112 protein-coding genes and 1 pseudogene (1 of these 113 cut by a window edge) are annotated in these 109,828 nt (G+C 74.2%); 53 read left to right on the top strand and 60 right to left on the bottom strand.

All coding sequences use genetic code 11. The features are described 5' to 3' along the window. Positions 1-862: the end of a putative bifunctional diguanylate cyclase/phosphodiesterase gene (locus ACZ3ZD_RS14005; protein ID WP_467396409.1), read on the top strand. 1,283 nt of this gene lie to the left of the window's left edge; only the last 862 of its 2,145 coding nucleotides appear in the window; the start codon falls outside the window, past its left edge; its stop codon occupies positions 860-862. On the opposite strand, the gene ACZ3ZD_RS14000 is transcribed toward ACZ3ZD_RS14005, so the two are convergent. Continuing rightward, positions 799-1,740: a LysR family transcriptional regulator gene (locus tag ACZ3ZD_RS14000; protein WP_467396407.1), complete on the bottom strand. Its 942-nt coding sequence runs from the start codon at positions 1,738-1,740 to the stop codon at positions 799-801. The two genes, ACZ3ZD_RS14005 and ACZ3ZD_RS14000, sit on opposite strands and share 64 nt — an antisense overlap. 121 nt (positions 1,741-1,861) lie before the next feature. Here ACZ3ZD_RS14000 and ACZ3ZD_RS13995 point away from each other — a divergent pair, with 121 nt between their 5' ends. Beyond that, positions 1,862-2,752: an NAD(P)H-binding protein gene (locus ACZ3ZD_RS13995; RefSeq protein WP_467396405.1), complete on the top strand. Its 891-nt coding sequence runs from the start codon at positions 1,862-1,864 to the stop codon at positions 2,750-2,752. A gap of 16 nt (positions 2,753-2,768) precedes the next feature. Here the strand turns inward: ACZ3ZD_RS13995 and ACZ3ZD_RS13990 are convergent, their stop codons facing one another. After that, the gene (locus ACZ3ZD_RS13990; protein WP_467396403.1) at positions 2,769-3,653 is read right to left on the bottom strand and encodes a LysR family transcriptional regulator; all 885 of its coding nucleotides are present in this window, start codon (positions 3,651-3,653) and stop codon (positions 2,769-2,771) included. Between the two features lie 119 nt (positions 3,654-3,772). Here ACZ3ZD_RS13990 and ACZ3ZD_RS13985 point away from each other — a divergent pair, with 119 nt between their 5' ends. The 7 genes from ACZ3ZD_RS13985 (at position 3,773) to ACZ3ZD_RS13955 (ending at position 10,239) form a co-directional block, all read left to right on the top strand. After that, positions 3,773-4,444, top strand: a complete 672-nt coding sequence (locus tag ACZ3ZD_RS13985) for a succinate dehydrogenase (RefSeq protein WP_467396519.1) — start codon at positions 3,773-3,775, stop codon at positions 4,442-4,444. A 1-nt stretch (position 4,445) separates the two neighbouring features. Next, on the top strand, positions 4,446-6,395 hold the full coding sequence (locus tag ACZ3ZD_RS13980; RefSeq protein WP_467396402.1) for a fumarate reductase/succinate dehydrogenase flavoprotein subunit: 1,950 nt from the start codon (positions 4,446-4,448) through the stop codon (positions 6,393-6,395). Further along, on the top strand, positions 6,392-7,141 hold the full coding sequence (locus tag ACZ3ZD_RS13975) for a succinate dehydrogenase/fumarate reductase iron-sulfur subunit (protein ID WP_467396400.1): 750 nt from the start codon (positions 6,392-6,394) through the stop codon (positions 7,139-7,141). Before ACZ3ZD_RS13980 ends, ACZ3ZD_RS13975 begins: the two co-directional genes overlap by 4 nt. 248 nt (positions 7,142-7,389) lie before the next feature. Further along, positions 7,390-8,160 carry a GNAT family N-acetyltransferase gene (locus ACZ3ZD_RS13970; protein WP_467396398.1) on the top strand — a complete coding sequence of 257 codons (771 nt, stop codon included), beginning with the start codon at positions 7,390-7,392 and terminating at the stop codon, positions 8,158-8,160. Continuing rightward, complete coding sequence (locus ACZ3ZD_RS13965) at positions 8,160-9,017, top strand: lysophospholipid acyltransferase family protein (protein WP_467396397.1); 858 nt, start codon at positions 8,160-8,162, stop codon at positions 9,015-9,017. Before ACZ3ZD_RS13970 ends, ACZ3ZD_RS13965 begins: the two co-directional genes overlap by 1 nt. Before the next feature lie 13 nt (positions 9,018-9,030). After that, on the top strand, positions 9,031-9,591 hold the full coding sequence (locus tag ACZ3ZD_RS13960) for a hypothetical protein (RefSeq protein ID WP_467396395.1): 561 nt from the start codon (positions 9,031-9,033) through the stop codon (positions 9,589-9,591). A 30-nt stretch (positions 9,592-9,621) separates the two neighbouring features. Next, positions 9,622-10,239: a hypothetical protein gene (locus ACZ3ZD_RS13955; protein ID WP_467396393.1), complete on the top strand. Its 618-nt coding sequence runs from the start codon at positions 9,622-9,624 to the stop codon at positions 10,237-10,239. Positions 10,240-10,272: 33 nt separating this feature from the next. Here ACZ3ZD_RS13955 and ACZ3ZD_RS13950 read toward each other — a convergent pair whose 3' ends face one another. From ACZ3ZD_RS13950 to ACZ3ZD_RS13940, 3 genes are all read right to left on the bottom strand, one after another. Further along, complete coding sequence (locus ACZ3ZD_RS13950) at positions 10,273-12,642, bottom strand: ATP-binding cassette domain-containing protein (protein WP_467396391.1); 2,370 nt, start codon at positions 12,640-12,642, stop codon at positions 10,273-10,275. Between the two features lie 28 nt (positions 12,643-12,670). After that, positions 12,671-12,868: an antitoxin gene (locus ACZ3ZD_RS13945; RefSeq protein WP_467396389.1), complete on the bottom strand. Its 198-nt coding sequence runs from the start codon at positions 12,866-12,868 to the stop codon at positions 12,671-12,673. A gap of 83 nt (positions 12,869-12,951) precedes the next feature. After that, complete coding sequence (locus ACZ3ZD_RS13940) at positions 12,952-13,959, bottom strand: LLM class flavin-dependent oxidoreductase (RefSeq protein WP_467396387.1); 1,008 nt, start codon at positions 13,957-13,959, stop codon at positions 12,952-12,954. 246 nt (positions 13,960-14,205) lie between these two features. On the opposite strand from ACZ3ZD_RS13940, the gene ACZ3ZD_RS13935 reads away from it, so the two are divergent. Then, a complete protein-coding gene (locus ACZ3ZD_RS13935) occupies positions 14,206-14,697 on the top strand; it encodes a phosphatase domain-containing protein (RefSeq protein ID WP_467396385.1) in 492 nt (163 codons plus the stop codon). 60 nt (positions 14,698-14,757) lie between these two features. On the opposite strand, the gene ACZ3ZD_RS13930 is transcribed toward ACZ3ZD_RS13935, so the two are convergent. Next, complete coding sequence (locus tag ACZ3ZD_RS13930; RefSeq protein WP_467396383.1) at positions 14,758-14,973, bottom strand: dodecin; 216 nt, start codon at positions 14,971-14,973, stop codon at positions 14,758-14,760. Between the two features lie 225 nt (positions 14,974-15,198). Here ACZ3ZD_RS13930 and ACZ3ZD_RS13925 point away from each other — a divergent pair, with 225 nt between their 5' ends. Then, a complete protein-coding gene (locus ACZ3ZD_RS13925; RefSeq protein ID WP_467396381.1) occupies positions 15,199-16,455 on the top strand; it encodes an extracellular solute-binding protein in 1,257 nt (418 codons plus the stop codon). A 26-nt stretch (positions 16,456-16,481) separates the two neighbouring features. On the opposite strand, the gene egtD is transcribed toward ACZ3ZD_RS13925, so the two are convergent. The 7 genes from egtD to ACZ3ZD_RS13890 all read right to left on the bottom strand — a co-directional run bounded on the left by egtD (position 16,482) and on the right by ACZ3ZD_RS13890 (position 22,686). Further along, a complete protein-coding gene (gene egtD / locus ACZ3ZD_RS13920) occupies positions 16,482-17,441 on the bottom strand; it encodes an L-histidine N(alpha)-methyltransferase (protein ID WP_467396379.1) in 960 nt (319 codons plus the stop codon). Continuing rightward, positions 17,438-18,217, bottom strand: a complete 780-nt coding sequence (egtC, locus tag ACZ3ZD_RS13915; RefSeq protein ID WP_467396377.1) for an ergothioneine biosynthesis protein EgtC — start codon at positions 18,215-18,217, stop codon at positions 17,438-17,440. Before egtC ends, egtD begins: the two co-directional genes overlap by 4 nt. After that, positions 18,217-19,593 carry an ergothioneine biosynthesis protein EgtB gene (gene egtB, locus ACZ3ZD_RS13910; RefSeq protein WP_467396375.1) on the bottom strand — a complete coding sequence of 459 codons (1,377 nt, stop codon included), beginning with the start codon at positions 19,591-19,593 and terminating at the stop codon, positions 18,217-18,219. The genes egtC and egtB overlap by 1 nt, the downstream gene beginning before the upstream one ends. Continuing rightward, positions 19,590-20,933: an ergothioneine biosynthesis glutamate--cysteine ligase EgtA gene (gene egtA, locus ACZ3ZD_RS13905; RefSeq protein WP_467396373.1), complete on the bottom strand. Its 1,344-nt coding sequence runs from the start codon at positions 20,931-20,933 to the stop codon at positions 19,590-19,592. The genes egtB and egtA overlap by 4 nt, the downstream gene beginning before the upstream one ends. Positions 20,934-21,302: 369 nt before the next feature. Further along, positions 21,303-21,749, bottom strand: coding sequence for a type II toxin-antitoxin system PemK/MazF family toxin (locus ACZ3ZD_RS13900; RefSeq protein WP_467396371.1), 447 nt, complete (start codon positions 21,747-21,749; stop codon positions 21,303-21,305). Between the two features lie 16 nt (positions 21,750-21,765). Then, positions 21,766-22,197 (bottom strand): VOC family protein, encoded by a 432-nt coding sequence (locus ACZ3ZD_RS13895; protein WP_467396369.1) that lies wholly within the window; start codon positions 22,195-22,197, stop codon positions 21,766-21,768. A gap of 45 nt (positions 22,198-22,242) precedes the next feature. Further along, a complete protein-coding gene (locus ACZ3ZD_RS13890; RefSeq protein ID WP_467396367.1) occupies positions 22,243-22,686 on the bottom strand; it encodes a cupin domain-containing protein in 444 nt (147 codons plus the stop codon). Positions 22,687-22,856: 170 nt separating this feature from the next. Between ACZ3ZD_RS13890 and ACZ3ZD_RS13885 the strand changes: the two genes are divergently transcribed. Next, complete coding sequence (locus ACZ3ZD_RS13885) at positions 22,857-23,534, top strand: helix-turn-helix transcriptional regulator (protein ID WP_467396365.1); 678 nt, start codon at positions 22,857-22,859, stop codon at positions 23,532-23,534. A 74-nt stretch (positions 23,535-23,608) separates the two neighbouring features. Further along, the gene (locus ACZ3ZD_RS13880; protein WP_467396364.1) at positions 23,609-24,037 is read left to right on the top strand and encodes a hypothetical protein; all 429 of its coding nucleotides are present in this window, start codon (positions 23,609-23,611) and stop codon (positions 24,035-24,037) included. A gap of 134 nt (positions 24,038-24,171) precedes the next feature. Here the strand turns inward: ACZ3ZD_RS13880 and ACZ3ZD_RS13875 are convergent, their stop codons facing one another. From ACZ3ZD_RS13875 to ACZ3ZD_RS13855, 5 genes are all read right to left on the bottom strand, one after another. Next, positions 24,172-25,656 (bottom strand): SPFH domain-containing protein, encoded by a 1,485-nt coding sequence (locus ACZ3ZD_RS13875; RefSeq protein ID WP_467396362.1) that lies wholly within the window; start codon positions 25,654-25,656, stop codon positions 24,172-24,174. Positions 25,657-25,789: 133 nt separating this feature from the next. Beyond that, on the bottom strand, positions 25,790-26,008 hold the full coding sequence (locus tag ACZ3ZD_RS13870; protein ID WP_467396360.1) for a hypothetical protein: 219 nt from the start codon (positions 26,006-26,008) through the stop codon (positions 25,790-25,792). Positions 26,009-26,034: 26 nt separating this feature from the next. Beyond that, complete coding sequence (locus ACZ3ZD_RS13865; protein WP_467396358.1) at positions 26,035-27,459, bottom strand: amidase; 1,425 nt, start codon at positions 27,457-27,459, stop codon at positions 26,035-26,037. Between the two features lie 114 nt (positions 27,460-27,573). Next, positions 27,574-28,542, bottom strand: coding sequence for an alpha/beta hydrolase (locus ACZ3ZD_RS13860; protein WP_467396356.1), 969 nt, complete (start codon positions 28,540-28,542; stop codon positions 27,574-27,576). 245 nt (positions 28,543-28,787) lie between these two features. Beyond that, positions 28,788-29,120, bottom strand: coding sequence for an aldo/keto reductase (locus ACZ3ZD_RS13855; RefSeq protein WP_467396354.1), 333 nt, complete (start codon positions 29,118-29,120; stop codon positions 28,788-28,790). Between ACZ3ZD_RS13855 and ACZ3ZD_RS13850 the strand changes: the two genes are divergently transcribed. Further along, positions 29,107-29,793, top strand: a complete 687-nt coding sequence (locus tag ACZ3ZD_RS13850; protein ID WP_467396352.1) for a helix-turn-helix transcriptional regulator — start codon at positions 29,107-29,109, stop codon at positions 29,791-29,793. The genes ACZ3ZD_RS13855 and ACZ3ZD_RS13850 overlap by 14 nt on opposite strands. 133 nt (positions 29,794-29,926) lie before the next feature. Here the strand turns inward: ACZ3ZD_RS13850 and ACZ3ZD_RS13845 are convergent, their stop codons facing one another. Continuing rightward, complete coding sequence (locus tag ACZ3ZD_RS13845; protein WP_467396350.1) at positions 29,927-30,484, bottom strand: NADPH-dependent FMN reductase; 558 nt, start codon at positions 30,482-30,484, stop codon at positions 29,927-29,929. A gap of 99 nt (positions 30,485-30,583) precedes the next feature. Here ACZ3ZD_RS13845 and ACZ3ZD_RS13840 point away from each other — a divergent pair, with 99 nt between their 5' ends. Continuing rightward, the gene (locus ACZ3ZD_RS13840) at positions 30,584-31,264 is read left to right on the top strand and encodes a TetR/AcrR family transcriptional regulator (protein WP_467396349.1); all 681 of its coding nucleotides are present in this window, start codon (positions 30,584-30,586) and stop codon (positions 31,262-31,264) included. A gap of 180 nt (positions 31,265-31,444) precedes the next feature. Here the strand turns inward: ACZ3ZD_RS13840 and ACZ3ZD_RS13835 are convergent, their stop codons facing one another. After that, positions 31,445-32,593, bottom strand: a complete 1,149-nt coding sequence (locus ACZ3ZD_RS13835) for an FAD-dependent oxidoreductase (protein WP_467396347.1) — start codon at positions 32,591-32,593, stop codon at positions 31,445-31,447. A 213-nt stretch (positions 32,594-32,806) separates the two neighbouring features. Between ACZ3ZD_RS13835 and ACZ3ZD_RS13830 the strand changes: the two genes are divergently transcribed. Then, positions 32,807-33,808, top strand: a complete 1,002-nt coding sequence (locus tag ACZ3ZD_RS13830) for a LacI family DNA-binding transcriptional regulator (RefSeq protein ID WP_467396345.1) — start codon at positions 32,807-32,809, stop codon at positions 33,806-33,808. Between the two features lie 28 nt (positions 33,809-33,836). On the opposite strand, the gene ACZ3ZD_RS13825 is transcribed toward ACZ3ZD_RS13830, so the two are convergent. Further along, positions 33,837-34,214 carry a thioredoxin family protein gene (locus ACZ3ZD_RS13825; RefSeq protein ID WP_467396343.1) on the bottom strand — a complete coding sequence of 126 codons (378 nt, stop codon included), beginning with the start codon at positions 34,212-34,214 and terminating at the stop codon, positions 33,837-33,839. A 142-nt stretch (positions 34,215-34,356) separates the two neighbouring features. Here ACZ3ZD_RS13825 and ACZ3ZD_RS13820 point away from each other — a divergent pair, with 142 nt between their 5' ends. Next, positions 34,357-35,787, top strand: a complete 1,431-nt coding sequence (locus tag ACZ3ZD_RS13820; RefSeq protein WP_467396341.1) for a dihydrolipoyl dehydrogenase family protein — start codon at positions 34,357-34,359, stop codon at positions 35,785-35,787. Positions 35,788-35,796: 9 nt separating this feature from the next. Here the strand turns inward: ACZ3ZD_RS13820 and ACZ3ZD_RS13815 are convergent, their stop codons facing one another. Further along, positions 35,797-36,441: a peptide deformylase gene (locus tag ACZ3ZD_RS13815; RefSeq protein ID WP_467396339.1), complete on the bottom strand. Its 645-nt coding sequence runs from the start codon at positions 36,439-36,441 to the stop codon at positions 35,797-35,799. 133 nt (positions 36,442-36,574) lie between these two features. On the opposite strand from ACZ3ZD_RS13815, the gene ACZ3ZD_RS13810 reads away from it, so the two are divergent. From ACZ3ZD_RS13810 to ACZ3ZD_RS13800, 3 genes are read left to right on the top strand one after another with little or no spacing between them, the layout of a single operon-like run. Then, positions 36,575-37,975 carry a PepSY-associated TM helix domain-containing protein gene (locus tag ACZ3ZD_RS13810; protein WP_467396337.1) on the top strand — a complete coding sequence of 467 codons (1,401 nt, stop codon included), beginning with the start codon at positions 36,575-36,577 and terminating at the stop codon, positions 37,973-37,975. 40 nt (positions 37,976-38,015) lie between these two features. Next, on the top strand, positions 38,016-38,414 hold the full coding sequence (locus ACZ3ZD_RS13805) for a BlaI/MecI/CopY family transcriptional regulator (RefSeq protein ID WP_467396336.1): 399 nt from the start codon (positions 38,016-38,018) through the stop codon (positions 38,412-38,414). Between the two features lie 6 nt (positions 38,415-38,420). Beyond that, entirely contained in the window at positions 38,421-39,350 is a 930-nt protein-coding gene (locus tag ACZ3ZD_RS13800) for a M56 family metallopeptidase (RefSeq protein ID WP_467396334.1), read from the top strand. A gap of 246 nt (positions 39,351-39,596) precedes the next feature. On the opposite strand, the gene ACZ3ZD_RS13795 is transcribed toward ACZ3ZD_RS13800, so the two are convergent. Then, the gene (locus tag ACZ3ZD_RS13795; protein ID WP_467396332.1) at positions 39,597-40,403 is read right to left on the bottom strand and encodes a cytochrome c oxidase assembly protein; all 807 of its coding nucleotides are present in this window, start codon (positions 40,401-40,403) and stop codon (positions 39,597-39,599) included. After that, the gene (locus ACZ3ZD_RS13790; protein WP_467396330.1) at positions 40,403-40,963 is read right to left on the bottom strand and encodes a DUF2243 domain-containing protein; all 561 of its coding nucleotides are present in this window, start codon (positions 40,961-40,963) and stop codon (positions 40,403-40,405) included. The genes ACZ3ZD_RS13795 and ACZ3ZD_RS13790 overlap by 1 nt, the downstream gene beginning before the upstream one ends. 301 nt (positions 40,964-41,264) lie before the next feature. On the opposite strand from ACZ3ZD_RS13790, the gene ACZ3ZD_RS13785 reads away from it, so the two are divergent. After that, positions 41,265-42,035, top strand: a complete 771-nt coding sequence (locus ACZ3ZD_RS13785) for a chaplin (protein ID WP_467396328.1) — start codon at positions 41,265-41,267, stop codon at positions 42,033-42,035. 90 nt (positions 42,036-42,125) lie between these two features. Here ACZ3ZD_RS13785 and ACZ3ZD_RS13780 read toward each other — a convergent pair whose 3' ends face one another. Continuing rightward, positions 42,126-43,481, bottom strand: coding sequence for a hypothetical protein (locus tag ACZ3ZD_RS13780; RefSeq protein WP_467396326.1), 1,356 nt, complete (start codon positions 43,479-43,481; stop codon positions 42,126-42,128). Positions 43,482-43,594: 113 nt separating this feature from the next. Here ACZ3ZD_RS13780 and ACZ3ZD_RS13775 point away from each other — a divergent pair. Then, positions 43,595-44,826 (top strand): annotated as a pseudogene (locus ACZ3ZD_RS13775) (molybdopterin-dependent oxidoreductase). Positions 44,827-45,139: 313 nt separating this feature from the next. Here ACZ3ZD_RS13775 and ACZ3ZD_RS13770 read toward each other — a convergent pair. Genes ACZ3ZD_RS13770 through ACZ3ZD_RS13760 form a run of 3 tightly spaced genes read right to left on the bottom strand, consistent with a single transcriptional unit; the run spans position 45,140 to position 47,302 of the window. Further along, positions 45,140-45,913, bottom strand: coding sequence for a class I SAM-dependent methyltransferase (locus ACZ3ZD_RS13770; RefSeq protein ID WP_467396325.1), 774 nt, complete (start codon positions 45,911-45,913; stop codon positions 45,140-45,142). A gap of 31 nt (positions 45,914-45,944) precedes the next feature. Beyond that, positions 45,945-46,574: a TIGR04282 family arsenosugar biosynthesis glycosyltransferase gene (locus ACZ3ZD_RS13765; RefSeq protein WP_467396323.1), complete on the bottom strand. Its 630-nt coding sequence runs from the start codon at positions 46,572-46,574 to the stop codon at positions 45,945-45,947. Next, entirely contained in the window at positions 46,571-47,302 is a 732-nt protein-coding gene (locus tag ACZ3ZD_RS13760; RefSeq protein ID WP_467396321.1) for a glycosyltransferase family 2 protein, read from the bottom strand. The genes ACZ3ZD_RS13765 and ACZ3ZD_RS13760 overlap by 4 nt, the downstream gene beginning before the upstream one ends. A gap of 115 nt (positions 47,303-47,417) precedes the next feature. Here ACZ3ZD_RS13760 and ACZ3ZD_RS13755 point away from each other — a divergent pair, with 115 nt between their 5' ends. After that, positions 47,418-48,218 carry a response regulator transcription factor gene (locus tag ACZ3ZD_RS13755; protein WP_467396319.1) on the top strand — a complete coding sequence of 267 codons (801 nt, stop codon included), beginning with the start codon at positions 47,418-47,420 and terminating at the stop codon, positions 48,216-48,218. A 1-nt stretch (position 48,219) separates the two neighbouring features. Continuing rightward, positions 48,220-49,329 carry a sensor histidine kinase gene (locus ACZ3ZD_RS13750; protein WP_467396317.1) on the top strand — a complete coding sequence of 370 codons (1,110 nt, stop codon included), beginning with the start codon at positions 48,220-48,222 and terminating at the stop codon, positions 49,327-49,329. A gap of 1 nt (position 49,330) precedes the next feature. Here ACZ3ZD_RS13750 and ACZ3ZD_RS13745 read toward each other — a convergent pair whose 3' ends face one another. From ACZ3ZD_RS13745 to ACZ3ZD_RS13715, 7 genes are all read right to left on the bottom strand, one after another. Next, on the bottom strand, positions 49,331-50,320 hold the full coding sequence (locus ACZ3ZD_RS13745) for an NAD-dependent epimerase/dehydratase family protein (protein ID WP_467396315.1): 990 nt from the start codon (positions 50,318-50,320) through the stop codon (positions 49,331-49,333). Positions 50,321-50,406: 86 nt separating this feature from the next. Continuing rightward, positions 50,407-51,645, bottom strand: a complete 1,239-nt coding sequence (locus tag ACZ3ZD_RS13740) for a cytochrome P450 (RefSeq protein WP_467396313.1) — start codon at positions 51,643-51,645, stop codon at positions 50,407-50,409. Positions 51,646-51,737: 92 nt separating this feature from the next. Next, entirely contained in the window at positions 51,738-52,016 is a 279-nt protein-coding gene (locus tag ACZ3ZD_RS13735) for a DUF5134 domain-containing protein (protein WP_467396311.1), read from the bottom strand. A gap of 112 nt (positions 52,017-52,128) precedes the next feature. Next, positions 52,129-52,557, bottom strand: a complete 429-nt coding sequence (locus ACZ3ZD_RS13730; protein WP_467396309.1) for a helix-turn-helix domain-containing protein — start codon at positions 52,555-52,557, stop codon at positions 52,129-52,131. A gap of 109 nt (positions 52,558-52,666) precedes the next feature. Beyond that, on the bottom strand, positions 52,667-53,008 hold the full coding sequence (locus tag ACZ3ZD_RS13725; protein WP_467396307.1) for a hypothetical protein: 342 nt from the start codon (positions 53,006-53,008) through the stop codon (positions 52,667-52,669). Beyond that, positions 53,005-53,670 carry an RNA polymerase sigma factor gene (locus tag ACZ3ZD_RS13720; protein ID WP_467396305.1) on the bottom strand — a complete coding sequence of 222 codons (666 nt, stop codon included), beginning with the start codon at positions 53,668-53,670 and terminating at the stop codon, positions 53,005-53,007. Before ACZ3ZD_RS13720 ends, ACZ3ZD_RS13725 begins: the two co-directional genes overlap by 4 nt. 63 nt (positions 53,671-53,733) lie before the next feature. Beyond that, complete coding sequence (locus tag ACZ3ZD_RS13715; protein ID WP_467396303.1) at positions 53,734-54,165, bottom strand: hypothetical protein; 432 nt, start codon at positions 54,163-54,165, stop codon at positions 53,734-53,736. A 324-nt stretch (positions 54,166-54,489) separates the two neighbouring features. Here ACZ3ZD_RS13715 and ACZ3ZD_RS13710 point away from each other — a divergent pair, with 324 nt between their 5' ends. Continuing rightward, complete coding sequence (locus ACZ3ZD_RS13710) at positions 54,490-54,846, top strand: cupin domain-containing protein (RefSeq protein ID WP_467396301.1); 357 nt, start codon at positions 54,490-54,492, stop codon at positions 54,844-54,846. 97 nt (positions 54,847-54,943) lie between these two features. On the opposite strand, the gene ACZ3ZD_RS13705 is transcribed toward ACZ3ZD_RS13710, so the two are convergent. After that, complete coding sequence (locus ACZ3ZD_RS13705; RefSeq protein ID WP_467396299.1) at positions 54,944-55,924, bottom strand: D-cysteine desulfhydrase family protein; 981 nt, start codon at positions 55,922-55,924, stop codon at positions 54,944-54,946. Between the two features lie 130 nt (positions 55,925-56,054). Here ACZ3ZD_RS13705 and ACZ3ZD_RS13700 point away from each other — a divergent pair, with 130 nt between their 5' ends. From ACZ3ZD_RS13700 to ACZ3ZD_RS13690, 3 genes are read left to right on the top strand one after another with little or no spacing between them, the layout of a single operon-like run. Beyond that, positions 56,055-56,735 carry an ABC transporter permease gene (locus ACZ3ZD_RS13700; protein WP_467396297.1) on the top strand — a complete coding sequence of 227 codons (681 nt, stop codon included), beginning with the start codon at positions 56,055-56,057 and terminating at the stop codon, positions 56,733-56,735. Beyond that, positions 56,732-57,403: an ABC transporter permease gene (locus ACZ3ZD_RS13695; protein WP_467396295.1), complete on the top strand. Its 672-nt coding sequence runs from the start codon at positions 56,732-56,734 to the stop codon at positions 57,401-57,403. The genes ACZ3ZD_RS13700 and ACZ3ZD_RS13695 overlap by 4 nt, the downstream gene beginning before the upstream one ends. Further along, a complete protein-coding gene (locus tag ACZ3ZD_RS13690; RefSeq protein ID WP_467396294.1) occupies positions 57,400-58,350 on the top strand; it encodes an ABC transporter substrate-binding protein in 951 nt (316 codons plus the stop codon). The genes ACZ3ZD_RS13695 and ACZ3ZD_RS13690 overlap by 4 nt, the downstream gene beginning before the upstream one ends. Positions 58,351-58,384: 34 nt before the next feature. On the opposite strand, the gene ACZ3ZD_RS13685 is transcribed toward ACZ3ZD_RS13690, so the two are convergent. The 7 genes from ACZ3ZD_RS13685 to rhaI form a co-directional block, all read right to left on the bottom strand. Beyond that, the gene (locus ACZ3ZD_RS13685) at positions 58,385-59,539 is read right to left on the bottom strand and encodes an ABC transporter ATP-binding protein (RefSeq protein WP_467396292.1); all 1,155 of its coding nucleotides are present in this window, start codon (positions 59,537-59,539) and stop codon (positions 58,385-58,387) included. A 141-nt stretch (positions 59,540-59,680) separates the two neighbouring features. After that, positions 59,681-60,325, bottom strand: a complete 645-nt coding sequence (locus tag ACZ3ZD_RS13680) for a LutC/YkgG family protein (protein WP_467396290.1) — start codon at positions 60,323-60,325, stop codon at positions 59,681-59,683. Beyond that, positions 60,322-61,800 (bottom strand): LutB/LldF family L-lactate oxidation iron-sulfur protein, encoded by a 1,479-nt coding sequence (locus tag ACZ3ZD_RS13675; protein ID WP_467396288.1) that lies wholly within the window; start codon positions 61,798-61,800, stop codon positions 60,322-60,324. The genes ACZ3ZD_RS13680 and ACZ3ZD_RS13675 overlap by 4 nt, the downstream gene beginning before the upstream one ends. Beyond that, a complete protein-coding gene (locus ACZ3ZD_RS13670) occupies positions 61,797-62,552 on the bottom strand; it encodes a (Fe-S)-binding protein (protein ID WP_467396286.1) in 756 nt (251 codons plus the stop codon). The genes ACZ3ZD_RS13675 and ACZ3ZD_RS13670 overlap by 4 nt, the downstream gene beginning before the upstream one ends. Before the next feature lie 72 nt (positions 62,553-62,624). Beyond that, the gene (locus ACZ3ZD_RS13665) at positions 62,625-64,091 is read right to left on the bottom strand and encodes a rhamnulokinase (protein ID WP_467396284.1); all 1,467 of its coding nucleotides are present in this window, start codon (positions 64,089-64,091) and stop codon (positions 62,625-62,627) included. Continuing rightward, positions 64,088-66,127, bottom strand: coding sequence for a bifunctional aldolase/short-chain dehydrogenase (locus tag ACZ3ZD_RS13660; RefSeq protein ID WP_467396282.1), 2,040 nt, complete (start codon positions 66,125-66,127; stop codon positions 64,088-64,090). The genes ACZ3ZD_RS13665 and ACZ3ZD_RS13660 overlap by 4 nt, the downstream gene beginning before the upstream one ends. Positions 66,128-66,299: 172 nt before the next feature. Further along, positions 66,300-67,460, bottom strand: a complete 1,161-nt coding sequence (gene rhaI, locus ACZ3ZD_RS13655; protein ID WP_467396280.1) for an L-rhamnose isomerase — start codon at positions 67,458-67,460, stop codon at positions 66,300-66,302. Between the two features lie 270 nt (positions 67,461-67,730). On the opposite strand from rhaI, the gene ACZ3ZD_RS13650 reads away from it, so the two are divergent. The 8 genes from ACZ3ZD_RS13650 (at position 67,731) to ACZ3ZD_RS13615 (ending at position 77,419) form a co-directional block, all read left to right on the top strand. Continuing rightward, entirely contained in the window at positions 67,731-69,248 is a 1,518-nt protein-coding gene (locus ACZ3ZD_RS13650) for a sugar ABC transporter ATP-binding protein (RefSeq protein ID WP_467396278.1), read from the top strand. Beyond that, positions 69,245-70,315 (top strand): ABC transporter permease, encoded by a 1,071-nt coding sequence (locus tag ACZ3ZD_RS13645; protein WP_467396276.1) that lies wholly within the window; start codon positions 69,245-69,247, stop codon positions 70,313-70,315. Before ACZ3ZD_RS13650 ends, ACZ3ZD_RS13645 begins: the two co-directional genes overlap by 4 nt. Beyond that, positions 70,308-71,306, top strand: a complete 999-nt coding sequence (locus ACZ3ZD_RS13640) for an ABC transporter permease (protein WP_467396274.1) — start codon at positions 70,308-70,310, stop codon at positions 71,304-71,306. The genes ACZ3ZD_RS13645 and ACZ3ZD_RS13640 overlap by 8 nt, the downstream gene beginning before the upstream one ends. Positions 71,307-71,410: 104 nt before the next feature. After that, positions 71,411-72,490 (top strand): rhamnose ABC transporter substrate-binding protein, encoded by a 1,080-nt coding sequence (rhaS, locus tag ACZ3ZD_RS13635; RefSeq protein ID WP_467396272.1) that lies wholly within the window; start codon positions 71,411-71,413, stop codon positions 72,488-72,490. Positions 72,491-72,573: 83 nt separating this feature from the next. After that, entirely contained in the window at positions 72,574-73,986 is a 1,413-nt protein-coding gene (locus ACZ3ZD_RS13630; protein ID WP_467396270.1) for a BNR repeat-containing protein, read from the top strand. A 54-nt stretch (positions 73,987-74,040) separates the two neighbouring features. After that, entirely contained in the window at positions 74,041-75,072 is a 1,032-nt protein-coding gene (locus ACZ3ZD_RS13625) for a LacI family DNA-binding transcriptional regulator (protein ID WP_467396268.1), read from the top strand. 127 nt (positions 75,073-75,199) lie between these two features. Then, the gene (locus ACZ3ZD_RS13620) at positions 75,200-76,501 is read left to right on the top strand and encodes an alpha/beta fold hydrolase (protein ID WP_467396266.1); all 1,302 of its coding nucleotides are present in this window, start codon (positions 75,200-75,202) and stop codon (positions 76,499-76,501) included. Positions 76,502-76,558: 57 nt separating this feature from the next. Next, on the top strand, positions 76,559-77,419 hold the full coding sequence (locus ACZ3ZD_RS13615; protein WP_467396265.1) for a pentapeptide repeat-containing protein: 861 nt from the start codon (positions 76,559-76,561) through the stop codon (positions 77,417-77,419). Between the two features lie 68 nt (positions 77,420-77,487). On the opposite strand, the gene ACZ3ZD_RS13610 is transcribed toward ACZ3ZD_RS13615, so the two are convergent. After that, positions 77,488-79,047 (bottom strand): cytochrome P450, encoded by a 1,560-nt coding sequence (locus ACZ3ZD_RS13610; protein ID WP_467396263.1) that lies wholly within the window; start codon positions 79,045-79,047, stop codon positions 77,488-77,490. Between the two features lie 121 nt (positions 79,048-79,168). Between ACZ3ZD_RS13610 and ACZ3ZD_RS13605 the strand changes: the two genes are divergently transcribed. Both ACZ3ZD_RS13605 and ACZ3ZD_RS13600 read left to right on the top strand, forming a co-directional pair. Continuing rightward, positions 79,169-79,786: a TetR/AcrR family transcriptional regulator gene (locus ACZ3ZD_RS13605; protein WP_467396261.1), complete on the top strand. Its 618-nt coding sequence runs from the start codon at positions 79,169-79,171 to the stop codon at positions 79,784-79,786. Between the two features lie 83 nt (positions 79,787-79,869). Then, a complete protein-coding gene (locus ACZ3ZD_RS13600; protein ID WP_467396259.1) occupies positions 79,870-80,595 on the top strand; it encodes a DUF2470 domain-containing protein in 726 nt (241 codons plus the stop codon). Here the strand turns inward: ACZ3ZD_RS13600 and ACZ3ZD_RS13595 are convergent. The 4 genes from ACZ3ZD_RS13595 to ACZ3ZD_RS13580 all read right to left on the bottom strand — a co-directional run bounded on the left by ACZ3ZD_RS13595 (position 80,563) and on the right by ACZ3ZD_RS13580 (position 84,555). Then, entirely contained in the window at positions 80,563-81,702 is a 1,140-nt protein-coding gene (locus ACZ3ZD_RS13595; protein WP_467396518.1) for a lactonase family protein, read from the bottom strand. The two genes, ACZ3ZD_RS13600 and ACZ3ZD_RS13595, sit on opposite strands and share 33 nt — an antisense overlap. 247 nt (positions 81,703-81,949) lie before the next feature. Beyond that, a complete protein-coding gene (locus tag ACZ3ZD_RS13590) occupies positions 81,950-83,203 on the bottom strand; it encodes an FUSC family protein (RefSeq protein ID WP_467396257.1) in 1,254 nt (417 codons plus the stop codon). 89 nt (positions 83,204-83,292) lie between these two features. Further along, positions 83,293-83,787 (bottom strand): FBP domain-containing protein, encoded by a 495-nt coding sequence (locus tag ACZ3ZD_RS13585; protein ID WP_467396255.1) that lies wholly within the window; start codon positions 83,785-83,787, stop codon positions 83,293-83,295. 114 nt (positions 83,788-83,901) lie between these two features. After that, the gene (locus ACZ3ZD_RS13580) at positions 83,902-84,555 is read right to left on the bottom strand and encodes a PAS domain S-box protein (protein ID WP_467396253.1); all 654 of its coding nucleotides are present in this window, start codon (positions 84,553-84,555) and stop codon (positions 83,902-83,904) included. A gap of 242 nt (positions 84,556-84,797) precedes the next feature. On the opposite strand from ACZ3ZD_RS13580, the gene ACZ3ZD_RS13575 reads away from it, so the two are divergent. Then, positions 84,798-87,986, top strand: coding sequence for a bifunctional cytochrome P450/NADPH--P450 reductase (locus tag ACZ3ZD_RS13575; RefSeq protein WP_467396251.1), 3,189 nt, complete (start codon positions 84,798-84,800; stop codon positions 87,984-87,986). A 359-nt stretch (positions 87,987-88,345) separates the two neighbouring features. Then, positions 88,346-89,635, top strand: a complete 1,290-nt coding sequence (locus ACZ3ZD_RS13570) for an ROK family protein (protein WP_467396250.1) — start codon at positions 88,346-88,348, stop codon at positions 89,633-89,635. 13 nt (positions 89,636-89,648) lie between these two features. Here ACZ3ZD_RS13570 and ACZ3ZD_RS13565 read toward each other — a convergent pair whose 3' ends face one another. The 4 genes from ACZ3ZD_RS13565 to ACZ3ZD_RS13550 all read right to left on the bottom strand — a co-directional run bounded on the left by ACZ3ZD_RS13565 (position 89,649) and on the right by ACZ3ZD_RS13550 (position 93,178). Then, positions 89,649-89,891 (bottom strand): hypothetical protein, encoded by a 243-nt coding sequence (locus tag ACZ3ZD_RS13565; RefSeq protein ID WP_467396248.1) that lies wholly within the window; start codon positions 89,889-89,891, stop codon positions 89,649-89,651. Positions 89,892-90,020: 129 nt separating this feature from the next. Next, positions 90,021-91,052 (bottom strand): SDR family oxidoreductase, encoded by a 1,032-nt coding sequence (locus ACZ3ZD_RS13560; RefSeq protein WP_467396246.1) that lies wholly within the window; start codon positions 91,050-91,052, stop codon positions 90,021-90,023. A 386-nt stretch (positions 91,053-91,438) separates the two neighbouring features. Then, entirely contained in the window at positions 91,439-92,095 is a 657-nt protein-coding gene (locus ACZ3ZD_RS13555) for an HAD family hydrolase (RefSeq protein WP_467396244.1), read from the bottom strand. A gap of 15 nt (positions 92,096-92,110) precedes the next feature. After that, positions 92,111-93,178 carry a PHP domain-containing protein gene (locus ACZ3ZD_RS13550; protein WP_467396242.1) on the bottom strand — a complete coding sequence of 356 codons (1,068 nt, stop codon included), beginning with the start codon at positions 93,176-93,178 and terminating at the stop codon, positions 92,111-92,113. Positions 93,179-93,440: 262 nt separating this feature from the next. On the opposite strand from ACZ3ZD_RS13550, the gene ACZ3ZD_RS13545 reads away from it, so the two are divergent. Both ACZ3ZD_RS13545 and ACZ3ZD_RS13540 read left to right on the top strand, forming a co-directional pair. After that, positions 93,441-94,244 (top strand): SDR family oxidoreductase, encoded by an 804-nt coding sequence (locus ACZ3ZD_RS13545; RefSeq protein WP_467396240.1) that lies wholly within the window; start codon positions 93,441-93,443, stop codon positions 94,242-94,244. 83 nt (positions 94,245-94,327) lie between these two features. Beyond that, the gene (locus ACZ3ZD_RS13540; RefSeq protein ID WP_467396239.1) at positions 94,328-94,573 is read left to right on the top strand and encodes a hypothetical protein; all 246 of its coding nucleotides are present in this window, start codon (positions 94,328-94,330) and stop codon (positions 94,571-94,573) included. Positions 94,574-94,591: 18 nt separating this feature from the next. On the opposite strand, the gene ACZ3ZD_RS13535 is transcribed toward ACZ3ZD_RS13540, so the two are convergent. Together ACZ3ZD_RS13535 and ACZ3ZD_RS13530 are read right to left on the bottom strand one after the other, a co-directional pair. After that, positions 94,592-95,824: a lectin gene (locus ACZ3ZD_RS13535; protein ID WP_467396237.1), complete on the bottom strand. Its 1,233-nt coding sequence runs from the start codon at positions 95,822-95,824 to the stop codon at positions 94,592-94,594. A 131-nt stretch (positions 95,825-95,955) separates the two neighbouring features. Next, positions 95,956-96,549, bottom strand: a complete 594-nt coding sequence (locus ACZ3ZD_RS13530; protein ID WP_467396235.1) for a VanZ family protein — start codon at positions 96,547-96,549, stop codon at positions 95,956-95,958. 232 nt (positions 96,550-96,781) lie between these two features. Between ACZ3ZD_RS13530 and ACZ3ZD_RS13525 the strand changes: the two genes are divergently transcribed. From ACZ3ZD_RS13525 to ACZ3ZD_RS13500, 6 genes are all read left to right on the top strand, one after another. Next, positions 96,782-96,976: a hypothetical protein gene (locus tag ACZ3ZD_RS13525; RefSeq protein WP_467396233.1), complete on the top strand. Its 195-nt coding sequence runs from the start codon at positions 96,782-96,784 to the stop codon at positions 96,974-96,976. Beyond that, the gene (locus ACZ3ZD_RS13520; RefSeq protein WP_467396231.1) at positions 96,973-97,419 is read left to right on the top strand and encodes an MrpF/PhaF family protein; all 447 of its coding nucleotides are present in this window, start codon (positions 96,973-96,975) and stop codon (positions 97,417-97,419) included. The genes ACZ3ZD_RS13525 and ACZ3ZD_RS13520 overlap by 4 nt, the downstream gene beginning before the upstream one ends. A gap of 102 nt (positions 97,420-97,521) precedes the next feature. Next, the gene (locus tag ACZ3ZD_RS13515; protein ID WP_467396229.1) at positions 97,522-97,782 is read left to right on the top strand and encodes a Na(+)/H(+) antiporter subunit B; all 261 of its coding nucleotides are present in this window, start codon (positions 97,522-97,524) and stop codon (positions 97,780-97,782) included. Further along, entirely contained in the window at positions 97,779-98,528 is a 750-nt protein-coding gene (locus tag ACZ3ZD_RS13510; RefSeq protein WP_467396227.1) for an MnhB domain-containing protein, read from the top strand. The genes ACZ3ZD_RS13515 and ACZ3ZD_RS13510 overlap by 4 nt, the downstream gene beginning before the upstream one ends. A gap of 8 nt (positions 98,529-98,536) precedes the next feature. Beyond that, on the top strand, positions 98,537-98,884 hold the full coding sequence (locus ACZ3ZD_RS13505; RefSeq protein ID WP_467396517.1) for a sodium:proton antiporter: 348 nt from the start codon (positions 98,537-98,539) through the stop codon (positions 98,882-98,884). Then, a complete protein-coding gene (locus tag ACZ3ZD_RS13500; protein ID WP_467396225.1) occupies positions 98,884-100,647 on the top strand; it encodes a complex I subunit 5 family protein in 1,764 nt (587 codons plus the stop codon). The genes ACZ3ZD_RS13505 and ACZ3ZD_RS13500 overlap by 1 nt, the downstream gene beginning before the upstream one ends. Here the strand turns inward: ACZ3ZD_RS13500 and ACZ3ZD_RS13495 are convergent, their stop codons facing one another. From ACZ3ZD_RS13495 to ACZ3ZD_RS13485, 3 genes are all read right to left on the bottom strand, one after another. Further along, on the bottom strand, positions 100,648-101,298 hold the full coding sequence (locus ACZ3ZD_RS13495) for a DUF4230 domain-containing protein (protein WP_467396224.1): 651 nt from the start codon (positions 101,296-101,298) through the stop codon (positions 100,648-100,650). 96 nt (positions 101,299-101,394) lie between these two features. Beyond that, positions 101,395-101,775: an anti-sigma factor antagonist gene (locus ACZ3ZD_RS13490; protein ID WP_467396222.1), complete on the bottom strand. Its 381-nt coding sequence runs from the start codon at positions 101,773-101,775 to the stop codon at positions 101,395-101,397. Between the two features lie 141 nt (positions 101,776-101,916). Beyond that, entirely contained in the window at positions 101,917-102,867 is a 951-nt protein-coding gene (locus tag ACZ3ZD_RS13485; RefSeq protein WP_467396220.1) for an NADP-dependent oxidoreductase, read from the bottom strand. A gap of 70 nt (positions 102,868-102,937) precedes the next feature. Between ACZ3ZD_RS13485 and ACZ3ZD_RS13480 the strand changes: the two genes are divergently transcribed. From ACZ3ZD_RS13480 to ACZ3ZD_RS13470, 3 genes are all read left to right on the top strand, one after another. Continuing rightward, the gene (locus ACZ3ZD_RS13480; protein ID WP_467396218.1) at positions 102,938-103,906 is read left to right on the top strand and encodes a GlxA family transcriptional regulator; all 969 of its coding nucleotides are present in this window, start codon (positions 102,938-102,940) and stop codon (positions 103,904-103,906) included. Positions 103,907-104,051: 145 nt separating this feature from the next. Next, positions 104,052-104,516 (top strand): pyridoxamine 5'-phosphate oxidase family protein, encoded by a 465-nt coding sequence (locus tag ACZ3ZD_RS13475; protein WP_467396216.1) that lies wholly within the window; start codon positions 104,052-104,054, stop codon positions 104,514-104,516. A 53-nt stretch (positions 104,517-104,569) separates the two neighbouring features. Further along, on the top strand, positions 104,570-104,962 hold the full coding sequence (locus ACZ3ZD_RS13470; protein ID WP_467396214.1) for a VOC family protein: 393 nt from the start codon (positions 104,570-104,572) through the stop codon (positions 104,960-104,962). 168 nt (positions 104,963-105,130) lie between these two features. Here ACZ3ZD_RS13470 and ACZ3ZD_RS13465 read toward each other — a convergent pair whose 3' ends face one another. Together ACZ3ZD_RS13465 and ACZ3ZD_RS13460 are read right to left on the bottom strand one after the other, a co-directional pair. Next, positions 105,131-105,433, bottom strand: a complete 303-nt coding sequence (locus tag ACZ3ZD_RS13465; protein ID WP_467396212.1) for a DUF4235 domain-containing protein — start codon at positions 105,431-105,433, stop codon at positions 105,131-105,133. 28 nt (positions 105,434-105,461) lie between these two features. Continuing rightward, a complete protein-coding gene (locus ACZ3ZD_RS13460; RefSeq protein ID WP_467396211.1) occupies positions 105,462-106,478 on the bottom strand; it encodes a glutathione S-transferase family protein in 1,017 nt (338 codons plus the stop codon). A gap of 362 nt (positions 106,479-106,840) precedes the next feature. Between ACZ3ZD_RS13460 and ACZ3ZD_RS13455 the strand changes: the two genes are divergently transcribed. Continuing rightward, positions 106,841-107,767 (top strand): cation diffusion facilitator family transporter, encoded by a 927-nt coding sequence (locus ACZ3ZD_RS13455; RefSeq protein ID WP_467396515.1) that lies wholly within the window; start codon positions 106,841-106,843, stop codon positions 107,765-107,767. A 79-nt stretch (positions 107,768-107,846) separates the two neighbouring features. Here ACZ3ZD_RS13455 and ACZ3ZD_RS13450 read toward each other — a convergent pair whose 3' ends face one another. Then, on the bottom strand, positions 107,847-108,296 hold the full coding sequence (locus ACZ3ZD_RS13450) for a nitroreductase family deazaflavin-dependent oxidoreductase (protein ID WP_467396210.1): 450 nt from the start codon (positions 108,294-108,296) through the stop codon (positions 107,847-107,849). A 291-nt stretch (positions 108,297-108,587) separates the two neighbouring features. Here ACZ3ZD_RS13450 and ACZ3ZD_RS13445 point away from each other — a divergent pair, with 291 nt between their 5' ends. Next, a complete protein-coding gene (locus tag ACZ3ZD_RS13445; protein WP_467396208.1) occupies positions 108,588-109,817 on the top strand; it encodes a cytochrome P450 in 1,230 nt (409 codons plus the stop codon). Positions 109,818-109,828 lie beyond the last annotated feature (11 nt).

Below are 109,828 nucleotides of genomic sequence, written 5' to 3'. Positions count from 1 at the left end.
GAAGTCGGCCGGCGGCAACCGCTCGGAACTCGCCGACCCGGAGGCCGACGCCCGCGCCATCACCCGGCACGGCCTGACCACGGCCCTGCCGACCGCCCTGGAACGCGGCGAGTTCTTCATCGAGTACCAGCCGCTCGTCCACCTCGGCGACGGCAGTGTGCGCGGCGCCGAGGCCCTGGTGCGCTGGCTGCACCCGCAGCACGGGGTCCTCGGCCCCGACCGGTTCATCCCGCTCGCCGAGCACACCGGTCTGATCGTGCCGCTCGGCCGCTGGGTCCTGGAGGAGTCGATCCGCCAGGCCCGCGCCTGGCGTGAACGCTACGGCGAACAGACCTCCGCCGGCCCGCTGCGCATCAACGTCAACCTGTCCCCGTGCCAGCTCAGCCACCCCGGCCTGGTGCAGGACACGGTCGACATCCTCGAACGCTCCGGCGTCACCCCGGACGCCCTCTGCCTGGAGGTCACCGAGTCCGCGCTCATCGGCGCCGACGACGACCTGCTCAAACCCCTGCGCCGGCTGGCCGAGATGGGCGTCGACATCGCGCTGGACGACTTCGGCACCGGCTACTCCAACCTCGCCAACCTGCGTCGGCTCCCGGTGAGCGTCCTCAAGCTCGACCGCTCCTTCACCCAGAGCATGCAGCGGTTCCCGGCCGACCCCGTGGACCTGAAGATCGTGGAGGGCATCGTCTCCCTCGCCCACAGCCTCGACCTGGCGGTCACGGTCGAGGGCGTGGAGACCGGCGCCCAGGCCGAGCAGCTGCGGATACTGGGCTGCGACACGGCCCAGGGCTGGTACTACGCCCGCCCGGGCCCGCCGGAGAGGCTCCAGGACCTGGCCCTGGTCGACGCGACGGGCTGAGCGGCCGGGGCGGCGCCGTCGCCCTCCACGCCCCCTGCCCCTTCCCGTTCCCGGGCGGCCGCGGCCACGGCGGTGGCCGCCCGGACGAGTGCCGCGGTGGCCGTGGAGCGGGACTGCTGCGGCCAGGCGACCGCCAGCAGGGAGGGCGGTGCGTCCGGTACGGCCCGGTAGACGACGCCCGGCCGCGGATAGCGGTCGCCCACGGACGCCGGCAGCACGGTGACCAGCTCGCCCAGGGCGACGCGGGTGAGCAGCTGGGCGAGGTCGCGGCCGCCGTGCCGCATCTCCTCAAGGAACCGGTGCAGGTCCCCGGCGCGCAGCCCGAGGTCGGCGAGCAGGACGTGGTCACGGGCGGCCAGCGGATGGGCCGCGCCGAGCGCCGCGACCCGCGGCTCGGCGAGCAGGGTCTCGCTGTCCAGGCCGGTGCGGTCGAAGGGTTCGTGGACGAGTGCGGCGTCGGCCTCCCCGCGCCGCAGCAGCCCCGGCTGCTCCTGCCAGCCGCACAGCCGGACCGTCACCGGCAGGGCGGCGGGGTCGGCGGCGAAGCGCTCCAGGACCGGCTCCAGCAGTCCCGCGTCGCCGTCGGCCTTGACCGCCAGGACGAGCTGCCGGTCCGGGCCGCCTGCGCGCCGGGCCCGCCGGCCGGCCGCCTCCAGGGCGTCCAGCGCGAACCGGGCCTCGCCGAGGAGCACCTCGCCGGCCCGGGTCAGGGCGACGCTGTGCGTGGTCCGCTCGAAGAGGGTGACCCCGAGGTCCGCCTCCAGCCGGCGGATCGCCCGGGACAGGGGCGGGGCGGAGATGCCCAGCCGTTCGGCCGCGCGGGCGAAGTTGAGTTCCTCGGCGACGGCGACGAAATAGCGCAGCGGGCGGGACTCCATGGGGGTCGCCTCCTTCGGTATTGCCCTGAGGGTAACAACCGGGAGCGAAGCGGTCCTTCAGTTCCCGGCCGCCGGACGGCAGGCTCGATCGCGTCCCACCCCCTCGCTCCGGGAGCCTTCCATGATCCTTGTCACCACCCCGACCGGCCGGATCGGCGGCCGGGTCCTCGACTCGCTCCTCGACGCCGGGGACGCGGCGGGGGACGTCCGCGTGATCGTGCGCGATCCCGCGCGCCTGCCCGCGCGGGTGCGCGACCGGGTCGAGGCCGTCGCCGGCTCGCACGCCGACCCCGAGGTCACCGCCAAGGCGTGCGCGGGCGTCGACCGGGTGTTCTGGCTGGTGCCGCCGACGCCCACCGCCGACAGCGTCGAGGGCCACTTCCGCGCCTTCACGCGGCCGCTGGTCGACGCGATCCGCGCCCAGGGCGTCCAGCGGGTCGTCGCCGTCTCCACGCTGGGCCGCGGTGTCGCCCGTCAGGCCGGGCAGATCTCGGCCTCGCTGGCCATGGACGACGTGGTCCGGGCCACCGGGGTCCACCACCGGGCGCTGTGCCCGCCGTACCTCATGGAGAACCTGCTCCACCAGACCGCGGCGATCAGCGAGGGCGGAGTGCTCGCCATGCCGGCCCCCGGCGACCGGGTTTTGCGCACCTGCGCCACCCGCGACGTCGGGGACACGGCGGCGCGGCTGCTGCTGGACGGCACCTGGACCGGCCAGGAGGACGTCCCGGTGGTCGGCCCCGACGCGCTGACGCCCGAGGACATGGCGCGTGTCGTGGCCGAGGTGCTGGACGTCCCGGTGCGCTTCCAGCGGCTCGGCTTCGCGGACTACACGGCGTCGCTGCTGCGGTACGGGGCGAGCGAGGACTGGGCGCGGGCACTGGGCGACCTCACGACCGCCACCGCCGAACAGGGCTTCTACGGCATCTCGGCGCCCCCCACCCCCGACACGGCGCCCACCTCCTTCCGGCGCTGGTGCGAGGAGGTACTCAAGCCGGCCGCCCTGCGCTGACGGGCACGGCCGCCGGCTACCGCTCCAGCAGCATCCGCTGGAGTTCCCGGGCCGCCCGCGGTGGTGCCACATCGCTGCGGTGGGCGAGGGCGATGGTGCGGTGCAGGCCGGGCCGGGCCAGGGGGGTGACGCGCAGTCCCCGGCCCGCCCGGGCGGCGACCATGCGGGGTACGACGGCCAGGCCGAGCCCGGCCCGGACGAACCCCAGGACCGCGTCCATCTCGCCGCCCTCCACCGCGAAGTCCGGCTCGAACCCGGCGGAGCGGCACGCGGCGACGGTCAGTTCGCGCAGGTCGTACCCGTGCCGGAACATCACCAGCCGCTCGCCCTCCAGGTCGCCGATCTCCACCGCCCGCCCGTCCCGGCCCGGCACCGGCGCCTCCGGCGAGGACACCACCACCAGGTCCTCGCGCAGCAGCTCCACGGTCGTCAGCGCGGGCGCCGGCGTCGGCAGCGGCAGCACGACCAGCGCGAGGTCGAGCGCGCCCCGGGCCAGGCCCCGCACCAGGTCGTGCGAGCCGCCCTCCTCGATCAGCAGCCGGACGCCGGGATACCGGTCGTGGAAGGCGCGCAGCACGTCCGGCAGCAGCCCGGTGCACAGGCTCGGCGTCGCCCCCAGCCTGACCCGTCCCCGCCGCAGCTGCACCAGCTCCTGCACCTCGTGCCGGGCGGTGTCGGCGTCGGCCAGGATGCGCCGGGCGAGCGGCAGCAGCGCCTCGCCCGCGTCGGTCAGGGTGATGTTGCCCCGGGCACGCCGGAACAGATCCGCGCCCAACTCCCGCTCCAGCGCCTTGATCTGCTGGGACAGCGACGGCTGGGCGACATGGACCAGCTCGGCGGCCCGGGTGAAGTGCCGGGTCTCGGCGACGGCCACGAAGTACTGGAGCTGCTGGAACTGCACCCCACCAGCATAGCTTCAGCCTATGGAAACGAGCCGGACCATGTCTTGGACCGATCGGGAGTATCGGCCCTAGCGTGCTGCTCATGGCACTGGCAACGCGGACGGGCCGACGGCCGTCCATGGCGCGCACGATGTGGGACTCCTCCGTCGGCAAGAAGACCGTGATGGCCGTCAGCGGCCTGATCATGCTGCTGTACCTGGTCGCGCACATGATCGGAAACCTGAAGATCTACTTCGGCGCGGGCGAGTTCAACCACTACGCGCACTGGCTGCGCACCGTCGGCGAACCCTTCATGCACTACGAGTGGACGCTCTGGATCATCCGGGTCGTCCTCGTCGCCGCCGTGGTCGCCCACGCCGTCTCCGCCTACCAGCTCAGCCGCCGCGACATCCGGGCGCGGCCCAGCACGTACGTGCACAGGAAGCCGAAGGCCTCCTACGCGACCCGCACCATGCGCTGGGGTGGCGTCATCCTCGGCCTGTTCATCGTCTGGCACATCCTCGACCTGACCACCGGCACCGTGCACCCCGGCGGCTTCCAGGAGGGCCACCCGTACCAGAACGTCGTGGACACCTTCTCCACCTGGTACGGCGACGTCGTCTACATCGTCGCGATGCTGGCGCTCGGCCTGCACATCCGGCACGGCTTCTGGAGCGCCGCCCAGACCCTCGGCGTCGGCAGCCGGAGGCGCGACCGCGCCCTGAAGACCGCTGCCAACGTCCTCGCGCTGCTGCTCACGGCCGGCTTCATCGCCGTACCCGTGGGCGTCATGACCCAAGTGGTGAGCTGACATGACCGACTACGTCAACCATCGGACCGGTGAACCGGTCACCGACACCAAGGCCCCCTCCGGCCCGATCCACGAGCGCTGGGACAGGCGCCGCTTCGAGGCGAAGCTCGTCAACCCCGCCAACCGGCGCCGGCACACGGTCATCGTCGTCGGCACCGGCCTGGCCGGCGGCTCCGCGGGCGCCACGCTCGCCGAACAGGGCTACCACGTCGTCCAGGTCTGCTACCAGGACTCCCCGCGCCGCGCCCACTCCATCGCCGCGCAGGGCGGTATCAACGCGGCGAAGAACTACCGCAACGACGGCGACTCCGTCCACCGCCTGTTCTACGACACCGTCAAGGGCGGCGACTTCCGGGCCCGCGAGTCCAACGTGCACCGGCTCGCGCAGATCTCCGTCGAGATCATCGACCAGTGCGTGGCCCAGGGCGTACCGTTCGCCCGCGAGTACGGCGGCCTGCTCGACACCCGCTCCTTCGGCGGCGTTCAGGTGTCGCGCACCTTCTACGCCCGCGGCCAGACGGGACAGCAACTGCTGCTGGGCGCCTACCAGGCGCTGTCCCGGCAGATCGCCGCGGGGAACGTGGAGATGCACCCACGGACCGAGATGCTCGACCTGATCGTGGTCGACGGACGGGCGCGCGGCATCGTCGCCCGGGACCTGGTCACCGGCAGGATCGGCACCTACTTCGCGGACGCCGTCGTCCTCGCCTCCGGCGGTTACGGCAACGTCTTCTACCTGTCGACCAACGCCATGAACTCCAACGCGACCGCGATCTGGCGGGCGCACCGGCGCGGCGCCTACTTCGCCAATCCCTGCTTCACCCAGATCCATCCGACCTGCATCCCGCGCACCGGCGACCACCAGTCGAAGCTGACGCTGATGAGCGAGTCGCTGCGCAACGACGGCCGGATCTGGGTGCCCAGGGCCCAGGGCGACACCCGCCCGCCGAACGAGATCCCCGAGGACGAGCGCGACTACTACCTGGAGCGCATCTACCCGTCCTTCGGCAACCTCGTGCCCCGGGACATCGCCTCCCGCGCCGCGAAGAACGTCTGCGACGAGGGCAGGGGGGTGGGCCCCGGCGGACAGGGCGTCTACCTGGACTTCGCCGACGCCATCCGGCGCATGGGCCACCCGGCCGTCGAGGAGAAGTACGGCAACCTGTTCGACATGTACCAGCGGATCACCGACGAGGATCCGTACCGGGTGCCGATGCGGATCTATCCGGCCGTGCACTACACCATGGGCGGCCTGTGGGTCGACTACGACCTCCAGACCACCGTGCCCGGCCTGTTCGCGATCGGCGAGGCCAACTTCTCCGACCACGGCGCCAACCGGCTCGGCGCCTCCGCGCTCATGCAGGGCCTCGCCGACGGCTACTTCGTGCTGCCCGCCACCATCAACGACTACCTCGCCCGCAACCCGCACCAGGAACCCGTCACCGACCGCCACCCCGTCGTCCAGGAGGTGCTGGCCGACACCGAGGACCGGATCAACCTGCTGCTGGCCGTGGACGGCGACCGTACCCCGGACTCCTTCCACCGGGAACTGGGCGAGCTGATGTGGGAGTTCTGCGGCATGGCACGCAGCGACGCCGGGCTGCGCAAGGCCCTGGAGCGCATCCCGCAGATCCGCGAGGAGTTCTGGCGGCGGATCAGGGTGCCCGGCACCGGCGAGGAGTTCAACCAGTCGCTGGAGAAGGCCAACCGCATCGTGGACTACCTGGAGCTCGCCGAGCTGATGTGCCTCGACGCGCTGCACCGCACCGAGTCCTGCGGCGGCCACTTCCGCGAGGAGTCCCAGACCCCGGACGGCGAGGCGGCCCGCAAGGACGACGCGTTCTCCTACGCCGCCGCCTGGGAGTTCACCGGCACCGGCGAGGCCCCCGTGCTGCACAGGGAAGACCTGGTCTTCGAGTACGTCCACCCCACCCAGCGGAGCTACGCATGAAGCTCACCCTGCGCGTCTGGCGGCAGAAGAACGCCGACGCCGAAGGAGCCATGTCCACCTACGAGGTGGACGCCATCTCGCCCGACATGTCCTTCCTGGAGATGCTGGACGTCCTCAACGAACGGCTCATCCTCTCCGGTGAGGAGCCGGTCGCCTTCGACCACGACTGCCGCGAGGGCATCTGCGGCGCGTGCAGCCTGGTCATCAACGGCGACGCGCACGGCCCCGAGCGCACCACCACCTGCCAGCTGCACATGCGGTCCTTCCGGGACGGCGACACCATCGACATCGAGCCGTGGCGGGCGTCCGCCTTCCCGGTGATCAAGGACCTGGTGGTGGACCGGTCGGCGTTCGACCGGATCATCCAGGCCGGCGGCTACGTCACCGCGCCCACCGGCTCCGCGCCGGAGGCCCACGCCACGCCGGTGCCCAAGGCCGACGCCGACTTCGCCTTCGAGCACGCCGAGTGCATCGGCTGCGGCGCGTGCGTGGCCGCGTGCCCGAACGGCGCGGCGATGCTGTTCACCTCAGCCAAGGTCAACCATCTCAACGTGCTGCCCCAGGGCGCGCCCGAGCGGGAGACGCGGGTGCTGGACATGGTGGCGCAGATGGACGCGGAGGGCTTCGGCGGCTGCACGCTGGCGGGGGAGTGCGCCACCGCCTGCCCGAAGGGGATCCCGCTCGTCTCCATCACGGGCATGAACCGCGAGTGGCTGCGGGCGGCCCGGAAGGCGGGCAAGCGGTAGCGGGTCACCACGTGAAGACGTTCGCCTGACGGAGGCGGGCGGGCGGGGCCGGGAGTGGTGCTCCCCGGCCCCGTCTGGTGTTCCGGGCCGCCCGCGCGCCGACCAAGGCGTTCACCGCGCCCACATCCGCGCTCCCGGCACCGGTCACGCGGGCGCCAACCGGCGTCGGAAGAACAGGGGCGGCGGGCCGTAGCCACCGGGCCCGCCACCCGCTGCCGCCGACCCCGGCCCGTGCCCAGGAGTAAGCCATGACCGGCGTGACCACCCTCGACCGTCCCCCACAGCCCGCGGCCCCCACCCGCTACACCGTCACCCTCGCCCGTGACGAGGCCGACGTGCGTGCCGCGCAGCGGCTGCGGTACGAGGTCTTCGCCGGGGAGATGGGGGCCCTGCTGGCCACCCCCGAGCCCGGGCACGACATCGACGCCTTCGACGCCTACTGCGACCACCTGCTGGTGCGCGAGGAGGTGACCGGGCAGGTCGTCGGCACCTACCGGCTGCTGCCCCCGGAGCGGGCCGCGGTCGCCGGCCGGCTGTACTCCGAGGGCGAGTTCGACCTCACCGCGCTCGACGCGATCCGGCCCGGCCTGGTCGAGGTCGGCCGCTCCTGCGTACACCCCGCCCACCGCGACGGCGCCGTCATCGGCCTGATCTGGGCCGGCCTGGCCCGCTACATGACCGACCGGGGCCACCAGTGGCTGGCGGGCTGCTGCTCCGTACCGCTCGCCGACGGCGGGGCGCTGGCCACCGGCACCTGGGAGCGGGTCCGGGACAGGAACCTGGCGCCCGCGGAGTTCCGGGTCCGGCCCCTGCTGCCGTGGACCCCGAACGCCCAGGCCCCGGCCGCCCGCACCGAGCTTCCCGCCCTGCTGCGCGGCTACCTCAGGCTCGGCGCCTGGGTGTGCGGGGAGCCCGCGTACGACCCGGACTTCCAGGTCGCCGACCTGTACGTGCTGCTGTCGATGCGCCGGGTCCACCCGCGCTACCTGCGGCACTTCCTCTCCCTCGTGCCGGCCTGATGAACGGCTGGCTGCCCACCGCGCCCTGCACCCCGGACGCCTGCGTGGAGCGGACCCCGGCCCCCGTGCCCGTAGCCCGGGCCGTGCTGCGGCTGGCCGCGGTGGCGGCCCTGGTCCTGGCCGGGATCGCGCTGTCCCCGCTCGGCGGGCGGATTCCCGCCGAGCGGGTCGGGCGCTGGTGCCGGTGGATCGTGCGGGCCGCCGGGGTGCGGGTCTCGATCACCGGCGCCGCCCCGCCGTCCGGCGGCCTGCTGCTGGTCGCCAACCACGTCTCCTGGCTGGACGTCCCGCTGCTCACCGCCGTACGCCCGGCCCGGATGCTCGCCAAGGCCGAGGTCGGGCAGTGGCCGGTGGCGGGCGCGCTCGCCGCGCGCGGCGGGGCCCTGTTCATCGAACGGGACCGGCTGCGCGCGCTGCCCGGCACGGTCGCCCGGATCGCCGGCGCCCTGCGCGCGGGCGCGGCCGTGACCGCCTTCCCCGAGGGCAGCACCTGGTGCGGGCGCGCCCACGGCCGGTTCCGCGGGGCCGTCTTCCAGGCCGCGCTCGACGCGGGCGTGCCCGTCCAGCCGGTCGGCCTGCGCTACCGCCGGCAGGACGGAGGATGCGGCACAGCGGCCGCCTTCGTCGGCGCGGACACCCTCCTGGCCTCGCTGTGGCGGGTGGCCCGGGCCCGCGGCCTGGTCGCCGAGGTGGACGTCCGGCCGGTGATCCCGCCGGGCGCCCACCCCGACCGGCGTTCCCTCGCCCGGGCCGCCCAGACGGTGGCCCCGGAACCGACGACCGCACATGGGGAATGTCTGATATGCGTAAATCCGGTGCGAGAGGGAAGTCGGAGAGTGCACATCACTACTCCCTGAGGAGCGTGTGCCCATGTCTACGGGAACGCTTCTGGCGATCATCATTCCGATCGTGGTGGTGATCGCTCTGGCCGCTGTGGCGGTCTCACTGCTGATGCGACGCCGTCACCTCCGTGAGCGCTTCGGCCCGGAGTACCAACGGACGGTCGAGGGATCCGACAGCCGGCTCGCCGCCGAGCGTGAGCTCAGGGAGCGCGAGAGGCGACACGACTCGCTGGACATCAAGGAGCTGCCCCCCGTCTCACGGGACCGCTACACGCGGGAGTGGACCAGCGTCCAGGAGGAGTTCGTCGACCGGCCGGAGGACGCGGTGCACGACGCCGACCGGCTGGTGACCTCCCTGATGCACGAGCGCGGGTATCCGACCGAGGGGTACGAGCAGCAGATGAAGGACCTCTCGGTGGAACACAGCTCCACGCTGGAGCACTACCGGGCCGCGCACGAGGTGGAGGACCTCTCCACCCGCAAGCAGGCGACGACCGAACAGCTGCGGGGCGCCATGGTGCACTACCGCGCGCTGTTCGACGAGTTGCTCTCCGACGGCGGCGGCCGGGCGCAGCACGCCCGGTCCTGACCGCGACCACCACTCCGTACGGAGGAACGCATGCACAGGAACGAGGACGCGGGCCGCACCGGCGAACTGTCGACCGAGGACCTCGCCCAGCCGACCACCACCGGTGCGGGCGCCGAGCCGGAGGAAGCCTCCTCGGACGCCCCGGTGTACCCCGGTGAGAGCACGGGGACCGCGGGCATGGAATCGCCGGGCGGTGCCGACACGGCCGTCGGAGCCGGAGCCGGAGCCGGAGCCGGAGCCGGAGCCGGAGCCGGAGCCGGAGCCGGAGCCGGGGCCGGAGCCGGAGCCGACACCGACACCGACGCTTCGGGAACTGCCGAGGCGCCGGCCGCCACGGGCGGCGCGGGCGGTGCGAGCGGCGCGGTCACAGAAGACGAGGTTCCGCAGCTGCTGACGGACGACGACGAGCGGTCCTTCCGCGACCGCTGGCAGGCGATCCAGAACCGGTTCGTCGACGATCCCCGCGAGGCCGTACACGACGCCGACGCCCTGGTCGCGGACGTCATGCAGACCCTGGCCTCCACCTTCGCCCAGCACAAGAAGGACCTGGAAAGCCAGTGGGGCGAGGGCGAGCAGGTGGACACGGAGGAACTCCGGGGAGCGCTGCGACGCTACCGTTCCTTCTTCAACCGCCTGCTGAGCACCTGAGCCCCGCCCGCCGCCCACGGCGCCCCGCCCGGCTCAGGGCATGACCCGCAGGAGGTAGGGCGCCGTGGCGCCGCCCTCCGCCCGCGCCACCCGCTGCGGCGGGCCGGCCGCCACGATCCGGCCGCCCCGGTCGCCACCGCCCGGGCCCAGGTCGATCACCCAGTCGGCACCCGCGACCACCGTCATGTCGTGCTCGACCACGACGACCGTGTGCCCGGCGTCGACCAGCCCGTGCAGCCGCTCCGTCAGCACCTCCACATCGGCGGGGTGCAGCCCGGTCGTCGGCTCGTCCAGCAGGTACAGGGTGTGGCCGCGGCGCCCGCGCTGGAGCTCGCTCGCCAGCTTGATCCGCTGCGCCTCCCCGCCGGACAGCTCGGTCGCCGGCTGGCCGAGCCGCAGATAGCCGAGGCCCACGTCGAGCAGGGCGCCCAGGCTGCGGGCGGCCCCCGGGGTGTCCGCGAAGAACTCCGCAGCGGCCTCCACGGTCAGGTCCAGCACGTCGGCGATGCTCCGTCCCCGGTACGTCACCCGGAGCGTCTCGGGGTTGTAGCGGGCGCCGCCGCAGTCCGGGCAGGGCGCGTAGGTGCTCGGCAGGAACAGCAGCTCCACGCTGACGAACCCCTCGCCCTGGCAGGTCTCGCAGCGCCCTCCCGCCACGTTGAACGAGAACCGCCCGACCCCGTACCCGAGCGCCCGCGCCTCCTCGGTGCCGGCGAACACCCTGCGGACGACGTCGAACAGGCCCGTGTAGGTGGCCAGGTTGGACCGCGGGGTGCGCCCGATGGGCCGCTGGTCGACCCGGACCAGCCGCCCGACCCCCGGCACGTCCTGCGTCAACTCGCCGACGAGCGTGGACTTCCCGGAGCCGGAGACACCGGTGACCGCGGTGAACGCGCCGAGCGGGAAGGCGGCCGTCACCTCGCGCAGGTTGTGCCGGGACACCGGGCCCACCGTCAGCCAGCCGCGCGGCTCGCGGATCCGGCGCGCCGGCCCGGGGGACTCGTCGAAGAGGAACGCGGCCGTCGCCGACTCCTCGACCGAGGCCAGTTCGGCCGGCGGACCGCTGTACAGCACCCGGCCGCCGTGCTCGCCCGCGCCGGGGCCCACGTCGACCACCCAGTCCGCGCCGCGCACCACGTCCAGGTGGTGCTCCACCACGAACACCGAGTTCCCGGCCGCCTTCAGCCGCTCCAGCACGGTCAGCAGCGCCTCGGTGTCCGCCGGGTGCAGCCCGGCGGACGGCTCGTCCAGCACGTAGACGACACCGAACAGCCCCGAGCGCAACTGGGTGGCGAGCCGCAGCCGTTGCAGCTCGCCCGCGGACAGGGTCGGGGTGGACCTGTCCAGGCTGAGATAGCCGAGGCCCAGCTCGACCACCGGCGCGATCCGGGACTTCAGGTCGGCCGTGAGCACCCTGGCCGTCTCGTCGCCGCCGTCGAGCAGCCCCGCCAGGTCGGTCAGCGGCAGCGCGGCCAGCTCGGCGATGGTCCGGCCCCCGAACGTCACCGCGAGCGCCTCGGGCCGCAGCCGGCTGCCCCCGCAGGCCGGGCAGGGCGCACTGGTCAGGAACCGTTCCGCCTTCGCCCGCAGGGTCGGCGACCTGGTGTCGGAGAAGGTCTTCAGCACATACCGGCGGGCACTCGTGTAGGTGCCCTGGTACGGCCGTTGGATGCGGTCGGCGTCCCGGACCGGGTGCACGGTGACGACCGGCTGCTCGTCGGTGAACAGGATCCACGCCCGCTGCTCGGCGGGCAGCTCGCGCCAGGGCCGGTCCACGTCGTACCCGAGCGCGTCCAGGATGTCCCGCAGGTTCTTGCCCTGCCAGGCGCCGGGCCAAGCCGCCACGGCCCCCTCGCGGACGGACAGCGAGGGGTCGGGGACCAGCAGGTCCTCGGTGGTCTCGTGCACCCGCCCGAGGCCGTGGCACTCCGGGCAGGCACCCGCCGCCGTGTTCGGTGAGAACGCGTCGGAATCGAGCCGCTCGGCCCCCGGCGGATAGCTGCCGGCCCGCGAGAACAGCATGCGCAGCGAGTTGGACAAGTTGGTGACCGTGCCCACCGAGGAGCGCGAGGTGGGGGCCGCGCGGCGCTGCTGGAGCGAGACCGCGGGCGGCAGCCCGGTGATCTCCCCGACCTTCGGCGCCCCGACCTGGTGGATCAGCCTGCGCGCGTACGGCGCGACCGACTCGAAGTACCGCCGCTGCGCCTCGGCGTAGACCGTGCCGAACGCCAGCGAGGACTTGCCCGAGCCGGAGACGCCCGTGAACACGGCCAGGACGTCCCGGGGGATGTCCACGTCCACGCCCTTGAGGTTGTGCTCACGGGCACCGCGGACGCGGACGTACGGATCACGGGCGTACGGGTCGGGGGCAGACGGGTCGTAGGGATCACGGGGGCTGTGCATCGGGAGATACTCTCACCGCCCCCGTGCGCTACGCCTGCGGAGGGTTGTCCCGGTCCTGCGGGCGGGTGCCGAACTCGTCCCGCAGCTTGTCCTGGCCGGTGTCGACCTGCGACCGGTACTTGTCCCCGGTGCGCTGGTCGAGGTAGTCCCCGCCCTTGTCGATGCCCTTGTCGGCCATGCCCTCATGGCCCTTGAGCATGCCCTTGATCTTGTCCATGAAAGACATGACGGCTCTCCTCGTCGCTTTCGGGTTCGCCCTCCCAGGGTCACCGGCCCGGGCCGGAACCGCATCTCGAACGGCCCTGCGGCTCAGCCGCCCGGCGCGAAGAGCGCGGCGAGCCGCCGGTGGGAGTCCAGCAGGGCCGTACGGTCGTAGGTGCTGGTGGTGACGAGCACCTCCTCGGCGCCGGTCTCCTTCAGCACCCCCTCCAGCTCGTCGGCGACCTGCTCCGCGGTACCGGCGATGTGCCCGGCGAGAGCGGACTCGTAGAACTCCCGCTCCCTCGCGGTCATCGTGCGGGCCTCGACCGACTCGGCGGGGACGAGCGGCGGGAAGGTGCCGTGGGTCCGGGAGTACGCCATCGACCAGGCCTCGGGGACCAGCAGCCGGCGCGCCTCCGCCTCGGTGCCGGCGACCGCGACCGTGCCGGAGACCACCACGTACGGCTCGGACGCCCAGGGGGAGGGGCGGAACAGGGAGCGGTACTCGTCGATGCCGCGCAGCATCCGCTCCCGGCCGCGCAGGTCACCGATGACCATGGGCAGACCCGCGCGGGCCGCGATCCGCGCGCCGTCGCCCATGGCCAGCACGAACGGCGGCACGGTCAGGCCCTCCGCGGGGCGGGCGTGCACCCCGGTCGGCGAGCCGCCCGTGAACCAGCCCAGCAGCTCCCCGAGCTGCGCCGCGAAGTCCCCGGCGTCCTCCTTGTCCCGGCCGAGCGCCTTGCGCACCCCGTCCGTGAAGCCCACGGAGCGGCCGAGCCCCATGTCGATCCGCCCCGGGAACAGCGCCTCCAGCACCCCGAACTGCTCGGCCACCACGAGCGGTCGGTGGTTGGGCAGCATCACACCGCCGGTGCCGACCCGCAGGGTGCGGGTGGCCGCGGCGACCGCCGCCGCGAGCACGGTCGGCGCCGAACCGGCGACCCCGGGCACCCCGTGGTGCTCCGACACCCAGAACCGGTGGTAGCCGAGCGCCTCCACCTCCCGGGCCAGCGCGACGGTGTCCCGCAGCGCCTCGCCGGGCGGGCGGCCCTCGCGGGTGCGGGAGCGGTCGAGGACGGAGAACCGGGTCCGGCTGATCACTGTGCTGCTCACGCAGGGTTCAACGCCCTGCCGGGCACGGGATTCCCGCGGGTACGCGCGGTCAGCGCACGGACACGCGGGGTGCGGCCGTGGTGGGCGTCAGCGGCGTCCGGTGTCAGGCCGCCCCGGCCGTGGCGCGGGACCGGATCGAGGTGGTGCGCACGCGGTCTCCCGGGTGCCGGCAGGCTCGGTCGTCCCCTGGTCGCCGCCGGTGGCGCGGGGGTTGCCGGGGCCCCGGGGCTGGCTAGGGTGGCCGGTGTGACCGACAGCAGCAGGCGCCCGCTCGCCGTGTTCGACCTCGACAACACGCTGGCCGACACCGCTCACCGCCAGCACTTCCTCCAGAGCCGGCCGCGCGACTGGGACGCGTTCTTCACCGCCGCGCCCCAGGATCCGCCGCTCGCGCGGGGCGTGGCGCTGGCCGTCGAGAGCGCCGGCACCTGCGAGGTCGTCTACCTCACCGGTCGCCCCGAGCGGTGCCGCCGGGACACGCTCGACTGGCTCGCGGCCCACGGGCTGCCCGAGGGGCGGGTGTACATGCGGAGCAACGCCGACCGCAGGCCGGCGCGGTTCACCAAGCTGCAGATCCTGCGCGGGCTCGCCCGGGACCGTGAGGTGCGGATGCTGGTGGACGACGACGAACTCGTGTGCGACGACGCCGAGAGCGCCGGGTTCACGGTCGTACGGGCCCGCTGGGCCGCGAAGTCGGCCGCGCTGGAGGAGGCGCAGGAGCGCGAAGGGCGTACCTGAGAAGCCGTACCGGGCGGACCGGTCACCGTTGAACGCCGTTGGTCGGCGTTCAGTCGGCGGTCAGTCGCCGTTCTCGATGCGGAAGCCCACCTTCAGGCCCACCTGGTAGTGCTCGACCCGGCCGTTCTCGATCTGGCCGCGGACCTGGGTCACCTCGAACCAGTCCAGGTTGCGCAGGGTCTGGTCGGCACGGGCGATGCCGTTGCGGATGGCCTGGTCGACGCCCTCGTGCGAGGTGCCGACGATCTCGGTGACCCGGTAGGTGTGGTTCGGCATGCGGGTGCTCCTCTCGTGTCACGCCGTACTCCACTCACGCCGTACTCCACCGTGCCGTATCCGCGCCCCGTCCGCACGGCGTCGCCGGTGAGCCACCGGCAGCCCTTGACCTCCGCATTGGTCCATACCAAAATCCAGCACACCCGTACGAGCCGCGCGCTCGTCCCCCCACGCCGGGCCCCCTTCCCTGTCCCCGCACTCCCGCCAGACAGAACAGGACCCCTCGTGAGACGACGTCTGCTCGCCCTCCTCTGCGCCACCGGCTCCCTCGTCGGCGGCTGCGGACTGCTCCCCGGCGACCACGAGCGCACGACCGTCACCGTGTGGCTGATGAAGGACAGCGCCTCCAAGGACTTCCTGCGGCGGTTCACCGAGGACTTCGAACGCCGCCACACCGGCCTGCGGTTGGACATCCGCATCCAGGAGTGGACCGGCATCGTCGAGAAGGTCCGCACCGCGCTGAAGGCGGACTCCGGCGACGGCCCGGACGTCATCGAGGTCGGCAACACCCAGGTGCCGCTGTACGCCGACGACGGCCGACTAGCCGACCTCACCCTGGAGTCGATGCGGGACTGGGGCAAGGAGAAGTGGCTGCCCGGCCTCGCCCAGCCCGGCAAGGACGGCAACAAGCAGTACGGCATCCCCTGGTACGCGGCCAACCGTGTCGTCATCTACCGCAAGGACCTCTTCGACCGGGCCGGCATCACCCACCCGCCGAGGACCCGCGAGGAGTGGCTCGCCGACACCGAGAAGCTCGACGCCGGTGACACGCAGGGCATCTACCTCGCCGGGCAGGACTGGTACACGCTCTCCGGCTTCGTCTGGGACGAGGGCGGCGACCTCGCCCGGGAACAGGACCACACCTGGCGGGGCACCCTGGACACCCCGGCCGCGCTGCGCGGCATGGACTTCTACCGCCGGCTCCAGGCGCTCGGCAGGGGGCCCGTGGACGCCGACGAGGAACACCCGCCCCAGGCCGGTGTGTTCGCCGGCGGCAGGGTCGCCCAGATCATCGCCGTACCCGGGCTCGCCCGGGCCGTCGTCCGGCAGAACCCGGACCTGGCGGGCAAGCTCGGCTTCTTCCCCGTGCCCGGGAGAACCGCCGGACGGCCCGGGACCGTCTTCACCGGCGGCTCCGACCTGGTCGTCGCGGGCAACACCGACGACCAGTTCGCCGCGACCGCCGTCGTCGGGGCGCTCACCGGCGCCAAGTGGGACACCGAACTCGCCCGCACCATGAACTACGTGCCCAACAAGACCACCCTGGCCGGCGCGGTCGCGGGCGAGGAGGGGGCCGCCGCCATGGCCGCGGGCGCGGCACACGGCCGGGCGACCCCCCACACCCCTCAGTGGGCGGACGTCGAGGCCGACAACCCGATCAAGGAGTACATGACCCGGGTGCTCGGCGGTGCGGACCCGGCGACCGAGGCCCGCCGCGCCTCCCGGAAGATCACCGAGGCGCTCGCCCCCGACCTGGGCTGACCGGCCCCGGACGGCTCACCCCGTCCTCACCGCGCCACGCTCAGCGACAGCGCGAAGCGGCCCTGCGGGTCCGTCCACCAGTGGGTCAACTCCAGACCCGCGGCGGCCAGTTCCGAGGTCACGCCCTCCTTGCGGAACTTGGCCGACACCTCGGTGCGCATCTCCTCGCCCGCCGCGAAGTGAACGGCGAGATCCAGCGCGGGCACCTTCACGGTCTGCGCGGTACGGGAGCGCAGCCGCATCTCGATCCACTCCCGCTCGGCGTCCCACAGGGCCACGTGGTCGAACGCGTCCGGATCGAAGTCGGCGCCCAGCTCACGGTCGACCACGGCCAGCACGTTCTTGTTGAACGCGGCCGTCACCCCGGCCGCGTCGTCGTACGCCCGGACCAGCGTCCGCTCGTCCTTGACCAGGTCCGTGCCGAGCAGCAGCCCGTCGCCCGGGGCGAGCAGCGAGCGCACGGAGGCCAGGAACCGCGCGCGTTCGGCGGGCAGCAGATTGCCGACCGTGCCGCCGAGGAACGCCACCAGCCGCGGACCCGGCGTCCTCGGCAGGGTCAGCGGGGCGGTGAAGTCGGCGATCAGGGCGTGGACGTCGAGGTCCGGGCGCTCCTCGATCAGGGCCTGCCCGGCCTGGGTGAGGGCGCTCTCGCTGACGTCGACCGGGACGTACGCCGACAGCGGGAGCGCGTCGATCAGGAAGCGGGTCTTCTCCGAGGAGCCCGAGCCCAGCTCGACCAGGGTGCGGGCCCCGCTCGCCGCGGCGATCTCACCGGCCCGGGCGGCGAGGATCTCCCGCTCGGCGCGGGTGGGGTAGTACTCGGGCAGTTCGGTGATCTGCTCGAACAGCTCGCTGCCGCGGGCGTCGTAGAACCACTTCGGCGGCAGCCACTTGGGCGTGGCGGTGAGGCCGTGCCGGACGTCGGCGCGCAGCGCGGCGTCCGTCGCGTCCTCGGGAAGCGTGCGGGTGACGTGCAGGGGGCTCAACGGCAGGGCTCCTTCGATGATGCGGGTGCCGGCTCGTCCAGGGGGGCGAGCAGTACTCCGGCGCGGCTCGCGGTGAGCACGGTGCGGTCGGGGACCTCCTGCCAGAGGGGGTCGTCGTCGTACGGCTCGGAGGCGACGACGGTGCTCCGGCCGGGCTCCGTGCGGTACCAGAGCGAGTCGCCCCAGGCGGTGGCGGCGATCACGGCTCCGTCGGTCAGCAGCAGGTTCAGTCGGGAGGCGGGGGCGGCCCGGGCCAGCCGGCGCACCGTGTCCCCCAGGGCCTGGTCCGGTTCGTCGCCGCTGCGCAGCCGGTGCAGGACCAGCGCCCAGACGAACGCCGAGTCGGTGCGGGCCTGGAGCGACAGCAGCTCCACCGGTGGCAGGGCGGACACCAGCGGTGCCGCCGAGTCCGGCCAGCCCGCGATCGCGCCGTTGTGGCTGAACAGCCACCGCCCGGCCGCGAACGGCGCCGCCGCGGCCTCGGCGTCCGCCCCGGCCAGGGTCGCGTCGCGGACGGCCGCGAGCACGGCACCGGAGCGCACCACCCGGCCCAGGTCGGCGAAGGACAGGTCGGCCCAGATCGGCCCGGCCCGCCGGTAGCGCGCCGGGACGGGGTCCTCCGAGGCGTACCAGCCCACCCCGAAACCGTCGGCGTTGACCGTCCCGTGCCGTTGCCGGCGCGGCGCCCACGACTGCCGGAACAGGCTGTGCGGGGGCTCCACGAGGAGCCGGCCGAGCGACTCCTCCGGGCCCAGATAGGCGAGGTGACGGCACATCAGACGGTCTCCGAGCGTGCGGTGCGGAACCCGGAGAAGATCTGCCGGCGGATCGGGTAGTCCCAGTTGCGGAACGTGCCCCGGCAGGCCACCGGGTCCACGGCGAACGAACCGCCGCGCAGCACCTTGTACTCGGGCCCGAAGAACACCTCCGAGTACTCCTTGTACGGGAAGGCCGTGAAGCCCGGGTAGGGCAGGAAGTCGCTCGCCGTCCACTCCCACACGTCACCGATCAACTGCCGGACGCCGAGCGGGGACTCACCGGCCGGATAGCTGCCGGCGGGCGCGGGCCTCAGGTGCCGCTGACCCAGGTTGGCGTGGTCGGGCGCCGGGTCGGCGTCGCCCCACGGGTAGCGCCGGGAGCGGCCGGTGGCCGGGTCGAAGCGGGCCGCCTTCTCCCACTCCGTCTCGGTGGGCAGCCGCCGCCCGGCCCAGCGGGCGTAGGCGTCCGCCTCGTACCAGCACACGTGCAGCACCGGCTCGTCCGGCGGGACCGGCTCGGTGATCCCGAACCGGCGCCGCAGCCACTGGCCGCCGTCCCGCCGCCAGAACTGCGGGGCCGAGATGCCGTGCCGCCGGATGTGCGCCCAGCCCTCGGGCGACCACCAGCGCTCGGTGTCGTACCCGCCGTCCTCGATGAACGCCTGGTACGCCGCGTTCGTCACCGGGGTGGTGTCGATCCAGAACGGCGCCACCTCCCGCGGGTGCGCGGGGCGTTCGTTGTCCAGCGCCCACGGCTCGCTGGAGGTGCCCATCGTGAACGGACCGCCGGGCACGAGGACTTCGGCCGGTCCGGTGAACAGCGGGACCGGCTCCGGGTCCGGTGCGGAAAGCACCTGCGGGCCCGTGCGGAGCTGATGGGTGATCAGCATGGTCTCGTCGTGCTGCTGTTCGTGCTGGGCGATCATGCCGAAGGCGAAGCCGGCCTCGGTCAGCCGGGTGCCGTGGAAGTCGGCCGCCTCCAGCAGGTCCAGCGCCCGGCCGCGCACCTCGGCCGCGTACCGCCGGGCCTCGGCGGGCGGCAGCAGCGGCAGCGAGGGGCGCTCGGAGCGCGGGTGCTCGAAGGCGTCGTACAGGCTGTCTATCTCGGGCCGCATCGCCTCCCGGCCGCCGACGTTCCGGAGCAGCCACAGCTCCTCCTGGTTGCCGATGTGCGCCAGGTCCCACACCAGCGGGGACATCAGCGGGGAGTGCTGCGCGGTGAGGTCCGGTCCGTCGACGCAGCTGGTCAGCAGCGTCGTGCGGTCACGGGCGGTGGTGAGGGAGTCCAGCGCGCGCCGGCGCAGCGCCTCGGGGTCCGTCCGGGCCGCTGCCCGAGTTCCGGTCTCGGTCCCGGGCTCGGTCTGGCTCTTCGTCTCGGTCTCGGGGGCGGTCATGTACGGATGTCCTTCCTCCCGTGGGCGGCACGCGTGCCCCCGGCCGGGCCGGAACGGGGCGGGTCGGTCGCGGTCAGCCGGTCCAGCAGGTCGTCGGCCGGGCAGCGGCCCCGGGCCACATGGCGGTCCCGGAACGCCGCCACGGCGTCGGTGACCCGCGCGGTGGCGCCCAGCCGGGGCAGCGCCTCCAGGGCCGCCGTGAAACAGGTGTCGGCGGCCTCGCGCAGCTCCGGGTCGGCGAGCCCGAGCCGGGCCGCGTCGCCCCACAGCGGGTTGTGCGGGGCGGGCCGGTTCAGGGCCCGTTCGGCCAGCGGCTTCACGGTCCGGTAGGCGCGCTCGGCGGCCTCCGGGTCGTCGAACAGTGCCGCCGTCACCGCGAGCGGCACCAGCCAGCCGTCCTCGCCGGGCTGCGCGTCCATCATCCGCAGCTCCAGGTGGCCGCGTGGCCGGACCGGCGGGAACAGGGTCGTCAGGTGGTAGTCGAGATCCGCGCGGGTGGGCGGCCGGGGCGATCCGGAGCGGGTCCACTCCCGGAAGGTGAGCCCCGCGGGCACCTCCCACGGCCCGCCCTCCCGGCGGACGCACATCACCGGCGAGTCCAGCACGTGCCGGGCCCAGGCGGTGCGCGGCTCGCCGTTCAGCGAGGGGCCGCCGGCCCGGCCGGCGCCGATCTCCATCCACATCAGCTGCCGGGTGGACTGCCACCCCGTGGGCCGCCCGCCCAGCAGCGGCGAGTTGGCGAACGCGGCCACCAGGACCGCGCCCAGCTGGTGCGCCAGCCACCAGCGCCTGGTGTGCCCCAGCGGGCCGGGCTCCTCGTGGCCGGCGTCCACACAGACCTGGACGGAGGCCGAGGCGCACATCATGTGACGGCCGGCCGGACCGTTGCGGTCCAGGCAGGCCTCCATGGCGTCGTAGCGCGGCTCGTGCAGGAACCTGCGGGGCGCGTGCCAGGGGTCGTGGCCGATGCCCGCGAGGCCGAGCCCGTCCCGTGCCAGGACCGCGCGTACGGCGTCCAGATCGGCGGAGACGGTGTCGACGCACTCCATCAGGGAGGCGGCGGGCGGCGAGCTCAGCTCCAGCTGGCCGCCGGGTTCGACGGTGAGCGCCGAGCCCAGGGGTACGGCCCGCAGGGTGGCGTAGGCCGCTTCGAGTCGTTCGGGTGCGACCGGGAGCTGCGGCAGCTCCAGCGAGTGGACGAGCCACTCCAGCTCGACACCGAGGGTGCGGGGCGGGCCGGTCTTGAAGCAGATGCCCCGGACCAGGGCCTCCACCTCGGGCTCGGTGACGGCGGTACGGTGCTCCGTACAGTCACCGCCGTCGCTCTGTGTATCGGACATGTCGGGTCCTCCTGAGGTTCCACCATGCCACCGGCCCGATGGGTGTCCGGGCAGGTGCTCGTCCCACCCAAAACCTTTCCGCGGAATCGCACAAGGGTGCCAACCGGGACGTTCCGGAATCCGTCACCTCCGTTTCCTTGCGCGTTTCCGGGCCGTTCCGGGCCATGCCGGGCCGTTCCGGGGACGGGAAACTCCGTTGCACCGCATCACCAGCATCACCCAGGATGCCTGCGTGAGCACGACGGGGGACCGTGCGGGCAGCGGTCACGGCGCCGACGGGGGTGGCGCCGTGCACGCGCGCCTGCGCGGCGGCCGGCCCCCGGGGGGCGGGGACCGGCCGCATCCGGCCGTAGCGGAGGGCGGGGCCGGTCAGGTCCAGCCGTAGCGCTCGTGGAGGCGTCGGCGGACCAGGTCGAAGCGCATCCGGTCCAGGGCGCACGCCTCGCGGCGCATGCCCTCCTCGTGGAGGCGCAGCACGCGGTCCACGTCCACCCAGGAGTCGCGGCCCGACCGGTCCCAGGGCCCGCTGCCGATCGCCACCCACTCCCGGTCGCCGTCGTGCCGCTTGCTGGACAGCCGGACGGCGAGCAGGGTGCCGCCCGGCTCCCGGGCCACGACCAGCACCGGGCGGTCCTTGCCCCGTCCGTCGTTCTCCTCGTACGGCACCCAGGTCCACACGATCTCCCCGGGGTCCGGGTCGCCGTCGTGGGCGGGGGAGTACTCGGTGCGGACCCGGCCGACCGCGCGCGGATCGGCCTCGGTGGTCGCATGGGGGCCGTGACGACCGGGGGTGTTCTCTTCGGTGGAGGTACTCACGCCCGGCACCCTAACCTCAGTCGACGCAGAACTCGTTGCCCTCGATGTCCTGCATGACGATGCAGGAATCGTCGCCGCCGTCGTATAGCAGCCGCACGCGCACCGCGCCCAGCGCGACCAGCCGTGTGCACTCGGCTTCGAGCGTGGCGAGGCGCTCCTCGCCCACGAGCCCGGTGCCGACCCGCACACACAGGTGCACCCGGTTCTTGACGACCTTGCCTTCCGGTACGCGCTGGAAGAACAGGCGCGGGCCCACCCCGGTCGGATCGCTGCAGGCGAACCACGAGCCCCGGTCCTCGACGGGCCGGGTGCGGTCGAACTCCTCCCAGGTGGCGAACCCCGCCGGGGGCGACGCCGGGACGTATCCCAGGATCTCGCACCAGAAGCGGGCGAGGCGCTCGGGTTCCGCGCAGTCGAAGGTGACCTGGAACTGCCTGATCGTTGACATCAGCGCACCCTAACAGGGGAGTTGGCGGCCCCCGCGGCGGATGTGCTACTCCGTGGCGCCGGGCCGCGTGACTGGTGTGATACCGGGGCGCGGAGCGATCCCCATGCCCGGGCGCCGGCCGTGCACCGTCAGATACGTCAGTCCGGTCCGGCCGGCGGTGATGCTGCGCGGAGCGCCGTGCGGCAGCCAGACCAGGGCGCCCTCGGCGAGCGGCTGCGGCGCCCGCGGAGTGCCGTCGCCGAGCGTGCCGCCCCCGGCGACGACCAGCACCAGCACGTCCAACTGGGCCTCCGTGTGGGCCGTGATCCGTCCGCCCGGTGCCAACCGGACCACGTTCGCGTCGAGTTGGCGCCCGCTCTCCGTCAGCTTCCACAGCACGCCGGCCGGTGCCGGGGGCGCCTCGGCCAGCGCGCGGGTGTCGCACAGGACGCGCGGTACCGGCGCCGGGCCGCCGGCCGGTGCGGTGTCGATCGCGGACGGCGACGTCATGTGGCGTTCTCCTCGGCTTCCGTTTCCCTGCCCGTACTGCCGGGCCACTCTACAATTCCCACATGTAGGATTCGTGAAAATGGACCGCAGCCGGAGAAGCAGGCAGAAGAGCAGGCGGCAAGCAGGCGGGTGAGCAGGGCGGACGGCAGGCGCGAAAGGGGTGCTCGGACGTGACGAGGCGGGAGAGCCCGCGCCGCCGGGAGGTGCTGGAGGTGCTGCGCACCGCTGCCGCGCCGCTCGGGGTCGCGGAGACCGCCGAGCGGATGGGGCTCCATCCCAACACCGTCCGGTTCCACCTGGACACCCTGGTGGCCGACGGCCTGGTGGAGCGCCGGGCCCAGGCGTCCTCCGGACCCGGCCGGCCCCGTACCGTCTACACCCCGCGACCCGGTATGGACCGCGGCGGCCTGCGCGACTACCTGCTGCTGGCCCGCATGCTGCTCAGCCGGTGGAGCGCGGCCGACCCGGCCGCGGCGCGGGCCGAGGCGATGGAGACGGGCCGTGCCTGGGGGCGTTTCCTGGTGAATCCGCTCCCGCCGGACGAGCCGCCGACCCCCGAGCGGTCGGCGGCCGCGCTGCTCGCCCTGCTGGACGGCCTGGGCTTCGCACCCCAGCCGGACGGGGAGGGCGATTCCGGCGGGCCGCCCGAGCGGATCCGGCTGCGGCACTGCCCGTTCCTCGAACTCGCCGAGGAACGTTCCGCCGTGGTGTGCCCGCTCCATCTGGGCCTGATGCAGGGCGCGTTGGCGCGGCTGGACGCCCCGCTGACGGCCACCGCGCTGGAACCCTTCGCCGAACCCGACGCCTGTGTCGCCCATGTGCGCTTGTCCCAGGCGCCGGCCCCCTGAGCCCACCGGACGCGCGCCCGCCCCCGCCCACCCGCTTCCGCGAGCCTCGTCTCGGCGGAGAAAGGCCCCCCCCCATGAACGCCGCCTTTGCCGCCACCGCCGGTGCGGTCAGCTTCGTCTGGCTCGGGATGGTGCTGGCGATCTCCTTCCTGGAGGCCCCGCTGAAGTTCCGCGCCCCGGGGGTGACGATCCCCGTCGGGCTCGGCATCGGCCGGCTGGTGTTCCGCGCGCTGAACGCGGTGGAGGCCGCCCTCGCGGCCGTCGTGGTCGTCGCGGTCGGTGTGGGCGACGCGCCGGCCCGGATCGCCGGGCTGACGGCGGCGCCGGCCGTGCTCCTCGTCACCCAGCTGGCCGTCGTACGACCCCTCCTCAACCGCAGGTCGGACCGGGTCCTGGCGGGAGAGGAACTGCCCCGCTCGCGCAGCCACCTGTGGTACGTGGGCCTGGAGGTCCTCAAGGCCGGCGTCCTGATCGCCCTGGGCGTCGCCCTGCTCACGGCGTGATCCCGTAGGGGCCGGGCGTGATCTCGGAGGGACCGGCGTGATCCCGCAGAGGTCGGCTGACCGGCTCGCCCCGGCGGCGCACGCACGGCCGGGGCCCCTGCTGAGGGACCCCGGCCGCGACGGAGCGCCGGACCTCAGCCCTCCTGCTCCACGGGCACCTTCTGCGACGGAGGCGTCACGACTCCGTTGGGCGAGGGCGAACCGTTCGCCGGCTGCCCGTTGTCGCCCACCGTGGCGAGCAGCTTGCGGGCCAGACCCAGGCCCGTGCCGCCCATGGTGAGCGCCTTCGCGAACAACTCGCCCATGCCGTCGGCGCCGTTGAGCAGCACCATGTTGTCGACGTTGCCGAACGCGGACGCGCCGGCCTGGACGATCTCCGGCCACTTCTCGGCGAGTTGCTGGGCGACGACCGCCTCCTGGTTCTCGGCCAGGGCGGCCGCCCGGGCCTTGATGGCCTCCGCCTCCGCCAGACCCTGGGCCCGGGTCGCCTCGGCCTCCGCGAGGCCCCTCGCCTGCGCGGCGGCCGCCTCGGCCTCACCGGTGGCCCGGGTGGCGGCGGCGCTCGCCGTACCCCGGGTCCTGGTCGCCTCGGCCTCGGCCGCCGCTGCGGCCTTCACCCGGGTCGCCTCGGCCGCCGCGGCCAGCTCCGTCTCCTTCGCCTTGGCCTGGGCCGCCGAGATCCGCGCGTCGCGCTCGGCCTCCGCCAGCGTCCGCTTCTCGTACGCCGTGGCGTCCGCCGGCTTGCGGACGTCCGCCTGGAGCTGCTGCTCACGCCGGTTCGCCTCCAGCTCGGCGACCCGCGTCTCCTGCACGACCACCTCCTGCCGGGCCGCCGCGGCGGCGAGCGGTCCGGCCTGCTGGGCCTTGGCCGCCGCCTTGTCCCGCTCGGCCTGGTAACCGGCCTGGAGGATCTCGCTGTCCCGCGTGGCTTCCGACATCCGGGCCGCCGCCTGCTGCTCGGCCTCCGTCGCCAGCCGGTTCGCCTCCGCCTGCGCGATGCGCGCGTCCCGCTGGACGGCGGCCGCGTGCGGCATCGCCAGGTTCTGGATGTACCCGGTCGGGTCCTCGATCTCGTGGATCTGCAGCGAGTCCACGATCAGACCGAGCTTCTCCATCTCCGTACCGCAGGCCGCCCGGGTCTGCCCGGTCAGCTTCTCCCGGTCGCGGATCATGTCCTCGACCGTCAACCCGCCCACGATGGACCGCAGATGACCGGCGAACACGTTGTGCACCCGTTCCGACATCAGCCGCTGCTGGTCCAGGAACCGGCGGGCCGCGTTCGCGATCGACACGAAGTCGTCGCCCACCTTGAAGATGACCACGCCCCGCACCTTCAGCGGAATGCCTTGGTGCGTCACGCAGTCCACGTGCAGCTCGGTCTCGTTCAGGTCCAGCGAGAGCTTGCGCACCGCCTGCACCCCGGGCAGCACCATCGTGCCCCGCCCGGTGACGATGCGGAAGCCCATGCCCTCCTCGATGCCCTCGGTGCGGTGCTTGGACCCGGAGATGATCAGCGCCTCGTTCGGCTCGGCGACCCGCCACATCATCTTGAACAGACCGATCAGTACGAGGACGGCAACGACGACCGCCCCCGCAACGACGCCGACAACCATCGGCATACGCCCCCTTTGCATGGTGCCCGTTCGGCACCGAACGAAGGGAGTGTGCGCCGGTCGGGGGCCGCCGTGAAGACGCTGGCGAATCCTTGTCGCAATCTTGACGCACCCCGCTCTCACCTGGGGCGACGGGGGCTCAACTGTCGTAGGCGGGGGTGACGTAGACCGTCCTCGGCGGCAGGTGCTCCACCACCATCACCACCGTCCCGGGCGCGATCCGGGTCCTGCCGTCGGCGGGATGGGCGAGGAAGTGTTCCGCGCCGCCGCGCACCCGTACGATCACCTCGCCCACCAGTCCGGGCCCGACCGTCCCGGTCACCCGCCCCATCAGCCCGACCATCGACGCGTCGTCCATGGCCCCAGCGTACGGGCGGATCACCGTCACGCGGCCGGGCTGTCCGCGTCCGCCCGGTGCGGCGGCCACCGCCGGTGCCAGCCCAGCTCCGCCTCCAACTGCGCGGCCAGGGACACCAGGAGCGGCTCGCTGTGGGCCGGCCCGAGCAGCTGCGCGCCCACCGGGAGCCCGGAACGGGTCAGGCCGGCGGGCACGTTCACCCCCGGCCAGCCGAGCACGTTCCACGGCCAGGCGTACGGGCAGGCGCCGATGATCGCCCGGTCGGTGGCCAGGCCGCCGAGCCGGGCGAAGGCGCCGATCTCCGGCGGGGGCAGCGCGGTCGTCGGCGCGAGGACCACGTCGTACGACCCGAAGAACCCGCCGATCCGCCGGTGCAGCACCGCCTCGGCCCGCCGCGCCGCCCGCAGCGGGACCCCGCCCAGCAGCCGGCCGAGCCGGGCCGCACCCCGGGTGCGCGGGTCGAGCAGCGCCGGATCGGGCGCCTCGCGGGCCCACTCGGCGATGCCGGCGGTGGCGCGTGGCACGAAGGTCAGCCCGATCTGCCCGTACGGCGGATCGGCCTCCTCCACGACGTGCCCCAGCCCGGCGAGTTTCTCGGCGAGTTCGACGACCCGGGCGCGGATCTCCGGGTGCAGTTGGGCGGCCACGGCGGTGAACGGCGGCTTCAGGGACAGGGCGACGCGCAGCCGGCCCGGGTCCCGGCCGACCGCGTCCGCCACCACCAGCGCGGGCGGCCGGTGCGTGTCGCGGTCGTGGTTGCCGCTCGCCGCGTCCAGCAGCAGGGCCGCGTCGGCGACCGTACGGGCCAGGGTGCCGTTGACCGTGATGCCGTGGAAGGACTCGGCGCGCGGCCAGGTCGATATGCGGCCGCGCTGCGGCTTGATGCCGATCAGATGGGTCCAGGAGGCGGGGATGCGTATCGAGCCGGCGCCGTCGGAGCCGAGGGCGGCCGGGACGAGTCCGGCGGCCACGGCGGCGGCCGACCCGCCCGAGGAGCCGCCCGGCGTGTGCCCGGGGTGCCACGGATTGCGGGTCTCACCGAACGCCGGGCCCTCGGTGAACGGCCACTGTCCCAGCTCACAGGTGTTGGTCTTGCCCACGATCACCGCACCGGCCGCGCGCAGCCGCCGTACCGCCTCCCCGTCCGCGGCGACCGGCGGGAAGTCGCCCCGGCAGCCGAACGCGGTCGGCTCACCCGCCACGTCCATGTCGTCCTTCACCGCCACCGGCACCCCGAGCAGCGGGCGCCGCCCGCCGGCGGCCAACTCCCGGTCGGCGGCGTCCGCTTCGGCGAGCGCGGCCTCGGCACGGACGATCCGGAAGGCGTTCAGCGTCGGCTGCGTCCCCCCGATCCGCGCCAGCGCCCGCTCCACCAGCGCACGGGAGGTCACCTCCCCGTCGGCGACAGCGCGCGCACTCTCCACGAGACCCATGACACGGGCGGACGACATGGACGAGCACCTCCGGGAGACTCCGGGCACGGTACTACCGCACGGTAACCTCTTGGCGGCGCGCTCGTACGGTTTTCGTACGGCAGATGTGTCGTACGGCATCCGGTGCGGCCGTCACGGCCCCAGCAGCCGGCGCAGCCAGGTGATGCGGGCCGTGCGGGCCGTGCGGGACAGGGTGGCCCCCGGGGCGAGGGAGTCGAAGCCGTGACAGCCGCCCGGCCAGACGTGGAGTTCGGCCACGCCGCCGGCCTGCCAGATGTGGGAGGCGTAGCCGACCACCTCGTCCCGGAAGGTCTCCGCCGAGCCGACGTCCAGGAACGCCGGGGGCAGGCCGGACAGGTCGGTGGCGCGGGCCGGGGCCGCGTACGGGGAGACGTCCGGGCCGCCCCGCCGGTCGCCGAGCAGGGCCGTCCAGGCGGTCTCGTTGGCGGTACGGTCCCACACGCCCCGGCCGGCCATCTGACGGCTGGAGACCGTGTCGTTGCGGTCGTCCAGCATCGGGCTCATCAGCAGCTGGCCGAGCGGGCGCGGGCCCTCGCGGTCCCGGCAGAGCAGGGCGAGCGCCGCGGTCAGCCCGCCGCCGGCGCTGGCGCCCGCGACCACGATCCGGTCCGGGTCGCCGCCGATCTCCCGCGCGTGCCGCGCGGTCCACAGCAGCCCTGCGTACACGTCCTCGACCGGCGCCGGGTGCGGGTGTTCCGGCGGCCGCCGGTACTCCACCGACACCACCACCGCGCCCAGTTCACGCGCCCACGCCAGGGGCTCGCTCACGCCGGCCCGGTTGGTGCCGGCCACCAGGCCGCCGCCGTGCACGTGGTAGACGACCGGCAGCCCCGCCCGGGCGGCGGCGGCCGTGGGCCGGCACACCAGCAGGGACACCTCGGGGGCGCCCTCCGGTCCGGGCACCGTACGGTCCTCCGCCTCGAACGCGCCGTCCAGGGTCACGTCGACCAGCATCCCGACGGCGTCGCCGCGCCGGACGTCCTCGACGTCGTCCGGGCCGAACCCGGGCGCGACGACCTCCCGGCACGACTCCAGCACGGTCGCGAGCTCCGGATCGAACGGCGGCGGGACCAGGGACATCGGGATCCTCCCATGACTCGTACCCGCCGACGGCGTCCGGCGGACCTCCCCCACCGGGTACGCCGTACCCGGTCCCCAGCCGTCTACCCCGTCCCGCCCGTACGACGACCCGCCGACGCCGGTGAGTCGCCGGGGGCCGCTGCTGCCGCCCAGGTGACGGTGGACGGAGCGCGGCTCCGGGCCCCGGCTCCCGCGGCTGACGGCGGGCCGTCAGCGGCGGGTCTCGATCCGCAGGCCGCCCGTGGTCACCCGGCGGATGTGGTCGCTCGCCAGCAGGTCGTGCGGCCGGCCGAGCTCGATCGCGCTCGCCGCGTCCAGGCGAGCCAGCTGGGCGGCCGTGAACTCGACCTCCAGGGCGCCCAGGTTCTCCTCCAGCTGGGCGGGGGTGCGGGCCCGACCAGCGTGGTCGTCACGCCAGGGTTGCGCAGGGTCCAGGCCAGCGCGACCTGGGCCGGGGTGCGGCCCAGCTCGGCGGCGACGTCCCGGGCGACCTGGACCACGGCCAGGTTGCGTTCGGTGAGCGTGCCCAGGGCGAGGTTGAGGCCCCTGCGGGTGCCGTCCCCGGTGCGGGTCAGCACCGACTACGTGGTCCGCCTGGAGCAGGGCCGCGGGCTGCGGCCCTCGGCCGAGGTGCTGGCGGCGGTGGCCCGGGCCCTGTGCCTGGATCCGGGCGAACGCGACTACCTGTTCGACCTGGCCGGACGCCGCCGCCCCGGCACCACCGGCGGGCCGGCCGCCGGTGCGGCGCCGTCGCTGGTCCGCCTGGTCGGTGACCTCTCGCCGCTGCCGGCCATGCTGCTGGACCACCGCTACGACATCCTCACCTGGAACGCCGAAATGGCCCGGCTGCTCCCGGGGTTCGAGGCCGTGCCGCCGTCACGGCGCAACGCGATGTGGCTGTGCCTGCTGCACCCGGCGATGCGCGGCCTCTACGCCGACCGGGAGCAGGTGCTGCGGGACGGGATCGCCCACCTGCGCGCGGCATGGGCCGCGCACCCGGAGGACCGGGAACTGTCCGGCCTCATCGCCGAGTTCGCCGCGCAGGACGAGGACTTCGCCCGCCTGTGGTCGGAGCGGGAGGTCGGTGTCAACGGACGCGGCCGGAAGTCGCTGCGGCATCCGGTCGCCGGTACGATCACCATCGACTTCGACGTCCTGCTGCCGCTCCAGGACCCGGAACTGCGCCTGCTGGTCTACCGCCCCGCGGACGAGGAGAGCCGCGCGTCCCTGGACCGGCTGTGCGCGCGGTGACGGGCCAGGGCTGACAGCCTGCGGTGGCTCGGCGTGCGGCTCGCGGGGGCCGGTGCGGATGAACTCGCGGGGGCCGGCCCGGATGAATAGGCCAGGCGGCCCCGCGACTCCGGCACGGTCCGGCAGAGCGGGTTCAGGCCGCCGCGCCCACGTTGCCGTGCAGGCGGGCCACCACCTCGGTCAGCTGGGCGGCGATCTCGGCGTCGTCGGCCGGGTGGGTCTCGGCGAAGCGGGTCAGGGAGCCGGGGATGGCCAGCTTGATGTCCTCGATCACCTTGCCGCCGGCGATGCCCACGGCCTTGCGGGCCTCGTCCTGCGCCCACACTCCGCCGTACTGGCCGAACGCGGTGCCCACGACGGCGACGGGCTTGCCACCGAAGGCACCGGCGCCGTAGGGGCGGGACAGCCAGTCGATGGCGTTCTTCAGGACGGCCGGGATGGTGCCGTTGTACTCGGGCGAGAAGAGCAGGAAGGCGTCGGCGGCACCGGCGGCCTCGCGCAGCCTGACGGCGGCGGCCGGAACGCTGCCCTCCACGTCGATGTCCTCGTTGTAGAACGGGATGTCGGCCAGGCCCTCGAACAGCTCGACCTCGGCGCCCTCCGGCGCGAGCTTCACGGCCGCCTCGGCGAGCTGGCGGTTGTGCGAACCGGCGCGGAGGCTGCCGACGAGCGCGAGGATGCGGACAGACATGGGAACTCCAGGAGACTGAAACAGCACGGTAACGATCCGGACCAAGGTCCGCTTCGATTTCTACCACCTGAAACGGACCGGGGTCCAGTTTTCTTCCCGATGCTTTACGCTGTCTTCATGTCCCGCGCCGTGCCGCCCTCCCCGAAGCCTCAGGAGCCCCTGGACACACCCCGGTTGCTGGACGTCGGCCCGGCTCCCGACGAGCCGTGCCTGCGCGCCGACGCGGCCCGCAACCGGGCCCGGCTGCTGGAGGCCGCAGCCCGGTTGATCGCCGAGCACGGGGTGGCCGGGGTCACGATGGAGGCGGTGGCGGCCGCGGCCCAGGTGGGCAAGGGAACCGTCTTCCGCCGCTTCGGCGACCGCACGGGGCTGCTGACGGCCCTGCTCGACCACTCGGCCAAGCAGCTCCAGTCCGACTTCCTGAGCGGACCGCCGCCGCTGGGCCCCGGTTCGCCGCCGCTGGAGCGGCTGCGGGCGTTCGGCGTGGCGGTGCTGTACCGCACGGCCGAGCAGCTGGATCTGCAACTCGCCGCCCAGCCGGAGCCGACCCGGCGGTTCACCCACCCCGCGGCCGGCTCGCTGCGCATGCACATCACGGTGCTGCTCCGGCAGATCGTGCCCGGCGCCGACTGCGACCTGCTCGCCCACACCCTGCTGGCCTCGCTGGACCCGGCGCTGATCCACCACCTGACCCGGCAGCGCGGGCTGCCCATGGAACGCCTGGAGGCCGGCTGGCTCGACCTGGTCGCCCGCGTCACCGGCACGGCACCCCCACACTGACCGCGGCGCCCCGCGGGGAACGCCGGCGGCCGGGACCTGGCAGCCGGGAAGGGCGGCCGGCCGGGCGGGTCGGCCGCCCTGCCGGGTCCCGGGGCACTCGCCCTCCCCGCCGCCTCGCTCCGTCACTCACCCTCCCCGCCGCCTCGCTCCGTCACTCACCCTCCCCGCCGCCTCGCTCCGTCACTCACCCTCCCCGCTGAAGAACCGCAGCATCCCCTCCGGGGCGTCCGTGCGGAACAGGAGGTCCTGGTTGCGGGCGGAGTCGCCCGCGGATGCCTCCGCGCGGGGGAACATGCGGGTCTCGTAGGCGGTCAGCGCGGCCTCGGTGTCCCCGGGGCTGGCCGCGAGCGCGAGGCCGAGTTCGGCGCCGTCGGCGAGGGCCAGGTTGGCGCCCTCGCCGGCGAACGGCGACATCAGGTGGGCCGCGTCCCCGAGCAGCGTGACCCCGGGCACCCGGTCCCAGCGGTGGCCGACCGGCAGGGCGTGGATCAGGCGTGGCACCAGCGGCCCGTCCGCGTCCGCGACCAGCGCCCGCAGGCTCTCGTCCCAGCCGTCGAACTCCTTCAGCACGGCCGCCTTGGCCGCCCCGGTGTCGGTGAAGTCGATGCCGTCCAGCCAGTCCTCCGGCGCCGTCACGGCGGCGTACACATGCAGGCTGCCGTCCGTCTCGCGGTGGGCGAGGAAACCGCGGCCGGGGTCGAGCGCGAACAGCATGCCGCCGCCGACCACCTCCGCGCTCGCCGGATGCCGCAGATCCGCCTCCAGCAGGTCCGCCTCCACGAAGGACACACCCGTGTACGCGGGCCGGGCCGCGGAGACCAGCGGGCGCACCCGCGACCACGCGCCGTCCGCGCCGACCAGCACATCGGTGGTGAAGGCGGTGCCGTCCGCGAGCGTCACCCGGTGCCGGCCACCGTCCAGCGGGCGGGCGTCGGTGACCTTGGCGCCCCAGCGGACCGTGCCTTCGGGCAGGGAGCCGAGCAGCAGGGCGCGCAGGTCACCCCGGTCGATCTCGGGGCGTCCGCCGGTGCCGTCGTCGGGCTCCGCCAGGTGGACGGTGCCGTACCGGTCGAGGACCCGGGTGGCCTGGCCGCCGGGGTGGACCCGGGTGAGGAACTCCTCGTACAGCCCGGCGGCCCGCAGCGCCTCCTGGCCGGAGTCCTCGTGGATGTCGAGCATGCCGCCCTGGGTCCGGGCGTCGGCCGACACCTCCAGGTCGAACAGCGCGGCCTCGATGCCGTGCACGTGCAGCACACGGGCGAGCGTGAGCCCGCCGAGACCCGCGCCGACGACGGCGACGGGGTGGTGTGGGAGCGGGGCGGTGGTCATGAGGCCTCCAGGCCGTCGGTCGGTTCGGTGGTGGTCCGTTCGGCCCCGTCGATCAGGGCGTGGCAGGCCCACGGGGCGGGCCCGGCAGCGTAACGAACAGGGTTACGAACAAGGTCGTAACGAACATGTTCACCACGGGGAAGGATGTCGAACGCTGAACCACCTCGCCCCGCCCGCTTCCGCCCCCCACCCCTCTGCCAAGATGCCGCTGTCATGGTGCAGATACCGAACACGCCCACGAGTGCCGACGTGGCCCGCCTGGCCGGCGTCTCGCGCGCGACCGTCTCCTACGTCCTCAACAACACCAGCGCCGTACGGATCAGCGAAGCCACCCGCCGGCGCGTGCACGAGGCCGCCCGGGAGCTGGGGTACGTCCCGCACGCCGCCGCCCGCAGCCTGCGCGCCGGACACAGCCGTATCGTCCTCATGCCCGCGCCGGCCATCCCGGTGGGCCCGCTGTACGGCGCGTTCCTGAACGAACTCCAGTGGGCGCTCGGCCGGCTCGACTACACCGTCGTGCAGTACGGCAGCGTCGGCCTCCAGGGCGACGAAGCCGCCCGCGCCTGGGCCGAGTTGCGGCCGGTCGCCGTCCTGGTGCCCGGCGCCGGCCCCGGCCCCGGGGGCGTGGCCCTGCTCAAGCGCTCCGGCACCCGGGCCGTGGTCACCCTCGGTCCCGGCCGCGTCGACGGGGCGCACGCCCTGCTGATGGACCACACCGCCGTCGGCCTGCGCGCGGGCGCCCACCTGTACGACCGGGGCCGGCACCGGATCGGTGTCGTCCTGCCCGCGGAGCCGGGTCTCGAGGCCTACTCGCGGCCCCGGCTCGCCGGTGTCCGCGAGGCGCTGCGCGGCACCGGCGCCACCGTGACGGAGCTGCCGCTGGCGTACACCGAGGAGGCCGCCGCCGAACTGGCCGCCGGCTGGCGCCGGTCGGGCCTGGACGGGGTGTTCGCGTACAACGACGAGTACGCCATGCTGCTGATGCGCGCCCTGCAGGACGAGGGCCTGCGCATCCCGCAGGACGTCGCCGTGATCGGCGCGGACGACCTGATGCTGGGCCGGCTGCTGCGGCCCCGGCTCAGCACCGTCCACATCGAGCTGCCCTCGGGCCGGGCCCTCGCCGAACTGGTCGACCGCGCGGTGCGCGACCCCGGCGGGAAACCGGAGGTGCACACCGTGCTGGGGGCCTCGGTGGTGCAGCGGGAGTCCAGCTGAACCCTCGGTACCGCCGCCCCCGCACGGGCTACTTCTGCGCCTGGCCCTGCTGGTCGGCGATGCTCTTGCGGACCTCGTCCATGTCGAGGTTGCGGGCCTGGCCGATCAGGTCCTCCAGCACCGGCGCGGGCAGGGCGCCCGGCTGGGCGAAGACCGCGACCTGGTCACGGATGATCATCAGCGTCGGGATCGACTGGATCTCGAAGGCCGCGGCCAGCTCCGGCTGCGCCTCGGTGTCCACCTTGCCGAACACCAGGTCGGGGTTGTCGGCGGCGGCCTTCTCGTAGACGGGCGCGAACTGCCGGCACGGAGGGCACCACTGCGCCCAGAAGTCGATGAGAACGAACTCGTTCTCACTGACCGTCTGGTCGAAGTTCTCCTTGGTCAGCTCCACGGTGCTGGTCATGGCGTGATTCCCACTTCCTGGTGTAGGGGGTGTGCCGACGGCGGAAACACGGTCGCCGGGCCGCCTATTCCACCCGTGCGCGCCGGTGTTACGCGCGCGTACCCGTGTGGCCACGGCGCGCACCACCCACCAGACTGACCCCATGACGGAAACGGAAACCATCGCGTACGACGTCGTGGTGATCGGGGGCGGACCCGTGGGGGAGAACGTCGCCGACCGCACCCGCGCGGCCGGGCTGACCACCGCGCTCGTGGAGAGCGAACTGCTCGGCGGCGAATGCTCGTACTGGGCCTGCATGCCCAGCAAGGCCCTGCTCAGGCCGGTCATCGCGCAGGCTGACGCCCGCCGGCTGCCCGGCCTCGCCCCGGCGGTCCGGGGCCCGCTCGACGTCCCGGCGGTGCTCGCCCGCCGGGACGAGTACACCTCCCACTGGCACGACGACGGCCAGGTCGCCTGGCTGGAGGGCACCGGCACCGACTTCCACCGCGGCCGGGGCCGGCTGGCCGGCCCGCGCACGGTCACCGTCACCGCCCCCGACGGCACGGTCACCACCCTCACCGCCCGGCACGCCGTCGCCGTCTCCACCGGCACCCGCGCCCAGCTGCCCGACCTGCCCGGACTCGCCGACGTGAAGCCCTGGACGAGCCGCGAGGCCACCAGCGCCAAGGCGGCCCCCGGCCGGCTGATCGTGGTGGGCGGCGGTGTCGTCGCCACCGAGATGGCCACCGCCTGGCAGGCCCTCGGCTCCCGGGTCACCCTGCTGGTCCGCGGCAAGGGCCTGCTGAACCGGATGGAGCCGTTCGCCGGGGAACTGGTCGCCGAGGCCCTCACCGAGGCGGGCGTCGACCTGCGCACCGGCACCTCCGTGGAGTCCGTCAGCCGCGAGAACGGCACGGTCGTGGCCGTCACCTCCGCCGGCGACCGGATCGAGGCCGACGAGATCCTCTTCGCCACCGGGCGTGTCCCGGCCACCGACGACCTCGGCCTGGAGAGCGTCGGCCTGGAACCCGGCTCCTGGCTGGACGTGGACGACAGCCTCCGCGTCACCGGCACCGACTGGCTGTACGCGGTCGGCGACGTCAACCACCGCGCCCTCCTCACCCACCAGGGCAAGTACCAGGCCCGCATCGCCGGCGCCGCGATCGCCGCCCGCGCCGGCGGCAGCGCCCTCGCCGAGGAGCCCTGGGGCGCCCACGCGGCCACCGCCGACCACCACGCCGTACCCCAGGTCGTCTTCACCGACCCGGAGGCCGCCGCGGTCGGCCTCTCCCTCGCCGAGGCGGAACAGGCCGGCCACCGCGTCCGCGCCGTCGACGTGGAGTTCTCCTCCGTCGCGGGCGCCGGGCTGTACGGCGACGGCTACAAGGGCCGCGCCCGCATGGTCGTGGACCTGGAGGAGGAGATCCTGCGCGGGGTCACCTTCGTCGGCCCCGGCGTCGGCGAACTCGTCCACTCGGCGACCGTCGCCGTCGCGGGCCGCGTCCCGGTCGACCGGCTCTGGCACGCGGTGCCGTCGTACCCGACATTGAGCGAGGTGTGGCTGCGGCTGCTGGAGGCCTACCGGGACAACTGACCCTCCCCGTCAGGGCAGTTCGAAGCCGAGTGCCTCGGCGGCCGACCGGGGCGTCGGCTCGTTCCACAGCGCGGCGACCGCCTCGTTGGTCGACAGCGAGCGCGGTTCCGCGCGGTCCAGGTACAGCGTGCCGTCCAGGTGGTCCGTCTCGTGCTGCACGATCCGGGCCGGCCAGCCGGTGAACACCTCGTCCAGCGGGCGGCCGTGCTCGTCCTCGGCGCGCAGCCGCACCTCGGCGTGCCGCGCCACCACCGCCTGCCAGCCCGGCACGCTCAGGCAGCCCTCGAAGAACGCGGCGCGGGCGGTGCCCACCGGCTCGTACACCGGGTTGACCAGCACCCGGAACGGCTGCGGGACACGGCCCCGGGCCGCCGCGACCTCCTCCGGCACCGGCGCCGGGTCCTCCAGGACCGCGATCCTGAGCGGCACGCCGACCTGCGGCGCGGCCAGGCCCACGCCGGGGGCCGCGTGCATGGTGGCGCGCAGGGCCGCGACGAACCGTGCCAGCAGCGCGGGCCCGAGCTGACCGTCGTACGGTTCGGTGCCGCGCCGCAGCACCGGCTGCCCGGCCGCGACGATGGGCAAGGGGCCGCCGGCGGCGAGGAGTTCCTCGACCCGCTCGGCGAGCGGTGCGTGATCAGGGGGAGGTGCCATCGCGTCAGGATGCCACGCCCGCCCCCCGGACCCTGTGGCACACGTCACCAACACCCCGGGGAACCCCGCCGCTTCGCGGTCCGACTCCTGGACCGCAACCGCTCCGACACCGAGCCCCCGGAGAGCCCCGCCGATGACCACCGCAACCTCGACCACCCCGGCCGAGGCGTCCCGCCCCGTCACCCGCGGCCGCTGGGCACCCCTGCGCCCGCTCGTGCTCCGCCTGCACTTCTACGCCGGCGTGCTGATCGCGCCCTTCCTGCTGGTCGCCGCCGTCACCGGCCTGCTGTACGCGGGCTCCTTCCAGGCCGAAAGACTCGTCTACGACCACGAGCTGACCGTCCCGGTGGGAGAGCGCGAGCTGCCGGTCTCCGCCCAGGTGGCCGCTGCCCGCGAGGCCCACCCCGAGGGCACCGTCTCCGCCGTACGCCCCTCGCCCGAGGCCGGCGCCACCACCCGGGTGCTGCTCTCGGGCGTCAAGGGCGTCGACCCCGCGCACACCCTCGCCGTGTTCGTGGACCCGTACACCGGGAAGGTGCGCGGGGCCCTGGAACAGTACGGCTCCACCGGCGCGCTGCCCCTGCGCACCTGGATCGACGAACTCCACCGCGACCTGCACCTGGGCGAGACCGGGCGGCTCTACAGCGAACTAGCCGCCAGCTGGCTGTGGGTCATCGCGGGCGGCGGTCTGCTGCTGTGGTTCTCCCGGCGCCGCGCCCTGCGCCGGGTCCGCGGCACCAGCGGCCGGCGCCGCACGCTCGGCCTGCACGGCACGGTCGGCGTCTGGACCGCAGCGGGCTTCCTGTTCCTGTCCGCGACCGGCCTGACCTGGTCGACGTACGCCGGCGCCAACATCGACGAACTGCGCACCTCGCTCGGCCAGGCCACCCCGTCCGTCTCCGCGGCCGTGGCCGGCGGCGAGCACGCGGGCCACGGTGAGGCGGCCGGCCCCGGCGGCACGGCCGCGCACGGTGTCGGCCTGGACACGGTGCTCGCGGCGGCCCGCGCGAAGGGGCTGGACGACCCGGTGGAGATCGTGCCGCCGGCCGACGCGGACAGCGCCTGGGTGGTCCGGCAGGTCCAGCGCAGCTGGCCCACGAAGCAGGACGCCGTCGCCGTCGACCCGGCCACCGGACGGGTCACCGACGAACTGCGGTTCGCCGACTACCCGGTGCTCGCCAAGCTGACCCGCTGGGGCATCGACCTGCACACCGGCGTCCTGTTCGGGCTCGTCAACCAGATCGCGCTCGCGCTGCTCGCGCTCGCCCTGGTCCTGCTGGTCCTGTGGGGCTACCGCATGTGGTGGCAGCGCGGCCGGGGCTCCGCCTTCGGCCGGCCGGTCCCGCGCGGCGCCTGGGCCGAGGTGCCGCCGTACCTGCTCGTCCCGGCGCTCGCGGCCGTCGCCGTGCTCGGCTGGTTCGTGCCGCTGCTCGGCATCCCGCTGGCCGGTTTCCTCGCCCTCGACATCGTCCTCGGCGAGATCGCGTACCGGCGCGGGCGGCGCACCTACGGCAGGGCCGGCGCGGTGAAGTAGCGTGGGGCGACACGCCGACGCCGAGAGGGGGCACGGGACGATGGCGCGGGAAGGCGAGCGGGCCCGGCGGCGCGGCCAGGGCGAGCTGGAGGGCCAGGTCCTCGGCGTGCTGCGCGAGGCGGACGGGCCGGTCACCGCGGCCTGGGTGCAGCAGCGCCTCGGCGGCGACCTCGCCTACACCACCGTCGTCACCATCCTGACCCGGCTGCTCGCCAAGGACGTCGTCGCCCGCGAACGGCACGGCCGGTCCTTCGTGTGGACGCCGACCGCCGACGTGGCCCGGCTGGCCGCCCTGCGCATGCGCCGCCTGCTGGACGGCGAACGGGACCGCGAGGCGGTCCTGGCCAGCTTCGTCACCGCCCTGCCGCCCGGCGACGAGCAGCTGCTGCGAGCCCTGCTCGACACCCCGGACCCGGACGCCGGCGGTACGGAGGACTGACCGCTCATGGGGGTCTTCGTCTTCCTGCCACTGGTGCTGCCGCTGTCCGCCTGGCCGGTCGCCCGGCTCGCCGAGACCCGGCTGCACCCGCGCACCGCCACCCGGCTGCTGACCGCGGTCGCCGTCGTCATGGCCGTGTGCAGCACGCTGTGCCTGGCCCTGCTCATGGTGGTCGGCACCGCCCAACTGCCCGGCAACCCCCTGCCGGACGGCTGGTCCGACCCCGAGGTGCGCGCCGCCGTCCCGCACGACGAGGTGGCCGGCCGGGCCGCCATCCCCGCGCTCGCCGTGGTCACCGCGGCCTGCGCCCGCACCCTGCGGCGGCACCGCCGGGTCACCCGCCGGGCCCGGCGGGCGCTGGCCGGGGTGCCGGGGCCCACGGTGGCGGTCCTGCCGGACAGCACGCCGTACGCGTACGCCCTCCCCAGTGGCCGGGGCCGGATCGTCGTCACCACGGCCCTGCTGGCCGGCCTCGCGCCCGCCGAGCGGCGCGCCCTGTTCGCCCACGAGCGTGCCCACCTGACCGCCCGTCACCACCGGCATCTGCTCGCCGCGCACCTGGCGGCCCGCGCCAACCCGTTCCTGCGTCCGCTGCGCACGGCCGTCGTCTACACGGCCGAGCGGTGGGCGGACGAGGAGGCGGCCCGCGTCGTCGGCGACCGGCGCACGGTGGCCCGCGCCATCGGCAGGGCGGCCCTGCTGTCCCCGGGCACCCCGGTACCGACGCTGGCCACGCTGGCGGCGACCGGTCCCGTGCCGCGCCGGGTGGCCGCGCTGCTGGCCCCGGCGCCCGCGGCCCGTACCTGGCCGTCGGCGTTCACCTCGGTCGGCCTGGCCGCCTGGGGCGCGGCCGCCGGGGCACTGGTGTCCGCGATGTCGTCGGCGAACTCCGCCGTCACCCTGTTCCTGGTCCTGCACGCGGCGACCCCGCTGTGACCGGCGGGCACGGCGGGTTCCCGGCGGCCCGGCCCCGCGGGACGTCACCCGCGAGCGCCGATGCGATGCGCGGCTGCCGCTCCGTCTCCTCGTGCCGGGCCCGCCGTCCGAGCGGGCGGCCCGGCACCAGCCGGGCGAAGTGGTGGCGGCCGCGGTCCGGTCCGCTCCGGCACCTCTGCCACCGCCAGGCCGGCACGCGGGCCGCGCCGGCGTCGTAGGTGATCTCGCCGAACGGGGTCGTCACGGCTACCAGACGAGCCGTGCCGCCGGCTTCCGCAGGGTGGGGCGCTGTGGGCGCCAGGTGGCGACCAGGGCCGCCGCCAGCAGGAGTTCGGCGATGTCGCCGCCGTAGTACATGAGCTCCGCGCCGCCCCGGACCTCGGGGACGGGAGCGTGCACGTGGACCCAGAAGCCGCCGTACATCAGCTGCGCGACGACCGCGTGCACGGCGATCGCGCACCCCAGCACGACCAGCCGGGGGCGCACGCCGGGGCGGGCCGGGGCGGGGTCCGGTCCGGCGACCGCGTGCGCGAACAGGCACCCGGACAGCAGGAAGTGCGCGTGCAGCAGCCAGTGCCCGGCCGGGTGGGCCATGACGGTGTCGTAGAGCGGGGTGAAGTACAGGACCGGGAGGCTGCCCGTGGCCAGCAGCAGGGCCGGGACCGGGTGGGCGAGCACGCGGGCCGGGCCGCTGTGCAGGAGCGCGGTGACCCGGCGGGCGCGGGGTGCGGACAGGGCGCGCAGCAGGAGGGTGACCGGGGCGCCGAGCACCAGGGCGAGCGGCGCGTACATGCCGAGGAGCAGGTGCTGGGCCATGTGCCCGCGGAAGTCCCGGTGCGCGAAGGGCGCGAGCGGCGGCAGCAGCGCCACCGCCAGCAGGACCAGACCCGCGCCGAAGCCGGCGGTGCGCCAGTGGCTCCAGGCCCGGTCGCGGTGGCGCGCCCGGCGCACCAGCAGCAGATAGCCGGCCGCGCACACCAGCAGGGCCAGTGCCGGCAGCAGCACGCCGAGCACACCGTCGCCGGCCTGGCCGGGGGAGTGGTGGTGGCCCATCAGGCGGCGCTCCCCTCGCGTCCGGCACGCGGGGCCGCCGGGTCGAAGGGCCGTGCGCCGCGCCGCAGCAGCCCGCCGCCGGCCAGCAGCAGCGCGCCGAGGGCCAGGAAGGCCATGTCCCACCACACCTGGTACGGCCCCCCGTGCACATGGTGGATGCCCAGGATCTGATGGTCCACCAGGCCCTCGACGAGGTTGAACAGCCCCCAGCCGGCCAGGATCCAGCCCCACAGCACCCGCGAGGCCCACACCTGCCGCCGGCCGGTCGTCACCCGGCCGTACAGCACGGCGAGCCCGCTGAGGACGGCGAGCCAGCACACGGTGTGGAAGATTCCGTCCCACACGGTGTTCATCTCCAGCCCGGAGACGGTGTGGGGGTCGTAGTAGCGGATGCCGATGCGGTCGTGGTTGGTGCTGCTGAGCATGTGGTGCCACTGCAGGAGCTGGTGCAGCAGGATGCCGTCGACGAATCCCCCGAGCCCCACGCCCAGGAGGATCCCGGGCAGGCGCAGACTGGCGGGCGCGGTGTCGGTACGGGGGTCACGCACGGTGGTGGCCATCGCTCCTCGTCTCGGTCGGTTCCTCGGTCGTTCGGTGGGCGGCGGACGCCCTACCGACAGCTACCAGTTCCCCCGGCTTCCGCGCTGCGGCACGCTCGGCCATGTGTGCGAAGCGGGTGGAACGGCCGGAATTTCCCGGCCGGATACGGCCCTGTGGGGGCGTACTTCCCGCTTTGTGCCCGGCGAAAGGCTGATAAGCCATAACTTGTGTGGTTTGGCGAGCGTTTCCCTGGTGCGGGTGACTGCCCGCGACCGTATGGGGAAGGACAGGGAACCGATGAAACGGGTTACCCGAAACAGTGTGATCGCCATCGCCGCCGCTTCCGGTGCGATGGCAGTGGCGGGACCGGTCCACGCCGACGCCGGCGCGAACGGCGCCGCGGTCCGCTCGCCCGGGCTGGTCTCCGGCAACGGCATCCAGCTGCCGGTGCACCTCCCGGTGAACGTGTGCGGGAACACCGTCGACGTCGTCGGGCTGCTCAACCCGGCGATGGGCAACCGCTGCGCCAACGCGAGCGGCCACACCGCCGGGAAGGAGACGGGGAAGGCGACCGGGACGCAGACCGGTACGCAGACGGGGGCGCAGACCGGGACGCAGACGGGGGCGCAGTCCGGGACGCAGACGGGCGCGGCCACGGCGCCCGGCGGGGCCACGGCCAACGGCACCGAACAGGGCTCGCCGGGCGTGATCTCCGGCAACGGCATCCAGCTGCCGGTCGACCTGCCCGTGAACGTCAGCGGCAACTCCGTGAACGTGGTGGGCGTCGGCAACCCCGTCTTCGGCAACACGTCCGTGAACGGCTCGGCCGAGCCGACCACGCCGGCCACCTCGGAGCCGACCACGCCGGCCACCCCGCCGGTGCGCTCCGAGCCCACCCTGCCGTCCCAGACGCCGAAGGCCCACACGCTGCCCAAGCCGGCCCCGGTCGTCGTACGGCAGCCGTCCGGCACCCTCGCGCGCACCGGTTCGGACGGCACCTGGACGGCGGCCGTCGCCGGCCTGGCCTCGCTGCTGGGCGGGTCGGTGCTGTACCTGCGCTTCCGGTCCAGGGGGGCCGGCCGGGAGGCCTGAGCGGCGCCCCGGAGGACCCTGACCCACGCAGCACCGGGCCGGCCGGCCACGCGCCGGCCGGCCCGGGCGCCGTGGCAGCCGCGGGCGGTGTCACCAGCCGGTGAACAGCAGATGGTTCACCAGGAGAGCGAGCACCGCCTGTGCGGCGAGCCAGCCGCGCGGCCGGGGCAGGAACGCGCAGGCCGCGAGCAGCCACATCGCGAACGGCAGCCAGATGCGCTCCGTCTCCGCCTTGCTCATCCCGGACAGGTCCGCGGCCAGCAGGGCCAGCAGGGCCGCCGCCACGACGAGGGCGAGCCGCGTCTCGGCCGGGGGCGCCGTGCGGCGGCGGGCGGCCGGCGCGGCGGCCCGCCGAAGCCCGGCCGCGGTCGCCACGCCGGTGACCAGCACCGTGCAGGCCAGGTTGGCCCACACCCAGTAGCCGTAGGGGCGGGTGCCGCCGACGCCCTGGTAGTAGCGGGTGACCAGCAGCCGGTACCCCTCCCACCAGTCGAACCCGGCCGCCGTGAACACCGCCGGGACGACGGCCGCCCCGGCCAGGAACAGCAGCGGCGGACCCGGTCGCCCGCGGACCCGGTGCCGGCCCGCCACCAGCACCGCCGCGCCGATCAGCGCGAAGAGCGTCAGGCCGTAGGAGAGGTAGCAGGCCAGGCCGAACAGCAGGCCGCCGCCCGCCGCCCAGGCCACGGACCGTCCGGTGGCCGCGAGGGCCGTCAGGGCCATGGACCAGGCGGCGACCGCCGCGAAGTACCCGTCGGCCGAGGCCCCCACCCAGACCGCGGCCGGGGCCAGGACCAGGAACGGCGCCGCCCGCCGGGCCAGCCGCTCGTCGGCCAGCGCCCGCACCGCCACCAGCACCGCCACACCGGCGGACGCGCCGACCGTGACGCACCAGGCGCCGGCCCAGCCGCCACCGCGCAGGGCGGCCCGGTCGAGGAGGACGAAGGTGAGGGTGGCCGCCGGCGGGTGCCCGGCGATGTGGGCGGGCCAGGGGGCGGGGGAGCCGCTGACGATGTGGTGGGTGAAGTCGCGCAGCGCGGCCGGGATGTCGTGGAAGCGGCCGATGACCGTGAGGTACTCGTTGCGGGTCGTGAGCCGTCCGGCCACACCCCGCTGCCAGCCGTCGACCAGCGCCAGCGACCACGTCCAGGCCAGCGCCGTGCCCCAGGCCGTGAGCAGCAGCCCCCGCCACGGCAGCCGGGCGGCCACGGACGGCCCGTGGGCCACCACGGCCACCGCCACCAGGACGGCCGCCGGCGTGCCCGGGCCCAGGTGCGGGTCCCAGTCGGCGAACAGCGGCGGCCAGTGCACGAACAGGGTGCGGCGGGTGCCTTGGATGTGCCGGCCTACGAGCACGGCGACGAGGACGAGCAGGACGGCGGCGGCAGCGGCACCGAGATCGGCGCGCAGGCCGGCGTACCGGTCGCGGAGGGGAGCCTGGGTCACACCGGAACGCTAGGTCGGCGACCGGGCGCGGAGCGGGACCGGCGGCAGGACGTCAGCGTTTCGTCATGGGTGGCGAACCCGTTCCCGGTGCCCTTCCGGCCTACCGTCGGAGCATGCGAGACCACCCTCCGCGGCTTCCCTCCTCGCCCGGTTTCTGGCGCAGCCCGCTGCGCGGCCCCTGGTTCACCTCGGTGCTCGGTCTGGTGCTCCTCGTCGGCATCACCGTGCTGTTCGTGACCGGACTGGTGTCGTACGCGGCCTACAACCCGGGTCTGTCCCGGGTGAACGACCAGACGCCGGACAAGGGGATCCTCGGCTTCTACCTCTTCGCCTGGCCCACCGGCCCGGTCTGGCTCTACCGGTTCACACAGGGCGTCCACGTCACCCTCGGCATCACCCTGATCCCGGTCCTGCTGGCCAAGCTGTGGTCGGTGGTGCCGAGGCTGTTCGCCCTGCCCCCGCCCGCTCGGTCGCGCACGCGCTCGAACGGATCTCCCTGCTGCTGCTCGTCGGCGGGGGCCTGTTCGAGTTCACGACCGGTGTGCTCAACGTCCAGCTGGACTACGTCTTCCCGGGCTCCTTCTACCCGCTGCACTTCTACGGCGCCTGGGTGTTCTTCGCCGCGTTCGCGGCCCACGCCGTGCTGAAGGTGCCGACGGCCCTGCGCGCGCTGCGGCGGCGGCGGGAGGAGGGCGACCTGGTCACCCCGCGCCCCGACGCGCCCACCGTCTCCCGGCGCGGGGCGCTGGCGCTGGTCGGCGGCGGCTCGCTGCTGCTGTTCCTGACCACGGTCGGGCAGAGCCTGGGCGGCCCCTTCCGCCGTACGGCCCTGCTCGCGCCGCACGGCGTGGCGGACCCCGGCGGCGGCCCGAACGGGTTCCAGATCAACAAGACGGCCGCGTACGCCGGGATCACCCCGGCCGACACCCATCGGGACGGGTGGCGGCTCGTCGTCACCGGCCGCACCGGGGCCGTGCGCCTGAGCCGCGCCGAACTGCTCCGGCTGCCCCTGCACAGCGCGTCGCTGCCCATCGCCTGCGTGGAGGGCTGGTCGACCACCGACCAGTGGTGGCGCGGGGTGCGGCTGCGCGACCTCGCGGCGCTCGTCGGCTACGACGGCGACCCGCCGGACGTGTTCGTGGAGTCGCTCCAGCGGCACGGCGCCTTCCGCCGCGCGGCCCTGCGCGCCAACCAGGTCGCCGATCCCCGCTCACTGCTCGCCCTGTACGTCAACGGCGAGGAACTGTCCCCCGACCACGGCTACCCGGCGCGGATCATCGTGCCCGCCGCGCCCGGTGTGCTCAACACCAAGTGGGTGGCCCGGCTGACCTTCGGAGACCTGTGATGCGCCGCCGCCCGCCCCTCGGCAGTCCCTTCCAGATCCTGCTGCTCGCCTGCTCGTTCGCGCTCGCCGGCTATGCCGGGGTGCGGCTGCTCGCGGGTGACTGGCGGGCCGTCGCGCTGTGGCTGGTGGGGGCGGCCCTGCTGCACGACCTCGTGCTGCTGCCGCTGTACGCGCTGGCGGACCGGGCGGTCGTGCGCGGGCTCGGCGCCGTCGGGCGGCGGGAGTACACGCTGTACCTGCGGGTCCCGGCCGCCCTGTCCGGGCTGCTCCTGCTCGTGTGGTTCCCGCTGATCAGCGGGATGGCGGACCGGCGCTACCGGTTGGCCACCGGCCTGTCCCCGGACGGCTTCCTCGCCCGCTGGCTGCTGATCAGCGCCGCGCTGTTCGGCGGCTCCGCGCTGCTGCTGGCGGTGCGGGGCCGGGAGCGGCGCGGGGCGCGCAGGGCGGCGAAGCGGCGTCCGCCCGCCGTCCACTGACCCCCCGTCCGCCAGCCCGCCCGGCCCGCGCACCGCAGCAGGGCCGGGGTGCCGAGCCGGGCCCACGGGAAGGCACCGCCGGCCGCCACCGCCCCGGTGCCGGCGACGACCTGCACTTCGGAGCGTTCGTCGACGTCCGCCGCGGCCGTCTCGGCGATCAGCAGCCCGCCAGGACGCAGCAGCCGGGCCACCCGGTCCAGCAGGGCACGCGGATCGCCGCCGATGCCGATGTTGCCGTCCATGAGCAGCACCGTGCCCCAGCGGCCCTCGCCGGGCAGCGGCTCGAACACCGAGCGCCGCAGGGCCTGGCCGCCGAGCCCGACGGTGCGTTCGACGGCGGCCTCGCTGACATCGATCCCGAGGACGGTACGGCCCCGGGCGGCGAGTTCCGCCACCAGCCGCCCCGGCCCGCAGCCGACGTCGAGCACCGCGCCCTCGCAGCGGTCCAGCACCGCCTGGTCGACCGGGTCCGCCTGCGCGCACCACCGCTCGACCTCCAGCGGCAGCAGCCGGCCGTCGCCGTGGCGCAGGAACAGCGGGCCCCGGCCGGTGCGCAGCGCATCGGCGTAGGGCTCGGCGCCGGCCCAGGCGACGGCCGGCGGGGTGCTCATCGGGCCGTCCCGGCGGCGGTGTGCGCGGGGCTCATCGGGTGGTCCCGGGGCCGGTGGGCGCGGTGCACCGGGCCAGCCGGGCGGCGAACCGGCCGTGCGGGGCGAGCGCGGCGACCGCCGCCGCGTCGGCGGCGGTGTCCACGTCCCGCAGCCGGGGCAGGTCGCGCACCCGCAGCCCGGCGGCCACCAGCCGCCGCCGCTGCACGGCACCCGTCCACCGCGTCGACATGGGCACGCCCCGCAGCAGCCCCGGATCGGGCTCGGCCAGCCCCAGCGCCCAGAACCCGCCGTCCATCGCAGGGCCGAAGCACGCGTCGTACCCGGCGAAGGTCACGGTCAGCAGCTCCGGGGTGACCTGGGGGGTGTCCATGCCGATGAGCAGGGCGGGACCCTCGCACCGGGCGAACGCGTCGGCCAGCCGGGCGTCCAACGGGCCCGCGCACTGCGGTACGACGTCGAAACCGGGCGGCAGCCAGGGGCCGGGAGCCCCGTCCAGCACCAACACGCGCCGGTCGGCCGGGGTGGCCGCCACCGCGTGCAGGGTGTCGGCCAGCGCCGCCTCGGCGAGCGCCGCCGCCTCCGCGGGGCTGAACGGCGGGGTGAGCCGCGTCTTGGCCTTTCCCGGCAGCGGTTCCTTGGCGATGACGAGCAGCGTGGTCACCGTACGGCCCCCCGGTCGGCCGGGGGTTCGGCGAGGACGCGGCTCATGTCCCGCACCGCCTGCCAGGTGCCGCGCCAGGTGCCCGTCACCTTGGAGGAGCCGGCGCGCGGCAGGTACGGCACGTCGTGCTCGGTGATCCGCCAGCCCGCGTCGGCCGCCCGCACCACCATCTGGAGCGGATAGCCGCTGCGCCGGTCGCTCAGACCGAGCGCGAGCAGCGGCTCCCGGCGGGCCGCCCGCAGCGGGCCCACGTCGTGCAGCCGCAGTCCGGTACGGCGGCGCAGCAGCCCCGCGAGCGCGAGGTTGCCGGCCCGGGCGTGCGCGGGCCAGGCGCCCCGGCCCCGCGCCCGCCGCCGGCCGAGGACCAGGTCGGCCCGCCCGTCGAGGACGTCCCGCACGAAGGGCACGAGGAGCCCGGGATCGAGGGAGGCGTCGCAGTCGCAGAAGCAGACGACGTCGGCGGTGGCGGCGGTGAGCCCGGCGTGGCAGGCGGCACCGAAACCGCGCCGCGGCTCGTGGACGACGTGCGCGCCGAGCGCGCGGGCGAGGTCCGCCGAGCCGTCGGTGGAGCCGTTGTCCACGACGAGGGCGCGCCAGCCGGCCGGGATCCGGGCGAGCACCCAGGGCAGGGCCGCGGCCTCGTCCAGGCACGGCAGCACGACGTCCACGCTCGCCGGCGGGGAGGACGAAGAGGGCTGAGGGGGTGATGAGGTGGTCACGCCGTTCACCCTACGAACGGGAAGCGGACATATCGGGCGGGTGCTCCTTACGAAACGCGGACGTCGGGGCCGTCGGCGGGCCGGGGGAGCGACACCCGCGGCGGCCCGGTGCGAGGCTGGGACCATGCAGCAGCCGCACCCGCCCGGCACGGGCACGACCACCGACCGGACCGCCCCGGCCGACCGGCCCCCCGCCGTCGGCTCCGCGACAGACCCGGCGTCCGCCGCCGGTGCCGCGCGGGTCCTGGTCGTCGACGACGACGCCACCGTGGCCGAGGTCGTCGCCGGCTACCTCGGCCGCGCCGGGTACGTCGTGGACCGGGCCGACGACGGCCCCACCGCGCTCGTCCGCGCCGCCGCGCACTGGCCGGACCTGGTGGTCCTCGACCTGATGCTGCCCGGCATGGACGGCCTGGAGGTCTGCCGCAGGCTGCGCGCGCGGGCCGCCGTACCGGTCGTCATGCTCACCGCCCGCGGCGACGAGGACGACCGCATCCTGGGTCTGGAGGTCGGTGCCGACGACTACGTGACCAAGCCGTTCAGCCCCCGCGAACTGGTGCTGCGGGTGCAGTCGGTGCTCCGCCGCGCCCGCCCCGCCGTGACCGCCGGCCCGCTGGCCGCCGCCGGTCTCACCGTCGACCCCGGCGCCCGCCGCGCCACCAAGAACGGCACCGGACTCGCCCTCACTCTGCGGGAGTTCGACCTGCTCGCCTTCTTCCTGCGGCACCCGGGGCGGGCGTACAGCAGGGAGGACCTGATGCGCGAGGTGTGGGGCTGGGACTTCGGCGACCTCTCCACCGTGACGGTCCACATCCGCCGGCTGCGCGGCAAGATCGAGGACGACCCGGCCCGGCCGCGCCTGATCCAGACCGTGTGGGGCGTCGGCTACCGCTTCGACCCGAGCGGCCCGGGCGAGGAGGACTGACATGCGCGCCACCCTGCTCATCGCCCTGTACGCCTTCGCCGGGGCCGCCGTCACGGGCCTCGCGGGAGCCGCCGCGCTCCGGCTGCTGCGGCGCCGCACGCTCACCGCGTCCCTCGCCGTCGTCGCCGCGGTCGGCGTCGGCGGCGTGCTCACCGGCACCCTCGCGGTCGCCTGGGCGATGTTCCTCTCCCCGCACGACCTGACCGTGGTGACGACGGTCGTCGCGATGGCGGCCGTCGTCTCCCTGGCGACCGCCCTGCTGCTGGGCCGCTGGATCGTCGCCCGCAGCCACGAACTCGTCCTGGCGGCGCGCTCGTTCGGCGAAGCCGGCGACTTCGCCGCACCCGCGGCCCCGACCACCGCCGAACTGGCCGAACTCAGCCGCGAGTTGGCGGCCACCAGCGCGCGGCTCGCCGAATCCCGGGAACGGGAACGCCTGCTGGAGACCTCGCGCCGGGAACTGGTCGCGTGGATCTCCCACGACCTGCGCACCCCGCTCGCCGGACTGCGCGCCATGTCGGAGGCGCTGGAGGACGGCGTCGCCGACGACACCGACCGCTACCTGAAACAGATCCGCACCGAGGTCGAACGCCTCAACGACATGGTCGGCGACCTCTTCGAGCTCTCCCGCATCCACGCCGGCACGCTCCCGCTGACCCCGTCCCGCATCTCGCTGTACGACCTCGTCGGCGACGCCCTCGCCGGAGCGGGCCCGCTCGCCCGCGCCCACGGCGTCCGGTTGGTCGGCGACCGGGTCGAGCCGGTACCGGTGGAGGTCGACGCCAAGGAGATGAGCCGCGTCCTGGGCAACCTGCTGGTCAACGCCATCCACCGGACGCCCGCCGACGGCACGGTCGCCGTCGCCGCCGCGCGCTCGTCCGACGGCGTGGTGGTCTCCGTGACGGACGGCTGCGGCGGCATCCCCGAGGAGGACCTGCCCCGCGTCTTCGACACCGGCTGGCGCGGCAGCCACGCCCGCACCCCGCCGGCCGGCGCGGGCCTCGGCCTGGCCATCGTGCGCGGCATCGTCGAGGCCCACCGGGGCCGGACCACCGTGCACAACATCCCCGGCGGCTGCCGCTTCGAGGTCACCCTGCCCGCGGCCCGCTGACTCATCCTGAGACCGCGAACTCCCGCATGCCCTCCGCGAAACCGACCTCCGGCTTCCAGCCCAGGTCGCTGCGCAGCCGGGAGGAGTCGGCCGTGATGTGCCGTACGTCGCCCAGCCGGTACTCCCCGGTGACCACCGGCGCGGGCCCGCCGCAGGCGTCGGCCAGCGCGCGGGCCATCTCCCCGACGGTGTGCGGCTCGCCGCTGCCGGTGTTGTACGCGGTGAGCACACCCGGAGCGCAACGGGCCTCCAGCGCCACGACGTTGGCGGCGGCCACGTCCCGCACGTGCACGAAGTCCCGGCGCTGCCGCCCGTCCTCGAACACGCGGGGCGCCTCACCCCGGGCGAGCGCGGACCGGAAGAAGGAGGCGACACCGGCGTAGGGGGTGTCGCGGGGCATCCGGGGCCCGTACACGTTGTGGTAGCGCAGCGACACCGCGGAGCCGCCCGTCGACCGGGCCCAGGCGGCGGCCAGGTGCTCCTGCGCCAGCTTGGTCGTGGCGTACACGTTGCGCGGATCGGCCGGCGCGTCCTCCCCGACCAGTCCCGGAGCGAGCTGGGCACCGCACACCGGGCACCTCGGCTCGAACCGCCCCGCGTCCAGGTCGGCGACCGTCCGCGGCCCCGGCCGTACCACCCGGTCGCGCGGACACACGTACCGTCCCTCGCCGTACACCACCATCGAACCGGCCAGTACGAGGTGCCGTACCCGCGCCTCGGCCATGGCGGCGAGCACGACGGCGGTGCCCAGGTCGTTGCGGGAGACGTACTCCACCGCGTCCCCGAAACCCGTCCCGAGGCCGACCATCGCGGCCTGGTGGCACACCGCGTCCACGCCGGCCACGGCCCGGGCGACCGCCACCGGATCGCGGACGTCCGCACCCGGATCCGCCCGCACGTCGAAGACGACCGCCTCGTGCCCGCGCGCCGTCAGCGCCTGAACGACATGGGACCCGATGAACCCGGCACCGCCGGTGACCAGTACACGCATACGCCCACGCTAGGGCCGTAAGGGCGTGCCTCCAGGGGGCCGCGCCCGCACGTCACCACTCCGTAAGCCCCGCACGGGCAAGGAGGTCACCAGGTGACCGGCAGGCTCAGCGGGAAGCGGCGGATGGTGCCGGTGTCCCACCGGACGGCGTCGGGGGAGACGTCGAGGCGCAGCCCGGGGAAGCGGGCCAGCAGGCCGCTGACCGCGCTGTCCAGCTCCGCCCGGGCCAGCGGCGCGGCGAGGCAGTGGTGGCCGCCCCAGCCGAACGTCATGTGCGGGTGCACCGGCCGTTCGAGGTCGAGCCGGTGCGGGTCCGGGAAGACGGCGGGGTCGCGGTTGGCCGCCAGGTAGGACACGTGCACGTAGTCACCGGCGCTGATGGCGGTCCCCTCGATCTCCGCGTCCCGCAGCGCGATCCGCGGGATGCCCACGCCCTTGCGGAAGGGGATGAACCGCAGCAGCTCCTCCAGCGCGCCCGGGAACCGCTCGGGCTCGCGCGCCAGCGCGGCCATCTCCTCGGGCCGGGTCAGCAGCAGATAGGCGATGTTGCTGATCTGGCAGGTGGCGGTGTCGTTGCCGCTCAGGATCAGCGTCACGGCCAGCACCGCCAGCTCGTCGTCGCTCAGCGGCTCCTCGCCGTCGGGCACCTCGGCCGTGGCCATCGCGCTCAGCAGGTCCTCACCCGGCGCGCTCCGCCGGGCCGGGATCAGCGCGGCGAAGTACGCGCGCAGGTGGGCCTTGGCGTCGGCCGCGTCCTGCCGGGCGTCCGGGGAGGTGGCCAGCAGCCGCATCGTCCAGTCCCGCAACCGGTCGCGGTCGGCCTCGGGGACGGCGAGCAGCTCGCAGATCGTCAGGTGGGGCAGCGGCACCGACAGGTGCGTCACCAGATCCGCGGGCGGCCCGGCCTCGGCCATCGCCGTGAGCAGCCCGGCCACCACCCTGTCCACGGCCGGCCGCATCGCCGCCACCCGCTCGCGCGTGAACGCCTGGGCGGTCACATGGCGCAACCGGGTGACGTGCGGCGGGTCCGTCACGTTGATCGATTCCGGTGACACGATCGGCTCGGGCGTCATCCGCGGGTAGTCCCGCCCGACGATCGCCGCCCGGCTGAACCGGGGGTCGCACGTCACCTGGCGCACACCGGCGAAGCTGGTCACCAGCCACGCCTCCGCCTCGCCGTAGGGCAACCGGATCCGGCTGACCGGGCCGCCCCGCGCCAGCGCGGCCAGCTCCGGGTCGAAATCCAGCGCGTCGGCGAAGTCGAAGGGGCAACGCGGGACCGACTGGTCCCGCACCTGGTCCTCGAACTGGTCCTGGAACGACATACGGCCTCCCGGACAACGATGTCGGGCGCCCTGGAAGAGGCCACCCCGACCACTATGCGGGAGGCCGGCGGGCCTCGCAGCACGGACGCCCTTCAGCCGGCCGCGAGCATGGTGAGCATCGCCAAGGCCATCGCGGTGCGGCAGGCGCGCGTCACGAAGAGGCCGGGCGGCGCGGGGGAGCCGGCCGGTGGGGGCCCGGCCACGGTGGCCCCGGCGTACAGGACGTAGCCGGCGAAGTAGGCGAGCAGGGCGCCGGTCACGTCCGCCCGACGCCGTGCGCCATGCCCGTGCCGTGCCCCCCGGCGGGCATCGCCAGCGCCATGTGGACCATCGCGAGCGCCCCGACGGCATGGTGCACGCGCTGGTGCCACGCGCTCGCGGCCACCAGCGCGCCCAGGCCCGCCGCGGCGAACGCCGCCCCGAAGCGGCCCCGCGGACCGTCGGTCGGGCCTGCCCGCGCGGCTCCTGCGCGCGGCGCGGAACTCAGTGGGCGTGCCCGCGCAGCTCCTCGGAGTACGCCTTCGCGGCCTGCGGGCCCTCGTTCAGCGACTCCACCAGGCGGCTGAAGCCGGGGCACTCGGTGAAGTCGTGTGCCCGGCAGCTCATCGCGTGCTCGAGCAGGGTGCGGGACGCCTCGATCTCCTGGATGCGCCGCTGCAACTCCTCGTAGTGGGCGCGCAGCAGGGTCTGCCGGGCGTCGGCGTCCCTCGCGTCGAGGACGTCCCGCAGCTGCTCCAGGCTGAAGCCCGCGGCCTTGCCCCGCACGATCATCGCCACGCGGGCGATGTGGCGCTCGGTGTAGCGGCGCCTGCCGTTCACCCGCTCGGCGGGGGACAGCAGCCCGCTGGACTCCCAGTGCCGGAGCACATGGGGGCGCAGGCCGAACCGTTCGGCGAGTTCGCCGATCGTCATCGTCGGTTCCGCGTCGCTTGACTTCATGTTGACGGGCACGGGGTTCCCGACGGTCCCAGCGGCGCCCCCGGCGGGGCTTCGTCCGGGTGTGCGGCCGGCAGGGCCGCGGTCACCGGTGCGGTGTGCTCGGGGAGGGCTCGGGGGTGGACGGGCGGGGCGGGCTCGGGGTCGGGGTCGGGGTCGGGGTGCCGGCCGAGGGGTGGGGGGAGCGGGCCGGTTCGGCCGGGTGGGAGGGGCCGCCGCGTGACGTGAGGAACAGCAGCGCGGCCACGGCGGCCAGGGCCAGCACGCCCGCCGCCGCCCGGCGCACCCATCGGGCCCGCACCGCGACGGCCGGCGGACGCAGGGGCCGTAGGACGGCCGGGCCGATCGCGTTCGCCCGCGCCGCCAGGGCGGCCCGCAGCCGCTCCTCGACCGGCGTCGCCGTGGTCCCCGTACCGGACTCGTTCATCGCAACCCCTCCAGACGCCGGCCCAGGGCGTCGAGCGCCCTGCTGGCCGTGGACTTGACGGCCCCGCGCGACAGACCGAGCGTCGCCGCGATCTCGGCCTCGGTCAGATGCGACCAGTAGCGCAGCACCAGCACCTCACGCTGACGCCGGGTCAGCGTGCGCAGCGCCGCCAGCACCTCCCGGTGGTCCTCGTGCAGCAGTACGTCCTCCTCCGGGGCGGGCGCGTGCCCCTCGGGCTCGGGGGTGTGCGCGCGTACGGTCCGGCGCCGGCGCAGCACCGAACGGGCCGCGTTGACGACACTGGTCCGCAGATACGCCTCGGGATCGTCCAGCGCCGCGAGCCGGTGGCCGTGGCGCCGGAACAGCGCGGTGAACGCGTCCTGTACGACGTCCTCCGCCGTCGGCAGGTCGTCCACGAGCAGCACCGCCAGGCGTACGAGGGACAGCCGGCGGTGGTGGTACAGCTCCTCGATGTCCGGCGGGGGCCCGGCAACGGCGGCGGACCCGGTGCCGGACGCTGCCGTGGGGGCCGTGTCCGTGCGGACCCGGGCGAGGACCCGGGCCGGCAGGGCCCGTGCCAGACGTCGCCAGGGGGCGGGGCGCTTTGGGGGACCGGTCCGCTCCCAGGGCAGGGCCGTCGCCGGTGGTGTCGCTGTCGTCATGACTCTCCCGGGCCGGGTGCGGGGAGCCGCCGCGCGACGGCTCCCCTGACACCCGGCCCTGCCTCAGTGCTGCTGCGGAACCGGCGCCGGCGTGGCGGGACGGTGGGGATGCGGTACGGGCGCCGGGTGCCGGGGTGAGGAGGGGGACGGCACCGGGCGCGGGGTGGCCGGCACGGGGGAGGGGGTGGCGGTGCGGGGTGGGGACGGAACGGGGGAGGGGGTGGCCGCGGTGGGTGCGGGCGCGGGGCTCGTGGGGCGCACGGGCGAGGGCACCGGGGACGGAGTGGAGGTGCGGGGTGGGGACGGTACCGGGGAGGGTGACGCGTGGGCGTGCGCCGGTGCGGGGGCGGGCCGCTCCGCCGGGTGGCTGTCGCCCTGGGCCGCCTGGGCGGTCAGCGTGCCGGCGACGGCCAGGGCCGCGCCCACGGCGGAGACCCCCAGGGCGGCACGCAGTCGACGGACGCGGTACGGACGCGGGGTTCGGTGTGCGGACATGGGTTCCTTCGGTGGTTCGGATCGGACATCTGGACGAAGTGGAGGCCTCCACCCCGACAGACGCCCGACCCCGGGCGAGGTTGCAGGCGACGACGAACGAATTTCCCGCGTCCCGCGTCCCCGCGGTTCGGTCATCGGGCCGGGGCGGAGGCGGCTCGACGCGACATCGTTGTCCCGCGTGCGCGGGATGGCGGAGCCGGGTCGCCAGGCTGACGATGGTCGTGTGGGATACGGCCGCCGCCGCAGCGCCGGTGCCGTCCGAGGCCGCCGGGGGACGGAGGCCGGCCCCGGCCGCGGTCAGCGGCCGGAAGGGAGGAAACCGTCATGCTGGAAGTGAAGACGGTCGAGAAGCCGGACGAACGGCGCGACTTCCCCCGCGGCCACCTCGAAGCCCTCCACCTGACCGGGCTCGACTTCGCGGTGGGCACGTTCGAACCGGGGTGGCGCTGGTCGGAGTCCGTGGCGCCGATCGCGGGCACCGAGAGCTGCATGGTCCACCACAACGGATACGTGGTGCAGGGGCGGCTGCATCTCCGCATGGACGACGGCGGCGAGGGCGAGGTCGGCCCGGGCGACGTCTTCGTCTGCCCGCCCGGCCACGACGCCTGGGTGGTCGGTGACGAGCAGGTCGTCGTCCTGGACTTCGCCGGGACGATGGCGAACGAGTACGCGAAGGGCTAGCCGCACATCGACCGCGGTATCCGTCCGCGGGTGGTGAGTCACCGGGCCGTACCGGACCGCGTCCGGTACGGCCCGGCGGCCTGTCCCAGGGCCCCCGTCAGCCTGGCGCGTCGAACGCCCCCGCCCCTTCCTCCGCGAAGCCGACGGCGTCCGGGTGGCCGAACAGGCCCGGGAGGCCGCCGGTGTGCAGGAGGACCGTCCTCTCGCCGGGGCGGACGGTGCCGTCGGCGATCGCGGCACGCAGGCCGGCCAGGGCCCGGCCGGTGTAGACGGGGTCCAGGACCAGGCCCTCGGTGCGGGCGGCCAGCCGGAGCGCCTCGCGTACCGGGCCGGTCAGGGTCGCATACCCGGCGCCCACCTGGTCCCGGCGGATCCGCAGCCCCCGCGGTGCGACCTCCTCCGTCGTGAGCGGCGCGGCGAACTCGGCCACCGCCGCGGCCGGGTCGGCCAGCGCGCCCACGTCGACGCCCAGCACCGCCCCGCAGCCCAGGGCCGCGACCAGGCCGGCCATCGTGCCGCCCGAGCCGAGCGCCACCACCGCCGTACGCAGGTCCGGCAGTTGCTCGCGCAGTTCCGCCCCGCAGCGCAGATAGCCGCGGGCGCCCAGGACGCCGGAACCGCCGAACGGGATCAGCGCCGGACGGGCACCGCCCGCCCGCAGCCGCGCGCAGACCTCGGCCGCCGCCGCGTCCAGCCCGGCCCGGTCCACCTGGCCGGCCCAGGCGAGCCGGGCCCCGAAGAGACCGTCGAGAGCCAGGTTCCCGGAACGGGAGACGCCCGGGGAGCCGCGCAGCACGAGGACGACCGACAGACCGAGCCGGGCGCCCGCGGCGGCGGTCAGCCGGGCGTGGTTGCTCTGCGGGGCACCGGTGGTCACCAGCGTGTCCGCGCCCTCCGCGAGGGCCGCGCCCAGGGTCCACTCCAGCTTGCGGATCTTGTTCCCGCCGCCGCCGAGACCGGTCAGGTCGTCCCGTTTCACCCACAGGTCGTCCGGCCCGAGCCCCAGCGCCGCGGCCAGCCGGGGCGCCGCTTCCAGCGGGGTGGGGTAGGTGCCCAGCGGTACGGGCGGGTGAGTCATGGCGACGCGTCCTCGGGTCGTATCCGGCGATGACCCCAGTGGATCACGGCCCCCGCCGGCCGGGAGGCCCACCCCCCGGACGGTGCAGTCCAACGCGCCGACGCGCCGCGCCGCCCCGTCCAATGGAGCCGTGACCGCGCCCCCGGACGACTGCCTCGCCCGTAACGAGTGGATCTGTGGCGCCTATCTGAGCAGCCGCCGGCAGATCCTCCTCGACGCGGTCGTCCAGCACCTCCAGCTGACGTTCCTGTCGGTCCTGATCGGCCTGGTCGTCGCTCTGCCGCTCGCGGTGCTGGCCCGCCGCTGGGGCTGGGCGGCCGGTCCGGTCCTCGCGGTCACGACGATCCTCTACACCATCCCGTCGCTGGCCATGTTCTCCCTGCTGCTGCCCCTCTACGGCCTCTCGGCCACCCTGGTCGTCGCCGGGCTGGTGCTGTACTCGCTCACCCTGCTCGTCCGGAACATCCTCGCCGGGCTGCGCGCGGTCCCGGAGGAGACCCGGCAGGCCGCGCTCGGCCTCGGCTACGGCCCCGTACGCCTGCTCCTCACCGTAGAGCTGCCCCTCGCCGTGCCCGCCGCGATGGCCGGCCTGCGCATCGCCACCGTCTCGGCGGTCTCCCTGGTCACCGTCGGCGCGATCGTCGGCTTCGGCGGCCTCGGCAACCTCATCTACGCGGGCATGAACACCTACTTCAAGGCCCAGGTGCTCACCGCGTCCGTGCTGTGCGTGGTCATCGCCGTCGCCGCCGACCTGCTCCTGCTGGCCGTGCAGCGGCTGATCACCCCCTGGACGCGGGCGGCCCGCGGATGAACGCCCTCGCCGCCGCCTGGGACTGGCTCACCGACCCCGCGCACTGGCCGGGCGACGACGGCATCCGGCACCGGCTGCTCCAGCACCTCCTGCTCACCGTCGTCTGCCTGCTGCTCAGCTGTCTGATCGCGCTGCCCGTCGCCCTCGTCCTCGGCCACCTCGGCAAGGGCGGCGCGCTCGCCGTGAACATCTCCAACGTCGGCCGGGCCGTGCCCACCTTCGCCGTCCTGGTGCTGCTGCTCCTCACCCCCGTCGGCAGGTGGGGCGAGGGCCCGACGGTGGTCGCGCTGGTGCTGTTCGCCGTACCGCCGCTGCTCACCAACGCCTACGTCGGCATGCGCGAGGTCGACCGGAGCGTGGTGCAGGCCGCCCGGGGCATGGGGATGACCGGGCGGCAGGTACTGTTTCACGTGGAACTGCCCCTTTCGCTCCCCCTGGTGCTGAACGGGGTACGGATCGCCGCCGTCCAGCTCGTCGCCACCGCCACCATCGCCGCGCTCGCGGGCGGCGGCGGCCTCGGCCGGATCATCACCGCGGGGTTCAACCTCGCCAGCACCCCGCAGGTGGTCGCGGGCGCGCTGCTCGTCGCCGTGTTCGCCCTCCTGGTCGAGGGGGTCTTCGAGGCCGTCGAGCGGCTGGCACCGTTCTGGCTCAGGGGCGGCCGATGAGGGGGCGTACGGCCGTCGCCGCGCTCATGCTCCTCGCGCTCCTCGTGCTGAGCGGCTGCGCCACCGGCCCGGCCCTGGAGCACCGCGGCCAGGTCACCGCACCGCCCGGCGACAGCCACCACCTGACCGTCGGCTCGGCCGGCTTCACCGAGAGCGACCTGCTCGCCCAGCTCTACGCCCAGCTGCTGAACCACGCCGGATACCAGACGTCCCTCCTCACCGTCGCCAACCGGGAACTGTACGAACCGGCCCTGGAATCCGGCCAGATCGACGTCGTGCCCGAGTACGCGGCCACCTTCGCCGACTGGCTGAACGCCAAGACGCACGGCGCCGGCGCGCGGCCCGTCGGCTCACCCGACCTCGGCGCCACCATGAAGGCCCTGCGCGCCCTCGCCGCACCCCGAGGCCTCACCGTCCTCCCGCCGGGCCGGGCCGTCGACCAGAACGCCTTCGCGGTGACCGCCGCCTACGCACGCCGGCACCACCTCGCCACCCTCAGCGACCTCGGCGCCTCCGGACTGAAGGTACGGCTCGCCGCGGGCGACGAGTGCGTACAGCGGCCGTACTGCGAGCCGGGCCTGCGGAAGGTCTACGGCATCGACATCACCGGCATCGATCCCAAGGGCGTGGGCACCACCCAGGCCAAGCGGGCCGTGCAGACCGGCCGGGACCAGATGGTGCTGACCACCACCACCGACGCCACCCTCGGCTCCTTCGGCCTGGTCCTGCTCGACGACGACAAGCACCTGCAGAACGCCGACTACGTCGTCCCGGTCGTCAACCGCTCCCGCGCGGGCGGCGGGCGCGTGGCGCAGGCGCTCGGCCGGCTCAACACCGTCCTGACCACGAGCGACCTGGCCGACATGAACCGGCAGGTCGACAGCTGGCGCCGGCTGCCCGCCGACGTGGCCCACCGCTACCTCCAGGACAAGGGCCTGCTCAAGTAGGCCGCTGCGCGCCTCACGCCACGAGCCGCGCGCCTCACGCCTCCGACACCGAGTCGAACGGCACCTGCCCGCGCGCCACACCGCGGGCGTCCGCGTCCACCGAGCGGCGCAGCGCCTCGTGCAGCTTCGCCGGGGTCAGCACACCGAGGAACCGGGCCCCCTCCAGCACGGCGACCCACCCGGCGTCGTACTGGAGCATCACCCCGAACGCCTGCTTCAGCGGGGCGCCGACCGGGACCCAGGCGGTCATCCGGTGGGTCAGTTCCCCGACCGTGCCGCCCGCCACCAGTTCCTCGACGCCGACCCAGCCGTGCAGATCACCGCCCTGGTCCAGGACCACCGCCCACCGGGCGCCCTGGGCCCGCAGCCGTTCCTGCGCACGCCCGGCGGGCTCGTCCAGGCGGGCCACCGGCGGCTGCTCCAGATCGTCCGGCTCGATCGTGGTGACCGACAACCGCTTCAGCCCCCGGTCGGCGCCCACGAACCCGGCGACGTACGGCGTGGCGGGCGACCCGAGCACCGCGCCCGGCGTGTCGAACTGCTCGATACGGCCCTGCCCGTACACGGCGATACGGTCGCCGAGCCGGACGGCCTCCTCGATGTCGTGCGTGACCAGCAGCACCGTCTTGCGCACCGCGGCCTGCATGCGCAGGAACTCGTCCTGCAACTGCTCGCGCACCACCGGGTCGACCGCGCCGAACGGCTCGTCCATCAGCAGCACCGGCGGATCCGCGGCCAGCGCCCGCGCCACGCCGACCCGCTGCCGCTGCCCGCCGGACAGCTGCTCCGGGTAGCGCGGCCCGTACGTCTTCGGATCGAGGCCCACCAGGTCCAGCAGCTCGGTCGCCCGCGCCCGCGCCTTCGCCCGCTTCCAGCCGAGCAGCGCGGGCACGGTCGCCGTGTTGTCCAGGACGGTGCGGTGCGGGAAGAGGCCCACCTGCTGGATGACGTACCCGATCCGGCGGCGCAGCCGCACCGGGTCGACGGTCGCGATGTCCTCGCCGCCGACGAGGATCCGGCCCGAGGTCGGCTCGATGAGCCGGTTCACCATCATCATCGTGGTCGTCTTGCCGCACCCGGACGGTCCCACGAGGGTGACCAGTTCCCCCTCGGACACCTCGAAGGAGAGGTCGTCCACGGCGGTCGTACCGTCCGGGTACCGCTTGGTGACCTGCTCGAACCGGATCATCCCCCCACGCTACGGCAGCGGGCCCCCGCCCTCATCCCCTCGTGCCCCGACCGGCGGACACGCGGCGGCGTGCCGTCGGCGGCCGCGACCCGGGCCAGTGTGGACCCTCCCACCACGACGGCCCTCGTCCAGGCGGGGGCGTCAGCCGAGCAGGATCACCTCCAGGGTGCGCGGGCCGTGGACGCCCTCCACCCGGTCCAGTTCGATGTCGCTGGTGGCCGACGGGCCCGAGATCCAGGTCGAGGGGCGGGTCGGATCGAGGCGTCCGAGGGCCTGCGGGACGGAGGAGACGACCTGGTCCGGGACGCGGACGACGCAGATGTGGTGGTCCGGTACGAGCGAGATACGGCGCCGGCCCTGGTCCGGGGAGCCGTCGAGGACGAGGGTGCCGGTCTCGGCGATCGCCACGGCGCACGCGGTGACCACGCTGTCGACCCGGTCCAGCGCGGACGGTGTGGTCTCCGCCCGGTCGGGGACCCGGGTGACGTCCGCCGCGGCCAGCCAGTCCTCGTCGAGACCGGGCGGCACCACCACCGAGCCCGCTTTCCGCTCCGCCAGCAACCGGCCGATCAGCGAAGGAAGTCCGGCAGTGCTGCTGCGGTGCACGATCGCCCGGTAGTCCGCCAGGTTCTCCGCCAGCAGCTCCACCGTCTGCTCGACGGACCGCTCCCCGTGCTCGCGCAGATAGTCCCGGGGCACCGCCTCGTCGTACGGCCGCTCCTGCGTGAGGTCCACGTCCGCGAGGGCGCGCCGTACCCGGCCCAGGATCCGTTCCCTGCTGCTCACTTGTCGCCGTCCTTCCCGCCGCGCGTGCGCTGCCACCAGTCCCGGAACGGCTCCGGCGGCAGGGTGGGCAGATCCCGGGTGTCGCTCCAGGCCCGGCCGGGGCCCGGGAGGGTACGGGGGTGCAGCCGGCGGGTCCGGGAGGCCAGCCGCTGGCCGGTGCGCAGGGCGCCCGGGTGGCTGAACGCCCAGCGCGCCGCCCGCATCGCCGCCCGCTCGGCCGCGTGCCCCTTCGCCGGCCGCAGCACCACCTTGTTGCCCTGCCGTACCGCCGTACCGCCCTGCACGACCCGCTCGCGCAGATGCACCAGCACTTCGGGGATGTCGATGGCGACCGGGCACACCTCGTAGCAGGCCCCGCACAGGCTGGACGCGTACGGCAGCGAGGCGTCGATCTCGCTCGCGGTGCCCCGGAGCTGGGGGCTGAGGATGGCGCCGATGGGGCCCGGGTAGACCGAGCCGTAGGCGTGCCCGCCGGCCCGCTCGTACACCGGGCACACGTTCAGGCAGGCGGAGCACCGGATGCAGCGCAGCGCCTGGCGGCCGACCTGGTCGGCGAGGGTGTCGGTGCGGCCGTTGTCGAGCAGGACCAGGTGGAAGGCGCTCGGGCCGTCACCGTCCGTCGTCCCCGTCCACATGCTCGTGTACGGGTTCATGCGCTCGGCGGTGGACGAGCGGGGCAGGGTCTGCAGGAAGACCTCCAGGTCGCGCCAGGTGGGCACCACCTTCTCGATGCCGACGACCGAGATGAGCGTCTCCGGCAGGGTCAGGCACATCCGGCCGTTGCCCTCGGACTCCACCACGACCAGCGTGCCGGTCTCGGCGACCATGAAGTTGGCGCCGGACACGCCGACCTTCGCCCGCAGGAACTTCTCCCGCAGGTGCAGCCGGGCCGCCTCGGCGAGTTCGGCGGGGGTGTCCGTCAGACCCTCCGGCGCCGGGCGGCCCCACTCGCCCATCTCGGAGCGGAAGATGTCGCGGATCTCGCCCCGGTTGCGGTGGATGGCCGGGACCAGGATGTGCGAGGGGCGGTCCTTGCCCAACTGCACGATCAGCTCGGCGAGATCGGTCTCGTAGGCACGGATGCCCTCTTCGAGGAGGGCCTCGTTGAGCCCGATCTCCTGCGTGGCCATCGACTTGACCTTGACGACCTCCGACTCGCCCGTCTCCTTCACCAGGCGGGCCACGATCCGGTTGGCCTCGTCGGCGTCAGCGGCCCAGTGGACCGTACCGCCCGCCGCCGTGACCGACTCCTCCAACTGCTCCAGGTACCGGTCGAGATGGCGCAGCGTGTGGTCCTTGATCCGCTTGCCCGCCTCGCGCAGCTCCGCCCAGTCGGACAACTCGCCCACCGCACCGGCCCGTTTGGCCCGGATGGTGTGGGTGGCGTGCCGCAGATTGCCGCGCAGGGTCGCATTGTGGACGGCTTCGTGCGCGGCCTTCGGGAAGGCCGGCATACCGACGAACGTTCCGGTCACAGCGCCGGTTCCTCCTCCGTGCTCGCCAGGATCTCCGCGATGTGCACCGGCCGCAGGGCCGTCCGCAGCCGGCTCATCGTGCCACCGAGGTGCATCAGACAGGAGTTGTCGGCCGCGCACAGCACCTCCGCGCCCGTCGACTCGGCGTTGCGTACCTTGTCCGCGCCCATCGCCGCCGACACATCGGCGTTCTTCAGCGCGAACGTGCCACCGAACCCGCAGCACTCCTCGGCGCCCGGCAGCTCGACCAGCTCCAGCCCCCTGACGGCCTGGAGCAGCAGCCGCGGCCGGTCGCCCAGCCCGAGCCCGCGCAGCCCGTGGCAGGTGGGGTGGTAGGTGACCTTGTGCGGGTAGTAGGCCCCGACGTCGGTCACGCCGAGCACGTCCACGAGGAACTCGGTCAGCTCGTACGTCTTCGGCACCACCGGAGCCAGCGTCCGCGCCAGCGTGTCGCCGCGCCCCTCGGCCCGGGCCCGCTCGCCCATGCGCGGATACAGCTCCCGGACCATCGCCCCGCACGATCCGGACGGCGTGACGATCGCGTCGTAGTCACGGAAGACATCGGAGAAATGCCGGGCCAGCGGCTCGGCCTCATGGCGGTACCCGGTGTTGTAGTGCGCCTGCCCGCAGCAGCTCTGGCCGCTCGGGAAGTCCACGTCCACACCCAGCCTCGTCAGCAAGTTCACCACGGCACGCCCGGTATCCGGATACAGCGTGTCGTTGACACAGGTCAGGAACAGGGCGACACGCATCGCGGCTCCTCGGTGTCGGTCATCGGATGAGTGCAGCCTAGTCGGAGGAGTGCGCCCGCGGGAGGGTCCGGATCACCGGAGGGCGAGCCGGGCCTCGGCCGCCCGCCACCGGCCGCTGTCGCCACGGGGCGTGTACCGGGTGAGCGGCTGGGTCCGGCCGAGCAGCCGGCGCAGGTCGGCGAGGTCGCCGGCGAGTCCGTGCGCGCGGGCCTGCACGAGGACGTTGCCGAGGGCGGCGGCCTCGGTCGCGCCGGCCACCACCGGCAGCCCGCAGGCGTCGGCCGTCAGCTGGCACAGCAGCGCGTTGCGGGTGCCGCCGCCGACCAGGTACACCACGTCCACCGGACGGTCGGCCAGCCGCTGCGCGTCCGCCACGGCCCGCCGGTGGGCGAGGGCGAGGGAGTCCAGGATGCACCGGGTGGTCTCGGCCCGCGTCTCTGGGACCGGCTGCGCCGACTCCCGGCAGGCCCGCGCGATCCGCTCCGGCATCCGCCCCGGAGCCAGGAACGTCCTGTCCCCGGCGTCCACCACCGAACGCAGCGGCGGCACGTCGGCCGCCTCCCGGAGCAGTACCCCCAGATCCGGCTCCCCCCAGGCCCGTACGCACTCCTGGAGCAGCCACAGCCCCATGATGTTGCGGAGATAGCGGACGGTGCCGTCGAGCCCCAGCTCGTTGGTGAAGTTCGCCGCCCGGCTCTCCTCGGTGAGCACCGGGGCGTGCAGTTCGAGGCCGGCCAGCGACCAGGTGCCGGTGCAGAGGTAGGCGAAGCGCTCATCGGCCGCCGCCGGGACGGCGGCCACCGCGGAGGCGGTGTCGTGCGAGCCGACCGTGGTCACCGGCACCGGGCCGGTCAGGCCCGTCTCCGCCAGCACCTCCGGCCGCAGCGTCCCGGCCGGATCGCCCGGCTGCCGCAGCGGCGCGAACAGACCGAGGTCGATGCCGAGCCGGTCGGCGACGTCCCGCGCCCAGTCGCGGGTCCGGGGGTCGATCAGCTGGGTGGTGGAGGCGTTGGTCAGCTCGGTGCCCTGCTCGCCGGTGAGCCAGTACGTCAGCAGGTCCGGGATGAGCAACAACCGCTGCGCATGGCTCAGTTGGGACGTCGAGCGGGCGGCCGTGAGCTGGTAGAGGGTGTTGAACGGCGCGTACTGCAGGCCGGTGGCCGCGTACAGCTCGGCCGCCGGCACGGTCGCCCACACCTTCTCCGCGACCCCCTCGGTACGGCCGTCCCGGTAGTGCACCGGGTTGCCCAGCAGGGCCCCGTCGGCGTCCAGCAGGCCGTAGTCGACGGCCCAGCTGTCCACGCCCACGGAGGCGAGCCGTCCACCGCAGTGCGCGCCGGCCGCCCGGAGCCCGTCCAGGACACCGCCGTACAGCGCGAGGATGTCCCAGCGCAGCCCCTCCGGGAGCCGCAGAGGGCGGTTGGGGAACCGGTGGGCCTCGCTCAGCTCCAGCGTGTCCGGGCCCACCCGCCCGACCATCACCCGCCCGCTGGAGGCGCCGAGATCGACCGCCGCGTACGACCTCACCCGCGCGCTCATCGCAGGAACGCGGCCGCCACACCCGCGTCGACCGGGATGTGCAGCCCCGTGGTGTGCGTGAGGTCCCCGCCGGTGAGCGCGAACACCGCGTTCGCCACGTGCTCGGGCAGCACCTCCCGCTTGAGGATGGTCCGCTGCGCGTAGAACTCGCCCAGCTTCTCCTCCGGCACTCCGTACACCGCGGCCCGCTGCGCACCCCAGCCGCCCGCGAAGATCCCGGACCCGCGCACCACCCCGTCCGGGTTGACCCCGTTGACCCGGATCCCGTGCTCGCCCAGCTCGGCCGCCAACAGCCGTACCTGGTGGGCCTGGTCGGCCTTGGTGGCGGAGTAGGCGATGTTGTTCGGGCCGGCGAACACGGCGTTCTTCGAGGCGATGTACACGATGTCACCGCCCAGCCCCTGCGCGGTCATCACCCGGGCCGCCTCCCGCGACACGAGGAACGACCCGCGGGCCATGACGGCGTGCTGGAGGTCCCAGTCCCTCGCCGAAGTCTCCAGCAGTGGCTTGGAGAGGGAGATCCCGGCGTTGTTGACGACGAGGTCGACGCCGCCGAAGGCCAGCACGGCCGCCCTGAACGCGGCGGCGATCTGCTCCTCGGAGGTGACGTCGACGGTGACGGCGACGGCCCGGTCCGGCCCACCCAGCTCCTCGGCGACGGCCGCGGCGCTCCCCCCGTCCAGGTCGGCGACGACGACACACGCCCCCTCGGCCGCCAGCCGGTGGGCGATGGCCTTCCCGATCCCGCTGCCGGCCCCCGTCACGAAGGCGACGCGCGTGGCGAGCGGCCTGGGCCGGGGCATCCGCCGGAGCTTGGCCTCCTCCAGCGCCCAGTACTCGATCCGGAACTTCTCGGCCTCCTCGATCGGTGTGTACGACGAGACGGCCTCCGCGCCCCGCATCACGTTGACGGCGTTGACGTAGAACTCGCCCGCCACGCGGGCGGTCTGCTTGTCCTTGCCGAAGGAGAACATGCCGACGCCCGGCACGAGCACGACGGCCGGGTCCGCGCCGCGCATGGCGGGGGAGTCGGGCAGGGCGTGCCGCCGGTAGTAGGCGGCGTACTCCTCCCGGTAGGCGGCGTGCAGCTCCCGCAGCCGGGCGACGGCCTCGTCCAGCGGCGCGGCCGGCGGCAGGTCCAGCACGAGCGGCCGTACCTTGGTGCGCAGGAAGTGGTCCGGGCAGGACGTGCCCAGGGCGGCCAGCCGGGGGTGCTCGGCGCGCGCCAGGAAGTCGAGGACGGCCTCGGTGTCGGTGAAGTGCCCGACCTGCGGCCCGTCCTGGGAGGCGAGGGCGCGGACGTAGGGCGCGAGCGCGGCCGCCCGCTCCCTGCGCGCGGCCTCGGGCAGCGCCTCGTACCCCTCGACGACCGGTCCGAAGGGCTCGGGCCTGCCCCTCTCGGCGAGGAACGCCTCGGCGGTCCGGATGATGTGCAGCGAGTTGCGCTCGCACTCCTCGGAGGAGTCGCCCCAGGCGGTGATGCCGTGCCCGCCGAGGACACAGCCGACGGCCTGCGGGTGGGCGGCCTTGATCGCGGCGATGTCCAGGCCGAGCTGGAACCCGGGCCGCCGCCACGGCACCCACACCACGGCGTCCCCGAAGCACTCGGCGGTCAGCTTCTCCCCGTCGGCGGCGCAGGCGAGCGCGATACCGGAGTCCGGGTGGAGGTGGTCCACGTGCGGGGCGTCCACCAGAGCGTGCATGGCGGTGTCGATCGAGGGCGCGGCCCCGCCCCTGCCGTGCAGGCAGTAGTCGAACGCGCCGACCATCTCGTCCTCGCGCTCGACCCCGGGATACACCTCGGCCAGGGCCCGCAGCCGGTCCAGCCGCAGCACGGCCAGCCCGCCCTCGGTGAGCGTGCCGAGGTCGCCACCGGAGCCCTTCACCCACATCAGCTCCACCTCACCACCGGTGACGGGGTCGGTGGCGGAGCCCTTGGCGGACGCGTTCCCGCCGGCGTAGTTGGTGTTGCGCGGATCGGAGCCGAGCCGGTGCGACCGGGAGAGGAGGGCGTCGACTTCGGGATGGGTGGTCATGAGGATCGGTTCCTGTTCGGGGGAGGAAGAGGAAAAGGGGGAGCGAAAAGGGGGAGGGGAAGAGGAAAAGGGGCGCGGAAAGAGAAAGAGGGGGCGCGGAAGGGGTAAGGGGGGGAGGAGGAAGCGGGACGGACGGGCCCGCACCCCGGGTCGGCCTCCGGAGGCGGACGCGTCACGCCCCCCAACCGGCCTGCTCCCCGCCCACGCGCTCGGCGGCGATCCGCTCGCCCCACCCGGACCGGGCGTACGCGCCCATCGGGTCGGGATCCAGCCCCGACTCCTCGCGGACCTCGGCGAGCAGCCCCCGGACATCCGTGTTGTACGCGTCCATCAGCACGGCGTTGGCCCCCAGGACGTCCCCCGCCCGCTGGGCCGCGGCCAACGCGTCACGGTCGACCAGCAGCGCCTTCGCCGTGGCCTCCTGGACGTTCATCACCGAGCGGATGACCGCCGGGATCTTCGCCTCGATGTTGTGGCACTGGTCGAGCATGAACGCGACGTCGGAGGTGAACCCCCCGCCCCGGATCACCTCGTACATGATCCGGAACAGCTGGAACGGGTCCGCGGCACCCACCATCAGGTCGTCGTCGGCGTAGAAGCGCGAGTTGAAGTCGAACCCGCCGAGCTTCCCCTCCCGCAGCAGCGTCGCCACGATGAACTCGATGTTGGTCCCCGGCGCGTGGTGCCCGGTGTCGACGACCACCTGTGCCCGGTCACCGAGCTTGAGGCAGTGCGCGTAGGCGGTCCCCCAGTCCGGGACGTCGGTCGAGTAGAAGGCCGGCTCGAAGAGCTTGTACTCCAGCAGCATCCGCTGCCCCGCGCCGAGCCGCTCGTACACCTCGGCCAGCCCCTCGGCGAGCCGGTCCTGCCGGGCGCGCAGGTCGTCCTGGCCGGGATAGTTCGTCCCGTCGGCGAACCACAGCTTCAGGTCGCGCGACCCGGTGGCGTCCATGATGTCCACGCAGCGCAGCAGGTGGTCGACGGCCTTGCGGCGCACGGCCGCGTCCGGGTGGCAGATGCTGCCCAGCCGGTAGTCGTCGTCCTGGAAGGTGTTGGAGTTGATCGCGCCCAGCCGTACGCCCCGTTCCCCGGCGTACTTCGCGAGGGCCGCGTAGTCCTCCACGGTGTCCCAGGGGATGTGCAGGGCGACGGTCGGCGCGACCCCGGTGAAGGCGTGCACCTGCGCCGCGTCCTGGAGCTTCTCCCACGGCGAGCGCGGCACGCCGGCCTGGGCGAAGACCTTGAAGCGGGTCCCGGAGTTCCCGTACGCCCACGACGGCGTCTCGACGGCCTGGGTCTTGAGCGCGGCCTTCACCGCGGCGAGGTCGGTCACTTCGGGGCTCCTGTGAAGTCGGGCGGCACGACTGAGTATGTGAAACGATTCAGAACGGCAAGCTAGGGGTCGCCCGAAAGGGTGTCAAGCGGTCCGACCGGCCCGGTCGCCCGTGACTCCGCCGTGACCTTCGGCGATCGAAACTTTTTCGATACGGACCCATTGACGTGACATCACTGCGGTGCCTACCGTCCCGGCCATCCACTTGAAACCTTTCATGACCCCGTGGCGGCCCCGCGGCCCTGCCGCCGGTGTCGTCGAGGAGCCCCCATGACCCACCCGCCCGACACGGGACCGGCCCCGGTACTGGCGCTGCAGGGCGTCTCCAAGTCCTTCGGTGCCGTACGCGCGCTGCGGGACGTCTCGCTGGAGCTGCTGCCCGGCGAGGTGCACGCCCTCGCCGGCGAGAACGGCGCGGGCAAGTCGACCCTGATCAAGACCCTCGCCGGAGTGCACCGGCCGGACGCGGGCCGGGTCCTGCTCGACGGCGAGCCCGTCGTCTTCCACGGTCCCGGCGACGCCCGTGACGCCGGCATCGCCGTGATCTACCAGGAGCCCACCCTCTTCCCGGACCTGTCGATCGCCGAGAACATCTACATGGGCCGGCAGCCCAGACGGGCCCTCGGCCGGATCGACCACAGGGCCACCCGCGCGGCCACGGCCGCCCTGATGGCACGGCTCGGTGTCGACCTCGACCCGGACCGGCCCGCCCGCGGGCTGTCCATCGCGGACCAGCAACTCGTGGAGATCGCCAAGGCCCTGTCCTTCGACGCCCGGGTGCTGATCATGGACGAGCCGACCGCCGCCCTGACCGGCAGCGAGGTCGCCCGGCTCTTCGGCGTCGTACGCACCCTGCGCGACCAGGGCGCGGCCGTGCTGTTCATCTCGCACCGGCTGGAGGAGATCTTCGAGATCTGCGGGCGGGTGACCACCCTGCGGGACGGCGCCCGGATCGCCACCGAGCCGCTCGCCGGGATGACCGAGGACGACCTGGTCCGCCGGATGGTCGGCCGCGACCTGGCCGAGCTGTACCCGAAGCAGGACGTCGTCCCGGGCGAACCGGCCCTGCGCGTGCGCCGGCTGACCCGCGAGGGCGTCTTCACGGACGTCTCCTTCGAGGTGCGGTGCGGTGAGATCGTCGGTCTCGCCGGGCTCGTGGGCGCCGGCCGGACCGAGGTGGCCCGCGCGGTGTTCGGCGTCGACCGCTGGGACGCCGGCGAGGTCGAGGTCGCGGGGCGCAGACTCACCAACGGGGCGCCCTCCGCCGCGATGGCGGCGGGGCTGGCCCTGGTCCCGGAGGACCGGCGGGCCCAGGGCCTGGTGATGAACATGTCCATCGAACGCAACATCGGCCTGACCGGGCTCCGTACGACCGCCCGGGCCGGCCTGGTGAACCGGGGCGCCGAACGCAGCCGCTCGCTGGACTGGGCGGTCAGGCTCCAGGTGAAGTACGCCCGGATCGCGGACGCCGTCGCCACCCTGTCCGGCGGCAACCAGCAGAAGGTCGTCCTCGCCAAGTGGCTCGCCACCGGCCCCAAGGTGCTCATCGTGGACGAGCCGACGCGCGGGATCGACGTCGGCACCAAGGCCGAGGTGCACCGGCTGCTGAGCGAACTGGCAGCCGACGGCGTCGCCGTCCTGATGATCTCGTCCGACCTGCCGGAGATCCTCGGCATGGCCGACCGGGTGCTCGTCATGCACGAGGGCCGGATCACCGCCGAGATCCCCCGCCGCGAAGCCACCGAGGAGACCGTGATGGCCGCCGCCACCGGGAGGGCCGCCGCATGACGGTCGGCACCACGGACGAGACCCCCGTCGCCGGCGTGCCCCGGTCGAGCGGCACCCGACTGGTCGACCGCGTCCTCAGGGTGCGCGAACTCGCGATCCTGGCCGTCTTCCTGGTGATGATCGCGGTCACCCAGGCCGGGAACAGCGCGTTCCTGTCCGCGCAGGGGATCAAGGACCTGCTGCTCAACGCGACGATCCTGGTGCTGGTCGCCACCGGCCAGTCGCTGGTCGTCCTCACCCGCAACGTCGACCTGTCCGTCGGCTCCACCCTCGGCATCAGCGCCTTCGCCGCCGGCACCTGGCTGCACGGCGGCGGCGACCCGGCCCTCGCGGTCCTCCTGGCCGTCCTGCTCGGCACCGGCTTCGGACTGCTCAACGGGCTGCTGGTCAGCCTCGGCCAGGTGCCCGCGCTGGTCGTCACCCTCGGCACCCTGTACGTCATCCGGGGCGTCGACTCCCTCTGGGTCGGCTCCCGGCAGATCACCGCCGCGGACCTGCCCGGCGGGTTCGTGGACTTCGGCTCCGGCGGCCTGTCCGCGATCCCCTGGCTGGCCCTGATCGCCCTGGCGGTACTGCTGGCGACGGGCCACTACCTCAAGCACTTCGGCGGCGGCCGGGAACTGTACGCCCTCGGGTCCCACCCGGAGGCGGCCCGGCTGGCCGGCATCCCGGTGCGGCGGCGCGTCCTGGCCGCCTACACCTTCTGCGGCGCGCTCGCCGGACTCGCCGGAGCGATGTACCTGGCCCGGTTCGGCAACGTCGACTCCGGCACCGGCTCCGGCTACGAACTCACCGTCGTCAGCGCCGTCGTGGTCGGCGGCGTCGCCTTCACCGGCGGCTCCGGCAGCGTCTACGGCGCCGCCCTCGGCGCCCTGCTGCTCACCTCGATCAACAGCGTGCTCCCCGCGCTCGGCGTCAGCTCCGTGTGGGTGCTGGCCATCAACGGCGTCCTGCTGCTGCTCGCCATCGCCGTCGACCGGATCGTGGCGCTGCGCGTGGCCGCCGCCCTGAAGAAGAAGTCGGCCCCGAGGAGGACCGCCATGGCGAAGGAGAAGGCCGGTGCCTGAGTCGCTCACCCGCGCGGTCCGTTGGGACACGGTCGTCGGCGCGCTGCTGATCGTCCTGCTGCTGGCCTCGTTCGGCCTCGTCGACGGCTTCGGCAACGCGCTGAACCTGTCGTTCCTGCTCGGCAACACGCTGCCCATCGCCCTGATCGCCCTGCCGATGACCCTGCTGGTCGTCGCCGGCGAGATCGACCTGTCCGTGGCGTCCACGGCCGGCCTGTCCGGCGCGGTGATGGGCAGGCTGTGGAACGAGGGCATGGCCATCGAGCAGATCATCCCGCTGTGCCTGCTCCTGGGCGTGGTGTGCGGGCTGGTCAACGGGCTGCTGGTGACCCGGCTCGGGCTGCCGTCGCTCGCGGTCACCATCGGCACGCTGGCCGCGTACCGCGGTATCGCGCAGATCGTCCTCGGCTCCGACGCGGTGACCGACTTCCCCACCGGCTACCTCGACTTCGCGGCCGGCCGGGTCGGCGGCACCTTCCTGCCGCAGGCCTTCCCGCCCTTCCTGGTGCTGCTGGCCGTCGCCGTGGTCGTCCTGCACGCCACACCGTTCGGGCGGTCGCTGTTCGCGATCGGGGCGGGGGAGGAGGCGGCGTGGTTCTCCGGGATCCGGGTGAAGCGGACGAAGCTCCTGCTGTTCGTCGCCACGGGGGCCATGTCGGCACTCACCGGCGTGTTCTGGGCGCTGCACTACGCGAGCGCGCGCTACGACAACGCCACCGGGCTCGAACTGTCCGTCGTCGCCGCCGTGTTGCTGGGCGGCATCGACTTCGACGGGGGCAGGGGCACGATCGGCGGCGCGATCGCCGGTGTCTTCCTGCTGGGCACGTCGCAGAACGTGATGAGCCTGCTGAACGTCTCCGCCCAGTCGCAGATCGTCGTGACGGGTGTGCTGCTCGTCCTCTCCGTGCTCGGGCCCCGGGTGGCCCGGCAGATCGCCGTCATGCAGCGGTCGGCACGACAGACGGCACCAGCAGCGCAGGAGACGGCATAGGAGCCGGCACACGAGTTCGCGGCCCGTCGTGGCCGGTCGGGCAGTTCCCCGCGCCCTCTTCCGGGCGCACACCATCCACGCCTTGTGAAAAGGGGTCCCCTTCCATGCTCAAGCCCATCCTGCGCCGCACCGGTGCCGCCCTCGCCGCCGGCACCTCCCTGGCCCTCGCCCTCACCGCCTGCGGCGGTACCACGAAGAACGACGTGAAGGCCGACAACGCCTCCGCCGCCCCGGCCGGCAAGGCCGACCCGAACGCGGCCACCAAGAAGGGGCTGACCGTGGGCTTCCTGCCCAAGCAGGTCAACAACCCCTACTTCACCACCGCCGACCTGGGCGGCCGCAAGGCGCTCGCCGAACTCGGCTCCACGTACAAGGAGGTGGGCCCGAGCAGCGCCACCGACACCTCCGGCCAGGTGAGTTACGTCAACACGCTGACCCAGCAGCGGGTGGACGCCATGGCCGTGTCCGCGCAGGACCCGGGCGCGCTGTGCCCCGCGCTCAAGCAGGCGATGAGCAACGGTACGAAGGTCGTCACCTACGACTCCGACACCAGCCCCGGCTGCCGCAACGCCTTCGTCTCCCAGGCCGGCGCCGAGGACCTGGGCCGTACCGAGGTGCGCCTGCTCGCCGAACAGATCGGGTACAAGGGCGAGATCGCGGTCCTGTCGGCCGCGCAGACCGCGACGAACCAGAACACCTGGATCGGCTACATGAAGGACGAGCTGAAGGACCCCAGGTACAAGGACATCAAGCTGGTCAGGATCGCCTACGGCAACGACGACGCGCAGCAGTCCTTCCAGCAGACCCAGGGCCTGCTCCAGCAGTACCCGGACCTGAAGGGGATCATCTCCCCGACCACTGTCGGCATCAAGGCCGCCGCCCAGTACCTGTCGGGCTCCCGGTACAAGGGCAAGGTCAAGCTGACCGGCCTCGGCACGCCGAACGACATGCGCAAGTACGTCAAGAACGGCACCGTCGACGCCTTCGAGCTGTGGGACCCGGCCAAGCTCGGCGACCTGGCCGCGCGCACCGCCGTCGCGCTGGCCTCGGGGCAGATCACCGGCAAGGAGGGCGAGACCTTCCGGGCCGGCGGCACGACGTACACCATCGGCAAGAACGGCGTGATCACCCTGGGCAAGCCGACCGTGTTCGACGCCGGGAACATCGACCGGTTCGACTTCTGAGCCGCCGGACGGCGCCCGTCCCGACGAGGCCGTGCAACCGCTGACCGAGGTCCTCCACCTCGCCCGACCACCTGGAGCCGAACATGAGACGACGCACCGTGCTCGCCGGCGCCCTCGCCGCCTCCGCCACGACCGCCGGAACCGCACGGGCGGCCGTGCCGGGCCCGTCGGTCACCGCCAGGGGCACCACCCGACTCGACTCCCAGGCCGTCTACTTCGTGTCCTACGACGGCCTGGTCAACAACAACTCCTTCCAGAAGAACGGCCTGCTGACCTACCAGGGCCACCAGTACGCCGCCTGGTACACGGCGAGCCGCTACGCCGTCGTGGCCCGCCGGGCCCTCGGCACCGGCACCTGGGCGACGGTCACCCTGCCGCACCGGCTCAAGGCCGACGACTCCCACAACGTCATCTCCATGGGCGTCTCCGCCACCGACGGCCGCCTCCACCTGAACATGGACTCCCACAGCGACGGCTTCTCCTACGTCAAGTCCGTCGCCGGGCTGCTGGACACTCCCGCGTCCACGGCCTGGACCGCGTCCGTCTTCGGCGCCGTCCAGACGACCCTCGACGGGCTCGCGCCCACCCCGCAGTTCACCTACCCGCAGTTCGTCGCCACCCCCGAGGGCCGGCTCCAGCTCAGCTACCGCGCCGGCGTCTCCGGCAACGGCCGCAACGCCCTCGCCGAGTACGACGGTTCACGCTGGACCGCGCTGGGGGAGTGGACCAGCGCGACCGGCACGTACACCAGCGAGCACGGCTCCAGCACCGCCCGCAGCATGTACCTGCACGGCATCGACTACGACACCCGGGGCCGGCTGCACGCCCTGTTCACCTGGCGGGAGCAGAACCCGGCCGTCATGTGCGGCGGCGGCGGGATCACCAACCACGACACCGGCTACGTCTGGTCCGACGACCGCGGCCGTACCTGGCGCGACGACACGGGCACCGTCGTCGGCACCACCGGTGGCTCCGACAGGGTCGCCGTCGGCGACAGCGGACTCGTCGTGGACGCCCTGAACCCGGACCACTCCCTGATGAACCAGGAGAGCCAGACCACCGACTCCGCCGGCCGCCCGCACGCGATCATCAGCTACGTCCCGGGCCGCTTCGGACCGTGCACCACGGACTACGTCGCAGACCGCACCGCCCACGGACGCGCCTTCCACCTGCGCAAGAACGCCTCAGGGGGCTGGCAGAAGACCGAGATCCCCGTCCCGCTCGGCTCCAGCCAGCGCACCAGGCTGGTCCTGGACCGCTACGACAACGCCTACGCCGTGTTCCCGTTCGGCCGGATCGCCGCGGCCTCCAGGGACTCCGGGTACACCGACTGGACGCTCCTGTTCGACGGCGGCGGGCTGAACGCCTTCGGCGAGGTCGTGGTCGACGAGACCCGGATCGGGGCGGACCACGTCCTGTCGTTCCTGTACCAGGAGAAGTCCACCGGCACCACGCCCTCACCGCTGCACGTGGCCGACTTCGCCCTGCCGGCGTGACGGTAATGTGAAGTCCGCCCCGCCGCATCCCGTCCCCTGGAGGTCCGAAGCCCGATGGCCCAGTCGGTGGGTATCAAGGACGTCGCCCGCGCCGCCGGCGTGTCGGTGGGCACCGTGTCCAACGTCATCAACCGGCCGGACACCGTCGCCGGCGAGACCCGGGCCCGCGTGCTCTCGGCGATCGACCGGCTCGGCTACGTCCGCAGCGAGTCGGCGCGCCAGCTGCGGGCCGGCCGCAGCCGGATCATGGGGCTGCTCGTGCTCGACATGGGCAACCCCTTCTTCGTGGACGTCGCGCGCGGCGCCGAGCGGGCGGCCCGGGACGCGGGGCTCGGCGTGATGGTGTGCAACAGCGCGCAGAACGCGGCCGAGGAGGCGGAGTACCTCTCCCTCTTCGCCGAGCAGCGGGTGCGGGGCGTGCTGCTCACCCCGGCCGACGCCACCGGCCGCAACATCGACGCCTTCCGCCGGCACGGCATCCCGTTCGTGCTGGTCGACCGGGTCGCCGAGGGGACCACCGAGTGTTCGGTCAGCGTCGACGACGTGGCGGGCGGCGCGCTCGCGGTCCGGCACCTGGTGGACGCCGGGCACCGCTCGATCGCCTACGTCAGCGGGCCGCCCGGGTTCAACCAGGTCCGCGACCGCCGTACCGGCGCGCTGAACGCCCTCGCCGAGGCCGGCCTCGGCCCCGAGGCGCTGCGCGAACTGCCCACCGAACGGCTCGACGTGGCCGCGGGCCGGGACGCGGGCGCCCGGCTGCTCGGCCTCGCCGACCGGCCCACCGCCGTCTTCTGCGCCAACGACCTGCTCGCCCTCGGTGTCCTCCAGGCCATGTACGCGGCCGGCGTCACCGTCCCGGACGACCTCGCGATCGTCGGCTACGACGACATCGAGTTCGCCGCCGCGGCCGCCGTACCGCTCACGTCGGTACGGCAGCCCGCCGTCACCCTGGGCGCCCTCGCCGCGGAACTGCTGCTGGAGGAGACCGAGCAGGGCGAGGGGGAGCGCGGGCGGACGCACGAGCACCGGCGGGTGGTGCTCCAGCCGGAGCTGGTGGTGCGCCGCTCCAGCCTGGCCGCACGCTGAGCCGGGTCGCGCGCCCGGTCCCGTACTGACCGGAAGTTCAGCGACCAACCGTCATCCGGGGGCTCGGCGCGGGCCCGCTCATGTGCTCAACTGGGACACGTCCAACCCGCCCGTCCCAGGAGATGCGTTGAGCCCCAGCTACCGACAGCCCGGCGTCGTCCTCACCGACCGCCACTTCACCGTGCCCCTCGACCACGCCGACCCGGGCGGCGAGACCATCGAGCTGTACGCCCGGGAGGCGGTGGCGAGCGACAGGACCGGCCAGGACCTGCCCTGGCTGGTATATCTGCAGGGCGGCCCCGGCTTCGGGGCGAATCGTTTCGTCGGACGTCAGGCCTGGCTCGACCGGGCCCTGAAGGAGTACCGCGTCCTGCTGCTCGACCAGCGCGGCACCGGCCGCTCCACGCCCGCCACCCGGCAGACCCTGCCGCTGCGCGGCGGCCCCGCCGCACAGGCCGACCACCTCACCCACTTCCGCGCCGACTCCATCGTCCGCGACTGCGAGGCCATCCGCCCCCAGGTCACCGGCGGCGCCCCGTGGACCGTACTCGGCCAGAGCTTCGGCGGCTTCTGCACGGTGTCGTACCTCTCCCTCGCCCCCGAGGGTGTCGACACCGCGATCGTCACCGGCGGCCTGCCCTCCCTGCACGCCCACGCCGACGACGTCTACCGGGCCGCCTACCCGCGCGTCGAACGCAAGGTCACCGCGCACTACGCGCGCTACCCGCAGGACGTGGAGCGGGCCCGCCGGATCGCCGACCACCTCCTCACCCACGACGTGGTCCTGCCGAACGGGTACCGCTTCACCGTCGAGGCCTTCCAGTCCCTCGGCGTGATGCTCGGCACGAGCGACGGCAGCCACCGGCTGCACCACCTGCTGGAGGACGCCTTCGCGGCGACGCCGGCCGGCCTGGAACTCTCCGACGCCTTCCAGGAGCAGGCCCAGTCGCTCCTCTCGTACGCCTCCCACCCCCTCTACGCCCTCGTCCACGAGGCGATCTACGGCCAGGACGCCCGCCCCACCGCCTGGGCCGCCGAACGCGTCCGCGCCGAGTTCCCGCAGTTCGACGCGGCCAAGGCGCTCACCGGGGACGGCCCGGTGCTCTTCACCGGCGAGACCGTCCACCCCTGGATGTTCGACACCGACCCGGCCCTGCGCCCGCTGCGCGAGACGGCCGAACTGCTCGCCGCCCGCACCGACTGGCGCCCGCTCTACGACCCGGCACGCCTCGCCGCCAACGAGGTCCCGGTCGCCGCGGCCGTCTACCACGACGACATGTACGTCGACACCGCCCACTCCCTGGAGACGGCCGCCGCGATCCGCGGCCTGCGCCCCTGGGTCACCAACGAGTACGAGCACGACGGCCTGCGCGTGGGCGCGCCCCGCGTCCTGGACCGGCTGCTGGCGCTGGTGCGTGACGAGGTGTGAGGGCGCCGGGGTCCGCCGCGGCGGGGGGCGGGCCGGCAGGTCAGTAGGCTGGACACCATGCCGGATCAGATAGCCGACCCCGCCCCCGACCTGCGCGGCGACTGCGCGCGGTGCTTCGGGCTGTGCTGTGTCGCCCTGCCCTTCGCCCGTTCCTCCGACTTCGCGCTGGACAAGCCCGCGGGCAGGCCCTGCCCGAACCTCGCGGGCGAGAACCGCTGCGGTATCCACACCGAGCTGCGGACGAAGGGCTTCACCGGCTGCACGGTCTACGACTGCTTCGGCGCGGGCCAGAAGGTCTCGCAGGTCACCTTCGGCGGCCGGGACTGGCGTACCGCGCCGAAGGAGCAGGCGCGCCGCATGTTCGACGTGTTCCCGGTCGTCCGGCAACTGCACGAACTGCTGTGGTACCTCACCGAGGCGCTCGGTCTGCCCGCCGCCCGGCCCGTCCACCCCGAGCTGCGGCGGGCACTGGAGCAGACCGAGCGGCTCACCCGGGGGACCCCCGAGGAGCTGGCCGCGCTGGACGTGGCCGCCCACCGGCAGGAAGTCAACGTGCTCCTGCTGCGCACCAGCGAACTGGCCCGCGCCGGCGCGGGCGGCGCCCGGGGCAGGGCGAAGAACAAGGGCGGGGGCAAGGACCGGCGGGGCGCGGACCTCATCGGTGCCCGGCTCCGGGGCGCCGACCTGCGCGGGGCGAGCCTGCGCGGCGCCTTCCTGATCGCCGCCGACCTCACCGGCGCCGACCTGCGCGACGCGGACCTGATCGGTGCCGACCTGCGCGACGCGGACCTCACCGACGCGGACCTCACCGGCGCCTTCTTCCTCACCCAGCCCCAGGTCGACGCGGCCCGGGGCAACACGGGCACGCGACTGCCCACCTCGGTCAGCCGCCCGCCGCACTGGACGCCGGCCCGCTGACAGCGGCTCCGGCCGGTCCGGCCCGGGGTGTATGCCGTGGGGCGTCGGCGGCTCCCGTCACGCGGGACTCAGTCGTGCGCCCGGTGTACCGGGCAGCCGGCCGCCGGCAGTGGCTGCGCCGGGGTGTCCGTGGCGTCGGTGCGGGGCGGTCGCTCGGCTTTCCGGGGCTGCGCCGGGGGCTGGGGCCGGCGTTCCAGGCGGAGGCGCAGGCCCTCCGGCATCAGGGTGAGGCGTTCGGAGACGGTGAGCCGGTAGCCGGGGTCGGCGTGCAGCTCGTAGCGGCGCAGCAGCAGGCCGAGGACCAGGGTCGCCTCGTGCAGGGCGAACTGACGGCCGATGCAGGCCCGGGCGCCGGTGCCGAACGGCTTGAAGGTGTGCGGCGGGCGGGACCGTACCGCCGCCGCGGTGAAGCGGTCCGGGTCGAACCGGTCGGCGTCCTCGCCCCACACCGCCGGCTCGCGGTGCAGCATCGGCGTCAGCACCAGCGCCCACGCGCCCCGGCGCATCGGGTGCTCCCCGGCGAGGACCGTGTCCTGCCGGGCCTCGCGGAAGAAGGCGGGCGCGGTCGGCCACAGCCGCAGCGACTCGTCCAGCACCCGGCGGACGTAGCGCAGCTTGGCGATCCGGTCGTAGCCGGGCTGCTCGGCGTCGCCCCACACCTGGTCCACCTCGGCGCGGGCCCGGGCGGCGATCTCGGGGTGCCGGGCGAGGTAGTGCAGGGCGAAGGAGAGGGCGCCCGAGGTGGTCTCGTGGCCCGCCACCAGGAACGTGATCACCTGCTTGCGGACGTTCTCGGCGGACAGCCGCTCCCCGGTCTCCGGGTGCGCGGTCGCCAGCATGCGGTCCAGCAGGTCGCCCTCGCCGCCGCCGGACCGGCACCGGGCGGCGACCAGGGCGTCCACGGTGCGGTCGAGGTACGCCCTGTCGGCCGCGTTGCGCCGGGCGGCGGCCCGCAGCAGCAGCGGGACGAGCGGTCCGGGCACGCTGCTGAGCCGCTGGGCGTAGGTGAGGGTGCCGACCATCGCCGTGACGAACGGGTGCGGGCGGGCCCGCTCGAAGGAACCGAAGTCGTGCCCGAAGCCGGTGCGGGCGATGGTCTCCAGGGTCAGCCGGGTCATGTCGCCGGGCACGTCCACCGTGCGTCCGGCCGCCAGCTCGCGGTCCCAGTGGTCGGTCAGCCGTCCGGCGACCGCGAGCATCATGCCGTGGTAGCCCTCCATGGCCTCCCGGCTGAACCCGGGCGCCAGGACGTCGTGCGCCAGCTGCCAGTTGGGCTCGTGGTTGTAGGCGGTGAACAGGCCGTCGCCGGCGAGCGACCGCAGGCTGGCGACGCCCAGCCCGACGTGCTTGGCGAACCGGGACTCGTCGGCGAGGTCGGCGACCAGCTCCGCGCCCCACACGAACACGAACTCCTTGCCGAAGGCCCGGCGCCGGAATATCGGCCCCAGCTCGCGCGCGAAGCGCATCGAGTCCTGGAGCGGCCGCCTCCGGTCGGCGCCGAGCACATCGCCGAGCAGCGGCAGCCGGCGCGGCGGGTGCGGTATGCGGTGCAGCCCCGGCCAGCCCTGCTCGGCGCTCCGGAAACCCTTCGGCAGCCCGGTTCCGGTGGCCCCCGTCGTCTCCGCCATGACGCGATCTCCCTTGATCCAGCGGATGGTTGGAACAGTGACGCGCGCGTGTTGTACGTGGGTTCAATAGCGCGCCTAAGTGTCGTCCCGTTGTTGAACCGGCGTCAAGTAAAGTGACGCCATGCCCGCGAACCAGGGGGAACGCGCCCGGCGCAGACTCAGCACCGGGGAACGCCGTGAGCAGCTGCTGTCGGTCGGCGCGAAGCTGTTCTCGGAGAGCCCCTACGACGAGGTGTGGATCGAGCAGGTCGCCGAGATCGCCGGTGTCTCGCGCGGGCTGCTGTACCACTACTTCCCGACCAAGCGGGAGTTCTTCGCCGCCGTCGTGGAGCGGGAGAGCGCGCGCATGCTGCGCATGACGGCGGCGGTGCCCGGGGTCCCGGTCCGCGAGCAGCTCACCGCCGGCCTCGACACCTACCTCGGCTACGTCGAGGCCCACGCCAACGGCTTCCGTGCCTTCCACCGCGCCGACGCGGCCGGCGACCAGGCCGTGCGCCGGGTCTACCAGCGGGCCCTGGCCGCCCAGGAGAAGCAGATCCTGGCCGCGCTCGCCGCCGACCCCGAGTTCGGGCCCGTCGTGGAGACCGCCCCCCAGGTGCGCCTCGCGGTGCGCGGCTGGCTCGCCTTCACCACCGCCGTCTGCCTCGAATGGCTGCGCGGGGAGGGCGAGTTCGGCCGGGAGCAGGTGCGGGACCTGTGCGCCCGCGCCCTGCTGGGCGCCCTCGCGCACTCCGGCTGACCCCCGGCACGCCTCCGCGGACTGGTTGGCGTGCACCCCGATCTCCGATAAGTTAGGCGAGGCTTACCTAAGGAGGTCTTCGGATGGGTGACACGCAGGACTGGACGGCCGCCCCCGGCGCGGCGGAACGGGCGCGGTCGGTGCTGGCCGCCGCGTGGTCGTGCGCGGTGACCGCGGACGGCGCGCGCGAGGAGTACGCCGGCGCCCACACCGTCATCGAGGACGGCGCGGTACGGCTGGCGGTCCCCGAGGACAGCGCCCTGTCCGGGGCGGTCCTGTGCGCGCCGCGCCAGGAGCCCGCCGCCCTGCTGGAGTTCGCCGACGTGGCGCCCGTACCCATGCGCCACCGCATCCGCGCCCGGCTCTTCCTCTCCGGCTGGTTCACCCCCTCCGGCGGCGACCTCCTGTTCCACCCCGCCCGCGTGGTGCTGCGCCGGTCCGCCGGGGCCGTGGTGGTCGACCTGGACGAGTTCACCGCCGCCCGCCCCGACCCCCTCGCCGGCGCCGAGGCCCGGCTGCTCACCCACCTCGCCGACGCCCACCCGGACGCCGTCGAGCGGCTCACCCGCCTGGTGCGGCCCGAGAGCCTGCACGCGACGACCCGGGTGGCGCCGCTCGCCGTGGACCGGCACGGACTGACCCTGCGCATCGAACGCACCCGCGCCCACGGCGACGTACGGCTGCCCTTCCACACGCCCGCCGACGACGTCGCCCAGCTCACCGAGCGCATCCACGCCCTGCTGGCGCAGGCCGGTGCCGCCGGCTGCCCCCGCGCGCTACAGCGGCAGCGCGCAGACGGCGACGGGTGAGGCGAACGGCTCGCCCACCGGGCGCAGTTCACCGCGCTCCGTGTCGACACGGAAGACGGTGACCGTGCCGGAGCGCTGGTTCGCCGCGAACAGCAGCCGGCCGTCCGGCGAGAACGCGATCTGCCGCGGGAAGTCCCCGCCCACCGGCACCGTGCCGAGCAGCCGCAGCCGCGCCCCGTCGGCCTCGACGGCGTACCGGGCGAGGCTGTTGTGGCCCCGGTTGGCGAGGAAGGCGTACCGGCCGTTCGCCGTCACCAGGATCTGCGCCGGGTGGTTGGTGCCGCCGTCCGACCCGGTGGACTGCGGCGCGCCCACGCGCAGCCGGCCGGAGCCCGGGTCGTAGGCGCACACGGCGACGGTGTCGTCCACCTCGTTGGCCAGGTACGCGTACCGGCCGCCCGGGTGGAAGGTCAGATGGCGCGGGCCCGCGCCGGGCCGGGTCCCGGCCCGGGCCACCTCGGTGAGTGTGCCCCCGGCCGTATCGAGGCGGTAGGTGTAGACGGTGTCGGTGCCCAGGTCCACGGCGAGCACGTGCCCGCCGTCCGGAGCGGTGACGAACTGGTGGGCGTGCGGGCCCTGTTGGCCGGGGCCCGGCGGCGGAGAGCTGTGCGTGACCAGGTCGGTGCGCTCACCGAGGGCGCCCGAGGCGTCGATCGGGTGCACGGCGACACTGCCCGAACCGTAGTTGGCGCTCAGCAGCCAGCGCCCGCTCGGGTGCACCGACAGATGGCAGGGCCCCGCTCCGCCGGTGCTCCGGGTGCCGAGGACCCGCCGGTCCGCGAGGCGTACGGCCGTCACCCCGCCGTCCTGCCGCTCGTCCACCGCGTACAGCGTCCGGCCGTCCGGGTGCACCGCGAGGTACGACGGGTCGGGGACCCCGGTGAGCGTGCCCGACCCGGTGATCCGCCCCGTCCCCGGGTCGTACGACGCCAGGCCGATGCCGGTGCCGCCGCCGTCGACGGAGGTGTACGTGCCCACGTACAGCGGGCGCGGGCCGGACGGTTCCCGGGGCGGCGGGGCCGTGGCCGGCGCGCTCCGCGTGGCCCCGGCGTCCGCGGGCGGGGCGGCGGGGGACGGCACCGCCACGACGGCCGCCGTGCCGCCCACGGCCCCGACGAACCGGCGCCTGGTCCAGCCGCGCTCGCGCTCCCGCCGGGGCCGGGGGGAACCCCCGTCCGCCGTCCGTGCCTCCGTGTCCATACCGCACCTCAGGTCGTCGGTTCGCCCCGCTGGTGACAGCCACCTTGGCCCCCACCCGCCGGCAAGGGCAAGTCCGGCGGCACACGGCACGCGACGGACCTCGACCGGCCCGGCCGTCTCCCCGCCTCCCGCGCCGGCCCCGCCGACGGCTCCTTCACCGGGTGCGTTCGCCGAAGCCCGCGCGGTTGCGCCACAGCTCCTCGTGCACGCCGAGGCGGTCGCGCAGCCAGGCCAGCCGGGGCAGCTTGGCCCGCTGCCGGCGCGAGACCCCGTCCAGCTCCTCCATCAGGCGCCGGGCGCGGTGCTCGGTGTCCAGCTCCTCGATGATCCGGGTCGCCTCGGTCAGGACCGCCCCGAGCAGCTGCCAGTGCGCCCAGTCCTTGCGGATCTCCTCCTGGAGCAGCTCGGCCAGCCGGTCCCGGGTGCCCGCCGCCGTGCGCAGCTCGGCGCTCAGCCGCTCCTCCGCCGACTCGGCGTTCTCGCTCAGATGGGTGGTCACCAGCACGGCGAAGCTCACGATGGCGTCGGCGATCTCCGACAGCAGCTGCTCCACCGTCGCCCCCACCCGCGGTGGGAACAGCTCCTCGGAGCCGCGGGCCTTGGCCAGGTCCGTGAACGAGCGGGCCAGCACCCGCAGCACCACCGTGCAGATCTCCAGTGTGTCCAGACCGGTGCGCAGCACCACCCGGTGCAGCAGCCCCTCCTTCACCCGGGGATTGAGCCGCAGACTGTCCTCGGCCTGCCGCAGCGAGGCGTCCACCTGGACGATGTCGTGGTCCAGCCGGCGCGCCTCGTGCAGCCGCTCGGCCGCCTGCTGCCAGGGGATGCGGCCCGCGGCCTCCTCCCCCATCCGCAGCATCAGCTGGCGCACCCGCCGCGCCAGGTCCTCGATCGACCGGCCCGCCTCGTCCACCCACACCGGGGGCGGCAGCAGCAGGTTGCAGGCGGTGCCGACGACCGCGCCGATCAGCGTCTCCACGATCCGCGCCCACGCGGTGAACCCGACCGTGGTGACCCCGAGCACCAGCATGGCGCTGATCGCCACCTCGGCCACGTACTCGTCGACGCGGACCAGGTGCCCCACGGCCAGCGCGGCCACGATCAGCAGCGCGAGGCTCCACCAGGTCAGGCCCACCAGCACACTGAACGCGATGGCGACCAGGACCCCGGCGACCACCGCGTTCACCCGGCGGATGCCGTTGGTGAGGGTGGCGTAGAAGGTCACCTGGACGACCAGCAGCGCGGTCAGCGGTGCGGTGAGGGGGGCGGGCTCCGGACTCAGCCGGAGCGCGATCACGTAGGCGATCGTCGCGGCCGTCGCCGACCGCAGGGTCTGGACGACCACCGGCTCCCGGCGGCGTTTCGCCAGCCGCAGCAGTCCCGTGCTCCACTCTCGTACGTCACGCATCCCTTGGCCTGTTCCCGTTCCTCGGGTGCGTCGAACGTGCCTGTTCGCGGACTGTTCCCGACCGTTTCCGACTGTTTCAGGCCGACTGCCTAGGCGTAGAGCTTGTCGAGGAAGGCGTCCAGATTGCTCCTGGTGCGGGCGATCTGCTCGTCCAGGGTCAGGCTCTCCTCGAACCGGGCGCCGGACGCCGGGACCTTCCTGCCGCGCACGTACAGCGAGCACGCGAGGTCCGCGCACATGTAGAGCCCGACCGAGTTGCCCTCCCGGCCGGCCGGGCCCGCCTTGCGCGCGGCCATCAGCGAGACCCCGCCGCCCCGGTGCGTGGTCAGGCAGAGCGAGCACATGCTGCGGTGCAGGAAGCCGTGCTGGGCGGACGGGAAGCGCAGGGTGACACCGACGGGCCGGCCGTCCCGTTCGGTGACCAGATAGCTGCGGTCCGGGGCGCCGGGATCGCGCCACCCGAGGAAGTCCAGATCGTCCCAGGGGCGGTCGCCGAGGTCGCGCGGGACCGCCAGCCGCTTGGCCTCGCCCCTGGAGCAGTTGATGAAGGAGGTGCGGATGTCCTGCTCGGTGAGCGCTTTCATGGGGGAGTCCCTCCGGAACCGGCCGCCGTGCCGGTGAACCTAGGCCCTCTAGGCTGACGGCTATTTTATTTAGCCGATGGATGCAGGGGCCAATGGTTTTTCCTGCGCCACCGCCTACTCCTCGCCCGCCGGTCCCGGTGCCGGTTCCGGAGGCCAGACGCCCGGGGTCAGGACACCCAGGGCGTAGGCGCGGGCCACCAGTTCCGTGCGGTTGGCCGCGTTCCAGCGGGCCGACAGGCGGCGCAGGTGATACGTGACGCCGTCCCTGCTCAGGCCCAGTTCGCGGGCGGCGCGGTCCGTGGTGGCGCCGCCCGCCAGCAGGGCCAGCACCCGCCGCTCCACCTCGGTGGTCCGCACCGGCTCCGGTTCCGGTGCCGCCGCCGGACGCTCGCCCCACACCCGCAGCATCACCAGCAGCGCCGGCGTCTCCTCCACGGTGTCGCTCACCGGATCCGCCGTCAGCTCCCCGTGCCGCTCGGCCCCGCCGGCCGTCCGCCAGCACACCGACACCTGGTAGCGGGAGCGGTGCCGCAGCCGGAGCGCCTCGGCGATCCGCTCCACCTGGGTGGCCTCCTGCGGCCGGAACAGCTCCAGCACCTGCCGGCCGCGCAGCCGCCCCGGGGTCGTACCGCACTCCGCGGCCATCGCCGGGTTCGCCAGCACCACCTGGCCGTACACGTCGCACACCGCCACCGGTACCGCCACCCGGTCGAACAGCATCAGCGCGCGGTTGCGCCACACCACCGCGTCGGCCCGTTCCGCCTCCATGGCACCTCCCGCTCCGCCGGCCGACCGCCATCCAAGAGGAAGCGCAGGTCAGCGGCAAGTCGGCGGAGCGTCCACCGGTGGCGTCCCGTGCCGAGCCCGCCCGCACCCCCCGGTCGGGAGCGCGCAAGTCCCGCCGTCCACTTTCCACTGCACGATCGTGTAGTGCCGTGGCACGGGCCCTGGCCGCCCGTCGACCACCCTGGGAGCAGTAGTCCGCTACCGCGAAAGGCAGTTGTCGCGTCATGCCCCCCACCGCACTGCACTCCGAACCGGCCGCACCCCCGGCCGGTGTCCCGGTCGTCGACATCACGGCCACCGGCCCCGGCCGCACCCCCATCCAGCAGATCATGGAGCTGATGCGGGAGCACGGCCCGGTGCTGGTGCGCCGGCTGCACGGCCGGGACGTGACGTTCGTCGCCGACGCGGACCTGGTCGCCGACCTGGCCGACGAGGAGCGGTTCGCCAAGCACGTCGGGCCCGCCCTGGAGAACGTCCGGGAGTTCGCCGCCGACGGCCTGTTCACCGCGTACAACGACGAGCCCAACTGGGCCAAGGCGCACGACATCCTGATGCCCGCCTTCGCGCTCGGCTCGATGCGCACCTACCACCCCGTGATGCTGAAGGTGGCCCGGCGGCTGATCGACTCCTGGGACCGTGCCGCGCGGGCCGGGCAGCCCGTCGACGTGCCCGACGACATGACCCGCATGACCCTCGACACCATCGGACTGGCCGGCTTCGACTACGACTTCGGCTCCTTCGAACGCGCCGAGCCGCACCCCTTCGTGGAGGCCATGGTCCGCTGCCTGGAGTGGAGCATGACCCGGCTGGCCCGCACCCCCGGCGAGGACCACTCGGCGGCCGACGCGGCCTTCCGGCGGGACGCGGACTACCTGGCCGGGGTCGTGGACGACGTCATCGCCTCCCGCACCGGCACCGACCAGAGCGGCGCCGACGACCTGCTCGGGCTGATGCTGAGCGCCCCGCACCCCGCCGACGGCACCACCCTGGACACGGCCAACATCCGCAACCAGGTCATCACCTTCCTGATCGCCGGCCACGAGACCACCTCGGGCGCGATGTCCTTCGCCCTGTACTACCTCGCCAAGCACCCCGCCGTACTGCGGCTCGTGCAGCGCGAGGCCGACGCGCTGTGGGGCGACACGGCCGACCCGGAGCCGTCGTACGAGGACATCGGCCGGCTCACCTACACCCGCCAGGTCCTCAACGAGGCGCTGCGGCTGTGGCCGACGGCCGCCGCGTTCAGCCGGCACGCCCGCGAGGACACCCTGCTCGGCGGCCGGATCCCGCTGCGCGCCGGCCAGGCCGTCACCGTGATCGCGCCGATGCTGCACCGCCAGCCCGTGTGGGGCGACAACCCCGAGCTGTTCGACCCCGAGCGGTTCGGCCCCGAGGCCGAGGCGGCCCGCCCGGTGCACGCCTTCAAGCCGTTCGGCACCGGTGAACGCGCCTGCATCGGACGGCAGTTCGCGCTGCACGAGGCGACCATGCTGCTCGCCCTGCTGGTCCACCGCTACCGGCTCGGCGACCACGCCGGCTACCGGCTCACCGTGAAGGAGACCCTCACCCTCAAGCCCGAGGGCTTCACCCTCACGCTCACCCCGCGCACCTCCGCCGACCGCGTGCACGCCCCGCTGCCCGGCACCGCCCCCGCCCCGGTGGCGGGCACCCCGGCCCCGGACGCCCTCCCGGCCCGGGTCCGCCCCGGCACCCGCGCCCTGTTCCTGCACGGCAGCAACTACGGCACCTGCCGGGACTTCGCCGCCCAGCTCGCCGACGAGGCCGCCGCCGTGGGCTGCGCCACCGAGGTCGCCGCCCTGGACGCCTACCCGGACGGCCTGCCCACGGACCGGCCCGTAGTCATCACCGCCGCCTCCTACAACGGCCGGCCCACCGACGACGCCGTCGCCTTCACCGCCTGGCTCGACGGCACCCCCGACCTGACCGGCGTGACCTACGCCGTCCTCGGCGTCGGCGACCGCAACTGGGCCGCCACCTACCAGCAGGTCCCCACCCGCGTCGACGCCCGCCTCGCCGAACTCGGCGCCACCCGGCTCACCGACCGCGCCGCCGCCGACGCCTCCGGTGATCTCACGGGCACGGTACGGGAGTTCACGGCCCGGCTGCGCACGGCGCTGCTGACGCAGTACGGCGACCCCGAAGCCGTGGACGCCGTGGACGGCGCACCGGCCGAGCCCGGCCACGCCTACGCGGTGCGCACCCTGACCGGCGGCCCGCTGGATGCCCTCGCCGAACGGCACGGCCTGGTCCCGATGACGGTCACCGAGGCCCGCGACCTCACGGCGCCGGGCCACCCGCGCACCAAGCGGTTCCTGCGCGTCGCTCTGCCCGAGGGCGTCACCTACCGCACCGCCGACCACCTGACCGTGCTGCCCGCCAACGCCCCCGGGCTGGTGGACCGGGCCGTCGCCGCGTTCGGCCTGGACGCCGACGCCGTCCTCGACATCCGGGCCAACCGCCCGCGGCGCGACGGGCTCGCCGTCGACCGGCCCCTGACGGTACGGCAACTGCTCGCACACCACGTGGAGTTGCAGGAGCGGCCGACCGGCCGGCAGCGGGCCCTGCTCGCCGAGGCCAACCCCTGCCCGCCCGAACGTGCCGCCCTCGCCGCCCTCACCGAGGACGACCCGCGCACCCTGCTGGAACTGGCCGAGGACCACCCCGCCCTGCGCGGCGCGCTCGGCTGGCCGGCCCTGCTCGACCTGCTGACCCCGCTGCGCCCCCGCCACTACTCCATCTCCTCGGCGCCGGCGTCCGACCCGCGCCACGCCGACCTCATGGTGTCCGTGCTCGACGCACCGGCCCGGTCGGGCAGGGGCCGCTACCGGGGCACCGGCTCCGGCCACCTCGCCTCGCTGCGGCCCGGCGACACCGTGTACGCCCGCGTCCAGCCCTGCCGCGAGGCGTTCCGGATCGACCACTCGGCGCCGGTCGTGCTGGTCGCCGCGGGCACCGGCCTCGCCCCGTTCCGGGGCGCCGTCGCCGACCGCCTGACCGCACACCGCGCGGGCACCCCGCTGCCGCCCGCGCTGCTGTACTTCGGCTGCGACGCCCCCGACGCCGACTACCTGCACGCCGAGGAGCTGCGCGCCGCCCAGCGGGCCGGCGCGGTGTCGCTGCGCCCCGCCTTCAGCGCCGCGCCCGAGAACGGGGTCGCCTTCGTCCAGCACCGGATCGCCGCCGAGGCCGACGAGGTGTGGCGGCTGCTGACCGCCGGGGCCCGGGTGTACGTCTGCGGCGACGGCGCCCGCATGGCCCCCGGCGTCCGCGAGGCCTTCCGTACCCTGTACCGGGAGCGCACGCCCGGCGCCGACGGGGCCGCCGCCGAGACATGGCTGAACGAGCTGGTCGCGGACGGGCGTTACGTGGAGGACGTGTACGCGGCGGGCTGAGCCGCCGGGGAGGGGGCGCGGTGGGGACTGCGAGGAACGGGCCCGACGGGTCCTGGCCGCGGCGGGCATCCCGCCCCGCCCGGCCCCTCGACGGCGGCTCCCGCACCACCGTCGGGGAGCCGCGGCTCACCGGCGGTGACCGCCACGTGCCGAAGACCGCGCCGACCCTTCCGGCCCCGCGCTGCGTCCCGGCTGCTGCGCGAGGCGGCACCGCGCCGATCACGCCGGTCGGCGCGGTGCCCCGGGCGGTCTCGCCCGCGCCTTAGCTCATAGCGTGAACTAAGGGTTGGCGGAATCTCGCGTCCCGGCTGCCCGAAGGGGTATGTTGCAGGTCGGGCACGGTTCGTGAAGGGAGCCACATGGCGGCGCGCAACGGACGCACGGTACGCGACCTCAGGCGGGGCAACCGGACGGCGGTGCTCCAGAGGCTCTACTTCGACGGCCCGCTCAGCCGGTTCGAGCTGGGGCCGGCCACCGGACTCAGCTCCGGCTCGGTCAGCAACGTGGTCGCTGACCTGGTCGCCGACGGACTGGTGGAGGAGGCCGGCAGCGTCGACTCCGACGGCGGCCGGCCCCGCACCCTGCTGCGGGTCGCCCCGCACAGCGGACAGATGATCGGCGTCGACGTCGGCGAGACCCGCGTCCGGGTCGAGCTGTTCGACCTGGCCCTCACCGAACTGGCCCGCGCGGAACGCCCGTTGGCCTCGCAGGGCTACGACGTCGACGTCATCGCCGGCCACATCCGCGACGGCGTCGCCGAGGTGCTCACCGCCGAACAGGCCGTCCCCGAGCGGCTGCTCGGCGTCGGCGTCGGCGTCCCCGGCATCGTGGAGCACACCCCCGACCGGGGTGCCGTCGTACACGGGCAGACCATCGGCTGGGACGCGGTCCCGCTGGAGCGGTTGCTGCGCTCGGCGTCCGGACTGCCCGACGGGGTGCCGTACTTCATCGACAACGGCGCCAAGACCCTCGGCCAGGCCGAGATGTGGTTCGGCGCCGGACGCGGTGCCCGCAACGCCGTGGTCGTGCTGTTCGGCTCCGGTGTCGGCGCGTGCCTGGTGACGCCCGAGGTGGCGCACGGGCGGGCCGTGGAGTGGGGGCACCTGACGGTACGGGTGCGCGGGCGCCGCTGCCGCTGCGGCGCGCCCGGCTGCCTGGAGGCCTACGCGGGCGCCGAGTCGCTGCTCGCCCGCTGGCGCGAGGAGGGCGGCCGGCCGCCCGCGGACACCGACGAGGAGACCGCGCTCACCGCGATGCTGGCCGCCGCCTACCCGGCCGAGGGCGGCGCACCCGACCCGGTCGCCCTGGCCGTCCTGGAGGAGACCGCGGAGTACCTGGGGGCGGGCCTGTCCGATCTGATCAACCTCTTCCAGCCCGAGCGGATCCTGATCGGCGGCTGGGCCGGTCTCCAGCTCGGTACGCGCTTCCTGCCCGCCGTACGCCGGCACGCGGCGACGTACGCCCTGCGGCACCCGGCCGACCAGGTGACCATCGAACTGGGCCGGCTCGGCCCGGACGCGGTCACCGTCGGCGCCGCGATCCTGCCCCTGGCCGAGTTCTTCGCCGCCGGCGGCCGCCGCCCCGAACGCACCCGGGAGGAGCGGCTGCCGGCCTGGCGCACCGCCCTCCAGGACCGCACGCCCCACTGACGGCCGCCGGACCTCAGGCCGACGGCTCCTGCGGGGCCGGGTGCTCCGGGTGGACCGTGCCCGTGCGCTCGGCACCCCGCGGGCCGGTGCCGGCCTCGTCGGTGTCCGGGACGTCGGCGTTCTCGTCCGGCTCGGTGTCCCGCTTGCGGCCCGGGGCGACGTCCCAGGGATCCTCGCTGGGCCGTGCCTGCTGGTCGGGCATGTCCCGGGGCACCGGCCGCTGCTCGGCGTCGGGCCGGGGCTGCTGTTCCGTCATGGTGTTCTCCGCTCCTCCGTCATCTCGGACGGTCACAAGGGGTTTCGGGTCATCTCGGGTGGTCTCGGGTGGTCTCGGGTGGTGCCGGGGGGCCCGGGTCGGTCCCGGGCGGGTCCGGGACGGGCCGGTTCAGCCGGCCTTCCGTCCCCGCATCGGCTCGGTCTCCATTCCGCCGCCCTTCTGCAGGCCGTCCAGGAACTCCTGGAGCACCTCGGTCGCGGTGTGCCGGGGCTCCCACCCCAGCTCGGCGCGCGCCCGGGTGCAGTCCATCAGCGGCAGCCGCAGCACGGCGTCGAACAGGTGCGGGGACGCGGGCAGCAGGCGCAGCCCCCAGGCCGCGGCGATCGCCGACCGGGCCGCCGTACGCGGCAGCCGCACCGGCCGGGAACCCAGCAGCTCGGCGAGGACGGCGGCGTCCAGCGGGGGATCGGCGGCCAGGTTGAAGGCGCCCCGGGCACTGTCCGACCGCACCGCGAGCCGGTAGGCCTCGGCGGCGTCGTCCGTGTGCAGCGCCTGCACCCGCAGCCCCGGAATGTCCGGCAGGACCGGCAGCAGCTCCGGCCGGGCCAGCGGACCGGGCAGGAACCGCCCGCCGAAGATCCGCCGCTGCTCGCTCGCCGACTCCCACTTGAACAGGAACGCCGGGCGCATCCGGACCACCCGCACCTCGGGGTGGTCGCGCTCGAACACGTCCAGCGTGCGCTCCAGGTAGGCCTTCTCGCGGCAGTACGCGGCGTCCGGCCAGCCGTGCGTGGGCCAGGACTCGTCCACCGGACGGTGCTTGGGCCCCGGCGAGTACGCCCCGACGGAGGAGGCGTGCACCAGTACCGGCACCCGGGCGGCGGCGACCGCCTCGAACACCCGCAGCGAGCCGAGCACGTTGGTCCGCCAGGTGACGACCGGATCGTGCGTCGGCTGGAACGCCCAGGCCAGATGGATCACGGCGTCGGCGCCCTCGAACCGCTCGGCGAGGTTCGCCTCGTCCGAGGCCAGGTCGACGGCGGACCACTCGGTCTTCGGCGGCGACCACTCGGGCGTCCGCCGGGCCAGCCCCCGCACCGACCTGATGCCGGGATCCTCCGAGAGCAGACGCACCACACTCGTCCCGACATTGCCGGTGGCGCCTGTCACGACGACCCTGCTGCCCGTTGAGCTGCTCACCTTCGGCTCCTTACGTCGGCACGGCGGAGGCTGCGACCTGCGGCCGGGTACCCGGGCGCAGGGCCCGCACACGCGGCGCAGCGGCGACGGCGACGACGGGAGCGACGTGGCCGGCCGCGGCGGGGAAAGCCCCGGCCGGCGTGAACGGGGCAGCGGAAAGCCCCGGGCGTGACGGGGGAATCACGACCGGGGCGGTCGGGGTGTGGGCGCGGAGGGCGGTCGCCTCTCGGCGAAACGCTCCACAGGGCTTCAGCCGGACGATCGTCCCTGTGGGCAGAAGGTGAGGCCCGGGGACACTGTCCCCTCCGCACCCACGGTTGGTTCAACAGACAACCACCCCCGGGAGTTCCCCGCCCGCCCGTGACCTGCGTCACCGCGGGCGCCGCTCAGCCCAGCGGACTCCCGGCCAGGCGCGCCAGCAGGTCGGCGGGGTCCGCGTAGATGTCCTGCGCGCCCGCCTCCTCCAGGTCGGCCCGGGGGATCCCGCCGCACAGCACCCCCACGCAGCGCACCCCGGCCTTGCTGCCCGCCCGCATGTCCCACACGGTGTCCCCGACGAACACCGCCCGCGAGGCCGGCACCCCGGCCAGCTCCAGCGCGTGTTCCACGGGTTCCGGGGCCGGTTTGCCCTGCTGTACGTCATCCGAGCTCGCCATGTCGGTGATGGCGTCGTCCGCGTCGATCGCCCGGAGCAGCGCGCCCAGCTCGGCGCCGCTCGCCGAGGTGGCGAGGACCACCGTCCAGCCGTCCGCGTGCAGCCGCCGCAGCAGCTCCCCGGCGCCCGGCAGGGCGGGGAGCCGGTCGAAGTACTGGCCGTACAGCGCGGTGTGCGCGGCGCTCAGGTCGGCGTCCTGGTCGCGGTCCCGGTCGTCGCCGAGCAGATGGGCGATCAGGTCCGTGGAGCCGAGGCCCACGGCCCGGTGCACGGCGTGCATGGGCACGTCGTGACCGGCCTGCCGGAACGCCTCCCACCAGGTCACGACGTGCAGGTGATTGGTGTCGACGAGCGTTCCGTCGACGTCGAAGACGGCGGCGCGGTCCATCCGGGGTCCTTTCTCTCAGCTCCCCGACCGGGTACCACGCGCGGACCCGGCCACGCGTGCCGGCAGCCGTCCCTCGCGGGTCCAGCCCAGCAGCTCCTCGGCCGACCAGGTGGTCACCACCCGTTCGGGCGGCACCCCGCACTCCTCGGCGCGGGCACAGCCGAGGATCTGCCAGTCCAGCTGGCCGGGCGCGTGCGCGTCGGTGTCCACCGCGAACAGGGTCCCCGCCTCGACCGCCCGGCGCAGCAGCCGCCGGGGCGGGTCCAGTCGTTCCGGGCGGCTGTTGATCTCCACGGCGGTGCCCGACTCGGCGCACGCGGCGAACACCTCGTCCGCGTCGAACTGCGACTCGGGCCGCCCCCGGCCCGTGACCAGGCGCCCGGTGCAGTGCCCGAGGACGTCGGCGTGCGGACTGCGCACGGCGGCCACCATCCGGCGGGTCATGGACCGCGCGTCCATCCGCAGCTTGGAGTGCACCGACACCACTACCACGTCCAGCTGTGCCAGCAGCTCCTCCTCCTGGTCCAGCGAACCGTCCTCCAGGATGTCGCACTCGATGCCGGTGAGCAGCCGGAACGGCGCCCAGCCGGCGTTCAGCTCCGCCACCACGGCGAGCTGCTCGCGCAGCCGCTCCGGCGACAGCCCGCGGGCCACGGTCAGCCGCGGCGAGTGGTCGGTGAGCACCGTCCACTCGTGCCCCAGGTCGGCCGCCGCCCGCCCCATCTCCTCGATCGGGCTGCCCCCGTCGGACCAGTCCGAGTGCGTGTGGCAGTCCCCGCGGATCAGCGCCCGCAGATCGGCACCGGCCCCCTCGGCGCCGCCCGGCGTGCCCGCCTCCTCCTCCAGCCGGCGCAGATAGCCGGGCACCTCACCGCCGAGCGCCTCCCGCACCACCTGGGCGGTCTTCGGCCCGACTCCCTTCAGCGACTCCAGCGTCCCGTCCGCGGCCCGCGCCGCCACCTCGCCCTCGGGCAGCGCGGCCAGCGTCCGGGAGGCGGTACGGAAGGCCCGTACCCGGTAGGTGGGTGCGAGCGCCCGCTCCAGCAGGAAGGCGATCCGGTCGAGGGCGGCGACGGGGTCCATGAGAACCAAGGATGTACCAGCCGCCCCGAGCGGGCGCGGGGAAGCCGGAGCGGGCGCGGGAAAGGCCGCCGGCCCCGCACCGCGCGATCCGTTTGCCCGCACCGCCCACGGGTACTGCGGTGACTCGTCCGGCACCCACCGTGAGCCCGGCACCCACCGTGAGCCCGGCACCCACCGGTGAGCCCGGCACCCACCGTGAGACCGGCACCCACCGTGCGTCCGACCCCCCTGTGCGTCCGACCCCCCTGTGAGGAGACGAGCCATGCCCACACCAGCCGCGCGGCGAACGGCACTGATCACGGGCGCGGATTCCGGCATCGGCCGGGCCACCGCCGTACGCCTGGCCGAGGCCGGCCTGGACATCGGCATCACCTGGCACGAGGACGAGAAGGGCGCCGAGGAGACGGCACGGGAGGTCCGCGCGCACGGCCGGCGCGCGGCCGTCGCCCGGCTGGATCTCACCGGGCTGCCCGAGGCCGCCGACACCGTGGACGCGCTGTGCGACGAGCTGGGCCGCGTCGACGTGCTCGTCAACAACGCCGGTACGGGCACCATGACGCCGTTCCTCGACCTGACCCTGAGCGATGTGCGCCGGGTCCTGGACGTCGACCTCGTCGGCCCGTTTCTGCTGGGTCAGCGGGCCGCGCGGCGCATGATCCGGCAGGGCGACGGCGGCCGGATCGTCAACGTCACCTCGGTGCACGAGCACCAGCCCCGGGTCGGCGCGGCCCCGTACTGCGCGGCCAAGGGCGGTCTCGGCCTGCTCACCCAGGTGATGGCCCTGGAACTGGCCGAGCACGGCATCACCGTGAACGCGGTCGCGCCGGGCGAGATCGCCACCCCGATGACCGGGCAGGAGGACACCGACGTCCACACCGAGCGCCGCCCCGGCGTGCCGCTGGGCCGGCCGGGCGACGCCCGTGAGGTCGCCGCGGTGATCGCGTTCCTCGCGAGCCCGGACGCCTCCTACGTCACCGGCGCCTCCTGGAGCGTCGACGGCGGCATGCTGCGCATGGGCCCGCAGGCGGGCTCCCACCTGACCAGCGACGACTGGCGCCGCCCCTAGGGCCCCTCTTCCGGATCCTGCCCGCCGCCCCGCCGCCGGCCCCGGCGACCCGTCGGCGCGGGTTGCGTTCTACCCTCGATTGCATGACCGAACAATCAGCGCCGTACATCTCCCGTCCGCGGATCCTGGTCCTCGGTGTGTGCCCGGGCCGGCACGGCGAGCCGCCCTTCCGGATCATGGAGATCGACGGTGAGGTGGTCGGCGAGGCCAGGACCATCACGGACGTGCTGGAGACGGCCGCCTCCCACGGCATCCTCATCCACGACCTGGACGACCCGGACGCGGTCCGCTGGGTGGGCGGCGACAAGTACACGTGGACGCTGCACTGACCGTTCGGCGCGACGGGCTCAGCCGACCGTCCACTTCTGGTTGGCGCCGCCCGTGCAGGTCCACAGCTGCAGTCGGGTCCCGTTGGTCGAGGTGTTCCCGGTGACGTCCAGGCACTTGTTCGCCTGCGGGTTGACGATGTCGTGCGCCCCGGTGACGGTCCACTTCTGGTTGGGGCCGCCGGTGCAGTCCCACAGCTGGACGGGCGTGCCGTCCGCCGTGCCGCCCCCGGTGACGTCCAGGCACTTGCCGAGCGCCCGGAGCGTGCCGTCCGAGCCGACGGTCCACGCCTGCGCGCCGGTGCCGTTGCAGTCGTAGAGCTGGACCGGCGTGCCGTTCGCGGAGTTCGCGCCGGCCACGTCCACGCACTTGCCCGCCAGCCCCCGGATCGGCAGGCCGGCGCCGCTGTCGCTCGTCGTCACCGACACCGAGTCCACCACCAGCTGCTGCGGGAACGCGGTGGAGCCGTCGGGGTCGCCGGGCCAGTAGCCGCCGACCGCGAGGTTCAGGATCAGGAAGAACGGCTTGTTGAACACCCAGGTCTTCCCGCCCAGGTCGGCGGGGGTGCGCCGCTGGTAGACGGTGCCGTCCACCGACCAGGTGATCGAGTCGGGCGCCCAGTCGACGGCGAAGGTGTGGAAGGCGTCCGCGAAGGCCTGCCCGTTCGGCAGGGAGTAGGGCGCGCCGATGCCGCCCGAGCCGGAGTAGCCGGGGCCGTGGATGGTGCCGTGCACGGTGGAGGGTTCGAAGCCGACGTTCTCCATCACGTCGATCTCGCCCGAGTCCGGCCAGTTGACCGGCGTGCCGAGCATCCAGAACGCGGGCCACATGCCCTGCCCGCGCGGGATCTTCATCCGGGCCTCGACATGGCCGTACTGGGCGTTGAACTTCCCGGCGGTGTTCAGCCGGGCCGAGGTGTACTGGCAGCTGCCGTACCAGCACTGGTAGCCGGCCGGGTTCTCCTTGCGGGCCGTGATGACCAGATGGCCCTGGCCGTCCAGGGCCGCGTTCCTCGTGCCCGAGGTGTAGTACTGCCGCTCGTGGTTGTTGACGTTGTCACCGGTCTCCAGGGTCCACTTCGAGGAGTCGACCGCGGCACCCGCGGGCCCGTCGAAGGTGTCGGAGAAGGTGGTGACGGCCGCGGCCGCCGGGGCGGCGGTCCGGGCCTGCGCCGGGCCGACGGCCACGGAGCCGGCCAGCGCGGCGGACAGCGCGGCGAAGAGACATCTGCGGAGCAGGCGTGGGGAGGCCATGGCTCTCCGTTCGGTGGGGGGCGGGAGCGGTGTGCCTCTTGATTTAAGGAGTGAGATAAGAGGACGTCAATACCTCGGTGCGACCTTGGTACAGACCTGTTCTGACGATGGCTCACGACCTCGTCTCCTGCCTACTCGGCCGCCGGGCCGGGCACCGGGTCGGGCACCGGGGCGGCTACCCGCCGGTGCACGCCCCGCCCGAGCCGCCGTCCCAGCACCAGCCAACCCAGCAGTGCCCCGGTCGTGTTGAGGATCACGTCGTCGATGTCGAAGGCGCGCCCGGTGACCAGCGCGCCCTGGACCAGCTCCACCATGAGCATCACCAGGGCCGTCAGCACCGTCACCCGCACCGCCCCCCGGGCCCGTGGCGCGAGGACCGGCACCAGCACCCCGAACGGCACGCCCAGCAGCACGTTCCCGCCGAGCTGGCGCAGCGCGTCCCGCACCGGCGCGTGCTCCGCATAGGCCCGGAGTGAGCGGCCCGGGTGCAGGTTGCTGTGCGTCAGCGACACCGAGGCGGGCGACGGCTGGAGCGTGATCCGGGCCAGGACGACGGCGAACGCCACCATCAACGCGAAGGCCACGCCGATCGCGAGGAGCCGCAGGGGCAGCGGCAGCGCGTGCCGTGGCGGGCCCGCGGGCCGCACCGGCCGTTCCTGTTCGGCCGGGCGTCGGTTGCGGGCGGGGCGCAGCACCTCGGGCAGCCGCGGGACAGTACGGGCCATCCGGTCCTCCAGTCGTCAACGCCGGTGTTCCGACCGTCGGTTACCCGCACCGCGGCCCGGGATGCCCCCGCCCGGCCGCCGCCCGATGGTTTTCGTTCACGCCTGAGGGGCACTGCGGGTGCGGACCCGCGCGCCGCCGCTCCCGGCCGGGCCCGGCGGTGCTTGGATGCCCCCAGCGGCATTCCGGACACAGCGCCGCGTACCCGAGCACAGCGGACCGAGGAGGCGCTGCATGACCCGCGGTACGGCCCCCCGCGCGCTCCTCCTCGCCGCCGGCGAACTCCTCGCCTGGTGGGCGGCGCTGGGGCTGCTGTGGCTGGTGCTCATCACGACCGTCGACACCCTCGAACGGATCGTCGGTGGGAGCTGCGCCGCCGTCGGCGCGCCGGCGGCCCGGGCCGGCCGGCGGGCGGTGGGCTGGCGGTGAACGGCTGGATCCTCGCGGCGACCGTCGTCCTGGGCGCGGGAGGCGCGACCGCCCTGTGGGGCGTGGCCACCGGCCCCCCGGCCCGCCGGCTGGTCGCCCAGAATCTGACCACGTCCGTCGTCTGCCCGGCCCTGCTGCTCCTCGCCCAGGGCTACGGCCGCCCGGCCTACGTCGACCTCGCCCTGCTGCTCGCGCTGCTCGGCCCGGTCGGCACCCTCGTCTTCGCCCGCCTGCTCTCCGACGAGCCGGCCCGGCACGCGAGCGCCTGGGGGCCGACGTGGGCCGCCGCCGGACTGGGTGCGGCCGCCGTCGTCGCCCTGTGCGTGGCCGGGGGACCGGGCCGGTCCATGGTGAAGCTGCTGCTGATCGGCGCCGTGCTGATCAGCGGCAACATCATCGCCTCGCGGGCCCTCGCGGGCGGGTTCCGGGTGCGGGGTGGCTGACGGGATGCCAGGGCACGGTGGGGGCCGCAGTGCCGGCGGACCAAAGGCAGAGGCAAGGGCAGGGGCGGGGTCGGAGGCCGGGGCGGCGAAGGCGGGTGGCGTGTGTCCGATGCGGTGATCGTCGTCGTCCTGCTGCTCGTGGCCGCCTCGGCCACCGCGGCCGTGGCCCAGCGCGACCCCACCCGCCAGGCGCTGGTGCTGTCCGTCCTCGGGATGGTGCTGGCCGCGCTGTTCACGGTGCTCCAGGCCCCGGACGTCGGCCTGTCCCAGCTGGCCGTCGGCTCCGCCCTCACCCCGCTGCTGATCATGCTGTCGGTGCGCAGGACCAGACGCCGGGGCCGGACGAAGCGGGAACCGGAGTGAACCGGCTGCGGCTGTACCTGCTGGCCGTCGGCGGCGCCGGCCTCGCCGCCCTGCTCGTCGCCGCCTGCCTCGACCTGCCGGACTTCGGCGGCCGCCGGCACCCGTACGGCGACCGGGCCGTCCACGCCTCCCTCGCCCGGCACACCGCGAACACCGTCGCCTCCGTCAACTTCGACCAGCGCGCCTACGACACCCTCGGCGAGACGAGCATCCTGTTCGCCGCCGTCCTCGGCTGCGTGGTGCTGCTGCGCCAGGCCCGCGACGAGCGCCGGGCGCGGCCGGAACCCGCCGAGGTGGCCCGCCCGGTGCGGCGCTACGCCCTGCTCGTGCTGCCCGTCGCCCTGGTCACCGGCCTGTACGTGATCGCCCACGGCCAGCTCAGCCCCGGCGGCGGTTTCCAGGGCGGGGTCGTCGCCGCGACCGCCCTGCACCTGCTCTACCTCGGCGCCGACTACGGCGCGCTGGAACGCGTCCGCCCGCTCGGCGTCTTCGAGACCACCGACTCCCTCGCGGTCTGCGCCTACCTCGTGCTCGGCGCCGCCGGAATCCTGGCCGGCACCGCGTTCCTGGCCAACACCCTGCTGCCGTACGGCACCTTCGACACGCTGTCCTCCGGCGGCACCGTCCCGCTGCTGAACGCGGCCGTCGGCATGGAGGTGGCCAGCGCGGTCGTCGTCCTGCTCGCCCACTTCCTCGACCAGGCCGTCGAGATCGAGGACGGCACCGAGGAGGAACCCCGGAGGTGAACACCGCGATGCACGTCCTGCCGTACCTGGTCGCCGCGTACGTCTTCCTGACGGGCTGCTACGGCCTCGCCACCAGCCGGAACCTGATCCACGCCGTCGGCTGTCTCGCGGTCTGCCAGTCCGCCACCTACGTCCTGCTGCTCGCGGTCGGCTACCGCGACGGCGGCACCGCGCCCGTCTTCTCCGACATCAAGCCGGGCTCCCGGCCGGTCGTCGATCCGATCGTGCAGGCCCTCACCCTCACCGACATCGTCGTCGGCGCCACCGTCACCGCGCTGCTGCTCGCCCTCGTCCTGCAGATCGCCAAACGGCACGGCACGCTCGACCCCGACGCACTGCGGGAGCTGCGCGGCTGATGCACCACCTGATCCCGCTCCTGGTCGCGGTCCCGCTGTTCGGCGCCGCCCTGCTGGTGGCCACGGGCCGCTACCTGCCCCGGGTCGCGGCCGAGATCACCGGGTTCGTCTTCTCCGGCGGTACGGCCGCCCTCGCGCTCGTGCTGCTGCTGAACTCGGCGCCGCCGATGGTCGAGTGGGCCGGCGGCTGGCTGCCCGTCGGCGGGGAGAGCGTCGGCATCCTCGTCGTCGGGGACGGACCGGCGCTCGGCATGGCCACGCTGGCCTCGCTGCTGACCCTGGCCGCCCTCGCCTACTCCTGGCGCTACTTCGACGAGCCGCCACGGGACCGCACCGGCTCCTTCACCGCGCTGATGCTGGTCTTCCAGGGCGCCATGTGCGGATTCGCCGTGGCCGGCGACCTGTTCAACGCGTTCGTCTTCTTCGAGCTGATGAGCGTGGTGGCGTACGCCCTGACCGGCTACCGCATCGACGAGGCGAAGGCCGTCCAGGGCGCCCTGACCTTCGGTGTCGTCAACTCCCTCGGCGCGTACGCCCTGCTGATGGGCATCGCCCTGCTGTACGCCCGTACCGGCGAGCTGTCCATGACCGGGATCGGGCGCGGCCTCGACGCCACCGGACACGGCGGCCCGGACGCGCTGGTCCTCACCTCGTTCGTGCTGGTCCTGACCGGTCTGCTGGTGAAGGCGGCGGCGGTGCCCTTCCACTTCTGGCTCCCGGACGCGCACGCCGTCGCCCCCACCCCGGTCTGCATGCTGCTGTCCGGCGTCATGGTCGAACTCGGCGGCTACGGCGTCTGGCGGGTGTACGGCACCGTCTTCGCCGGGCCTGGCGGCATCCCCGCCGCCGACCTGACCCGGGCCCTGGTGACCCTCGGCGCCCTCACCGCCGTGACGGGCGCCGTCATGTGCTGGTACCAGCGGCACATCAAACGCCTCCTCGCCTACTCCACCGTCGCCCACACCGGCCTGTTCCTCGTCGGGCTCGGCGTCCTCAGCCCCGAGGGCGACGACGGCGTGGCCCTGTACCTGCTCGGGCACGCCGGGGTGAAGGCCGCGCTGTTCGCCTGCGCGGGCGTCCTGCTGGACCGGTTCGGCAGCGTCGACGAGCACGCGCTGCACGGCCGGGCCCGGCAACTGCGGTCCACGGCCGTGCTGTTCGCAGTGGGTGCCCTGGGCCTGGCCGGGCTGCCGCCGTTCGGTACGGCGCTCGGCAAGGCCGTCGCCGAGGAGGCGGTCGGCGGCCCGCTCACCGTGGTGTACGTGGCCGCCTCCGCCATCACCGCGGGCGCGGTCCTGCGGGTCACCGGCCGTGTCTTCCTTGGCCTCGGGCCGCGCCCGGACGACGCGGAGTACGAGACCAGCGGCTCCGGCGAGCAACCGGAGACGTCCGGCCTGCTGCGCCGGATCCCGGACACCATGACGACCGTGCCCGCCGTGCTGCTCGCCGCCGCCCTCGCCGTCGGGGTGGTCCCCGGCTTCGGCGCCCTGGTGGCCCGCTCGGTCAACGAGGCCGGCTCGGGCGGAGCCCACGCCTCGGTGCACTGGACCGTGCAGGGCGTGCTGCTGGGAGTGGCCTCCGCCGTGCTGGCCGCGGCGCTGGCCGGTCTCGCCGTCGTCCGGCCCCGCTGGGTGGCCGCCCCCGACTGGGCCGCGCCCCTCAGGCGCCTGCAGTCCGGGCACGTCGGCGACTACGTGGCCTGGCTGCTGGCGGGCGCGACCGTGCTCGGGGCGCTGGCCCTGCCGGGGGTGCTGGGCGGCTGATCAGGGCCCGTAGGTGATGTGCACCTCCTCGAAGCCGAGCGAGCGCAGCAGGCCCTGGAGCATGCCGGTGGTGTTGCGCTCGGCCCGGCCGGTCAGGCCGCTGCTCTTCGCCGCGTCGCCGATGTGCCGGACGGCGAGCTTCTGCACGGCCTGCTCGCCGTTGGGGTTGTCCGAGAACAGGTCGCCGATCCGGTCCAGCAGCCCGCGCTGCTTGGACACGGCGTAGGAGTGGTCCGGGTCCAGGGACGGCTTGCCGAGCCGCGCGTGCGGCAGCCGGATCGTGGCGGTCGTACGGTCCTTGTCCACCCGTACGTCCCGCTCGCCGATCCCGCCGAGGTCGACGTAGGCGTCCACGGTGCCCGCGCCGACGTACAGGGTGCGGGTGCCGCGCAGGGCGTCGGGCAGGTATTTGGTGTCCTTTTCCAGGTCCACGACGACCTGGAAGTTGCCCGAGGCCGCGTCGTAACGGCTCATGTCCTGGATCGACTTGAGCAGAGTGGGCCCGGAGCGGTCGGTGGTGTCGGTGCCGAACAGGTCCTTGATGCCCGGCAGTACGGCCAGCCGGATCCCGGCGAACAGCACGGCGAGCACCAGCACGACCGCGGCCACGACCCTCGCCCAGACCGGCAGGCGTCTCACGGAAGTCGTCATCGTGACGGTCCTCCTTCCTGCCGACCGGATGCCCGCCAACTCCCCGGCCAAGACAGTCGCGTGGGAGGAATCACCGTCAGGCCGGAGCCGCTCCGCTCACAGGGAGCCGGACGCGGCCTCGGAGCGGGCCAGGGCCTCGTCCAGGCTGGGATGCGGGGGCAGGAGCCGGGCCAGACCGGTGACCCGGAGCACCCGGAGGGTCAGCGGGTGCGCGCACACCAGGTGCAGCTGCCCGCCGCGCTCCAGCACCCGGACGCGCGCCCGGTACAGCAGCCGCAGCCCCGAGCAGTCGAAGAAGGTGACCGGCCGCAGGTCGACGACCAGCCGGACCCCGGGCCGGCCGGTGACCCGGTCGAGGAACGGGCCGATCTCCGCCGCCGAGTCGATGTCGATCTCGCCCCGCAACTCCAGCACCGTGTGCCCGCGGTCCTCGTACACGCCCAGTTGCCGGGTGAGAGGTACGGGTTCGTGTCGCACCTCGGCCCCACCTCCCACCCGCGCCCCGATGTCGTTTCCCGATCGTCAAGTTACCCTCGATGGAAGGAATTTGAGCATGTTCGATTGACATATGTCTTCGAGTTTGACGCGGGCGCGGGTGTGAAGGGGAGTACGGGTCGCTCAGTCCACCAGCAGGACCAGCTTGCCGGTGGTCCGGCCGGTCTCTCCCAGCGCGTGTGCCTTCGCCGCCTCGGCCAGCGGGAAGGTCCCGGCGATCGTCGCCTTCAGCCGTCCGGACCCGGCCAGTTCCGCGATCGCCTCCATCCCCGCCCGGTCGGCGTCGACCAGCATGCGCACCGCCCGCACGCCCAGCCGTTCGGCCTCCTCGTAGAAGTCGTCGGAGCCCATCGGGAGGATCGACACCACCACACCGCCCGGCCGCAGCACCCGCAGCGACCGTACGGAGGTCTCGTCGCCGAGCGTGTCCAGGACCACGTCGACGTCCTTCACCGCCTCCGTGACGTCCGTGGACCGGTAGTCGACCGGCTCGTCCACGCCGATCTCCCGCAGGAAGTCGTGCTTGCCCGCGCTCGCCGTACCGATCACGTACGCCCCGCGCGCCTTGGCGATCTGCACCGCCACATGGCCCACCCCGCCGGCCGCCGCGTGGACCAGCACCCGCTGCCCCGGCCGGACGTCGGCGTGCTCGGTCAGCGCCTGCCACGCGGTCAGCGACACCAGCGGCAGCGCGCCCGCCTGCACGTGGTCGAGGGAGTCCGGCTTGCGCACCAGGGCCCGGGCGGGGACGGTGACGTACTCGGCGTGCGTGCCGTGGCCGTAGGGGTACGGCACCATGCCGAAGACCTCGTCGCCCGGCCGGAACGCGGCCACGCCGAAACCGGTCTCCGCGACCTCGCCGGAGACGTCCCAGCCGAGGACGAACGGGGGCTCGCCCAGGAAGACGCCGGCGGCCCGGTGCTTCCAGTCGGTGGGGTTCACCCCGGCGGCCCGCACCCGGACCAGCACCTCGTTCGCGCGCGGCCGCGGCCGCTCCAGCTGTACTTCCCTCAGTACCTCGGGACCGCCGAGGACGTCCTGGCTGATGGCTCGCATCGTGTTCACATCGCTCATGGCCACCAGCCTGCCGGAGCCGGGCCGTCCGGAAAATGGCATGATTGCCAACATCCGATAGGATCGTGCCATGACCGATATGGAGCTGCGCCCCAAACGCCCCGAACGGGTGGTCGTCCTGGCCCTCGACGGCGTCTACCCCTTCGAGCTGGGCATCCCCAGCCGTATCTTCGGCGCGGCAGACGGCCACTACGAGGTGCTCACCTGCTCGGTCGACGGCCGGCCCGTGCGCACCAACGCCGACTTCACGATCGGCGTCGCCCACGGCCCCGAGATCCTGAACACGGCCGACACCGTGGTCGTCGCCTCCGTGTCGACCGCGCACATCCCGGCCGAGCTGAGCCCGGAGCTGGCCGCCGCGCTCGCCCGGATCCGCCCGGACGCCCGGATCGTGTCCATCTGCACGTCCGCCTTCGTCCTCGCCGCGGCAGGACTGCTCGACGGCCGCCGGGCCACCACCCACTGGCAGGTGGCCGAGATCTTCCGCCGCCGGTTCCCCCGGGTGGACCTCGACCCCGACGTCCTCTTCGTCTCCGACGGCCGCATCCTCACCTCGGCCGGCGCGGCCGCCGGCGTCGACATCTGCCTGCACATCGTCCGCACCGACCACGGCAGCGAACTGGCGAACGCCGTCGCCCGCCGCTGTGTCGTGCCCCCGTTCCGGGACGGCGGCCAGGCCCAGTACATCGAGCAGCCGGTCCCCGAGAGCGGGGCCGCCGGCACGGCCGCCACCCGCGCCTGGGCGCTGGAGCGCCTGGACGAGCCGCTCACCCTGGCGGACCTCGCCGGACACGCCCGGATGAGCCTGCGCACCTTCGCCCGCCGCTTCGGTGACGAGGTCGGCCTCAGCCCCGGCCGCTGGCTCATCCAGCAGCGGGTGGCCCGCGCCCGGCACCTGCTGGAGGCCAGCGACCTGCCGGTGGACCGGATCGCCGCCGAGGTGGGCTTCGCCACCGGCGCCTCACTGCGCCAGCACCTGCACGCGGCCATCGGGGTGTCCCCGCAGACCTACCGGAGGACGTTCCAGCAGACCCGCTGAACGTTCGGGCGGCCCCGGCTTCACGGCCACCACGGAACGGCCGTGGGCGGACCACCGCCCGGACACGCGCCGGGCGACTCCGTGCGCGGACCGGGGATCCACGGTCACACTGAGCGTGACGATCACCCAGAGGAGGCCGTGCCCCATGACCCCGCCCCCCGCCCGCAGTGCCGAGCAGCGCAAGAAGGACACCCTCCGCCGGCTGGAGAGCGACGTCGACGCGTGGGTCGCCACCGCCGGTCCCGACGGCGCCGCGCCGTATCTGGTGCCGCTGTCGTACGTGTGGGACGGCACCTCGCTGCTGTTCGCCACGCCGGCCGAGAGCCCCACCGGACGCAACCTCGTGGCCACCGGCCGGGCCCGTCTCGGCATCGGCCCCACGCGGGACGTCGTCCTGATCGACGGCACCGTGCAGGTCGTGACGCCCGAGGACCTGCCCGAGGAGGACGCCGAGGTCTTCGCCGGGAAGACCGGCTTCGACCCGCGCCGACTGGCCACCCGCTACCTGTACTTCAGGGTCCTGCCGCGGCGGGTCCAGGCCTGGCGCGAGGAGAACGAGCTGCGCGGCCGGGACCTGATGCGCGACGGGGAGTGGCTGCCCGCCGACTGAATCCGGGAGCCCGGGATATCCGCAGGGAAGAGGACTCATCCCGGGGAGGATCCATGGCACTGGTCAAAGCGGGCGTGGTCGTACTGGACTGCGCGGAACCGGAGAAACTCGCGGAGTTCTACCGCGAGTTCCTGGACGGTGAGCGGACGTCCGCGTCCGCCAACCTGGTGGAGATCCGGGGCGCCGACGGCGTACGGCTGGCCTTCCGGCGCGACGTCAACGCGACCCCGCCCAGCTGGCCGCGCCCCGAGAACTCGCTCCAGGCCCATCTCGACTTCCTGGTGGAGGACTTGGACGAGGCCGAACGGCGGGTCGTCGGCCTCGGCGGCCGGCCCATCGAAACGCGGGACGCGGCGGGCCCCTACGAGGAACGCGGCTACTCCGACCCCGCCGGCCACTCCTTCACCCTCCGCCTGGTCCCCCCGACGGCCCCCAAACAGGGCTGAGCCCGTCCGGCCCACCCGGCGGCGCCGAAGCGGACTCGGTCCGGGCGCCGGAGTGGGGCCGGCCGGGGTGTCGCGGCGGAGCCCCCGGTGGCGCCCTGAGGGGCCACCGGGGGCTCGGGTGGGCCTGCCGAGCGGCACCGGGACCGGCTGGTGCCCGGTGTCACCGGGTCAGTCGCGGCCGCCCTTGTCGGTCGAGGGCCACACGCCCGTCGAGCGGGCGATGGCCTTGGCGCCGGTACGGTCCACGGCGCTGCGCACGACCGCGAAGATCGCGCCCTGGACGGCCGCGGCCAGCAGGATCTCGCCCCAGCCGCGGTCCGGGTCCAGGGCGTCGGGCGCGTCCTCCTCGTGCCGGATCGCCATCCACGCCTTGCGGAAGGCCATGCCGGCCAGCGCGCCACCCGCCCAGCTGAGCACGAACCCGACCGGCTGGTAGGCGAGAGGGAGCTTCTTCTTCTTGTTCTTGGCCATGTCTGACTACTTCCTCGTCAGCCCTTCCTCATGCGGCCCGTCCTCGCTCGGCCACCCGTTCGCCCGGGGGCACCGGTCCCGGCGGCGTTCCGTCGCCGAACGGCCGCCCGCCCAGCTCCGCCCGGCCGTGCGGGCTCAGCCAGCCGGCGAGGTCCGGGCCGAGCGGCACGATGCCGGTCGGATTGATCCCGGAGTGCACCTGGTAGTAGTGCCGCTTGATGTGGTCGAAGTCGACCGTGTCGCCGAACCCCGGCGTCTGGAACAGATCCCGGGCGTACGCCCACAGCACCGGATGCTCCGCCAGCTTCCAGCGGTTGCACTTGAAGTGGCCGTGGTACACCGCGTCGAACCGCACCAGCGTGGTGAACAGCCGGATGTCCGCTTCCGTGAGGGTGTCGCCGACCAGATACCGCTGCTCCGACAGCCGCCGACCGAGCAGTTCCAGCCGCCGGAACACACCCGCGCACGCCTCCTCGTACTCCTTCTGGTGCGTGGCGAACCCGGCCCGGTACACCCCGTTGTTCACGTCCTCGTAGACCTCGGCCATCACCTGGTCGATCTCCTCGCGCCGCCCGTCCGGGTACAGCTCCGGCGCGCCGGCGCGGTGCAGGGCCGTCCACTCGGTGGCCAGGTCCAGGGTGATCCGCTGGTAGTCGTTGGTGACCAGCCGGCCGCTGGGCACGTCCACGATCGCGGGCACGCTCACCCCGCCCGGATAGCCGGTCTCCCGCCTGTCGTAGGCCTCGCTCAGGAACCGGATGCCGAGCACCGGGTCCCGGCCGCCGGGGTCCAGGGTGAACCGCCAGCTGCGGTCGTCCTGGACGGGGTCGGCCACCGCCATCGGCAGTGCCTCCTCAAGGCCCAGCAGCCGGCGTGAGATCACCGCCCGGCTCGCCCACGGACAGGCGCGGGAGACCACCAGCCGGTAGCGGCCCGCCTCCACCGGCCAGCCGTCCCGGCCGTCGGCGGTGATCCGGTCCGGGAAGTGGCTCCTGGACCGGGTGAAGCCGCGGTGTCCGTAGGCGCGGTTGCCGTCGCCGCCCATGTCTCCTCCTCGCCGCCCGGGTCCGCCCGGGTCCGCCCGGGCCGTCCGGGTCCTCATGCCCCGCGTTCCCCGTTTGGCCCGGACCGCACGGTGTGAGCCGTCCGGTCGGGGGCAGTCGGCGAAGGGTGAGTGGGACATCCTCGGAACGGGAGACGGCCGCACGGACGGTCGAGGACGGCGCGACGGGAACGGCGCACGCCACGGGCCCGGAAACGGCCCCGGCGCACGCCCCGGACAGCGAAAGGCAACCGGCACGCGCCCCCGCGGGCGACGCCGACGGCAAGCCGGGCGGCGAGTCGGGCGGCGAGCCCGACGGCAAGCCGGGCGGCCGGGCGAAGGGCGGGGCCGATCGGCACACCAGGATCACCGTCCTCGTGGCGCTCGCCGCCAACCTGGTCATCGCCGTCGCCAAGGCGGCCGGCGGTGTCCTCGCGGGCTCCCCCGCCCTGCTGTCGGAGGCCGCGCACTCGGTCGCGGACAGCCTCAACGAGGTCTTCCTGCTGGCCGCGCTGCGCCGCAGCCGCCGCCCCGCCGACGCCCGGCACCCCTTCGGCTACGGCAAGGAGCGCTTCTTCTGGTCCCTGCTCGCCGCCGTCGGCATCTTCGTCATGGGCGGCTGCTTCTCCTTCCTCCAGGGCGTCGACGCGCTCCGCAGCGGCGCCGACGAGACGTTCGGCGGCTATGTCGCGGGCCTGATCGTGCTGGGCGTGGCGCTGCTCGCCGAGGGCGTGTCGCTGCTGCGGGCCCTGCACCAGGTGCGCCGGCAGGGCGGCGGCCTCGGCGCGCTGCGCGATCCCGCGCTGCGCACGGTGGTCGCCGAGGACGGCACCGCGGTGCTCGGCGTGAGCCTCGCCCTGGCCGGCATGGCCCTGCACATGGTGACCGGGCAGGTCGTGTGGGAGGCGTCCGCCTCGCTGGCGATCGGCGTGCTGCTGGTCTACGTCGCCTACCGGCTCGGCCGCGACGCCCGCGCCCAGCTGATCGGGGAGGCCGCGGACCCGGAACTGAGCGGCAGGATCCGGGCGCTGCTGCGGGCCCAGCCGGAGATCGACAGCGTGGAGGCGCTGTTCACCATGAAGATGGGCCTGGACTCCATGCTGGTGGCCGCCCGCGTCGACCTGGTGCCGGGCCTGGACAGCGAACGTGTCGAGGAGGTCGCCGTACGCATCAAGCGGTCCCTGGCCCGGACGTTCCCGGACACCGGGGAGATCTTCCTGGACGTGACCGACCGGCCGGCGGGCGAGTCACGAGAAAGCCCCGCCGCGACGGGGGAACGCGGCGGGGCCTGACGCACCAGTGCCCGGACTCAGGCCTGTTCACACGTCTGCGGAACAGATTTTTCTGAAACGGAGCCGTGTCCGGCCTGAATCAGCTCTCGTCGAGCGGCTCCAGCACGAAGACCGGGATCTCCCGGGAGGTCTTCTCCTGGTACTCGGCGTACGGCGGGAACGCGGCCACCGCCCGCTCCCACCACGCGGCCTTCTCCGCCCCGGTGACCTCCCGGGCCCGCATGTCCCGCTTCACCGGGCCGTCCTGCAGCTCGACACGGGGTTCGGACCGCACGTTGAAGTACCAGACGGGGTGCTTGGGCGCACCGCCGAGGGACGCGACCGCCGCGTACCGGCCCTCGTGCTCCACCCGCATCAACGGCGTCTTGCGGATCTTCCCGCTCTTCGCGCCCCGCGTGGTCAGCACGATCACCGGCAGCCCGGTGTCGCGCAGCGTCGTCCCCTTCGTCCCGCCGGAACTCTCGTACAGCTCGACCTGCTCACGCACCCACTGCGTCGGGCTCGGCTCGTACTCGCCCTCAAGAGGCATGGATCCGCTTCCTTTCGTCGTCCGCGGTCTGTCCGCCACCGGCGTCAACAACGGTGGCCGCCGTACTCATCCGTACCGCGCACGGGGCCCGGCGACGCGGCGGTCTCCGGAGATCATCGCCTTCCGCCCGGCCCCGCACACGGCGGTGGCCGGTTCTCGCGCCCGGACCCGGGGTACTTCGGCCAGATCGGCCGGCTCACCGAAGTGGCCGAACTTGGCGTCGACCCATAGGTGCCTGGGGCATCTAATGAAGATCGGCACGACGCACTACTTCGTCTGCGAGGTCTTTCCATGACGGAACTGACGGACACCAGCGGCCCGGCAGCACCGGCCGAACCCGTCGCCTTCCCCCAGGACCGCACCTGTCCCTACCACCCGCCCACCGGCTACGAACCGCTGCGCGACGGGCGCCCCCTGTCCCGCGTCACCCTCTACGACGGCCGCGAGGTCTGGGTGGTCACCACCCACTCCACCGCCCGCACCCTGCTCGCCGACCCCCGCCTGTCCACCGAGCGCCGCCGCCCCGGCTTCCCCGTGCCCACACCCCGCTTCGAGGCGGCCCGCAACCGCAAGGTGGCCCTGCTCGGCCTGGACGACCCCGAGCACCACCAGCAGCGGCGGATGCTGATCCCGTCGTTCACCGTCAAACGCGCGGCGGCCCTGCGCCCCTGGATCCAGCGGATCGTGGACGACCTGCTGGACACGATGATCGCCCAGGGGCCGCCCGCCGAACTCGTCTCCGCTTTCGCGCTGCCCGTGCCCTCGATGGTGATCTGCGGCCTGCTCGGAGTGCCGTACGCCGACCACGAGTTCTTCGAGGAGCAGTCCCGCAGGCTGCTGCGCGGTCCGACCGGCGCCGACACCGTCGAGGCCCGCGACCGGCTGGAGGAGTACCTCGGCGGCCTGATCGACGCCAAGGCACAGGAGGCCGAACCCGGTGACGGCATCCTCGACGAACTGGTCCACCAGCGGCTGCGCACGGGCGAGCTGGACCGCGCCGACGCCGTCTCGCTCGCCATCATCCTGCTGGTCGCCGGGCACGAGACCACCGCCAACATGATCTCCCTCGGCACCTTCACCCTGCTCCAGCACCCCGAACGGCTGGCCGAGCTGCGCGCCGACCCCGCGCTGCTCCCCGCCGTCGTGGAGGAGCTGATGCGGATGCTGTCCATCGCGGACGGTCTGCAGCGGGTGGCGCTGGAGGACATCGAGATCGCCGGCAGCACCATCCGGGCCGGCGACGGGGTGCTCTTCTCCACCTCGGTGATCAACCGCGACACGGCCCTGTACGACGATCCCGACGCCCTGGACTTCCACCGCACCGAACGCCACCACGTGGCCTTCGGTTTCGGCATCCACCAGTGCCTGGGTCAGAACCTGGCCCGCGCCGAGCTGGAGATCGCCCTGGGCACCCTGTTCACGCGGCTGCCCGGGCTGCGGCTGGCCGTCCCGGCGCAGGAGATCCCGTTCAAACCGGGCGACACGATCCAGGGGATGCTGGAACTCCCCGTGAGCTGGTAAGAGGCTCTGCT

The organism is Streptomyces sp. NPDC023481, from assembly GCF_055560195.1.
This window is presented reverse-complemented; position numbering and strand designations above follow the sequence as displayed.

Coding starts and splice junctions, on each gene's coding strand:
- ACZ3ZD_RS14000 (WP_467396407.1), bottom strand. CDS start 1,740: ATGGAGTCCCGCCCGCTGCGCTATTTCGTCGCCGTCGCCGAGGAACTC.
- ACZ3ZD_RS13995 (WP_467396405.1), top strand. CDS start 1,862: ATGATCCTTGTCACCACCCCGACCGGCCGGATCGGCGGCCGGGTCCTC.
- ACZ3ZD_RS13985 (WP_467396519.1), top strand. CDS start 3,773: ATGGCGCGCACGATGTGGGACTCCTCCGTCGGCAAGAAGACCGTGATG.
- ACZ3ZD_RS13980 (WP_467396402.1), top strand. CDS start 4,446: ATGACCGACTACGTCAACCATCGGACCGGTGAACCGGTCACCGACACC.
- ACZ3ZD_RS13975 (WP_467396400.1), top strand. CDS start 6,392: ATGAAGCTCACCCTGCGCGTCTGGCGGCAGAAGAACGCCGACGCCGAA.
- ACZ3ZD_RS13970 (WP_467396398.1), top strand. CDS start 7,390: ATGACCGGCGTGACCACCCTCGACCGTCCCCCACAGCCCGCGGCCCCC.
- ACZ3ZD_RS13965 (WP_467396397.1), top strand. CDS start 8,160: ATGAACGGCTGGCTGCCCACCGCGCCCTGCACCCCGGACGCCTGCGTG.
- ACZ3ZD_RS13960 (WP_467396395.1), top strand. CDS start 9,031: ATGTCTACGGGAACGCTTCTGGCGATCATCATTCCGATCGTGGTGGTG.
- ACZ3ZD_RS13955 (WP_467396393.1), top strand. CDS start 9,622: ATGCACAGGAACGAGGACGCGGGCCGCACCGGCGAACTGTCGACCGAG.
- ACZ3ZD_RS13950 (WP_467396391.1), bottom strand. CDS start 12,642: ATGCACAGCCCCCGTGATCCCTACGACCCGTCTGCCCCCGACCCGTAC.
- ACZ3ZD_RS13945 (WP_467396389.1), bottom strand. CDS start 12,868: ATGTCTTTCATGGACAAGATCAAGGGCATGCTCAAGGGCCATGAGGGC.
- ACZ3ZD_RS13930 (WP_467396383.1), bottom strand. CDS start 14,973: ATGCCGAACCACACCTACCGGGTCACCGAGATCGTCGGCACCTCGCAC.
- egtC (WP_467396377.1), bottom strand. CDS start 18,217: ATGTGCCGTCACCTCGCCTATCTGGGCCCGGAGGAGTCGCTCGGCCGG.
- egtB (WP_467396375.1), bottom strand. CDS start 19,593: ATGACCGCCCCCGAGACCGAGACGAAGAGCCAGACCGAGCCCGGGACC.
- egtA (WP_467396373.1), bottom strand. CDS start 20,933: ATGTCCGATACACAGAGCGACGGCGGTGACTGTACGGAGCACCGTACC.
- ACZ3ZD_RS13895 (WP_467396369.1), bottom strand. CDS start 22,197: ATGTCAACGATCAGGCAGTTCCAGGTCACCTTCGACTGCGCGGAACCC.
- ACZ3ZD_RS13890 (WP_467396367.1), bottom strand. CDS start 22,686: ATGACGTCGCCGTCCGCGATCGACACCGCACCGGCCGGCGGCCCGGCG.
- ACZ3ZD_RS13880 (WP_467396364.1), top strand. CDS start 23,609: ATGAACGCCGCCTTTGCCGCCACCGCCGGTGCGGTCAGCTTCGTCTGG.
- ACZ3ZD_RS13875 (WP_467396362.1), bottom strand. CDS start 25,656: ATGCCGATGGTTGTCGGCGTCGTTGCGGGGGCGGTCGTCGTTGCCGTC.
- ACZ3ZD_RS13870 (WP_467396360.1), bottom strand. CDS start 26,008: ATGGACGACGCGTCGATGGTCGGGCTGATGGGGCGGGTGACCGGGACG.
- ACZ3ZD_RS13865 (WP_467396358.1), bottom strand. CDS start 27,459: ATGTCGTCCGCCCGTGTCATGGGTCTCGTGGAGAGTGCGCGCGCTGTC.
- ACZ3ZD_RS13860 (WP_467396356.1), bottom strand. CDS start 28,542: ATGTCCCTGGTCCCGCCGCCGTTCGATCCGGAGCTCGCGACCGTGCTG.
- ACZ3ZD_RS13845 (WP_467396350.1), bottom strand. CDS start 30,484: ATGTCTGTCCGCATCCTCGCGCTCGTCGGCAGCCTCCGCGCCGGTTCG.
- ACZ3ZD_RS13840 (WP_467396349.1), top strand. CDS start 30,584: ATGCTTTACGCTGTCTTCATGTCCCGCGCCGTGCCGCCCTCCCCGAAG.
- ACZ3ZD_RS13835 (WP_467396347.1), bottom strand. CDS start 32,593: ATGACCACCGCCCCGCTCCCACACCACCCCGTCGCCGTCGTCGGCGCG.
- ACZ3ZD_RS13830 (WP_467396345.1), top strand. CDS start 32,807: ATGGTGCAGATACCGAACACGCCCACGAGTGCCGACGTGGCCCGCCTG.
- ACZ3ZD_RS13825 (WP_467396343.1), bottom strand. CDS start 34,214: ATGACCAGCACCGTGGAGCTGACCAAGGAGAACTTCGACCAGACGGTC.
- ACZ3ZD_RS13820 (WP_467396341.1), top strand. CDS start 34,357: ATGACGGAAACGGAAACCATCGCGTACGACGTCGTGGTGATCGGGGGC.
- ACZ3ZD_RS13815 (WP_467396339.1), bottom strand. CDS start 36,441: ATGGCACCTCCCCCTGATCACGCACCGCTCGCCGAGCGGGTCGAGGAA.
- ACZ3ZD_RS13810 (WP_467396337.1), top strand. CDS start 36,575: ATGACCACCGCAACCTCGACCACCCCGGCCGAGGCGTCCCGCCCCGTC.
- ACZ3ZD_RS13805 (WP_467396336.1), top strand. CDS start 38,016: ATGGCGCGGGAAGGCGAGCGGGCCCGGCGGCGCGGCCAGGGCGAGCTG.
- ACZ3ZD_RS13800 (WP_467396334.1), top strand. CDS start 38,421: ATGGGGGTCTTCGTCTTCCTGCCACTGGTGCTGCCGCTGTCCGCCTGG.
- ACZ3ZD_RS13795 (WP_467396332.1), bottom strand. CDS start 40,403: ATGGGCCACCACCACTCCCCCGGCCAGGCCGGCGACGGTGTGCTCGGC.
- ACZ3ZD_RS13790 (WP_467396330.1), bottom strand. CDS start 40,963: ATGGCCACCACCGTGCGTGACCCCCGTACCGACACCGCGCCCGCCAGT.
- ACZ3ZD_RS13770 (WP_467396325.1), bottom strand. CDS start 45,913: ATGAGCACCCCGCCGGCCGTCGCCTGGGCCGGCGCCGAGCCCTACGCC.
- ACZ3ZD_RS13755 (WP_467396319.1), top strand. CDS start 47,418: ATGCAGCAGCCGCACCCGCCCGGCACGGGCACGACCACCGACCGGACC.
- ACZ3ZD_RS13750 (WP_467396317.1), top strand. CDS start 48,220: ATGCGCGCCACCCTGCTCATCGCCCTGTACGCCTTCGCCGGGGCCGCC.
- ACZ3ZD_RS13745 (WP_467396315.1), bottom strand. CDS start 50,320: ATGCGTGTACTGGTCACCGGCGGTGCCGGGTTCATCGGGTCCCATGTC.
- ACZ3ZD_RS13740 (WP_467396313.1), bottom strand. CDS start 51,645: ATGTCGTTCCAGGACCAGTTCGAGGACCAGGTGCGGGACCAGTCGGTC.
- ACZ3ZD_RS13730 (WP_467396309.1), bottom strand. CDS start 52,557: ATGACGATCGGCGAACTCGCCGAACGGTTCGGCCTGCGCCCCCATGTG.
- ACZ3ZD_RS13725 (WP_467396307.1), bottom strand. CDS start 53,008: ATGAACGAGTCCGGTACGGGGACCACGGCGACGCCGGTCGAGGAGCGG.
- ACZ3ZD_RS13720 (WP_467396305.1), bottom strand. CDS start 53,670: ATGACGACAGCGACACCACCGGCGACGGCCCTGCCCTGGGAGCGGACC.
- ACZ3ZD_RS13715 (WP_467396303.1), bottom strand. CDS start 54,165: ATGTCCGCACACCGAACCCCGCGTCCGTACCGCGTCCGTCGACTGCGT.
- ACZ3ZD_RS13710 (WP_467396301.1), top strand. CDS start 54,490: ATGCTGGAAGTGAAGACGGTCGAGAAGCCGGACGAACGGCGCGACTTC.
- ACZ3ZD_RS13705 (WP_467396299.1), bottom strand. CDS start 55,924: ATGACTCACCCGCCCGTACCGCTGGGCACCTACCCCACCCCGCTGGAA.
- ACZ3ZD_RS13695 (WP_467396295.1), top strand. CDS start 56,732: ATGAACGCCCTCGCCGCCGCCTGGGACTGGCTCACCGACCCCGCGCAC.
- ACZ3ZD_RS13690 (WP_467396294.1), top strand. CDS start 57,400: ATGAGGGGGCGTACGGCCGTCGCCGCGCTCATGCTCCTCGCGCTCCTC.
- ACZ3ZD_RS13685 (WP_467396292.1), bottom strand. CDS start 59,539: ATGATCCGGTTCGAGCAGGTCACCAAGCGGTACCCGGACGGTACGACC.
- ACZ3ZD_RS13670 (WP_467396286.1), bottom strand. CDS start 62,552: ATGCGTGTCGCCCTGTTCCTGACCTGTGTCAACGACACGCTGTATCCG.
- ACZ3ZD_RS13665 (WP_467396284.1), bottom strand. CDS start 64,091: ATGAGCGCGCGGGTGAGGTCGTACGCGGCGGTCGATCTCGGCGCCTCC.
- ACZ3ZD_RS13660 (WP_467396282.1), bottom strand. CDS start 66,127: ATGACCACCCATCCCGAAGTCGACGCCCTCCTCTCCCGGTCGCACCGG.
- ACZ3ZD_RS13650 (WP_467396278.1), top strand. CDS start 67,731: ATGACCCACCCGCCCGACACGGGACCGGCCCCGGTACTGGCGCTGCAG.
- ACZ3ZD_RS13645 (WP_467396276.1), top strand. CDS start 69,245: ATGACGGTCGGCACCACGGACGAGACCCCCGTCGCCGGCGTGCCCCGG.
- rhaS (WP_467396272.1), top strand. CDS start 71,411: ATGCTCAAGCCCATCCTGCGCCGCACCGGTGCCGCCCTCGCCGCCGGC.
- ACZ3ZD_RS13630 (WP_467396270.1), top strand. CDS start 72,574: ATGAGACGACGCACCGTGCTCGCCGGCGCCCTCGCCGCCTCCGCCACG.
- ACZ3ZD_RS13625 (WP_467396268.1), top strand. CDS start 74,041: ATGGCCCAGTCGGTGGGTATCAAGGACGTCGCCCGCGCCGCCGGCGTG.
- ACZ3ZD_RS13615 (WP_467396265.1), top strand. CDS start 76,559: ATGCCGGATCAGATAGCCGACCCCGCCCCCGACCTGCGCGGCGACTGC.
- ACZ3ZD_RS13610 (WP_467396263.1), bottom strand. CDS start 79,047: ATGGCGGAGACGACGGGGGCCACCGGAACCGGGCTGCCGAAGGGTTTC.
- ACZ3ZD_RS13605 (WP_467396261.1), top strand. CDS start 79,169: ATGCCCGCGAACCAGGGGGAACGCGCCCGGCGCAGACTCAGCACCGGG.
- ACZ3ZD_RS13600 (WP_467396259.1), top strand. CDS start 79,870: ATGGGTGACACGCAGGACTGGACGGCCGCCCCCGGCGCGGCGGAACGG.
- ACZ3ZD_RS13590 (WP_467396257.1), bottom strand. CDS start 83,203: ATGCGTGACGTACGAGAGTGGAGCACGGGACTGCTGCGGCTGGCGAAA.
- ACZ3ZD_RS13585 (WP_467396255.1), bottom strand. CDS start 83,787: ATGAAAGCGCTCACCGAGCAGGACATCCGCACCTCCTTCATCAACTGC.
- ACZ3ZD_RS13580 (WP_467396253.1), bottom strand. CDS start 84,555: ATGGAGGCGGAACGGGCCGACGCGGTGGTGTGGCGCAACCGCGCGCTG.
- ACZ3ZD_RS13575 (WP_467396251.1), top strand. CDS start 84,798: ATGCCCCCCACCGCACTGCACTCCGAACCGGCCGCACCCCCGGCCGGT.
- ACZ3ZD_RS13570 (WP_467396250.1), top strand. CDS start 88,346: ATGGCGGCGCGCAACGGACGCACGGTACGCGACCTCAGGCGGGGCAAC.
- ACZ3ZD_RS13565 (WP_467396248.1), bottom strand. CDS start 89,891: ATGACGGAACAGCAGCCCCGGCCCGACGCCGAGCAGCGGCCGGTGCCC.
- ACZ3ZD_RS13555 (WP_467396244.1), bottom strand. CDS start 92,095: ATGGACCGCGCCGCCGTCTTCGACGTCGACGGAACGCTCGTCGACACC.
- ACZ3ZD_RS13550 (WP_467396242.1), bottom strand. CDS start 93,178: ATGGACCCCGTCGCCGCCCTCGACCGGATCGCCTTCCTGCTGGAGCGG.
- ACZ3ZD_RS13545 (WP_467396240.1), top strand. CDS start 93,441: ATGCCCACACCAGCCGCGCGGCGAACGGCACTGATCACGGGCGCGGAT.
- ACZ3ZD_RS13540 (WP_467396239.1), top strand. CDS start 94,328: ATGACCGAACAATCAGCGCCGTACATCTCCCGTCCGCGGATCCTGGTC.
- ACZ3ZD_RS13535 (WP_467396237.1), bottom strand. CDS start 95,824: ATGGCCTCCCCACGCCTGCTCCGCAGATGTCTCTTCGCCGCGCTGTCC.
- ACZ3ZD_RS13530 (WP_467396235.1), bottom strand. CDS start 96,549: ATGGCCCGTACTGTCCCGCGGCTGCCCGAGGTGCTGCGCCCCGCCCGC.
- ACZ3ZD_RS13525 (WP_467396233.1), top strand. CDS start 96,782: ATGACCCGCGGTACGGCCCCCCGCGCGCTCCTCCTCGCCGCCGGCGAA.
- ACZ3ZD_RS13505 (WP_467396517.1), top strand. CDS start 98,537: ATGCACGTCCTGCCGTACCTGGTCGCCGCGTACGTCTTCCTGACGGGC.
- ACZ3ZD_RS13500 (WP_467396225.1), top strand. CDS start 98,884: ATGCACCACCTGATCCCGCTCCTGGTCGCGGTCCCGCTGTTCGGCGCC.
- ACZ3ZD_RS13495 (WP_467396224.1), bottom strand. CDS start 101,298: ATGACGACTTCCGTGAGACGCCTGCCGGTCTGGGCGAGGGTCGTGGCC.
- ACZ3ZD_RS13485 (WP_467396220.1), bottom strand. CDS start 102,867: ATGAGCGATGTGAACACGATGCGAGCCATCAGCCAGGACGTCCTCGGC.
- ACZ3ZD_RS13480 (WP_467396218.1), top strand. CDS start 102,938: ATGACCGATATGGAGCTGCGCCCCAAACGCCCCGAACGGGTGGTCGTC.
- ACZ3ZD_RS13475 (WP_467396216.1), top strand. CDS start 104,052: ATGACCCCGCCCCCCGCCCGCAGTGCCGAGCAGCGCAAGAAGGACACC.
- ACZ3ZD_RS13470 (WP_467396214.1), top strand. CDS start 104,570: ATGGCACTGGTCAAAGCGGGCGTGGTCGTACTGGACTGCGCGGAACCG.
- ACZ3ZD_RS13465 (WP_467396212.1), bottom strand. CDS start 105,433: ATGGCCAAGAACAAGAAGAAGAAGCTCCCTCTCGCCTACCAGCCGGTC.
- ACZ3ZD_RS13460 (WP_467396211.1), bottom strand. CDS start 106,478: ATGGGCGGCGACGGCAACCGCGCCTACGGACACCGCGGCTTCACCCGG.
- ACZ3ZD_RS13450 (WP_467396210.1), bottom strand. CDS start 108,296: ATGCCTCTTGAGGGCGAGTACGAGCCGAGCCCGACGCAGTGGGTGCGT.
- ACZ3ZD_RS13445 (WP_467396208.1), top strand. CDS start 108,588: ATGACGGAACTGACGGACACCAGCGGCCCGGCAGCACCGGCCGAACCC.